Source organism: Arthrobacter sp. P2b, assembly GCF_900168295.1.
GTDB lineage: Bacteria > Actinomycetota > Actinomycetes > Actinomycetales > Micrococcaceae > Arthrobacter.
Map to the genome: position 1 here is coordinate 1 of NZ_FVZL01000006.1, position 115,343 is coordinate 115,343.

General features: G+C 64.9%; 94 protein-coding genes and 2 tRNA genes (1 of these 96 running past the window's edge). 36 read left to right on the top strand and 60 right to left on the bottom strand.

The annotated features are described in order from the left end of the window. The first annotated feature begins 98 nt into the window (after positions 1–98). The 3 genes from B5520_RS11640 to B5520_RS11650 are packed head-to-tail and all read left to right on the top strand — an operon-like array spanning position 99 to position 2,650. Positions 99–1,523, top strand: coding sequence for a sugar nucleotide-binding protein (locus tag B5520_RS11640; RefSeq protein ID WP_079597237.1), 1,425 nt, complete (start codon positions 99–101; stop codon positions 1,521–1,523). Further along, a complete protein-coding gene (locus B5520_RS11645; protein ID WP_275727731.1) occupies positions 1,520–2,251 on the top strand; it encodes a glycosyltransferase family 2 protein in 732 nt (243 codons plus the stop codon). Before B5520_RS11640 ends, B5520_RS11645 begins: the two co-directional genes overlap by 4 nt. Before the next feature lie 9 nt (positions 2,252–2,260). Beyond that, positions 2,261–2,650: a DUF2304 domain-containing protein gene (locus B5520_RS11650; protein WP_079597238.1), complete on the top strand. Its 390-nt coding sequence runs from the start codon at positions 2,261–2,263 to the stop codon at positions 2,648–2,650. A gap of 77 nt (positions 2,651–2,727) precedes the next feature. On the opposite strand, the gene B5520_RS11655 is transcribed toward B5520_RS11650, so the two are convergent. Continuing rightward, the gene (locus B5520_RS11655) at positions 2,728–3,609 is read right to left on the bottom strand and encodes a glycosyltransferase family 2 protein (protein ID WP_079597239.1); all 882 of its coding nucleotides are present in this window, start codon (positions 3,607–3,609) and stop codon (positions 2,728–2,730) included. 226 nt (positions 3,610–3,835) lie between these two features. Here B5520_RS11655 and B5520_RS11660 point away from each other — a divergent pair, with 226 nt between their 5' ends. Continuing rightward, positions 3,836–4,582: a glycosyltransferase gene (locus tag B5520_RS11660; RefSeq protein ID WP_079597240.1), complete on the top strand. Its 747-nt coding sequence runs from the start codon at positions 3,836–3,838 to the stop codon at positions 4,580–4,582. A 103-nt stretch (positions 4,583–4,685) separates the two neighbouring features. Continuing rightward, positions 4,686–5,579, top strand: a complete 894-nt coding sequence (locus B5520_RS11665; protein ID WP_176156847.1) for a glycosyltransferase — start codon at positions 4,686–4,688, stop codon at positions 5,577–5,579. Here B5520_RS11665 and B5520_RS11670 read toward each other — a convergent pair. Both B5520_RS11670 and B5520_RS11675 read right to left on the bottom strand, forming a co-directional pair. Continuing rightward, positions 5,572–6,837 carry a polysaccharide biosynthesis protein gene (locus tag B5520_RS11670; protein WP_176156848.1) on the bottom strand — a complete coding sequence of 422 codons (1,266 nt, stop codon included), beginning with the start codon at positions 6,835–6,837 and terminating at the stop codon, positions 5,572–5,574. The genes B5520_RS11665 and B5520_RS11670 overlap by 8 nt on opposite strands. Positions 6,838–6,934: 97 nt before the next feature. Then, positions 6,935–8,914: a DUF6541 family protein gene (locus B5520_RS11675; protein WP_079597242.1), complete on the bottom strand. Its 1,980-nt coding sequence runs from the start codon at positions 8,912–8,914 to the stop codon at positions 6,935–6,937. A gap of 197 nt (positions 8,915–9,111) precedes the next feature. On the opposite strand from B5520_RS11675, the gene B5520_RS11680 reads away from it, so the two are divergent. Both B5520_RS11680 and B5520_RS11685 read left to right on the top strand, forming a co-directional pair. Then, positions 9,112–10,221, top strand: a complete 1,110-nt coding sequence (locus tag B5520_RS11680; protein ID WP_079597243.1) for a substrate-binding domain-containing protein — start codon at positions 9,112–9,114, stop codon at positions 10,219–10,221. A gap of 65 nt (positions 10,222–10,286) precedes the next feature. Then, positions 10,287–11,924, top strand: coding sequence for a DUF2142 domain-containing protein (locus B5520_RS11685; RefSeq protein ID WP_104443478.1), 1,638 nt, complete (start codon positions 10,287–10,289; stop codon positions 11,922–11,924). Between the two features lie 55 nt (positions 11,925–11,979). On the opposite strand, the gene B5520_RS11690 is transcribed toward B5520_RS11685, so the two are convergent. From B5520_RS11690 to glf, 4 genes are read right to left on the bottom strand one after another with little or no spacing between them, the layout of a single operon-like run. Beyond that, complete coding sequence (locus tag B5520_RS11690; protein ID WP_254865553.1) at positions 11,980–12,732, bottom strand: ABC transporter ATP-binding protein; 753 nt, start codon at positions 12,730–12,732, stop codon at positions 11,980–11,982. A 1-nt stretch (position 12,733) separates the two neighbouring features. Then, positions 12,734–13,603: an ABC transporter permease gene (locus B5520_RS22415; RefSeq protein WP_104443479.1), complete on the bottom strand. Its 870-nt coding sequence runs from the start codon at positions 13,601–13,603 to the stop codon at positions 12,734–12,736. Further along, positions 13,604–15,583, bottom strand: coding sequence for a glycosyltransferase (locus B5520_RS11695; protein ID WP_104443480.1), 1,980 nt, complete (start codon positions 15,581–15,583; stop codon positions 13,604–13,606). Next, positions 15,580–16,767 (bottom strand): UDP-galactopyranose mutase, encoded by a 1,188-nt coding sequence (gene glf, locus B5520_RS11700; RefSeq protein ID WP_079597245.1) that lies wholly within the window; start codon positions 16,765–16,767, stop codon positions 15,580–15,582. The genes B5520_RS11695 and glf overlap by 4 nt, the downstream gene beginning before the upstream one ends. A gap of 266 nt (positions 16,768–17,033) precedes the next feature. On the opposite strand from glf, the gene B5520_RS11705 reads away from it, so the two are divergent. Continuing rightward, on the top strand, positions 17,034–21,089 hold the full coding sequence (locus B5520_RS11705; protein ID WP_079597246.1) for an FtsK/SpoIIIE domain-containing protein: 4,056 nt from the start codon (positions 17,034–17,036) through the stop codon (positions 21,087–21,089). Here B5520_RS11705 and B5520_RS11710 read toward each other — a convergent pair. Further along, a complete protein-coding gene (locus B5520_RS11710) occupies positions 21,050–21,415 on the bottom strand; it encodes a hypothetical protein (protein WP_104443487.1) in 366 nt (121 codons plus the stop codon). The two genes, B5520_RS11705 and B5520_RS11710, sit on opposite strands and share 40 nt — an antisense overlap. Before the next feature lie 354 nt (positions 21,416–21,769). On the opposite strand from B5520_RS11710, the gene B5520_RS11715 reads away from it, so the two are divergent. Further along, positions 21,770–22,018, top strand: coding sequence for a WhiB family transcriptional regulator (locus B5520_RS11715; protein ID WP_015937605.1), 249 nt, complete (start codon positions 21,770–21,772; stop codon positions 22,016–22,018). Between the two features lie 111 nt (positions 22,019–22,129). Here the strand turns inward: B5520_RS11715 and B5520_RS11720 are convergent, their stop codons facing one another. Genes B5520_RS11720 through B5520_RS11735 form a run of 4 tightly spaced genes read right to left on the bottom strand, consistent with a single transcriptional unit; the run spans position 22,130 to position 30,484 of the window. Then, a complete protein-coding gene (locus tag B5520_RS11720) occupies positions 22,130–23,596 on the bottom strand; it encodes a sensor histidine kinase (RefSeq protein ID WP_079597248.1) in 1,467 nt (488 codons plus the stop codon). A gap of 28 nt (positions 23,597–23,624) precedes the next feature. Continuing rightward, positions 23,625–28,478, bottom strand: a complete 4,854-nt coding sequence (locus B5520_RS11725) for an NAD-glutamate dehydrogenase (protein WP_079597249.1) — start codon at positions 28,476–28,478, stop codon at positions 23,625–23,627. A 57-nt stretch (positions 28,479–28,535) separates the two neighbouring features. Continuing rightward, positions 28,536–29,843 carry an AAA family ATPase gene (locus B5520_RS11730; protein WP_079597250.1) on the bottom strand — a complete coding sequence of 436 codons (1,308 nt, stop codon included), beginning with the start codon at positions 29,841–29,843 and terminating at the stop codon, positions 28,536–28,538. Then, positions 29,840–30,484 (bottom strand): hypothetical protein, encoded by a 645-nt coding sequence (locus tag B5520_RS11735; protein ID WP_079597251.1) that lies wholly within the window; start codon positions 30,482–30,484, stop codon positions 29,840–29,842. Before B5520_RS11735 ends, B5520_RS11730 begins: the two co-directional genes overlap by 4 nt. 148 nt (positions 30,485–30,632) lie before the next feature. Here B5520_RS11735 and B5520_RS11740 point away from each other — a divergent pair, with 148 nt between their 5' ends. Next, positions 30,633–30,848, top strand: coding sequence for a helix-turn-helix domain-containing protein (locus B5520_RS11740; RefSeq protein ID WP_009356834.1), 216 nt, complete (start codon positions 30,633–30,635; stop codon positions 30,846–30,848). A gap of 51 nt (positions 30,849–30,899) precedes the next feature. On the opposite strand, the gene B5520_RS11745 is transcribed toward B5520_RS11740, so the two are convergent. Continuing rightward, entirely contained in the window at positions 30,900–31,517 is a 618-nt protein-coding gene (locus B5520_RS11745) for a hypothetical protein (protein ID WP_368483725.1), read from the bottom strand. A gap of 91 nt (positions 31,518–31,608) precedes the next feature. Here B5520_RS11745 and B5520_RS11750 point away from each other — a divergent pair, with 91 nt between their 5' ends. Next, positions 31,609–32,595: a LysM peptidoglycan-binding domain-containing protein gene (locus B5520_RS11750; RefSeq protein WP_079597252.1), complete on the top strand. Its 987-nt coding sequence runs from the start codon at positions 31,609–31,611 to the stop codon at positions 32,593–32,595. A gap of 63 nt (positions 32,596–32,658) precedes the next feature. Further along, positions 32,659–33,165 (top strand): Rv3235 family protein, encoded by a 507-nt coding sequence (locus B5520_RS22755; RefSeq protein ID WP_176156849.1) that lies wholly within the window; start codon positions 32,659–32,661, stop codon positions 33,163–33,165. Between the two features lie 87 nt (positions 33,166–33,252). Here the strand turns inward: B5520_RS22755 and secA are convergent, their stop codons facing one another. The 7 genes from secA to mtrA all read right to left on the bottom strand — a co-directional run bounded on the left by secA (position 33,253) and on the right by mtrA (position 43,517). After that, the gene (gene secA / locus B5520_RS11760; RefSeq protein WP_079597253.1) at positions 33,253–35,991 is read right to left on the bottom strand and encodes a preprotein translocase subunit SecA; all 2,739 of its coding nucleotides are present in this window, start codon (positions 35,989–35,991) and stop codon (positions 33,253–33,255) included. 99 nt (positions 35,992–36,090) lie between these two features. Then, positions 36,091–37,314 (bottom strand): winged helix-turn-helix domain-containing protein, encoded by a 1,224-nt coding sequence (locus tag B5520_RS11765; RefSeq protein ID WP_079597254.1) that lies wholly within the window; start codon positions 37,312–37,314, stop codon positions 36,091–36,093. Positions 37,315–37,344: 30 nt separating this feature from the next. Continuing rightward, positions 37,345–38,070, bottom strand: a complete 726-nt coding sequence (raiA, locus tag B5520_RS11770) for a ribosome hibernation-promoting factor, HPF/YfiA family (protein ID WP_079597255.1) — start codon at positions 38,068–38,070, stop codon at positions 37,345–37,347. A gap of 178 nt (positions 38,071–38,248) precedes the next feature. After that, positions 38,249–39,133: a ComF family protein gene (locus B5520_RS11775; RefSeq protein ID WP_254865554.1), complete on the bottom strand. Its 885-nt coding sequence runs from the start codon at positions 39,131–39,133 to the stop codon at positions 38,249–38,251. A gap of 76 nt (positions 39,134–39,209) precedes the next feature. Continuing rightward, positions 39,210–40,928, bottom strand: a complete 1,719-nt coding sequence (locus tag B5520_RS11780; protein ID WP_104443481.1) for an LpqB family beta-propeller domain-containing protein — start codon at positions 40,926–40,928, stop codon at positions 39,210–39,212. Beyond that, complete coding sequence (gene mtrB / locus B5520_RS11785) at positions 40,925–42,868, bottom strand: MtrAB system histidine kinase MtrB (RefSeq protein ID WP_254865560.1); 1,944 nt, start codon at positions 42,866–42,868, stop codon at positions 40,925–40,927. Before mtrB ends, B5520_RS11780 begins: the two co-directional genes overlap by 4 nt. After that, positions 42,843–43,517, bottom strand: a complete 675-nt coding sequence (gene mtrA / locus B5520_RS11790; protein ID WP_079597257.1) for an MtrAB system response regulator MtrA — start codon at positions 43,515–43,517, stop codon at positions 42,843–42,845. The genes mtrB and mtrA overlap by 26 nt, the downstream gene beginning before the upstream one ends. A 178-nt stretch (positions 43,518–43,695) precedes the next feature. On the opposite strand from mtrA, the gene B5520_RS11795 reads away from it, so the two are divergent. From B5520_RS11795 to B5520_RS11820, 6 genes are read left to right on the top strand one after another with little or no spacing between them, the layout of a single operon-like run. Further along, positions 43,696–45,171 carry a DUF7847 domain-containing protein gene (locus B5520_RS11795; protein WP_254865555.1) on the top strand — a complete coding sequence of 492 codons (1,476 nt, stop codon included), beginning with the start codon at positions 43,696–43,698 and terminating at the stop codon, positions 45,169–45,171. Continuing rightward, entirely contained in the window at positions 45,161–45,808 is a 648-nt protein-coding gene (locus B5520_RS11800; RefSeq protein ID WP_079597421.1) for a DUF4129 domain-containing protein, read from the top strand. Before B5520_RS11795 ends, B5520_RS11800 begins: the two co-directional genes overlap by 11 nt. Next, a complete protein-coding gene (locus B5520_RS11805; RefSeq protein ID WP_079597258.1) occupies positions 45,805–47,016 on the top strand; it encodes a DUF4350 domain-containing protein in 1,212 nt (403 codons plus the stop codon). The genes B5520_RS11800 and B5520_RS11805 overlap by 4 nt, the downstream gene beginning before the upstream one ends. Next, complete coding sequence (locus B5520_RS11810; protein WP_079597259.1) at positions 47,013–48,008, top strand: AAA family ATPase; 996 nt, start codon at positions 47,013–47,015, stop codon at positions 48,006–48,008. The genes B5520_RS11805 and B5520_RS11810 overlap by 4 nt, the downstream gene beginning before the upstream one ends. Next, the gene (locus B5520_RS11815; RefSeq protein WP_079597260.1) at positions 48,008–49,300 is read left to right on the top strand and encodes a DUF58 domain-containing protein; all 1,293 of its coding nucleotides are present in this window, start codon (positions 48,008–48,010) and stop codon (positions 49,298–49,300) included. Before B5520_RS11810 ends, B5520_RS11815 begins: the two co-directional genes overlap by 1 nt. Before the next feature lie 33 nt (positions 49,301–49,333). Continuing rightward, a complete protein-coding gene (locus B5520_RS11820; RefSeq protein ID WP_079597261.1) occupies positions 49,334–50,047 on the top strand; it encodes a DUF4166 domain-containing protein in 714 nt (237 codons plus the stop codon). A gap of 42 nt (positions 50,048–50,089) precedes the next feature. On the opposite strand, the gene B5520_RS11825 is transcribed toward B5520_RS11820, so the two are convergent. The 9 genes from B5520_RS11825 to B5520_RS11865 form a co-directional block, all read right to left on the bottom strand. After that, a complete protein-coding gene (locus B5520_RS11825) occupies positions 50,090–51,121 on the bottom strand; it encodes a hypothetical protein (RefSeq protein WP_079597423.1) in 1,032 nt (343 codons plus the stop codon). 38 nt (positions 51,122–51,159) lie between these two features. Next, positions 51,160–51,567 carry a chorismate mutase gene (locus tag B5520_RS11830; protein WP_079597262.1) on the bottom strand — a complete coding sequence of 136 codons (408 nt, stop codon included), beginning with the start codon at positions 51,565–51,567 and terminating at the stop codon, positions 51,160–51,162. 97 nt (positions 51,568–51,664) lie between these two features. Then, positions 51,665–53,395 carry an ABC transporter ATP-binding protein gene (locus tag B5520_RS11835; protein WP_079597263.1) on the bottom strand — a complete coding sequence of 577 codons (1,731 nt, stop codon included), beginning with the start codon at positions 53,393–53,395 and terminating at the stop codon, positions 51,665–51,667. Next, on the bottom strand, positions 53,392–54,405 hold the full coding sequence (locus B5520_RS11840; protein WP_176156850.1) for an ABC transporter permease: 1,014 nt from the start codon (positions 54,403–54,405) through the stop codon (positions 53,392–53,394). The genes B5520_RS11835 and B5520_RS11840 overlap by 4 nt, the downstream gene beginning before the upstream one ends. A 1-nt stretch (position 54,406) precedes the next feature. Next, positions 54,407–55,498: an ABC transporter permease gene (locus B5520_RS11845; protein WP_079597264.1), complete on the bottom strand. Its 1,092-nt coding sequence runs from the start codon at positions 55,496–55,498 to the stop codon at positions 54,407–54,409. 119 nt (positions 55,499–55,617) lie between these two features. Continuing rightward, on the bottom strand, positions 55,618–57,249 hold the full coding sequence (locus B5520_RS11850; RefSeq protein ID WP_079597265.1) for an ABC transporter substrate-binding protein: 1,632 nt from the start codon (positions 57,247–57,249) through the stop codon (positions 55,618–55,620). 247 nt (positions 57,250–57,496) lie between these two features. Beyond that, a complete protein-coding gene (gene mnmA, locus B5520_RS11855; RefSeq protein ID WP_079597266.1) occupies positions 57,497–58,627 on the bottom strand; it encodes a tRNA 2-thiouridine(34) synthase MnmA in 1,131 nt (376 codons plus the stop codon). A 129-nt stretch (positions 58,628–58,756) separates the two neighbouring features. After that, the gene (locus B5520_RS11860) at positions 58,757–59,989 is read right to left on the bottom strand and encodes a cysteine desulfurase family protein (RefSeq protein ID WP_079597267.1); all 1,233 of its coding nucleotides are present in this window, start codon (positions 59,987–59,989) and stop codon (positions 58,757–58,759) included. Positions 59,990–59,998: 9 nt separating this feature from the next. Next, complete coding sequence (locus tag B5520_RS11865) at positions 59,999–60,709, bottom strand: helix-turn-helix transcriptional regulator (protein ID WP_079597268.1); 711 nt, start codon at positions 60,707–60,709, stop codon at positions 59,999–60,001. Positions 60,710–60,794: 85 nt separating this feature from the next. Here B5520_RS11865 and B5520_RS11870 point away from each other — a divergent pair, with 85 nt between their 5' ends. Beyond that, the gene (locus B5520_RS11870) at positions 60,795–61,214 is read left to right on the top strand and encodes a hypothetical protein (RefSeq protein ID WP_079597269.1); all 420 of its coding nucleotides are present in this window, start codon (positions 60,795–60,797) and stop codon (positions 61,212–61,214) included. Positions 61,215–61,313: 99 nt separating this feature from the next. Here B5520_RS11870 and B5520_RS11875 read toward each other — a convergent pair whose 3' ends face one another. Continuing rightward, entirely contained in the window at positions 61,314–62,006 is a 693-nt protein-coding gene (locus tag B5520_RS11875; protein WP_254865556.1) for a hypothetical protein, read from the bottom strand. A gap of 181 nt (positions 62,007–62,187) precedes the next feature. On the opposite strand from B5520_RS11875, the gene B5520_RS11880 reads away from it, so the two are divergent. The 4 genes from B5520_RS11880 (at position 62,188) to B5520_RS11895 (ending at position 65,316) form a co-directional block, all read left to right on the top strand. Next, entirely contained in the window at positions 62,188–63,129 is a 942-nt protein-coding gene (locus B5520_RS11880; protein WP_079597270.1) for a J domain-containing protein, read from the top strand. A 22-nt stretch (positions 63,130–63,151) separates the two neighbouring features. Next, positions 63,152–63,619 carry a tRNA (cytidine(34)-2'-O)-methyltransferase gene (locus tag B5520_RS11885; RefSeq protein WP_079597271.1) on the top strand — a complete coding sequence of 156 codons (468 nt, stop codon included), beginning with the start codon at positions 63,152–63,154 and terminating at the stop codon, positions 63,617–63,619. Positions 63,620–63,821: 202 nt separating this feature from the next. Further along, a complete protein-coding gene (gene sigK / locus B5520_RS11890; RefSeq protein WP_079597272.1) occupies positions 63,822–64,430 on the top strand; it encodes an ECF RNA polymerase sigma factor SigK in 609 nt (202 codons plus the stop codon). A 10-nt stretch (positions 64,431–64,440) separates the two neighbouring features. After that, a complete protein-coding gene (locus B5520_RS11895) occupies positions 64,441–65,316 on the top strand; it encodes an anti-sigma factor (RefSeq protein WP_104443489.1) in 876 nt (291 codons plus the stop codon). Between the two features lie 77 nt (positions 65,317–65,393). Here B5520_RS11895 and B5520_RS11900 read toward each other — a convergent pair whose 3' ends face one another. The 4 genes from B5520_RS11900 to B5520_RS11915 form a co-directional block, all read right to left on the bottom strand. Beyond that, positions 65,394–66,173 carry a PIG-L deacetylase family protein gene (locus tag B5520_RS11900; RefSeq protein WP_079597274.1) on the bottom strand — a complete coding sequence of 260 codons (780 nt, stop codon included), beginning with the start codon at positions 66,171–66,173 and terminating at the stop codon, positions 65,394–65,396. A 4-nt stretch (positions 66,174–66,177) separates the two neighbouring features. Continuing rightward, a complete protein-coding gene (locus B5520_RS11905; RefSeq protein WP_079597275.1) occupies positions 66,178–67,125 on the bottom strand; it encodes an electron transfer flavoprotein subunit alpha/FixB family protein in 948 nt (315 codons plus the stop codon). A gap of 14 nt (positions 67,126–67,139) precedes the next feature. After that, positions 67,140–67,940 (bottom strand): electron transfer flavoprotein subunit beta/FixA family protein, encoded by an 801-nt coding sequence (locus B5520_RS11910; RefSeq protein ID WP_079597276.1) that lies wholly within the window; start codon positions 67,938–67,940, stop codon positions 67,140–67,142. A 271-nt stretch (positions 67,941–68,211) separates the two neighbouring features. After that, positions 68,212–69,888, bottom strand: coding sequence for a S1C family serine protease (locus tag B5520_RS11915; protein WP_079597277.1), 1,677 nt, complete (start codon positions 69,886–69,888; stop codon positions 68,212–68,214). A gap of 286 nt (positions 69,889–70,174) precedes the next feature. Here B5520_RS11915 and B5520_RS11920 point away from each other — a divergent pair, with 286 nt between their 5' ends. The 3 genes from B5520_RS11920 to B5520_RS11930 all read left to right on the top strand — a co-directional run bounded on the left by B5520_RS11920 (position 70,175) and on the right by B5520_RS11930 (position 74,657). After that, positions 70,175–72,220 (top strand): TPM domain-containing protein, encoded by a 2,046-nt coding sequence (locus B5520_RS11920; protein ID WP_079597278.1) that lies wholly within the window; start codon positions 70,175–70,177, stop codon positions 72,218–72,220. 109 nt (positions 72,221–72,329) lie between these two features. Then, positions 72,330–73,124: a PspA/IM30 family protein gene (locus tag B5520_RS11925; RefSeq protein WP_079597279.1), complete on the top strand. Its 795-nt coding sequence runs from the start codon at positions 72,330–72,332 to the stop codon at positions 73,122–73,124. Between the two features lie 96 nt (positions 73,125–73,220). Then, on the top strand, positions 73,221–74,657 hold the full coding sequence (locus tag B5520_RS11930) for a cryptochrome/photolyase family protein (RefSeq protein ID WP_079597280.1): 1,437 nt from the start codon (positions 73,221–73,223) through the stop codon (positions 74,655–74,657). Here the strand turns inward: B5520_RS11930 and B5520_RS11935 are convergent. The 5 genes from B5520_RS11935 to B5520_RS11955 form a co-directional block, all read right to left on the bottom strand. Then, on the bottom strand, positions 74,654–75,586 hold the full coding sequence (locus tag B5520_RS11935) for a cytochrome b/b6 domain-containing protein (RefSeq protein WP_079597281.1): 933 nt from the start codon (positions 75,584–75,586) through the stop codon (positions 74,654–74,656). The two genes, B5520_RS11930 and B5520_RS11935, sit on opposite strands and share 4 nt — an antisense overlap. Positions 75,587–75,727: 141 nt before the next feature. Next, positions 75,728–75,801: transfer RNA gene (locus B5520_RS11940), tRNA-Met, on the bottom strand. Between the two features lie 198 nt (positions 75,802–75,999). Then, positions 76,000–76,073, bottom strand: a tRNA-Met gene (locus tag B5520_RS11945). A gap of 119 nt (positions 76,074–76,192) precedes the next feature. Then, on the bottom strand, positions 76,193–79,174 hold the full coding sequence (locus B5520_RS11950; protein WP_176156854.1) for a UPF0182 family membrane protein: 2,982 nt from the start codon (positions 79,172–79,174) through the stop codon (positions 76,193–76,195). A gap of 166 nt (positions 79,175–79,340) precedes the next feature. Then, positions 79,341–80,369 carry a YlbL family protein gene (locus B5520_RS11955; protein WP_079597426.1) on the bottom strand — a complete coding sequence of 343 codons (1,029 nt, stop codon included), beginning with the start codon at positions 80,367–80,369 and terminating at the stop codon, positions 79,341–79,343. 292 nt (positions 80,370–80,661) lie between these two features. Here B5520_RS11955 and B5520_RS11960 point away from each other — a divergent pair, with 292 nt between their 5' ends. Then, positions 80,662–82,101: a zinc-dependent metalloprotease gene (locus B5520_RS11960; protein ID WP_079597283.1), complete on the top strand. Its 1,440-nt coding sequence runs from the start codon at positions 80,662–80,664 to the stop codon at positions 82,099–82,101. A 27-nt stretch (positions 82,102–82,128) separates the two neighbouring features. Here the strand turns inward: B5520_RS11960 and B5520_RS11965 are convergent, their stop codons facing one another. The 3 genes from B5520_RS11965 to nudC are packed head-to-tail and all read right to left on the bottom strand — an operon-like array spanning position 82,129 to position 85,990. Next, positions 82,129–82,779, bottom strand: a complete 651-nt coding sequence (locus B5520_RS11965) for a M48 metallopeptidase family protein (RefSeq protein WP_079597284.1) — start codon at positions 82,777–82,779, stop codon at positions 82,129–82,131. Next, positions 82,776–84,911 carry an ATP-dependent DNA helicase UvrD2 gene (locus tag B5520_RS11970; protein ID WP_079597285.1) on the bottom strand — a complete coding sequence of 712 codons (2,136 nt, stop codon included), beginning with the start codon at positions 84,909–84,911 and terminating at the stop codon, positions 82,776–82,778. Before B5520_RS11970 ends, B5520_RS11965 begins: the two co-directional genes overlap by 4 nt. 56 nt (positions 84,912–84,967) lie before the next feature. Then, complete coding sequence (gene nudC, locus B5520_RS11975) at positions 84,968–85,990, bottom strand: NAD(+) diphosphatase (RefSeq protein WP_079597427.1); 1,023 nt, start codon at positions 85,988–85,990, stop codon at positions 84,968–84,970. Between the two features lie 144 nt (positions 85,991–86,134). Here nudC and B5520_RS11980 point away from each other — a divergent pair, with 144 nt between their 5' ends. After that, entirely contained in the window at positions 86,135–87,388 is a 1,254-nt protein-coding gene (locus B5520_RS11980; RefSeq protein WP_079597286.1) for a macrolide 2'-phosphotransferase, read from the top strand. Between the two features lie 40 nt (positions 87,389–87,428). On the opposite strand, the gene B5520_RS11985 is transcribed toward B5520_RS11980, so the two are convergent. From B5520_RS11985 to B5520_RS11995, 3 genes are read right to left on the bottom strand one after another with little or no spacing between them, the layout of a single operon-like run. After that, positions 87,429–90,974: an ATP-dependent helicase gene (locus B5520_RS11985; RefSeq protein WP_079597287.1), complete on the bottom strand. Its 3,546-nt coding sequence runs from the start codon at positions 90,972–90,974 to the stop codon at positions 87,429–87,431. Next, a complete protein-coding gene (locus B5520_RS11990; protein WP_079597288.1) occupies positions 90,971–94,303 on the bottom strand; it encodes an ATP-dependent helicase in 3,333 nt (1,110 codons plus the stop codon). Before B5520_RS11990 ends, B5520_RS11985 begins: the two co-directional genes overlap by 4 nt. Beyond that, entirely contained in the window at positions 94,300–94,716 is a 417-nt protein-coding gene (locus B5520_RS11995; RefSeq protein ID WP_079597289.1) for an MGMT family protein, read from the bottom strand. The genes B5520_RS11990 and B5520_RS11995 overlap by 4 nt, the downstream gene beginning before the upstream one ends. A 63-nt stretch (positions 94,717–94,779) precedes the next feature. On the opposite strand from B5520_RS11995, the gene B5520_RS12000 reads away from it, so the two are divergent. The 4 genes from B5520_RS12000 (at position 94,780) to B5520_RS12015 (ending at position 98,266) form a co-directional block, all read left to right on the top strand. Next, positions 94,780–95,490, top strand: a complete 711-nt coding sequence (locus B5520_RS12000; protein ID WP_079597290.1) for a 3'-5' exonuclease — start codon at positions 94,780–94,782, stop codon at positions 95,488–95,490. Between the two features lie 325 nt (positions 95,491–95,815). Further along, entirely contained in the window at positions 95,816–96,751 is a 936-nt protein-coding gene (locus B5520_RS12005; RefSeq protein WP_050054486.1) for a substrate-binding periplasmic protein, read from the top strand. A 16-nt stretch (positions 96,752–96,767) separates the two neighbouring features. Beyond that, positions 96,768–97,532: an amino acid ABC transporter permease gene (locus B5520_RS12010; protein ID WP_079597291.1), complete on the top strand. Its 765-nt coding sequence runs from the start codon at positions 96,768–96,770 to the stop codon at positions 97,530–97,532. Next, on the top strand, positions 97,529–98,266 hold the full coding sequence (locus B5520_RS12015) for an amino acid ABC transporter ATP-binding protein (protein WP_079597292.1): 738 nt from the start codon (positions 97,529–97,531) through the stop codon (positions 98,264–98,266). Before B5520_RS12010 ends, B5520_RS12015 begins: the two co-directional genes overlap by 4 nt. Before the next feature lie 144 nt (positions 98,267–98,410). On the opposite strand, the gene hemL is transcribed toward B5520_RS12015, so the two are convergent. The 10 genes from hemL to hemE form a co-directional block, all read right to left on the bottom strand. Beyond that, positions 98,411–99,742, bottom strand: a complete 1,332-nt coding sequence (gene hemL / locus B5520_RS12020; RefSeq protein WP_079597293.1) for a glutamate-1-semialdehyde 2,1-aminomutase — start codon at positions 99,740–99,742, stop codon at positions 98,411–98,413. A gap of 29 nt (positions 99,743–99,771) precedes the next feature. Further along, complete coding sequence (locus tag B5520_RS12025) at positions 99,772–100,881, bottom strand: LLM class flavin-dependent oxidoreductase (protein WP_079597294.1); 1,110 nt, start codon at positions 100,879–100,881, stop codon at positions 99,772–99,774. Further along, positions 100,878–101,861 (bottom strand): porphobilinogen synthase, encoded by a 984-nt coding sequence (gene hemB, locus B5520_RS12030; RefSeq protein WP_079597295.1) that lies wholly within the window; start codon positions 101,859–101,861, stop codon positions 100,878–100,880. The genes B5520_RS12025 and hemB overlap by 4 nt, the downstream gene beginning before the upstream one ends. Positions 101,862–101,871: 10 nt before the next feature. Next, positions 101,872–102,750, bottom strand: coding sequence for a uroporphyrinogen-III synthase (locus tag B5520_RS12035; RefSeq protein WP_079597428.1), 879 nt, complete (start codon positions 102,748–102,750; stop codon positions 101,872–101,874). A gap of 7 nt (positions 102,751–102,757) precedes the next feature. Further along, positions 102,758–103,756, bottom strand: coding sequence for a hydroxymethylbilane synthase (gene hemC / locus B5520_RS12040; protein ID WP_079597296.1), 999 nt, complete (start codon positions 103,754–103,756; stop codon positions 102,758–102,760). Further along, a complete protein-coding gene (locus B5520_RS12045; RefSeq protein ID WP_079597297.1) occupies positions 103,753–105,015 on the bottom strand; it encodes a ferrochelatase in 1,263 nt (420 codons plus the stop codon). The genes hemC and B5520_RS12045 overlap by 4 nt, the downstream gene beginning before the upstream one ends. Further along, complete coding sequence (hemQ, locus tag B5520_RS12050) at positions 105,012–105,713, bottom strand: hydrogen peroxide-dependent heme synthase (RefSeq protein ID WP_079597298.1); 702 nt, start codon at positions 105,711–105,713, stop codon at positions 105,012–105,014. The genes B5520_RS12045 and hemQ overlap by 4 nt, the downstream gene beginning before the upstream one ends. Before the next feature lie 115 nt (positions 105,714–105,828). After that, positions 105,829–106,827: a hypothetical protein gene (locus tag B5520_RS12055; RefSeq protein WP_079597299.1), complete on the bottom strand. Its 999-nt coding sequence runs from the start codon at positions 106,825–106,827 to the stop codon at positions 105,829–105,831. Positions 106,828–106,938: 111 nt separating this feature from the next. After that, the gene (hemG, locus tag B5520_RS12060) at positions 106,939–108,396 is read right to left on the bottom strand and encodes a protoporphyrinogen oxidase (RefSeq protein WP_079597300.1); all 1,458 of its coding nucleotides are present in this window, start codon (positions 108,394–108,396) and stop codon (positions 106,939–106,941) included. A gap of 3 nt (positions 108,397–108,399) precedes the next feature. Further along, on the bottom strand, positions 108,400–109,494 hold the full coding sequence (gene hemE / locus B5520_RS12065; RefSeq protein WP_079597429.1) for a uroporphyrinogen decarboxylase: 1,095 nt from the start codon (positions 109,492–109,494) through the stop codon (positions 108,400–108,402). Between the two features lie 158 nt (positions 109,495–109,652). On the opposite strand from hemE, the gene B5520_RS12070 reads away from it, so the two are divergent. Next, positions 109,653–110,969, top strand: a complete 1,317-nt coding sequence (locus B5520_RS12070) for a glutamyl-tRNA reductase (protein ID WP_079597301.1) — start codon at positions 109,653–109,655, stop codon at positions 110,967–110,969. A 125-nt stretch (positions 110,970–111,094) separates the two neighbouring features. Here B5520_RS12070 and moeB read toward each other — a convergent pair whose 3' ends face one another. Further along, positions 111,095–112,294: a molybdopterin-synthase adenylyltransferase MoeB gene (gene moeB, locus B5520_RS12075; RefSeq protein ID WP_079597302.1), complete on the bottom strand. Its 1,200-nt coding sequence runs from the start codon at positions 112,292–112,294 to the stop codon at positions 111,095–111,097. 84 nt (positions 112,295–112,378) lie between these two features. Here moeB and B5520_RS12080 point away from each other — a divergent pair, with 84 nt between their 5' ends. From B5520_RS12080 to B5520_RS12090, 3 genes are read left to right on the top strand one after another with little or no spacing between them, the layout of a single operon-like run. Then, entirely contained in the window at positions 112,379–113,044 is a 666-nt protein-coding gene (locus tag B5520_RS12080) for a TetR/AcrR family transcriptional regulator (RefSeq protein ID WP_079597303.1), read from the top strand. Between the two features lie 50 nt (positions 113,045–113,094). After that, complete coding sequence (locus B5520_RS12085; RefSeq protein ID WP_079597304.1) at positions 113,095–113,319, top strand: DUF3107 domain-containing protein; 225 nt, start codon at positions 113,095–113,097, stop codon at positions 113,317–113,319. A gap of 37 nt (positions 113,320–113,356) precedes the next feature. Further along, entirely contained in the window at positions 113,357–113,659 is a 303-nt protein-coding gene (locus tag B5520_RS12090; protein ID WP_079597305.1) for a hypothetical protein, read from the top strand. A 95-nt stretch (positions 113,660–113,754) separates the two neighbouring features. On the opposite strand, the gene B5520_RS12095 is transcribed toward B5520_RS12090, so the two are convergent. The 4 genes in view from B5520_RS12095 to thiO are tightly spaced (at most 46 nt apart) and all read right to left on the bottom strand, a layout consistent with a single transcriptional unit that may run on beyond the window. Further along, positions 113,755–114,093 (bottom strand): 4a-hydroxytetrahydrobiopterin dehydratase, encoded by a 339-nt coding sequence (locus tag B5520_RS12095; RefSeq protein WP_079597306.1) that lies wholly within the window; start codon positions 114,091–114,093, stop codon positions 113,755–113,757. Between the two features lie 46 nt (positions 114,094–114,139). Continuing rightward, the gene (locus tag B5520_RS12100) at positions 114,140–114,955 is read right to left on the bottom strand and encodes a thiazole synthase (protein ID WP_079597307.1); all 816 of its coding nucleotides are present in this window, start codon (positions 114,953–114,955) and stop codon (positions 114,140–114,142) included. 4 nt (positions 114,956–114,959) lie between these two features. Beyond that, positions 114,960–115,196 (bottom strand): sulfur carrier protein ThiS, encoded by a 237-nt coding sequence (gene thiS / locus B5520_RS12105; RefSeq protein ID WP_079597308.1) that lies wholly within the window; start codon positions 115,194–115,196, stop codon positions 114,960–114,962. Continuing rightward, positions 115,193–115,343 carry the 3' end of a glycine oxidase ThiO gene (gene thiO, locus B5520_RS12110; RefSeq protein ID WP_079597309.1) on the bottom strand. Its footprint extends 1,187 nt past the window's final position, so the window shows 151 of its 1,338 coding nt (coding positions 1,188–1,338); its start codon lies beyond the right edge, outside the window; the stop codon is at positions 115,193–115,195. Before thiO ends, thiS begins: the two co-directional genes overlap by 4 nt.

Here is a 115,343-nt window from a genome sequence, read left to right on the forward strand (position 1 = left end):
TCGAGGACACCATCGCCTGGTACCGCGACAACGAAGAATGGTGGCGGCCGCAGAAAGCAGCCACCGAAGCCAAATACAAGGAACAGGGCCAGTAGTCCATGTCTCTGGAGTTTTCGAAAAAGCTTTCTGCCCACGAAACCCCGATTCCCGGCGTCGTCCTTTATGACCTTCCGGTACATGGCGACAACCGGGGCTGGTTCAAGGAGAACTGGCAGCGGGAGAAAATGGTTGCCTTGGGGCTGCCGGATTTCCGCCCTGTCCAGAACAACATTTCGTTTAACGAAAAGGCAGGAACCACCCGCGGAATCCACGCGGAACCCTGGGACAAGTTCATCTCTGTCGCCACCGGCAGGATCTTTGGCGCCTGGGTGGATCTTCGTCAGGGTCCCTCTTTCGGTGCTGTCTTCACTGCGGAGCTGGACGCCAGCCAGGCAATTTTCATCCCCCGTGGCGTGGGCAACGCATTCCAGACCCTTGAGGACAACACGGCTTACACCTACCTCGTGAATGATCATTGGTCAGCTGACGCCCAAGGCCAGTACACCTTCCTGAATCTCGCCGATGAAACCGCGGCCATCCAGTGGCCCATTCCGTTGGGCCAGGCAGAGCTGTCGGACAAGGACAAGGCCCACCCGCGCCTGGCCGACGTGGTGCCCATGCCCGCCAAAAAAATCCTGGTGGTCGGTGCAAACGGACAATTGGGTAAAGCCCTGCGCAACCTTTATGAGGGCGACGGATCGGTCGAGTTTGCCGGCCGCGCAGAGTTCGATTTGGACAATCCGGACTCCTTCAAGGACCGCAACTGGAAAAACTACTCAACCATCATCAACGCGGCTGCCTACACGGCCGTCGATGCCGCCGAGACCCAGCAGGGCCGCGCCGCCGCCTGGGCGGTCAATGTCACAGCGGTATCCCGGTTGGCCCGGATCGCTGTCGAGTATGACCTGACGCTGGTCCACGTCTCGTCCGACTACGTCTTCGACGGCGCCCGGAACCTCCATGATGAGGAGGAGCCCCTCACCCCGCTGGGGGTGTATGGCCAGAGCAAAGCCGCCGGTGATGCGATCGTGGACGTCGTTCCCCGCCACTACATCGTCCGCACCAGCTGGGTCATCGGTGAAGGCAACAACTTTGTGCGCACCATGGCGTCCCTGGCCGACCGTGGCATCGAGCCCTCGGTTGTCAATGATCAAGTTGGCCGGCTGAGCTTCACCGAAGATATCGCTGCGGGCATCCGTCATCTGCTTGAGTCCGGTGCAGAGTACGGGACGTATAACCTCAGCAGTGACGGCGAGCCCCAGTCCTGGGCAGAACTCGCTGCGGACGTGTATGAGTTGTGCGGCAAGGCACGGACTGCTGTCACCGGAGTCAGCACCGCTGACTACTTCAAAGGAAAAGAAGCGGCACCGCGACCGCTGAACAGCGTCCTGGACCTGACAAAAATCAAGTCCACCGGATTTGAGCCGCCGTTGTCGAACATCCGCTTGGAGTCCTACGTAAAGAATGGACTGATCGATCAGTGACAGCACCCGCCCGTCACCCTGACACTCTCGTCATCATGCCTGCCTGGAATGAGTCAGAATCCATTGGAAACACCATCCGGGAAGTGTTTGAATTCGGCCCGCCATGCGATGTCCTGGTAGTAGACGACGGATCACGTGACGGCACTGCGCGGGTGGCCCGTGAGGCGGGAGCAACCGTACTGCAACTGCCGTTCAACATGGGTGTCGGAGGCGCTATGCGCACCGGCTTCAAGTATGCCAAAAGTCATGGCTACAAGCAGGTCATACAGGTTGATGCCGACGGGCAGCACGATCCGCGGGACATCAAGGCTGTGCTGGACGGCCTTCAGCACGCTGACATTGCTATCGGAGCCCGCTTCGCAGACAAGGGAAACTACACCGTACGCGGCCCCAGGAAGTGGGCCATGAAGGTATTGGCGTGGACGATTTCCCGTATTGCAGGTACCCCTTTAACTGACGTTACGTCGGGGTTCCGGGCAGCCAACATCAAAGCGATCCGCCAATATGTTGACCACTACCCGGCCGAGTACCTCGGGGATACCATCGACTCGTTGGTCGTCGCCATCCGTTCAGGATGCACTGTCAGGCAAGTGGCGGTCTCGATGCGCGCCCGCCAGGGCGGAACCCCAAGCCACGACCCAATGAAGGCAGCCATCTACCTCGGACGCTCAGGAATGGCCTTGCTGTTCGCTCTGACGCGGAAGAAAACCGAGCCGTCCACCAACTAGGAATCCAACATGTCGCTCCTTATGGGCTCCATCGTCGTCGTGGCGATCCTTTTCTTTGTGTTTGAAATGCTCCGCCGACAGAAACTTCGCGAGAAGTACGCCGTCCTGTGGATTGTCATCGGCATCGGCACTCTTCTACTTTCTGCCTTCCCTTCTCTCCTGGAGGAAGCCAGCGGGCTTATCGGCATTCAGGTGCCGGCAAACCTCCTTTTCATCATGACACTGATCCTTTTGGTGGGTGTCTGCCTTCATCTCTCCAGGGAACAGTCACAGGCTGAAGACGAGGTGCGAATCCTTTGCGAGGAACTGGCGCTGCTCAGGGCTGATCTCGCTGACATCCGGAGTCAGCTCGAGGTAAAGCCCGGCCAGGGAAGTGACCCGGGGCCTCAAAACCCATGACCCGTTGCCACTGCTGGCCGGTGGCGGCAACCGATACAAAAAAGGACGCCCCGGGGCGTCCTTTTTTGTATCCGTTGCTAGCTGAAGATGTGCTTTGCCAGCCTCGGCAGTGAATCGAATTTGCCTTTTCCGACCGACTTCAAGATCAGGGAGGCGGCGTTAAGGCGCGATGTTGTGTGAAAACTCGCGGCCCGCGACGCACCCTTCCAGCCCAAGCTGCTGAAGCGCTCGGCCTGCTGCTGGAAAAACTGCCGCTCCTCGTCAAAACGCCTGCCGTCCAGTGCACGCACTGAGGAGTCCGATGCCGAGTGCCGCCGATAGAGAAATGCCAGTACGGGATCAACAATCATCGAACCGTGCTCCGCCGCTATGTCCAGCAAAAGAGCCAGATCCTGGACGACGTCCAGTCCCTCGGTGAAGCCGATACGCTTGACCGTCTCGGAGCGCCAGGCAAGTGAAGGGAAGTAAGCCCAGTCCGCGCGGACCAGGCTTGTGGCCATGACCTCCCCTTTGAGCTCAATGCGCTCACTCGTCTTGGGGGCGTAAACCTTCTTCACGGCATCCACCAGCGGAGTGCAGGCAATGCCCTGTTCGTCTATCACCTGTACGCCTGGCTGAACCACATCGGCTCTGGGATATTCCTCAAAGGCACTTACGACCACGTCAAGGTAATTCGGAAGCATGATGTCATCGGCACCCATGATGACGACGTAGGGTGCTTCGACCAGAGTCAGCGCCTTGCGGTAGTTACCGTTGGCACCAAGATTTTCCTCATTTTTCAGGTACGTTACGCGAGGGTCGGTGATCGTTGAAAACCAGCGTTCCGGTTCCGGATCCGGATACCCGTCGTCGATGACAACAAGCCGCCAGTCCTGGTTCTCCTGATTCATTACGCTGCGGGCGGCGAGCTTCATTTGATGGACATCGCCGTAGTACGGCAACATTACGTCAACGGTCATGGACCTGAGGTTCCTTCCGTGGTTTTCGCCGGCGCTCTGAAGGCCCCTGCGACGCCCAGGCAGCCAACATTTGGGCAAGGCCTGGCGCGATCATCGTCGGTTTGATTATAGGCCAGGAGGGCCGTCCCCCGGCTCCTTGGGCCCTTTGCTAGACTGTTCTTCGTTTGATCAAGCCCCGCTCGACACGACTGAGCGGGTACATTCTGAAAGCGATATTCCGCACTTTATGGAACCCCTACCGACAGCCCTTCCGCGCATCAGCGTCTGCATGGCCGCCTACAACGGCGCAAGGCATATCAGGGAGCAGATCGAATCCATTCTTGCGGAGCTGTCCTCAACCGATGAACTGGTCATCATCGATGACTGTTCCACAGACGACACCAGGAACGTCATCAAAGGAATCGGCGATCAGCGAATCCGGTTAATCGCCGCCGCAACTAACGCCGGGTACGTGCGCACGTTTGAAAAAGCTCTTTCCGAAGCGAACGGCGAGTACGTTTTCCTCTCGGACCAGGATGATATCTGGATTCCAGGCCGCGCCGAACAGATGATTGCAGGCCTCCAAGACGCGGCCATGGTCGTCAGCAATTGCAAACATTTCGACGGCCCCCTCGGCCGGTTCCACCGAATCAGGCTTCGGCCCCAAGACTCCACGCACACTTTGCGTAACCTCATCGGCATCGTCGTGGGCTATCGGCTGCATTGGGGCTGCGCAATGGCATTCCGCCAGGAGATGCTGAGAAAAATCCTGCCCTTTCCCCCGCACATGAGGGAGTCCCACGACCAGTGGATTGCGATGGTGGGCATCGTCAACCGTTCGATCCGTTACTTGGAAGAGGACACCATCCTTCACCGGCTTCATGGGCAAAATCTGACCCCGCAAGGAATCCGAAGTGCGGGGAAGATCTTCGCCGCACGATGGGACTTTCTTCGAAACCTCGTCATCGCCGTGCGCAGGACCGTCTTCAACTAGCCCATGTACAACTTTTTTGGGGGCATTGGAATTAATAATCACTGCACCCAACCCGAGCAAAGGGACGGCATCGAAATTGCTCCTGACTCCTAACGGACGTGATGTGGCGGCAGTCGTCTCCGCATACTCCCCCACCAAAGAACTTGTAGAGAACGTGGCTTCGCTCAAGAGGTATGTCGAACACGTTATTGTTGTCGACGACGGGTCACCCACCGATGTGTCGGAAATTCTTTCGGATGTAGAGGCCACAGGCGCGAGAGTCCTCCGGCTGCCGGAAAATTGCGGTATCGCTGCCGCGCTTAATGCCGGAATGAAGCGCGCACGCGAACTATGGGAACCCGAGTGGTTAATCACCATGGATCAGGATTCCCGCTTTACCGGAAACTACGTTGAGGACGCTCTCGAGGTTGCCAGGTCGTCGAGTAGCCCGCAGACGGTTGGGCTCGTTGCCCCCCAGTTCCACAACAACATCAGGATGCCGCTGCTTGGTACGTCAGACGAGCCGGAGGTCTTCGACCCAATGCAGTCAGGCACTCTCATCAAGACATCCGTGCTTGACAGGGTGGGGTATCTCGACGAGGACTTCTTTATCGACTGCGTGGATTCAGAATTTAATGCCCGCGTCAGGGAAGCCGGTTTCCGGGCTCTCGCCAGTGCAGGCAGCAACCTTGCGCATTCGTTGGGGGACGCCAGGCCGCTGAAGATCCTGGGCTGGCATGCACGCATCGGCGAGAAGAAACTGAGTGTGCATTACCACTCGCCATTCCGCGTGTACTACATCACCCGGAACTCTTTCGTATTGATGCGGCGGTATGCGCTTAGCCAACCGAAATGGATCCTCCGCCGCCTGTATATGGAGCTCCAAAGCCACGCGGTGCGATTCGTTTATGGTCCCAACCGAAGGAAGCACCTTATCGGTTTCCTTTACGGTTTGCGGGACGGACTTATAAACCGCATGGGAAAAATCGATCCGCGGCTGGCCGAACGGCTTAGGTAGCCTTCAACGGGGTGCGGGGTTCATCCCGGTCACCCATCCGGTACTTTTCAAGGTTGTTCAGCCTCCGAAGACCCGGCAAAACCAGTGCGACAAAGAGCAGCGCCTCGCTGCATGCCATGCCTAGGGCTATGCCCTCCGCCCAGTTGCCTGTCCCTGCTGCCACCATGGTTCCCACCCCAAGAACAGCAGAGACGGCTGTCCACACCAGAATCAGTCTTTCGCCACCGAATGGTATGAGCAGATTCCTTGTGAAGGGCGAGGCGGCGGAGATGAAGAAGAAGGCGAGTCCATAGAAAAGACAGGTCAATTGGGTGGCCCGTACAGGGGCGCCAAAAAGGATCTCGGTTGCCCACGGTCCCAGCAGTGCCAGCAACCCGCCGCCAACAGTGCCCAGGGCAGCATGGGACCATATCGCAAGCAGATGTCTCCGGCGTTCGGAAGAGTCTCCTAGTTCAAGGACCCAGCCCTGGAAGGTGTTTCCCAACGCCATTACCGAGAAGAGGCCAAAGCGGTAAACAGTATCAGCCGAGCCGAACTGTCCTGCGGTGGCCGGATCCACGGACGCCTGCGCGATGGGGAGCGGCGTCGCGGCGTAGGTATTTCCGGAAGCGCCGATGCCGGCGGAAGCCATCTGCGACTTCAGTATGCCGGTCGTCGCCCGCCAGTGTGTGAAAGTATTCCGGCCGCGCGGAACGGCCCACCGCTGGAACACGAACATGCTTATTGCCACGGCCAAGACCAAAAGGACTCCGTAAAGCCAGATGAACCCGGTGGCCAGCACAACGGGTATGGCGATAAGCGTGGCAACAACCCGCGGGACCGTGTCGAACTTCGCCAGCAGGGACGGCTGACCCACCCCAATGCAGTACCAGGCTACGGACAGTCCCCCTAATGCAGTGGTCCATGACATCGCGACCGCTTCGAGTCTCAGCTCAGGGACAGCGAGGAATGCGGCGAGAAACGACACCACTGGTAAGACCACGAGGGTCAGCACCAAGCGAGTCCTGATGCTCTCGCGATAGAGCTCCGCGCGGAATGCCGGTGACGGGTTTTGCGCAATTTGAACGGGACCCTGGATGTTCCATCCCCAGCTGATCACTGTCGCTCCGAAAGTGCCGATGGTTTGGCCGGCCAGCAGGCTGGACCAGCCCACCTCACCGACCAGGCGCGCAAGAATGGGAAGCAACAAAAAGGGTGTCACTAGAGACAGCAGAGGCAGCCCTGTGAAGCCCAGCAGCCGGATAATCACGGTTTTCATAGTGGATGGACCTCAATGTTCATGAATTCGCCCCAAGGACTGCTGCAAACTCCGCTGTTCAGTTTCTTCTCCCCGCTTGTCCAAGAGCATGGCAAAATCAAATCCCGCAAGCCGTGATGCGGTAGAGTGTCGCTCCGTCCTGTGAATCCACAACCTCCGCAACACCGCTTTCTTTCAAATTATCGAGCCCTTGGTAGTCAATGGTTCGTCCTTCACCGTTGTTAACTTGGCGGTCGCCAAAATCCAAAACATATTCCGCCTCAAGATCACGAACGGCTGCACACACGGCTGTATCAACGGCAGCCATGTTGAGGTGCGCAAAGACGTACAGGGCCTCGTCCGAAACGGCGCCAAGAATGTGCGGCTGGAGGGTTTGGCGCTGGGAAAGGGCGTATGCCAGCGAACTGCCGGTCCAGGGATTACCGACCACCACAGCGTCCGGCGGCACTTCTTCCCGGACGCGCTCCAATATGGCCATCTCCTCTGAGTCCAAAAGGGGTGCATCCGAACCCATCGCATAGTTGCGCGCAGCTGACGTTTGAGCAGCGTCCAGGTTCTCCTGCTGCGTCACTGCTATAAGTGTCGAGACCGCCACGACTGCAGCAACAGAAGTCACCCCGATGGTCAGCGCGGGACTACCGTAGTCCTTGATCCGGATTCTTTTCCGGCGTGTTTTCACGAGCAGGCGCTTCAGGCCATCCCAACAGAACGCGGCACCCAGAACGGCTATGGGCAGAAGAACGATGGGGACTATCGCGGCAAGGCGTTGCGGGTCGTTGTACCAGACCCCGGTAAGGAACGTTCGGATCCGGCCAGGCCGGCCTGCTACGGCCATGAAAAACAGGATCGCGACAGCAGCATACGCGCCCAGAAGCCAATAGCGCTTGCTCCTGGCAGCCACGCCGAGCCCCACCATTGCCAATGCCATAACTGCCCATGATTCCGGCCGGTCGATGCCTGAACTGCTGACGAAGTCCCAAATCGCGTCCGTCCATGTGGCGACCGGCGGCCATGTTGCCGCCGCTTCAGGTGGCCTGACGACCTTCCACAGCGCAACGCAAACCGCTCCCGCTGCAACGAGCAGCACCACCCTCGCGGCACCCCAGCGCCAAATTCCACTTCGGGGCGTGCAGCGGAAATTCCACTGCCACCAGCAGATGACCGCGGCAGCGGCAAGCAACGGCAAAAGTGTCAAGACGCCGCTGGGATGCGAAAGTGCCAGCCCCGGCAGCGTCGCCAGGAAGAGAAACCACATTGCGCAGGGCTGCGCGGGACCATCTGCCGAAAACCGGAACGCCTGGATGCCGAGGGCCCACACGAAGGGAAGCAGAGCCAGGGCGAGAAAGTTGGGGTAAAGGACTCCAAAGTCCACCATGAGAAGCGGATAGGCGCCGAACGCTGCGGAAAGCACGCCGGCAGCAATGACCGCAGCGGGACGGCTCCCCACAGTCACCTGCGCCAAGTAGACGCAACCGGCCGGCCAGACAACAGCCCCTACACAGACGTTAATGACATTCGCGGCCACAGGGATGCTTGCCCCAGTGAGCTGGCTCAGGAGCGAGACAAGATCGTGCCAAGCGGCGGGGTAAAAGCCTCCCCCCGTCATGTCGCCAACCGAAAAGGACGATCCCGAGCGGTGATCGAGGATGAATTGAACTGCATTCATGTGAAACACGTTGTCGAATGTCTGGGACAAGGCGTCCGGCTGGGCTATCGCGCCCATCATCCGGACGGCCACCAGTACCGCGGCGATAATCAAACCCAGGCTGACTGCCCTGCGGTAACCCACACCGGCCTTTTCCGACAGTGCGGGGATCTTCCACAACAAGGTCTTGCGTGCCGTCAGCACCACAACAAGCGCCGCTGCCGTTGCAGCCGCAAGAGCGAGAGCGGACCAATCAAGTCCGACAACTGGAGCGACTATTGCGGCGGAAGCCACAAGCGAGAGGCTCAGCGTGGGCGCTGACGCATACAAAAGGAAACCGCGGACTCCAGCCACCCAGGCCACAACAGCGCCGGGGACGAACAGCAGCGTCAAAGCAGCAAAGAACGCTGGCGCCTCCGACCACCAGGACATACAAAACCTTACTGTTGACGGCGGCTGTAGTAGGCTGCCTCGCAACTTGCCGCGGCAAGGAGGCTCCCTGACCTCAGCGATTCTACTTGACGAGCAAGGCTGAGGCCCAAAATAGCCGCAGTGCAGTGACTGGACCCGCCCGCCGTGTGGCTCTGCCGGAATAACGCCGTGCCCTCCTGGCCGCGTAGGCTAGGCACGTGAAACGTCGAGACAAGAAGATAACACAGCCAAGAATTACATCCCCGCTGGGCCTCTGCGGCATCGCCGTTTTGGCAACTGTCTTGACCACAACAGCATGCACGGCACCACCGCCCGCCGTCAGCGATGATGCGCTAAGGGGCAGCCTGGTGGGCGTCGGGAACGGCTCAATGAGTGCGCTCGTCGCTGCATGGCAGGAAGGCTGGAGGGGGCCGAACCCAGCAGTATCCGTGGCTTTCTCCCCCGACGGGGGCACAACCGGGATAGACGCCTTGGCACGGGAACAGACGCACTTCGCTACGTCGACGATGCCAGGATCTGTGGAGCTGCCAGCTTCCAGCGGACAACTCTGCGGCCCGTCCGGACCACTCATCCTTCCGGCGGCCGTGCTCCCGGTCGGCGTAGCTTACAACCTCCCCGGAATCCGGAACGTAAAACTCAACGCGGGCATCCTGTCCGGCATCCTGCTTAGGGAGATCACCCGTTGGAATGACCCGCGGATCGCCCAGGAGAATCCGGGGCTGGATCTGCCCGACATCGAAATTACACCTTTGCTGTCTGACGATGACCAGGACGTCACGGAGGCCGTGACCGAGTACCTGTCAAAAGAGGCAGGCAGCGAATGGGGCTTCGGGATTTCTGCCGAGTGGCCTGAATCAGTGGATGTAAAAGTGGACACGAAGCCGATCGCAATCGCGTCAGACCTCGACGATACAGTGGGCGGGCTGGCAGTCTTTGAACGTGGCATCATCGGGTCGCGCTTTTCGACCGCCTCGTTGCAATTCGATGGAACGTACCAGTCATTCTCGCCGGACTCAGTCCTCGCCGCCATCGAAGCAGGAAATACGGCCAGTACGGCACCTGGCGCCCTCGAGCAGGAACTCGACGGCAAGGCTGGATACGCATTGGCTGTGAAGGAATACGTGGTGTTGTGCCGGGAGTACCCGCACGTGGAAATCGCGAAGCTTGTCAGCTCCTGGGGGGAAGCAATCTTCAGTGAGACTGGTCAGCGAAACGCCAACATTTTCGCCAGCGCTTTGCCACCAAACAGTAAAACGTCGGATCAAGCCAAAAAGCTGATTGCCGCAATCGTGGAGGGAACTGAGTGAGCGGATTGACGCACCCCTCGGGCAGTGCACAACGAACAAGTGAGACCACCATCCACCTTCATCAAATGGAAGTCGCCGGTTCGAAGGCCCAACCTGCATTGAAAAGCGGCCGAAAGCTGTTCTTCCAGCTTTTCGGACTCTTTGCGCTCCTTATTTCCCTGTGGGCTTTGGCCACACCACTTATGGCATTCCCGGACGAGCCGGCCCACACGATTAAGGCCGCTGCAGTAGTAAGGGGTCAGATAACTGTCCAGGAGGGATCGTCCTTCGGACACGGGGTCCATGTGAAGGTGCCGGCGTACATCGCCAATCTCGATGCCCAGAGATGCTACAAATTCCGGCCGGACACGTCAGCGGGATGCGCACCGCCCATCCCCGCAAGCGATACGTACGAGACTATCGGCGTCACGACAGCTGGAACTTACAATCCCATGTACTACTGGATTGTTGGGCTGCCAAGCCTGTGGCTCAGTGGAGCTCCCGCCCTCTACACGATGCGCATCGTCAGCTCAGTCCTTACAGCAGTTTTCCTGGCGGCCGGGTTCACTGCCCTGTCAAGATTCCTCCGGCCACAGATACCCGTCGTCCTGGCCAGCGTCAGCATGACGCCCATGGTCCTGTTCCTGGGGTCTGGAATCAATCCGAACTCCCTCGAAGTTGCAGCGACAATGGCAGCCTTTTGTGGCTTCATTGTCCTTTTGGACAATGCCCACAGGCCACAGGCCATCAAGCCTGCGGTCATGACGGTCGTGGCAGCGTCAGCGATCCTCGCCAATACCCGTCAGGTGTCGCTGGTATGGCTGTTGTGCGCTCTCATTGTCGGGCTGTCCTTCTACCAGCGCCGGTCGATCATCACGGCCTTCCAAAACAAGTACGTCCTCCTTGCGGTTGCGGCGACGGTTCCGGGGGTCCTGCTCGGCATCACATGGATTCTGCTGATGCTTAACGCCCCGGCTTCGGCTGGCGTTGCGCCTATTGGGATCATCAACCCCCTTCCCGGCGTACGTGCCGACCAGGGCTTCGTTACCATGCTGGACAGATTCTTCGGCTTCTTCCCCCAATACGTTGGCGTTATGGGTTGGCTGGACAGCCGCCTGCCTGATGCTGTCCAGATGTTCTGGAGCTTCCTGATTGTGGTCGCGCTCCTGTTGCCGCTGGCCGTCCGTCCATGGCGCCGCACCGCAGGATATTGGATCGCCCTTGCACTCCTGCTGATCGTTCCCGCAGTCCTCCAGGCTCAAGTAGTGGCAACCATGGGATTTATTTGGCAGGGCCGCTACAACCTTCCCCTTTTCCTGGTGCTCCTGATCGCCGCCGGGATCGCTGTCAGGCATTTGCGGATCAGCCAAACGGAGCCGGCGAAGTCAGTCGGACGCGTTGTACTGTTGGCCGGGGTTTTCGCCCACGGGCTGGCCTTTGCATATATTCTGCGGCGCTATGTAGTGGGTATTCGCGAGCTGGCCAACTGGCAGATCATGATTACCAATCCCGGGTGGCAGCCGCCCCTCGGGTGGCTGGCGCTGTGCGTGGCTTACGTCGCCTTGGTGGCATTTGCAGCTCACTGCCTCTACGGTTACGTCTTCCCGGGCTGCGCACTCTTGAAATGGCCGTCTCGGACGTCCTCCACGAAGCGCTGGCCGGTTGCCGTGCCTGCTGAACCATTGCCAGCCAAGACCGCTGCGGACTCCCACTCCAGGTCGTAAAAGTTTCCCGCCGGCCCCAGCTGCACGTCTCGCAGGAGGCGCTGCAGTTGGGGCATCAGGCCGTCGCGGTGCGCGCCCTGAGTTCCGAGACGACTTCGTGGACCTCGCCGTCCATGATGACTTCGCCGTGTTCAAGGAGGATTCCCCGCTCACAGACGGTGGAAACCAGGTCAAGGTCGTGGCTGACTACAAAGAGGGTCTTACCCTTGTCGGACAATTCCTTGATCTTGGCGATGCATTTCCGCTGGAATGGCTCATCGCCCACAGCCAGGATCTCATCTATGAGGAACACTTCCGGGTCAGTGTGTACGGCGATGGAGAATGCGAGCCGGAGATACATACCGGACGAGTAGAACTTGACTTCAGTGTCGATGAATTCACCAATCTCAGAGAATTCAACGATGGAATCGAACATCTCGTCGATCTGGCTCTCGCTCATGCCCAAGATCGCGCCATTAAGGTACACGTTGTCCCGGCCACTGAGGTCATGGTGGAAGCCCGCTCCCACCTCAATAAGTCCGGCGACTCGCCCGCGCGTGTGAACTGTCCCGCCGTCGGGCTGGAGAACGCCCGAGATGAGCTTGAGGAGCGTCGACTTTCCGCTGCCGTTGAGCCCTAGCAGGGCAACTGTTTCACCCTGCTGAACATCGAGGGACACGTCAGTCAGTGCCATGAATTTCTTGGACAGGTCACCCTTCCGTCCCTTGACCAGCCAGACGACAGCCTCTTTCATTGACCGGGTGTGCCGTAGGACGAACTGCTTCCGCAGTTTTTTGCAGCTGATGGCGACATCGCCTCGTGCAGTCACGTTAAAGCTCCTGTGCAAAATGGACGGCCGAGCGGCGGAAGGCCAGCTGGCCCACGAACAACACAGCGATGGAAATAAGGTAGGCGACCGGAAGCCATACGGTCATGAGGTCTGGCGGCATCGATGCAAGTCCCACCTGGTCCTCCTTCAAGGTGGGGAACCAGAATGCCCAGTGGAAAATTTCGACGGCCACAGTCATGGGGTTGAGCTGGTAAACCCAGTACCACGAGCCCATGACGTCCTGCACCATCGTCCAGACGTAGAGCACCGGGGACGCCCATGTAACCACCATGAGGATCATATCGACGATATTTTCCGAATCACGGAAGTACACATTGGCGGCGCTGAACAGAAGGCCAAGCCCTGTAGCAAGGACGGAAACCAATATGAAGGCCAGGATGGCGGCGGCGAGCTGGAGGAGGGACGGGGTCCATCCCGCAATGAGGCAAGCACCCATCAGCACTACCAGCTGAGGCAGGAAATGCGCCGCCGAAACCCACACCGTCGCAACCGGGAAGAGTTCACGGGGCAAGTAAATTTTCCGGATAAGGTCGCGGTTGTCGACGATGGATCTTGTGGCGTTACCCAACGATTCCGTGAAGAAGTTCACCAGGACAATGCCCGCAAACAGATAGATAGCGTAGTTGGGAGTCCCCCGCTGAAGGTTGAGGAAGATCCCCAAGGCCACGAAATATATCAGGAACTGCATCAGTGGCTTGACGTAAGACCACAGCAGTCCCAAGACCGAGCCGCGGTACCGCACCTTGATCTCTTTACGCACCAACAGCTTGAGCAGGAAGCGGTGGTCGTAAACGTCAAGCAGGCCGCGCCCCTGGCCAGGGCGAATCATATCGTTTGTGGTGCCGGCCATCTACTTTGAGTCCTCTGCGGCGTCAAAGGTCTTTTTCCACGACTCCATCGAGCTGACTTCGGACACGGCGTTGCGGTACTGTTCGGCGAGCCGGTCCCACTCCCGGAACAGCCGCACGTGCAGGCGTGTTGCCTCCGTCAGCATTGACTTGAGCTTTTTCGGGTCGCGCTGATACCAGGACGCACCCGTTCCTTCAGCATTGGACACTACGACGCTGTCGTAGTGGGCCACCCTGAACCAGCGGTTGTCCCGGTGGGCGAGATACCCTTGGGGCCGCTCAGCACTTTCGGGTCCGGGCGCCTTGATGAGCTGCCGCGCAACTGTCTTGATGCCCCAAGGTATGAGCTCCTTCTTGCTGGGCATTCCTACGACGGTTCCTCCCATTGGCCCCCGTCCCAGCTTGGGAGCGGGAAAGTCGTCAACGTCGTCTTTCAACTGGGCGTCGGGATAGGACGCCTTAAGCGCGTTGATTTCAGGCAGCTTTAAGCCAAGCACTTCATGGAGGACGTGTGGCCCCTTAAAGAGATCCTTTAAGGCCTCGATACGACCGTGTTCCGTGAAGTACTGCATCGACACCAGGTGCTTAACGTCCGACTGGACGGATTCACGCAGGACCCGCCCGCCCTTTGGATAGGGGCTGTGGATCAGGGTAGTGATCAGCCTGTTGCGTTCGTGAAAGTATGCCTGCCACCCGACGAGGTCGTCCTTGTCGAGCCATGAGACGTGCCAAACGGCGGCCCCGGGAAGAGACACCGTTGCGAACCCGGCTTCCCGCGCGCGCAACCCGTATTCGGCATCGTCCCATTTGATAAACAGCGGCAGTGACAGGCCGATTTCCCGGATTACTTCTGTGGGGATGAGGCACATCCACCACCCGTTGTAATCCACGTCTACACGCCGGTGCAGCCAAGCCGTCTGGCGGAGGTTGGCGATACTGAAGTCGTGCCGCACATCCATGTCTGCGTGTGGCAGCGCGGGCACAATCCGGAAGGGGTCAACTACCTCGCCGAACGTATGGAGCACGCTGCGGTTGTAGAGGTCAAACATGTGGCCACCGACGATGGTCGGCTTTCGGCAGTGGTCGGCGAACGTCACCAGCCGGACGATGCTTTCCGGTTCCACCACAATGTCGTCATCCAACAGCAGGACATAGTCGCTGCCGTTCTCCACCGCTTCGTACATGCCCCTCGCGAAGCCACCTGATCCGCCAAGATTTGCCTGGTTGATGATCCTGAGCTTGTCGCCCAGCGCTTCCTTTACGGCTGCAAAACCATCTTCTGCTTCGACCTTTTGTGTTCCCTGGTCGACTATCAGGATCTCCTTGACGTTCTTGAGAACGTCTGGATTCTCCGCGAGGATTCGGGCGTTGTTGAGGCAAAAATCAGGTTTGTTCATTGTGGTGATCTGAAGGGTCACCTGGCCCTTGGCACTCTCGCCACCCTCAGCCTGCCATTCACCGTTTTCCAGCAGAAGTTCACCGGAACTTGCCGCCAGGTCGAACCAGTACCATCCGCCGTCGCCGAATGGCTTGAGGGTGAGGTCAAAGACCGACGTAGCGGCACCGTCGACGTGTTGTCCGGCGACGCGCTGTACTGACCCGCGTGCATTGGACTTGTAAACGGTGACCGTTCCCGTTCCTCTGGTGCTGACGACCAGGCGGATATCCCTGACGGACGTCCACCGGCGCCAATAGCTCGCCGGGAACGCGTTGAAGTATGTGCCGAAGGAAATTTGCTCCCCTGACCGGACCCGCATGGAGTGTCTGGAGAGCAGATCCTCAAAGTGGGCTTCACGGCCGCCCGAGCTGAACATCTGCAGCTTCTCTTCCGGCAGCTTCGGCGTACGGGCCAACTCATCGTTTTCCCTCAACCGGATGCCGCTGGCGGTGCCCGCGTCCGCGTACAAAGGAACAGTGTCCGGCTGGTCCGGCGAAGGGAGAATCACCCGCTGAAGGGTCGACCAGCCCTGCGCTTCGTTCATGCGTCCACGCCTCCGCTTTCCAGCTTTGCGCCGCTTACATAATGCGGCCGGATCTTGTTGTCGAACATGCTCAGTGCTGCGCCGATGGCCATGTGCATGTCCAGGTACTTGTACGTCCCCAGCCTGCCGCCGAACAGAACGTCCCTCTCAGCAGCCGCCAAATCGCGGTACTTGAGCAAGCGCTCCCTGTCCGCGGAAGTATTGACGGGGTAGTACGGCTCGTCGCCCTTCTCCGCAAAGCGTGAGAACTCGCGCATGATGACGGTCTTCTCCGTCTGGTAATCACGCTCGGGGTGGAAGTGGCGCGGTTCGATGACCCGGGTGTAGGGAACGTCGTCGTCGTTGTAGTTCACAACTGACGTGCCCTGGAAGTCCTCGATGTCGAGCACTTCTTCCTCGAAGTCAATAGTGCGCCAGGAGAGGTCGCCCTCGGCGTAATCGAAGTAGCGGTCAACGGGTCCGGTGTACACCACCGGAATGTTGCCTACAACCTTATTCTTGCTGTACTCGTGCGACTCGTCGAAGAAGTCCGTGTTGAGCCGTACTTCGATGTTCGGGTGTTCGGCCATCTTTTCGATCCACGCGGTGTAGCCGTTGGTGGGCAGGCCCTCGTACTTGTCATTGAAGTACCGGTTGTCGTAGTTGTAACGGACGGGCAGCCGCGAGATGATTCCGGCGGGCAGGTCCTTGGGGTCCGTCTGCCACTGCTTGCCGGTGTAATGCTTGATGAAGGCTTCATAAAGCGGGCGGCCAATCAGCTGGATGCCCTTGTCATTCAGGTTCTGCGGATCGGTGCCGGCAAGCTCGCCCGCCTGCTCCTGGATAAGCTCCCGTGCCTGGCCCGGCGTCAGGTTGGCACGGAAAAACTGGTTAATAGTGGCCAGGTTGATGGGCAGGGAATAGACCTCACCCTTGTGCACGCCGTATACCTTGTGGACGTAGTTCGTGAACGTCGTGAACCGGTTCACGTACTCCCACACGCGCTCGTTGGACGTATGGAACAGGTGTGCTCCGTAGCGGTGCACCTCGATACCGGTCTGCTCTTCTTTTTCGCTGTAGGCATTGCCGCCAATGTGGTGGCGGCGGTCGATGACAACGACCTTCAAGCCCAGCTCGGTAGCGGCCTGTTCGGCGATTGTCAGGCCAAAAAAGCCAGACCCTACGATGACAAGGTCAGCGGTCACAAATTCTCCTGGTTTGAATGCGGGCAGCGCAATGACGCGCAATGTCTGCTGCTCTAGCCTACCCGAGGCACTGCAGCGCCCGTCGAATCAGGGCTTCGGGCTACAACCCCTGGAGCAAGGCCTGAGCCTCCTGGAGTGACCGGCCCCTCCGACGGCAGGAGAAGGCGGATCTACTTCTGGAAGTTGTCCACATAGCAGATGGTGCACCGGCCGGGACCCGCTACCGCTGTCTAGCGTGGGTTCAAAGGCACAAAGGATATCCACCCATGACATTGCACTGCACCCTGCTCGGCGGTCCCGAGTCGCGCCTGGCCGGGCAGCGTCTTGAGTTGTCCATCGACGCCGCCGACGGTACGGCGGGGGCCCACATCCGGGACCAGCTCGCGAGGATGTTTGGCACAGGGACCGTAACGGTCGACGGCGACGACCTGCGATCCGTACGCGTCGGCACCTTGCCGCTGGTTAACGGCGCCGTCCTCATCGACGGCGGCGGAGCACCAGTCAGCAGGAAGGAACGGCGCCGGCCCGCCGGCGAGCCGGCTCCACTCGCCCTTGCCGTTCACAGCGGCGCGGGCGCGGGAACAGTGGTACCCCTGCGGCGCGGGACCTACACCATCGGCAGGAGCAACACCCGGATAGTCATCGCGGACGCAGAGTTGTCCCGACAGCACGCCCGCCTTGTAGTCACCGAAACGGACATCATCCTCGAAGACCTGGACAGTGCGAATGGCACCTACGTGGATGGCGAAAGAACCCGGGCCGCCGCCCTCTCCACCGGTTCAACCGTCCGCTGTGGAAGCTCAACCATGTCCATCGTGTTTGCCGACATGCCGGACAAGGCGCTGAGCGACGCCGGGGCCTCCGTGCAGGAGCCTATTCCCGTCAGGGGCCGGGCGGAGTCCGGCAGCCGGGCGGTCCTCATTGCCACCGCAATTCTTCCACTGGTCGTCGGTGCAGGACTTGCGGTCTTCACGGGTATGTGGATGTTCCTGGCTTTTGCTGCCGCCTCCACCCTGGCCCTTGTGGTTCCTGTTGTATCCGGCAGGCGCCAACGGCGGGAGCTGGGCGCTGCAATTAGAGCGGCTGTTGCCAAGGACACGGAACGGCGCCGGGCGGCCGGGCCCTCGCTCGCTACGTTGGTGCTGGCCACAGGTGGGATGCACAGCAACGCTTCAACCACTGGCGAAAGGGAAGCCGCAGCGTGGTTGCGCCTTGGCCAGGCGAAGCAGCCCGCCAATGTAAAGGTGGAGCCGGTCGCTTCCACCCGGGAGATTCGCTCCGCTGAAACCGTACCGGTGGTCTTTGACCTTTCACGCCCCAAATCGGTATTTCAGGGATCCAGGAGCCTGCTGGACGGGATGATCAGGGCTATCGTCATGCAGCTGGCCGGTTATCCGAGGTGCCGTACCACACGCGTCGTCATTCACGGGCATGCAGAGGGCTTCCTGTTGCCCGCACGTTTCCTTCCGTCCGTAACCCTCACAGCATCGGCGGCCGCTTGCCGGCGCGTGCTGGCGGAGGGCTTCAACGCCACCGCCCCGCAGGGAGTCCTCCTGATTACTGACGCAGCAGACGGAGGCGTTTCAAGCAGCGCCCTCGCGGATGAAGCGCTGGCGCGCGGGTGGCATATCCTTGAATTCCTTCCCGAGGGGACCAGGACACAAGGCATTGATGTGGAACTCCGCGAGCGCACATCGATCCTGCGGCGACCGGCCGGCGACGTCGTCTTTGTACCCGATCTCGCCCCCGAGGAGGTTTTCAGCACCTTCTGCCGCCGTCTGGCAACCTTGCCTCGGGTGAGGGACGCCGGGGAACACGCTCTGCCATCCACCTGCACGCTGGATGACATACTGCCGCTCACGGCCGCCCGTACGGCTGCCCGTTGGGCATCGAGCAAGAAGAACGCCGCGCTGTCGGCTCCCCTTGGACTCGGTGCGGGCGGGGCCAAAGTTGTGGATCTTCACACCGACGGCCCCCATTTGCTGATAGCAGGCACCACCGGCTCCGGAAAGTCGGAGTTGCTCCGCAGCCTTACCCTGGCGCTGGCTCTGAGCCATCCGCCCGACCGGATAAATTTCCTTTTCGTTGACTTCAAAGGCGGCTCGGGGCTTGGTCCCCTGGCCGGGCTGGTCCACTGCGTGGGGCTGCTGACCGACCTGGCCCGCTACGAACTGGAGCGCACACTCATCTCGCTCCGCGCTGAAATCAGGCGTCGTGAAGAAGCCTTGGCAGCGGCAGGAGTGCCTGACATCGGCGCGTATCGGTCCAATCCTGCCTCGGAGCCCGTCGCCATCCCCCACCTGATTATCGTCATCGACGAATTCCGGATGCTGGTTGATGACGCACCGGAAGTACTCCGTGAACTGATGCGCATTGCCTCCATCGGCCGCTCCCTTGGGATTCACCTCGTCATGGCTACCCAGCGGCCGCAGGGCGCATTGACTGCGGACATCAGGGCCAATGTCACCTCCAGCATTGCCCTGCGGGTGCAGTCCGACATGGAGTCTGTTGACATCATCGGGTCCAAGGACGCCTCAGCGATCCGTGTTGACACTCCTGGACGGGCTTACCTCGCCAGGGGCACGGAACCAGTCCAGGAATTCCAGGCAGCAACCACGGGACCGCTGCATGCCCGCACCAGGCAGGATAACTCCGTCACCGTGCGGCTTGCCACGGATTACCTTCTGTCCGACCCTCCTGCCGACGCGGTGGCAGAAGCCCCGACGCCCGCGCAAGCGGCAGCACCGTTGGTCAATTTGGTGCGTGAACTTTGGGACGGCATGGGAGGAGCACCGCCGCGGGTGCCCGTTGCGGCTCCCCTGCCGGAAGACATAGAGGAACCCGCGTGGAACAGCGCCAATGCTGCCGCGTCCATGACCTCTGGCGGGACCTGGTCAATCAGGCTTGGGCTGGTGGACCTTCCGGACAGCCAAAGGCTGCAGTCGCTTGAATGGGAACCGGCCAAGAGCAGCCACTTGGCCCTGATCGGCGCACCCGGGTGTGGCGCCAACGAAGCCTTGGACGCAGCCGTTCGCGGTCTGCTTCGCCATCCACAGGAGGCGCACTTGTACTTCCTGGACGGTGCTGGAAGTTTCCATTACCTGTCCTCCCACGCCAGAATCGGTGCCCACACCGGTGTGCAGGAGCTTCGGCGTGCGGTGCGGGTACTGGAACGCTTGACGGCTGAACTTGCCCGGCGGCTTAACCAGCCGGGCGGGCGCTCTGTGCCGCTGATTGTGGTGATCTCCGGGTGGGGCTCCTGGCTGTCGGCGTTCCGGTCGGGTCCATTGGCATGGGGCGAAGACCTCGTCCAGGACCTTGTCCGCGACGGTGCCCGGGCCGGGATAACACTCATCATTTCCGGAGACCGGGAGCTTGTCACCGCCAGGTTCAGCGGAGCGATCCCAAACCGGCTTTATTTCCCTGCCGGCTCCAACCCCGACAGCCGGGCAGCCTGGCCGCGGATGCCTTCCACAGCAGCTGTCAAAGGAAGAGCCGTCGCGTTCGGTCCCGTTGCCGAAGACGGTGCTGCCGTATGCCAGCTGTACCGCACAGCACCGGACAGTTCCTGGCACAGCGACCTTGCCGGCAGCCCGCAGCAGCAGCTGGTTACGCTTCCTCCCTTTCGGGTGGAAGCGCTGCCGTCGGTGGTGACGGCTGGCAAAATCCTTTCAATGCTGGCGGACCCGGCTGTTTCCCATGCGCCCGGCTCCGTTCCGTCGGGGCCCCGGCTTCCGGGCATCCTCATCGGAGTTGGCGGTGACGAGTTGGTTCCCGCTTCTTTCCGCATTCCACCAGGCGGCGTGGTGGCCGTCCTTGGAGGTCCGGGCAGTGGCAAGACCAACGTCCTGAAAGCGTTGCAGGTTCTAAATCCGGCCCACCGCTGGCTTTACCCCGACGCCGGGGCCGACGCCCTTACATATTGGAAGGGCCTGCTGCTGCAGGTGCAGGGCAGCCAGCTGCCCAGGGACACAGTGCTCCTGGCCGACAACGCGGACCTTATGTCCCCCGGCGCGATGCAATGCCTGTCCGAACTGCAGGCCCTGGGCCAGCCGATGGTCCTGACGGCGAACTACAGTCCGCTGATCCTTCAGCGCGTTCCGCTGATCATGCAGTCCCGCGCTGCCGGAACGGGTCTGCTGTTGTCCCCGCGGTCCATATCCGACGGGGACGTCTTCGGCGTCCGCTTCGAGGTCGAACCGAATCCATCCCCGGGCAGGGGCGTGCTCATTTCCGGCGGACGTGCCTGCCCAATCCAAGTGGGATGGGCTGCTGCAGACGACTACAGGGCGGGCGGTGCACTTCCCGTGCGCGAGGCATAACTGATCACCTTGCTGTGGAACAGGAGCACGATGGCGGCTACCGCGGGCAGCAGCATCGCCAACCCGGCCACCACCAGGCCACCGCTAAGTGTAGGAAATCCGATGGTCAGAACGAACAACTGCGCCACGAGGGCGGCGGCCCGGGTCCAGCGGTATCCCCGGTATAAGAAAACAGCCACCGCATACAGCCACGCAGCGAAGGCGAGCAGCAGCCCCAGCGTAAATACCGCTCCCCAGAACGACAGTACGGGGCTTCCGTTCAGCAGTTGGTAGCCGTACCAGCCGGCGGCCACAAGGAGCGCTGTAGCCTCCGCGGCGACGATCAGTGCTGTGACTACTGCTGCAGGCGGCGGTGCAACTGGCGCTGCCCCTGCGTTGCGGTCCGGCCCCGGACGCGGCTCTTCCGACGGTGAAGGGGACGCTGAGGGGTTTACCGGGGGTCTTGACACACTGGCACCCTACCGGACATAGTCGGACAGTGGTGAGGGCCAGTGCCGCCAGTGTGATGTATCGCTCAGCGTTACGGGGATATCAAGCGTTATTACCCCTTGTTTACACAGCGTTAACATGACAGGCTTGATTCAGATGACCAACGGGGCCCTGCCGGGCCCTTTTCCTTTGTAGCTCCTAGTGAATAATTTCACAAAGAGCACTTCCCAGAAATGGAGCAACTGATCAGCATGGATTGGCGTAACCGCGCAGCGTGCCTCGAGAAGGACCCGGAACTGTTCTTCCCCGTCGGGAATACAGGGCCCGCCCTCCTCCAGATCGAGGAAGCCAAAAGTGTATGCCGCCGGTGCCCGGTAGTGGACACCTGCCTGCAGTGGGCTCTCGAGTCGGGCCAGGATGCCGGCGTCTGGGGCGGCATGAGCGAAGATGAGCGCCGCGCCCTGAAGCGCCGGGCAGCCCGCGCCCGCCGCGCTTCCTGATCGCCCAAAACGCAAAAAGCCCCGGCCGCAACCTGAGAGGTTGCGACCGGGGCTTTTCCCTTTAACCCTTGGGCTCAGCCAGAAGAATGGCAATGGCCGGGGAGCCGCCCGCTACTTGCCCGCCAGGCTGAGCCGGATCTGTACCGCCGTGCCGCCGCCGTCACGGGGCTTCCACTGGATTGTCCCCCCAAGTTCACTCGTGACCAGGGTCCGCACGATCTGCAGGCCAAGCCCTTCAACGTGGGGGGTGTCGGGCAGCCCCACGCCGTCGTCGGCAATGGTCACTGTCAGTTCTTCACCCTCGTCTGCCTCAGACCGGTCAGCGATAAGCGACACGGTTCCGGCCCTGCCCTCAAGCCCATGCTCCACGGCATTGGTGACCAATTCATTGATGACGAGTGCCAGCGGCGTGGCCAGGTCACTGGGCAGCTCTCCAAAGGTCCCGGACCTTTCAGTCCTTACCTGCTGGGAGGGCGAGGCAACCTCGGCGGACAGCCGGAACTGGCGTCCGATCAGCTCGTCGAAATCAACGCTCTGCGTCAAGCCCTGCGACAGGGTCTCATGGACGAGGGCGATGGTGGCAACGCGTCGCATCGCCTGTTCCAGTCCCTGCTTGGCTTCTTCGCTCACCATGCGGCGGGACTGCATCCGGAGCAGCGCCGCAACGGTCTGGAGGTTGTTCTTCACCCGGTGGTGGATTTCCCGGATAGTGGCATCCTTGGTGACCAGCTCCATCTCACGCCGCCGCAGTTCAGAGACGTCGCGGCAAAGGACCAGCGCGCCAAAGCGCTGCTGCTCGTCACGAAGCGGGATAGCGCGCAGCGACAGGCTGACGCCCCTGGACTCAATTTCACTGCGCCACGGCATGCGGCCAGTAACCACCAACGGCAGCGTCTCGTCCACCATGCGCCGGTCCTTCAGCAGGCTGGCAGTCACCTCAGCGAGCGACCGGCCCTCCAGTGACTCCCCATCCCCCAGACGCCGGAATGCCGAGACACCGTTGGGGCTCGCGTACTGCACTATGCCTTCGGCATCGAGCCGTATCAGGCCGTCTCCCACACGCGGCGCACCCCGCCGCGACCCGGTGGGCGAGGCAAAGTCCGGCCACAGCCCAAGCGTCCCCATGCGCAGGAGGTCATAGGCACACTGGCGGTAGGTCAGCTCAAGGCGGGACGGCATGCGGGAACTGGACAGGTCCATGTGCGTGGTGACCACGGCAAGCGTCCGGCCATTACGGACCATGGGCACGGCCTCAACACGGAGAGCCATGTCGCTGCTCCAGTTGGTTTCGCTGGAACGCTCAATGGAGCGGCTGTTCCATGCCTTGTCCACGAGCGGCTGCAGGTCCGACCGGATTCCCTCGCCCACGAAGTCGCCGTGGAAGACCGTGTGCGTGGTGGACGGCCTGACGTGTGCCAGCGCAACGTACCCATGGTCCGGGTGGGGGAACCACAGCGCCAGGTCGGCGAACGCCAGGTCCGCAACCATCTGCCAGTCCCCCACCAAAAGGTGCAGCCATTCGGCATCACCAGGCCCGAAATCAGCGTGTTCCCTGATGGGGTCCGTAAAGATTGCCACTGCACCTCCAATTACGACGCCGTACTTGCTAGCGCCGGACGATTGACCTCAAGAGCCTCAATGCTACCGACAGGGATGCCATATCGTCGGTTTCAAGCGAATTGACCTCATCGAACATGCTCTTCGCCCGGCCCAGCTGCTCCGCATTCTGGGCCTCCCAATCCTTCAGCCGGGCTTCCGGCGAATCAGCCGCCGTGGTGGCGTCAAGCACCGCCGTCGTTATATCCGAAACCGTGGAGTACAGGTCGTCGCGGAGGGCTGCCCGGGCCAAAGCCTGCCACCGGTCCTGCCGCGGCAGGCTGCTGATCCGCTCAAGGAGGGAATCGGCGTGGAAGCGGTTGAAGACCGTGTAGTAAACGGCCGCGATCTCCTCCACAGGGTCCTTCCGGACCCGGGCGATCTTGGCAATGTCCAACAGGACGAAACTCTCGAAAAGTTCTGCCCAGCGCAGGGCGAGTCCTTCCGGAAGTTCCCACTCACGCGCCGTTTCCAGCCAGCCTGCCACGCGAGCCCGATCGTCGCCGCGCAGGTAGTCCAGAAGCCGTGCGCGCATCGGGTCCATCAGGGGCTTGAACTCGGACACCACATCCGCAATGGGCCGCGAAACAGTGCCCTGGGTCAGGAGCCACCGGACCGCGCGGTCAAGCAGCCGGCGGACATCGAGGTGCACAGTGCTCCAGTGCTCCGTCGGGAACGACGCAGGCAGGCTGTTGAGCTCCCCCACCATGGTGTCCAGCTCGTAGATTTCCCGCAGTGCCACGAATGCCTTGGCCACAGCCACCTCACTCGCCGACGTTTCCTCCATGACACGGAATGCGAAGGTGATACCGCCGAGGTTGATCATGTCGTTGGCCACCACGGTGGCGATGATCTCGCGCCGCAGCGGGTGGGTATCCAGTTCCGCGTCGAAGCGCTCGCGCAGCTGCTGCGGGAAGTAGTCCCGCAGGGTCTTCCTGAACCAGGAGTCATCAGCAAGGTCGCTGTCGCGCAGCGCGGACGTCAGTTCGATCTTGGCGTAGGCGGCCAGCACCGACAGCTCGGGCGAGGTCAAACCCTGCCCCTGCTGCAGCCGCTCCCGCAGCACTTCGGTTGAAGGCAGCGCTTCGAGCTCCCGGTTCAGGTCGGCTGACTTCTCCAGCCAGTCCATCAGCCGCTCATAGCTGGGGCTCCACTCGGCTACCTTTGTCCGGTCGTTGAGCAGCAGGATGTTCTGGTCGATGTTGTCTTCGAGCACCAGCCGGCCCACCTCATCGGTCATCGATGCGAGGAACCCGGCACGTTCTTCCGCCGAAAGCTTTCCGGCGGCCACCATCCGGTCGACGAAGATCTTGATGTTGACCTCATGGTCGGAGCAGTCGACGCCGGCTGAGTTGTCAATGGCGTCGGTGTTCAGGATGACACCCTGAAGCGCCGCTTCAATACGGCCGCGTTGCGTCATGCCGAGGTTTCCGCCTTCACCCACCACCTTCACGCGCAGATCCCGGCCGTCAACGCGGATGGCGTCGTTGGCCTTATCCCCCACGGAAGCATTCGACTCGGTGCTGGCCTTGACGTAGGTTCCGATGCCGCCGTTGTACAGGAGGTCGGCTGGGGCGAGGAGGATCGCCCGCAGCAGCTCAGGCGGGCTGAGCTCCGTCGTTTCTGCAGGAAGCCCCAGGGCGGTCCGCACCTGCGGTGAGACCGGGATTGACTTGGCCTGCCGGGCAAAGACCCCGCCGCCCTCGCTGATCAGGGACTTGTCGTAGTCATCCCAGGAAGACCTTGGCAGCTCAAACAACCGCTGCCGCTCCACGAACGACGCCTCCTCATCGGGGTTGGGGTCGAGGAAGACGTGCCGGTGGTCGAAGGCCGCGACAAGGCGGATATGCCTGGAGAGGAGCATGCCGTTGCCGAATACGTCGCCTGACATATCTCCGACGCCCACCACCGTGAACGGCTGGGTCTGCGTATCCAGGTCGAGTTCGCTGAAGTGCCGCTTTACTGATTCCCAGGCGCCCCGGGCCGTGATGCCCATCGCCTTGTGGTCATAACCCACGGATCCGCCGGAAGCGAAGGCATCGCCCAGCCAGAAGCCGTATTCGGCGGACAGTCCGTTGGCGATGTCGGAGAAGGTCGCGGTTCCCTTATCCGCGGCCACTACCAGGTAGGAATCGTCGTCGTCGTGCCTGACAAGGTTCGACGGCGGGACCAGCCGTTCGCTGTCGCCTTCCGTCACGAGGTTGTCGGTCAGGTCAAGCAGGCCGCGGATAAACGTCTTGTAGCTTTCGACGCCCTCAGCCATCCACGCGGAACGGTCCACTGCGGGGTCCGGAAGGCGCTTGGCGAAGAAACCACCCTTCGCTCCGGTCGGCACGATGACCGCGTTCTTGACGGTCTGCGCCTTGACGAGGCCAAGGACTTCGGTGCGGAAGTCCTCCCGGCGGTCCGACCATCGCAGTCCACCACGGGCCACCTTGCCGAACCGAAGGTGGACACCTTCGACCCGGGGAGAGTAAACCCAGATCTCGAACATCGGACGCGGGAAGGGCAGGCCCTCGATCCTGGCCGGGTCGAGTTTGAAACTCAGGTGTGGCTTGTTCTGGTAGTAGTTGGTCCGGAGCGTCGCTTCGATCAGGTTAACGAACGTGCGCAGGACCCTGTCGGCGTCGAGCGTGGCGACCTTCTCAATCGAAGCCGCCAAGTCCTGCCGCACGGACTCCTGCGCGGCCAGCCGCTCGTCGTCGCTCAGGGCAGGATCAAAGCGGGCCGCGAAGAGGGCGCTCAGGCCCCTGGTGACGTCCGCATTCGCAAGCAGGGTGTCGGCCATGAAACCGAAGGAGTTGCTGTTTCCCATCTGGCGCATGTACCGCGCGTAGGCCCGGAGCACGGTAATCTGCCGCCACTGCAGGCCTTCCCGGAGGACGAGCCGGTCGAACGCGTCCGATTCAGCTGCGCCTGTCACCGCCGCACCGAATGAATCGGCAAGCAGCTCGCCGGTGGAAACCGGATCCACACCCGCGGGGTATTTCAGCCCGAGATCGTACAGGAAGAAGTCACGGCGGTCCGCTGTCTCAATTTCGAAGGGCCGCTCGTCCAGTACCTCCAGCCCCAGGTTATGGAAGAAGGGCAGAATCTGGCTGAGGCTTTTCGGCTCCAGCATGTACAGCTTCACGCGCGCATCTTCCTCGAGCGTTGCGCCTGCACCTTCCGGGAGGTAAACGTGGACGCCGGGCCGCTCCTGGCGTGCGCCTACCGCCCGTTCCGCCGCCGCCCCGTACTTCTCGAAGCGCGCAATGTCCTCCAGGGCGTCTTCCACCTCGTAGTCCACGCGGTAGCCCGCGGGGAATGCTTCGGCCCAGATAGCGGCCAGTTCCTTGGCTTCCACGGGGTCCCTGCCCTCGCGCAGGACCTCGGCGATGCCTTCGCTCCAGGAACGGGCGGCACGGACAAGCCGCTTCTCCAGTTCCTCGGTGTTGACATGGCTGAAGTCGGCATTCTTCGGCAGGCGGATGCGGAAGAACAGCCGGGCCAGTGCCGACTCCGTCATGCGTGCCTCATAGTCGATGGACACCGCCTGGAACGTCTCGCGAAGTTCCTGCTCGATGCGAAGCCGCACGTTGGTGGTGTAGCGGTCCCTGGGAAGGTAGACGACGGCGGACATAAAACGGCCGTAGATGTCCGGCCGGAGGAACAGCCTGGTCCGGCGCCGCTCCTGCAGTTTCTGGATGCCAAGGGCGGTGGCGGCCAGATCGGGGACTTCGATCTGGAACAACTCATCACGGGGGTACGTTTCCAAAATTCCCAGCAGGTCCTTGCCGGAGTGGGAATCCGGCGGGAAACCAGCGCTTCGGAGTACGGCGTCCACTTTTTCCCGGACAATCGGAATGTTGCGGACCGATCCGGTATAGGCGCTCGTGGCAAAGAGTCCGATGAAGCGGCGCTCACCGTTGACGTTGCCGGCAGCGTCAAAACTTTTGACCCCGATGTAGTCGAGGTAGGCCGAGCGGTGGACCGTGGAACGCGAGTTCGCCTTCGTGATGACCAGTGCACGCTTTTCCCGCGCCTTTTTCCGGCCGGTGTCGGTCAGGTGCTGGATGTGCGGCGAGTCGGCGACCGCCCGCAGGAGGCCCAGCCCGCTGTCTTCGCGGAGCTCCAGGACATCTTCGCCATCCACGTTCACCAGGTCGTATTCCCGGTATCCAAGGAAAGTGAAGTTCCCGTCATCCAGCCAGCGCAGGAGGTCCTTCGCCTGCCGCAGCTCCGCAATCTGTGCCGGGTTTGCTACCTGGTCAAGACTCTCGGAGATCTGCCGGGCCTTCTGGCGCATTTTCGGCCAATCCTCGACGGCGGCGCGGACGTCATTGAGGACACGCTTAAGTCCCTCAAGCAGGGAATCCTTCGCGTCGTCAGAGATGCGGTTGATTTCGACGGCGATCCAGGACTCCATGTGCGAGGCATGCTCGCCCTGCGCAATGAGGTGGGACAGGCTGGGCATTGCCGCGGTGTCACCGCTGGAAATTCCAATGTGCGCGGGAACCCGGTTGACCTTGACCAGCTCGCCGCTTTCCCTGTCGCGAGTGGCGACGAAGAGCGGGTGAACCACAAGTTTGATGGCAGCGTGCTGACGGACGAGTTCTGCGTTGACTGAGTCAACCAGGAACGGCATGTCGTCCGTGACCACGAAGACCACGCTGCTGTCTTCCTCATCCACAACGCTGATTTTCGCCTGGCCGGGCTGCCGCACTGTTGCGACCTCACGGTGGTTGCCCGCCCGTGCCACCAGCACTTCCCGGGGGTAGCTCCTGGCATCCTCCTCGGCCAAATGCTGGTAGTAGTCCCCAATAAAGCCTTCCAGGCCTTCAATCGAAAGGGGCTGATCCTCCACGCTGGATCCAGACGACATCGACACACGCCTCCATCACAAGATATTTGCTGCACCATTGCAGCTCTTATGGCGAGCCTAGCCCTTTGACCTGCGCCCTGCTGTGGAAGAAAAGACAGAGGATTTCGCTTTTTGCTGGTCAGGTGCACAAACGAGACTTCGAACTGCACGGCGCAACGCAGAATCGGGAGCAGTTTCCAACAGCAGCGACCCCGCAAGCAGGGCTGCATCCGCAGCTGCCGGGTCGTACGGCAGGAAGGTTTCGATGCCGGAGGCAGGACCGTATCTTTCCCAGGCATCCTGCAACTGCCGCTCCGGACTCCGTCCCACCGACGAAGCACGAACCTTATTCATGACCACCAAGGGGGACGCCTGGGGAACGGCGGCTTCCAACTCAGCGAGGCCGCGTACGAGGCGGGGAACTCCCACAGGGTCGGCGGCCCCGACCGCGTAGATGGTGTCGGCAAGCTCAAGCGGACGCAGCGTGGCGGCATTCCGGCGTGGCGCCATAGTGTCGAAGCTCAATTCTTCATCTGCTTCCAGGCAAAACCCGGTATCAACAACAATGACGTCGACGATTTGCCGTGCCCGCTCCAGGACCAGGGCAAGGGCGGGCGCCCGGAGCTCGGTCCACCGGTCCGCGCGGGTAATGCCGGTGAGGACTGTGAACGTCCCCGACTTCGTGGCCACCGGGGTTGCAACTTTTTGAAGGGCGGAAGCATCCAGGGCGCCCTGATCCGCCAGCCGGCATGCCTGCGCAAGGCCGGCTGATTCATCCAGCAGACCGAGAACGGCGGCTATGCTGGCGCCATAACTGTCCGCATCAACGAGGAGAACCTGTTTCCCGTCGGCCGCCATCTCGCCGGCGATGTTGGCCGCAACGGTTGTACGTCCCGGCGATCCAACCGGCCCCCAGACCGCAATGATTCTTCCCGCACCTGGCCTGTCCGGGACCACCGCCGGCTCTGCCTGGACCGTGCCCAGGGCAGCACCTGTGTCAGCAAGCGAACTCCAGGTGGCCGAACGACGACCTGCCCCCGTCAATTGCTCCACCGCATCTGCGATCCGGTCGGACAGTTCGGCGGACTCCACCCCGGTCAGCGCAGAGGCCACCCCAATTTTTCGCAGCCGTGCTGCTTCGTCGGCGTTGTCCGTCAACGCGATAATGGCCACTCCCACCGCTCCCAGCCTGTCAACCAGGGAGGCTGTCAGCCCCTCGGAGCCATCAGCCACGACGGCGGCACGGGCAAGTCCGCTTTGGCACGCCGCTAAGAGCTCCGGCAGTTCCGCGCACCTCCTGACGACAGTGACGGGACCATGCAGCCGCTCAAGTCCGCCCACCAGATCCTCCCGGCTCTGGCCAACGGTGACTACCGGAATGTTCATCGGGAGCCGCCGCCGGGATTCCAGACAACCGAAATCTTTGCTTCGTTGGCCTGGGCGCCGAGCAAGGCAGGCATGTGGCTGTCCTCCACGAGGACCATCAGGACGGTGGTCTTAGTGGATCCCAAAGCCGTGGAGCCAGCTGTCACTTCCGCGATTTCAGCGCCGGAAAGGAGAAGCTTGGGTTCACCGTAACCATTTTTGGCGTCGGGCTGTGCAACCCAGACGTCCACCCTGGCGCCCTCGACTGCCTGCGACGGAAGCGTTTCGTCAATGGTCAGCGCCACCGGTTTGCGGTCCAGCTGATCCACTTCCCCAAGGCTCGCCCGGGGTACCAGCTGGTCCTTGGCGATCCGCTGTACGGCAACCACGCCCTCGGGCAGGCCGGACTCCACAGGAATGTAATGTTGCTCGGTTTCGCCGAGGCGCACTTTAGCCCGGACCACGTTCTCGGCGGTCAAGGCCTCGCCCACGCCGATGCCGTCCCGCGCCGCGTAAACCTCCGTGGTCCGGTCGGCACTGTTGACCAGGAAGACGACGCCGGCAACGGAGACCAGGACCAGGAGAATGCCCATCAGCAGGCGCGGGTCCCGCCAGGATGGACGCTTGAGGCGTGCCGCCGTGGCAGACGAATCAGGAACCATTCCGCTTCTCCCCCTATTTGCGCCGGCGCACTGTGGCCGGACAATTTATTGTTGCGGCAAGGGAGCTGGAACGAAAGCCCATAAAGCAAACAAGGCCAATCTGTGGATAACAGCAGCAAAACGGCTCATCTGATGGCAAAATGAATGCATGCCCAGGTTTCTTACGCTCGCGGATGTCGCAGAGCAGCTCCAGATCAATTCGCCTGCCGCTTATGCACTGGTGCGAAGCGGGGAGCTCAAGGCTATCCAGGTCGGTGGCCGGGGGCAGTGGCGGGTCGAAGAGAAAATGCTGGAGCAGTACATTGAGGAACGCTATGCCGAGGCCAGCCGGATGATCCAGGAGTCCAAATCACGGTCCGTCTGACCATTCCACTTGCGCCCTAATTTCGGGCAGCGCGGCTGAAAGTCCTCGCCGCTAGATGTCATGGATCCGCCGCGACCTTACAGCCGCCAATGCCGGAAACGGGACGGTAGAAACCTGGCTGACCTGGCTACTGCGGCGGGCCTCCCCGGCAGCAACAACCGCCAGGTCAATGAAGTCCTTCCCCACCCTGTCGATGACTCCCTCCATACGGACACTGCCGGCACCGTTTCCCAGTGTGACCGAAAGTTCCGTGCGGTCCCTGGCAAGGGCGCGTAAGGAATGCGCGAGTCCTATCGCACGGCGCACCGGCGAAGCCTCGGGTTGGGACCACCTCCCCATACCCACGTAGCGGAGCGCCGCAGCGTAAGGAATGAGAACCTGGTGGTGGTCTTCGTCCAGCACCATTGCGTCCGCACCGGCATGGGACAGCGTGCCGTGAAATACCTCCCCACAGGCAAGATGGACACCCAGGCGGCAGCCGAGAGCTCCGCGGAGCCTGTCCGCGAATTCTACATTCACCATGTCGATTCTGGTGCGCTCGTTGATCTCAGCATCGAGAGACAGCCTGTCCGCTTCCGCGAACTGGCTTTCCATGTCGTTAAAGAGGGAATCCCAGCGCATCCGGTCAGCGTAGGACTCCACCGCGGGCTGGTCAACCCGGATTTTCATTCTCTCCACTGTCTAGACAAAAGCAGCGAGACGAGCGCAAACTGAAGCAGACATAAGCAAACTACATCAAACTGCATCAAAGAGGCTCGAAATGCGTAATCGTAAAGACACGGGGATCGGTGCTGACGCCACCGCAGCGGCGGGTCTGCTGGTGTTGGCCTTCACGCTGGTCCTTGTTGGAGCAGGACTTCTTGGCCAGTGGCAGGACTCGGCCGCCCGCCACCAGCGCGCTGAGGTGGAGGACGTGCTGGGCGCCGCCGCGGCCGCTGCCGGGGCAGTCCTCCTGCTCTGGTGGTTTGTGTCCCTTGCATGTGCTGCTGCCGGCGTGCTGCTGGAGAAACTCGGCAAGGCCAGGGCAGCCGCGGTGACCCGCAAAATGTCGCCTGCTTTTATGCAGCGCTTGGTTGTTGCAGCGGTTTCCGTTCAGCTTTTGTCCGGTGGTGTTGCCGCACACGCCGCAGTTCCGGCGCCGGGTCCACAGTGGGCTCCGACGCAAGGCCAGGAGTCCCCGGCGCCGGCGGCATCCGGACCGGACCGGGCCACGCCGTCAACGGGCGAACAGGAAGCAGCTCCGCCTCCGGACAACGCCATTGAGCCGTCCATACCTGCAAGCCCAGGCAGTGAACCCGGTTCGGCCGCGCCCGTGACCGGTGGCTCCGGGCCGCAACCAACGTCCGACCCTTCGCCGGCCCCTCTCCCTCCCGCCGCAGACCAGTTCCCGGTAAACAACCAGGCCCCGGTACCCGGGCAAACTGAGCCCATACTTCCGGCTCCATCAACAATTCAACCGCGCTGGCAACCATCGGCTCCGATCGTTGAGCCCGGGTTGCTGACCGCACCTGACGTGCGCAGTGACGCCGGCATCCATCAGGGGATAGGCCGGTACAGCGGGCCGGTAGCCGTCCTTGCCGGAGACAGTCTGTGGGACATCGTGGCGGATCAGTTGGGGCCCGGTGCCTCGGACGTGGACATAGCTCTTGAGTGGCCGCGGTGGTACGAAGCCAACAAAACCCTCCTTGGCCAGAACCCGGATGTACTTCTTCCCGGGCAAATCCTGGTGCCTCCTACGTCCGCGTAGCCACCCGCAACACCACCGGCGGGCATCCGGCCTTCCGGGCACAACCATAAAAAGGGGAAACCAATGTCTGCAGTGACGCCAATCCGGGCAGCCCAGGAGGGCTCCGACAGGGAAACGGGAAGAGACCGGGAGGCCGCCGCACTTCGGAACCCGGCGCTGGACCAGGGGCGGGCAGGCTTTTATCGCCCCGGAACCCAGCCCGCGCTGCGGTCCGTCGACGAGACTGCAGAAGTGCGCGCGATCACCCGCGGCACCGTGCAGGCAGCGATGGAGGTATTGGCCGGAATCCGGCCCATCCACCAGCTGGCACGGCGGCTCGATCCACGATGCCTGGGGAATCTGCAGCACCGGGCGTCCCTGATCAGGCGGGAGCTCACCCGTACGGGGAATCCCGCTCTGGCCCGGCTCCACAGGAATTCCACCGTCCGCTCAGTCCGCGTCTGCGAGGTGGCGGATGGCATCTACGAAGCCAGCGCCGTTGTGGTGGACGACGTCCGTGCCCGTGCCGTCGCCATCCGGCTGGAGCGCAGCAAGCATGTCTGGAGGGTGACTGAACTTGTCATCGGCTGACCCACGCAAAGAGGCAGGGCCGGGAAAGTGCTTCCCGCCCTGCCTCTGCCTGCTTTCCGTGCGGCTGCCTGGTTTAAGGCGCGGCCGTCAGCGCCGCTTCTTCTTGGCCGAACGCCTGGCCGCATCCTGGGCTGCCGCCTTGGCCGGATTTCCCGAACGTCCCGACTGCCTGGTCTCCACGCGGGTCTGCGTCTCGCCGCTTTCGCTGGGAGCGGTGTACTGCAGCTGGGCAGGCCTTTCCGGCGCTTCCAGGCCGGCCGCGCGGACCTGGGGCTCCACGTGCTCCGTGTGCCCGCCGGCAGCATCCGGTACTACCACGTCCTGGGCAGGGGTGACTTCCACTTCCAGGTTGAACAGGAACCCTACGCTTTCCTCGCGGATGGCCTCCATCATGCTCTGGAACAGGACGAAGCCCTCACGCTGGTATTCCACGAGAGGATCACGCTGGGCCATGGCCCGCAGCCCGATTCCTTCCTTAAGGTAGTCCATCTCATAGAGGTGTTCCTGCCATTTGCGTCCAATGACGGACAGGACCACACGGCGCTCCAGCTCCCGCATGCTCTCCGAACCGATGGCTTCCTCCCGCGCCTGGTACACCAGGCGGGCGTCGGACAGCAGCTCTTCCTTGAGGAACTCAACGGTCAACCGTGATTTGCCGCCCGCCTCTTCAATGATGTCCTCGGCTGTGACGCTTACCGGGTAGAGCGTCTTCAGGTTGGTCCACAGCTGGTTGAAGTCCCAATCGTCGCCGTTACCTTCCGCGGTTGCGTCATCGATCAGCGCGGAAATGGTGTCCTCCACGAAGAACTGCACCTTTTCGTGCAGGTCGTCACCTTCCAGGATCCGCCGCCGGTCACTGTAGATGGCCTCGCGCTGGCGGTTCAGGACGTCGTCGTACTTCAGCACGTTCTTACGCTGCTCGGCGTTCCGGCCTTCCACCTGTCCCTGGGCGGAAGCGATAGCGCGCGAGACCAGCTTGGACTCCAGCGCAACGTCGTCCGGAACCGAGCTGTTCATCAGGCGTTCGGCGGCACCGGAGTTGAAAAGCCGCATGAGGTCATCAGTCAGCGACAGGTAGAAGCGGGACTCGCCGGGGTCGCCCTGGCGTCCGGAACGGCCGCGGAGCTGGTTGTCGATCCGGCGGGATTCGTGCCGTTCGGTTCCCAGGACGTAAAGGCCGCCCAGGTTCAGAACTTCCTCGTGTTCGTCCTTAACCGACTGCTTGGCTGCGTCGAGGGCTGCGGGCCAGGCGGACTCGTACTCCTCGGAGTTCTCCTCGGGATCCAGCCCCCGCTTTGCCAGTTCGGCGACGGCGGTGAATTCCGCGTTGCCGCCCAGCATGATGTCGGTACCGCGGCCGGCCATGTTGGTCGCCACGGTGACGGCGCCCTTCCGGCCGGCCTGGGCAACGATGGCAGCTTCCCGTGCGTGGTTCTTTGCGTTGAGCACCTCGTGGCGGATGCCCTCCTTCGCCAGGAGCCGCGAAAGGTATTCGCTTTTCTCGACGCTGGTGGTGCCCACCAGGACCGGCTGGCCCTTTTCGTGCCGCTCGGCGATGTCACGGACAACGGCGTCGAACTTGACGGTTTCGTTCTTGAACACGAGGTCCGGCTGATCGATGCGCTGCATGTCGCGGTTGGTGGGAATGGCCACGACGCCCAGCTTGTAGGTGCTCATGAACTCGGCTGCCTCGGTTTCGGCAGTTCCTGTCATGCCCGAGAGCTTGTGATACATGCGGAAGTAGTTCTGCAGCGTCACGGTGGCCAGCGTCTGGTTTTCGGCCTTAATCTCGACGCCTTCCTTGGCCTCGATCGCCTGGTGCATGCCCTCGTTGTAGCGGCGGCCGGCCAGGATGCGGCCGGTGTGCTCATCCACGATCAGGACTTCGCCGTCCAGGATGACGTAGTCCTTGTCCCGCTTGAACAGTTCCTTGGCCTTGATGGCGTTGTTGAGGAACCCGATGAGCGGGGTGTTCGCGGATTCGTACAGGTTCTGGATGCCAAGGTAGTCCTCGACCTTTTCGATCCCGCTTTCCAGCACGCCGACGGTACGCTTCTTTTCGTCCACCTCGTAGTCCTTCTCGGGCTGCAGCCGGAGGACCACCTTGGCGAATTCGCTGTACCAGCGGTTCGTGTCCCCCTGTGCGGGACCGGAAATGATGAGCGGTGTGCGGGCCTCGTCGATGAGGATGGAGTCGACCTCATCCACAATGGCAAAGTTGTGTCCGCGCTGGACGAGTTCGTTCCTGTCCCACGCCATGTTGTCGCGGAGGTAGTCAAAACCGAACTCGTTGTTGGTTCCGTACGTGATGTCCGCGGCGTACTGCTGGCGCCGGACGGCAGGATCCTGGTTGGACAGGATGCATCCGCTGGTCAGGCCCAGGAACCGGTAGACGCGGCCCATCAGGTCAGACTGGTATTCGGCGAGGTAGTCGTTCACGGTGACCACGTGGACGCCCTTGCCGGTGAGGGCATTGAGGTAGGCAGGAGCGGTTGCCACCAGGGTCTTGCCTTCACCGGTCTTCATTTCTGCAATGTTGCCCAGGTGCAGTGCCGCGCCGCCCATCAGCTGGACGTCGAAGTGCCGCATTCCGAGGGTTCGTGAGGACGCTTCCCGTACCGCGGCGAAAGCCTCCGGGAGCAGGTCATCCAGCTGTTCGCCGTCCTGGTGGCGTTCGCGGAGACGGTCTGTTTCCTCACGGAGTTCAGCGTCGGTGAAGGTCTTAAACGAGTCTTCCAGCGCATTGATGGAGTCGGCATAATTACGCAGTTGCCGCAGCGTTTTTTTGTCACCCGTGCGGAGTAGTTTTTCGATAAGTGATGCCACGTGAAGATGCTCCCAGTCTCATGCCGCCGAATTCTGGCGTTTTTAGTCTACGGGAGAGACAACCGGCAGGTGCCTGTTTCCCTGAGAGCGGATACCGCTCTATGTGTTGGCGACAGGCCGGGCAACGGCCGCCGCGAGGGCGGCCGCGAGGTCTCCGGCGGGGTAGACCTCAACCTCGTGCAGTCCCAGCCAGTCAGCCATCAGGAACAGTTCCGCGGCAAGTTCGACGGCGGTATCCGGCGGCGCGTCCCGCTCACCGAACGCGGACCGGACGAGCAGTCTCCCGCCGGCGCGGTCAGCCTTCAGGTCCACCCTGGCGACGATCCGGTCGCGGAGGAGGAATGGAAGGACGTAGTAGCCGTAGCGCCTTTTGTGTTCCGGTGTGTAGATCTCAATGCGGTAGTGGAAGCCGAAGAGTTCCTCGAGCCGCCGGCGTTCAAAGACCAGGGAATCGAACGGGCTGAGCAAGGCACGTCCCGTCGCCCGCCGGGGCAGGACAGCATCAACGTGCCGGTAAACGTCCCTGCCCCAGCCGGCCACGGTCACCGGCTCCAGCCTGCCCTTTCGGACAAGGTGCTCCACGGACTCCACCGTTGCCTTCATGGGTGTCCTGAAGTAGTCGGCAAAGCAGCGCACGCTTCCTATGCCGTGTGCCTGCGCTGCTGCCTCTGTCAGCCGGTGCAGCGCCGCTGCAGGATCGGGGTCATGGGCGCCGGCAGCGACATGCGGCAGCACCTTGCCAGCCAGGGTGTATTTGCGCTCAAACTGCTCGGTCCTGGAAGCAGCCGCGACCAGGCCCTCCTCGAAGAGATGCTCCAGGACGCGTTTCACCGCGTTCCAGTTCCAACCCCAGTTCACCCTTTGCCGGTCCTCAACGTGGCCGATTCTGGCGGTGATTTCCGAGGCCGTCATCGGGCGGCTGTGTGCGAGCGTATCCAGTATCTTCGCGGCGACGGCACTGCGCTGGTGGGGGTCCATGCGCGCGGCTCCGACCCAGGCGCGTTTCTGCCAGAGGAGCAGGTCCTGGTAATGCTCCGGGCGGATATAGCTTGCCTCGTGGGCCCAGTACTCCACCATGCGGCGGGGATGGACGCTGGACATCCGCCGCAGGATGGTGCGGTCGTAGTTGCCCAGGCGGGAGTAGAAGGGAAGGAAGTGGCTGCGCGAGAGGACGTTGACGGAGTCGATCTGGACCAGCTGGATCTGGGCAAAGGTACGGCCCACCGTCCGTGAAGTCACGGGACCGGTGGGCCGTCCTTTGTGGAGTCCCTGTGCTGCCAAAGCGATTCGCCGTGCCTGGTCCAGGCTCAGCGCTGCTGACACATCAGTCCTCTCGGTGGGTGGCTTGCACCCTTAGGCGTTGGCGGCGGCGTCATCCGAGCGGTAGGCCAGGATCTTTTCTTCCACCACAGTATCTCCGGGCTCGCACTCATGGTCCAGCGTGATGACGCCGTACGTCCAGCCGCGGCGCCGGTACACCACAGAAGGGGTGTTGGTGGCCTTGTCAACGAAAAGGTAGAAATCGTGGCCGACGAGTTCCATGTTGTCTACGGCGTCGTCGAGGGAAAGGGACGCAGCAGGAAAGACCTTGCGCCGGATCAGGACGGGGGAATTCCCGGCGGGAATGTCATTGTCGACGTCGTAGGGGGACTTGTCGGCGGGGGCGGCCACAGCCTCGTTCCGGTGGCTCGCCTCAAGGTACAGCGGCTCGTGGGCACTTGCCGGTTCGAGCGTGGCAGTCGCTTCACGGACCGCCTTGGGAGTGTGGCGCCCGTGGTGGACCTTTTTCCGGTCCTTCGCGCGGCGGAGACGCTCAAGCAGTTTGTTGTATGCAAGATCAAATGCAGCGAACTTGTCGGCGGCGCTGGCTTCGGCACGGATCACGGGTCCACGGCCCAGTACTGTCACCTCAACGGTCAGCTGATCGCCGGTCTGCCGGGCATTGGTCTCCTTGGAGACTTTGGCGTCGACCCGCTGGACTTTGTCTCCAAGCGATTCGATCTTTGAGATCTTCTCCCCGGCATATTCGCGGAACCGGTCTGAAACTGTCAGATTTCGTCCGCTGATCATAAACTCCATGGTGCCCTCCAAATGACTTCGGTGACACGACGGCGGCGCTTCCCTGGGCCGAGCTGTCTGACAGTCGAGCCCCTCTCCGAGCCGCCATCGAAAGGTACATTCTGTTCTTGGTACCCACCACCGACGTTAGTTCATAGCCATGCGTTATTCATCCTTTCCTGGTTTATTTTTTTCTAAGTCATGGTTGCTTCCGCTGGTCCTCAGGGGAAGCAGCGCCGCCACCGCCGGCATCCGGCGGGCGTGTCGCGGCCAAGACTACGCCGCCCGCCACAATGGCACCTGCCTGGTGCAGTGCCCGTGCAGCTTCCGCCAATGTGGCACCCGTGGTGAGGACGTCATCAACGATGATGCAGCGGCGCCCTTCGACCCTTCCCTGGCCCCGGCGCCGGACCTCCATGGAGCCACGGACCCGCTTTGCGCGGGCACCGCGGTCCAGGCCTTTCTGGCCTCCCGTCAGGCGCAGGCCTTCTTTGCCGGTCTTCACCAGGACGTTCACCACGCCAATGCCCGGAAGTTGCCGCGAAGCCTCTGCCAGGAGCAGGTGGACGGGGCTGAATCCCCGGTTCATGTACGCCGCGGAGCTGGTGGGAACTGGAACGAGCGCGATTGACGGCCCCTCCCCCGCTGCCGCCCGGACAGCTCCGGCCAAAGAGCGGCCAAGAGCGGTTTTGAGCTGATGCTGGCCGTGCCTTTTAAAGGAGAGGAGGGCCTGCGCCAATTCCTCCCGGTAGACGCCGGCTGCAACGACCGGAAGCAGGACCGTTCCCCGGATGTCCATCAGCGCAGGCGCTCCGCTTTCCGCCCTGAAGGGTTCCCTGGTCAGGCGCCTGATGTGGCGCTCACAGGCAGTGCACAACGCCCGGTCTTCCGCGCCGCAGCACACGCAGTCCACGGGAACAGCCAGCGCAAGGAGATCAGCAGCGGCACCGGCCATTTGGTCGGCAAACCGCAGCAGTGTGCTCTGATGGTCAGAACGGTGCCGGGCAGGCCGGGGCGCAGGCGCCAGGAGGTCCGGATCGGCCCTGGACCGGCTCCTGCCGGGCAAGCCGGCTTTGCTGCTCACCCCTTAACACTCGGCGCGGTCCGGCATGAAGCGGAAGACGGCAGCAGGCGTATGTGGGTAAGTCGGGGTGCCTTGTTCAGCCCGGGAACGAGGGATCGATCGGGCCCTTGATCTGCGGCGACCATCCGTTGCCCAGCCGTTGGAAGATGCCCTCCGAGGACTGCGCGTAAACTTCCTCGGCGCCATTTCCGGCGCTGAGGGCCACCAACCCCGGCCACGGAGCAAGTTGCTGCGGCTGCCCGGACGTGAGGGACAGCAGTTCCGGGGTGACGTTGGAGCCTGCAGATCCCTTCATGACGGCCACGGTGGTATCGCTGACCCATGCGCCCTGGTCCGGGTTGCTTTCGGTGGCCAGCGTGACGGGCGCTGTCAGCTCCCGGGGCGTTCCGTCGCCACCCCGGATGATGCCTGTCACCTGCACTCGCGTCCTGCCGTTTTGCTCCGAGATGACCAGCGCACGCACGCCTTCCCGCGAAATCCGGAATTCCTTGACCGTCCGTCCTGCAAGCCACGCCGGAGTCAGGGTGACTGAAGGGACCGGTGATCCTTCGGTGACGCCGGTGGGCCGGTAGGCAACCACCTCGGTGCCGCCGTCCGCTCCCGGGCCTGCGGTCCACACCCAGTCGCTGAGCCCGAAGGACGGGCGGCTCAACGTGCTTCGCGTGGTGAGCGCACGGGGCGGCTGCCCGGGGCTGATGCTGTACAGGGTTGTCCGGCTGTCATTGAGGAACGCGGCCGTCTGCGACACCGGGGATTCTGCCGGGAAGCGCGGATTAAGCGCAGAGACGGGCTGCATGTCCGGCAGCGGGGAAACCCTGTTGTTCTCGTACCTCACCAGCTCATTTCCGCTGATGGCGATTTGCCGCGAGGGGACGCTCTTGTCCTGTACCGGCGGCAATACTGATCCGTCGTCCTCCACGCGCACCAGATCCTGGTTGGCGCGCAGCTCAACGTTGACGACGTCGGGCTGGCTGCGGAACGTCAGCGTAAGCTGCATTTGCATGCGGAGGCGGTCCTCCGGTGACGTTTCCATCAGCTCCTTCGCCGTCAGGTCCACCTGCGCGGCGCCTGAAACTACGGGGACCGATTCGCGGGCCAGCTTGATTCCGGATGGGAAGGCACTGGCTACGGCACCGCGGAGGTACGGGGCCGGCCCGGCGAGCAGGGCGCTCGTCATGGACTTCACCGTTTTGTTCCTGATGAACCAGCGGACGTCCGGGACGGCGAACGTGAAGGTGGGGTCGAAGAAGTAGATCGGATACGCCCCGTAGATCACCTTGAAGGTTTCCTCGGGGATGGCCGTGCCGTCCGGAATGGCCGAAATCCTCCACTCACCGTCAACCTGGGTGACGGTGACTGGAATCCTCTCGATGGTTCCTTCCGGCGACTGAGTGGCGATGCCGTCGGCGTCAACGGTATAGGCGACGTCCAGCTCGTAGTTGAAGACGTTTTCAGTATCCGTTGCAACGACGCGGGCGTCACGATAGACGAGGGCGCGCTGGTCCGGCTTCCAGGACACGGATGATGCCTGCGTCAGGTACTGGCGGGCCACGGCGTAGTCGTCCTCATACCCGCTTCCTGCCCGGTAGAAGTAGTCAATGATGGTTTCCGGTGATGCACCGTCTTGCGGGGCGGCCGGCAAAAACACCGGTGCGCTGAGGTTTCCGGCGCTGCCTTCGCTGCTCTTCCCCACAGGTCCTGATGTGGGTATTCGCGCGCAGCCCGCCAGCAGGACCAGCAACAGGGCAAGCAGGAAGGCAGCGCATCGTGCCTGGCCGTGGCCGCGGCCCATCATGGGGTCTCCTTTGACGTCGGCACCGGAACCAGCCGCGAAGAGCCGGTTTCGAGGACCAGCATGTTCCTGTTGTCGGTTTCCCGGGGGATGTTGCCGGGCTCCCCCGGAATCATGACGTCGTCCGGTTCGAGATGGATGGGGGATGTATCGATGTCCTCGCCTTGGCGCAGCGGCAGTGTGAGCAGGAAGTTGGCACCACTGCCCTTCCTGCCCCACGCCTGCAGCCAGCCGTTGTGCAGCTTGGTGTCCTCCATGGCGATGGACAGCCCCAATCCGCTGCCTCCCGTTGTACGGGCACGGGCCGGATCCGCACGCCAGAACCTGTCGAAAACGCGGGCGGCTTCCGCCGGCTCCATGCCGATGCCATGGTCGCGGACCGCAATTCCGACGGCGGTTTGGCTGGCTGCCACGGTGACCGTCACCGGTTTTCCTTCACCGTGTTCAACGGCGTTCAGGATCAGGTTACGCAGGATCCGGTCGATCCGCCGGGCATCCATGTCCACGATGATGGCGCCGGCCGGGGCGCTAAGGACAACCCCGGAACCGTATTCGGCCGCTACCGGCGCCGCACCTTCAATGACGTGGGCAACAACCTGCAGGATGTCCTCGGCTTCCGCATCCAGCACGGCCACACCGGCGTCGAACCGTGAGATCTCGAGGAGATCCGACAACAGCGATTGAAAGCGTTCCACCTGGTTGTAGAGCAGTTCAGCGGAACGCTTGTTAATAGGGTCAAAGTCGTCGCGGGCGTCGTACAGGACCTCCGCAGCCATCCGGACCGTGGTCAACGGCGTCCTCAGCTCATGCGAGACATCGGATACGAAGCGCTGCTGCATTTGCGAAAGGGTGGCCAGTTGCGTGATCTGCTCCTGGAGGCTGGCAGCCATGTGGTTGAAGGAGGCGCCGAGGCGTGCCACCTCGTCTTCACCACGGACCACCATCCGCTCCTGCAGCTGTCCGGCGGCAAGTTTCTCCGAAACCATCGCGGCATGGCTGACCGGGCTGACGACGTTGCGGGTGACATACCAGGCCACTGCGCCGATCAGCAGCACCAGTACAGCGCCGCCTGCCCACAGCACGCTCTGGATCTCGTCCAGGGTCTGCTGTGCGGTGTTGAGGTCGTAAATCAGGTACAGCTCATAGACCGTGCCGTTAAACGTCACCTTGTTGCCAACGGCGATGCCCGGCCTGTCTTCGGTGCCTACCGGAATGACCGTGGACGCCCAGTACTGGTCCTTCCCGGATTCCTGCACGGCTTTGCGCAATTCCGGTGGAATAACGCTGACCGTCAACTGGTCGGAGGCACGGGATTCAACCCAGCGGTTCCGCGGCTTGGTCTGCTCAGGCATGGCCTCGAACACGTAGCGGCGCTGGATTACCGAGCCGCGCCCTTCGACCGCGTTTAGGGTGTCGTAGACCAGGGTGATAACGCTGGACTGGTCGGTGACCTGGGCGCCGTCGAAGGTGTCCTGGACCTGCTTGACGTTGTAGCGCGTCTCTGACTCGGCCTGTGTCAGGCGCTCCTGGAAAAGGTTGTTGGCGATCTGGTTGGAAAGGTAGGCGCCAACAACCGCGAAGGAGGTGACGGCAAGCAGCAGCGTGGTGAGAACCGTCCGGAATTGCAGCGACCGCCGCCACCGGCGGTGCAGGGCACGGCCAATGTAGCGCAGGGCCGGCAGGAAGCGGCGGAAACCCATCCTGACGAGCCGTGCCACACGCAGGCTGACGATCAGTGTACGCCGCTGCCAGATCCGGGCTCGGAACGCCAGGCGCCGGAAGCCCGGGGTCAAGGCTTCCGTGTGTCCGGAGGCCGCATCGGGGTCAGATGTTCCGGGGCGCCCGGTGTTGCCTCCGGCAGCGGGGGTCGCGGGAGCGGGAACGCCCGGACCGCGTCCCCCATCAGGTGCAGCGGGATCAGGCCCCTGCTTTGTAGCCGACACCACGCACCGTCAATACGACTTCAGGAGCCTCAGGGTCCTGCTCGATCTTGGACCGCAGGCGCTGGACATGGACATTGACCAGGCGGGTGTCCGCTGCGTGCCGGTAACCCCAGACCTGTTCGAGCAACAGTTCGCGGGTGAAAACCTGCCACGGTTTGCGGGCGAGGGCCACCAGGAGATCAAACTCAAGCGGAGTCAGCGAGATGCGCTCATTTCCCCGGCTGACGGTGTGGCCGGCGACGTCGATGGTGATGTCGGCGATCCGGAGAGTTTCGGGGGCCTTTTGGTCCCCCGGGCGCAGGCGGGCACGGACGCGGGCCACCAGCTCGGCGGGCTTGAAGGGCTTCGGCACATAGTCGTCGGCACCGGATTCCAGTCCGCGGACGACGTCGGAGGTGTCCGACTTGGCAGTGAGCATGACGATAGGCACATCCGACTCGGACCGGATCTGCCGGCAGACCTCGATGCCGTCCACGCCGGGAAGCATGAGGTCCAGCAATACAAGGTCCGGCCTGGATGACCGGAAAACGTCAAGCGCCTTTGCGCCGTCAGCGCAGAAGACCGGCTCGAAGCCGTCATTGCGAAGAACAATTCCAATCATTTCGGCCAGCGCTTCATCATCATCAACCACCAGAATGCGTGCCTTCATAGTTATATATTCCCTTATCAGGCAGGCTTTGTCCTGTTCAGCGCCTTACGGCATGGCGGAACGCTAGGACGTCCGACGCCGGAACTATAGGCTGGGGATGATGCCGGACCTTCCCGGCGCCCTCCGGAAGTCGTACTGCGGGCGCGGGCAGCATTCGGACCAGTACGGGGGAAGGAACATGGTGTCATCACAGGATTCAGGCCAGCAGGAGCCCGGACGCCGGGACGGGCGCGCTGACGGGCGGGACCAGGACGGCCAGGGCCCGGGCGACGCCTCCACCCCGGCACCACCCGCCAGCCCGGATCGATGGGGTGAAGCGCCGCAGTGGAAACCCTCAGCCGGGCAGCAGGCACGACAGCCGTGGGGGCAAAATACCTGGCACCTGCCCGCCGGCCAGCAGCCCACCCAACAGCAGCCCACCCAACAGCAGCCAGGGCAGCCTTGGGGACCACCTTCCTGGCAGCAGCAGGCCCCAGGACAACAGCCTGTCTGGGGCGCAGGCGCCGGTGGCGCATACCCCCAGGGCGCATACCCCCAAGGCACATATCCGGGACCGCCGTATCCCGGAGCCCACTACGGTGGCCCCCACGGCCAGCCCCGCTACGTTGCCCCGCCCAAGCCGGGCATTGTTCCGCTCCGCCCCCTCATGTTCGGGGAGATCATGGACGGCTCTTTCCAGGCCATCCGCCGGAACGCGAAGGCCATGCTGGGCGCAGCCTTGCTGGCCCAGTCACTGGTGGCCATTCTCGCGGCGGTGATCACCGTGGTAACTGCCACCTCCATGGGTTCCATCGAAGCCTGGGCACAGACTGCCAGCCCCGCGGACCTCGCCTCGCTGGGGTTGGGCTTCGGTGCCGCCATCCTGGTGGTCGGCATCCTTACACTGTTTATCTCGGCGATCCTCCAGGGTGCCATGGTGGTTCCGGTGGCCCGGTCCATCCTCAACCGCCGCACTGGCTTCCGGCAGATGTGGACGCTGGCGCGGTCGAGGGCGGGCGCCCTGGTCCGCCTTGCGCTGGTGCTCATGGCGGCCGGCCTGCTGGCGTTCGCACTCCTCGCCGGGGTGGCCGTCGCGCTGGTATCCGGCATGGAAGGAACCGGGGCCCTCATCCTGGTACCACTGGTCCTGGGCTTTATTGCGTTGTTCATCTGGATCACCATCAAAGTGATGGTGGCTCCCGCTGCGGTTGTCATTGAGGAACTCGGAGCCCTGGCCGGGTTACGCCGGTCCTGGGAGCTGACCCGCGCCAACTGGTGGCGGATCCTGGGAATCACGCTCGTGGTCAGCATCATGGTGGGAGTCATCAGCCAGGTGGTGATGATCCCGGTGAGCCTTCTGACAAGCCTCCTCACCACCTTCGCATCACCCCACGGCGGCAGCGGGCAGGAAGCTGCGGTGGCTGTGGCTGTTGGCGTTGTCACGGCGGTCCTTGGCGCCCTGATCGGGGCACTTGGTTATGCGTTCCAGACGTCCGTCATGGCCCTGCTCTACATGGACCTGCGGATGCGCAAGGATGGCCTGGACATCGTGCTGTTGCGGCTGATGGAATCAGGCGCTGATCCCGACGGCGTCCCGGGCCGCGGTGTCGCGGCGGGGGTCCCGGGACGGGAAGGTCACGGGCCTGCGGCGGGAGCCTGGCCGGATGTCCGCTGAGCCGCCTGTGCTCCCGGATGCGGAGGAAGCCCGGCGCTGGGCAGTGGAGGAACTGGGCAAGTCTGAGTACCGTGAGGCCACCCCGTCCTGGCTTCAAACGCTGTGGATGGACTTCCTGGACTGGCTCTCGTCCCTGGATGGGTCCGCCCAGTCGGCGGGGCCATTGCCAACACCGGTCATCGGGATCGTGGTCGCCCTGGTCATTGCCGTCGCCGTCATCCTCGCCCGGCCACGCCTGAACGCTGCATCCAGGCAGCCCAAGGACGTTTTTGAGGCGGACTACGAGGTGACTGCGGCTGACTACCGGCGGCGCTCCGAAGCGTCTGCCGCGGCAGGGAACTGGGGGGACGCCGTCGTCGACCGCTTCCGTGCGCTCGTCCGGTCGGCCGAGGACCGCACCATCCTGGACCCGCAGCCCGGCCGGACGGCGGACGAAGTGGCGCACGAGTTGTCCGTGCCGTTCAGCGCGGAAGCGCACCGCCTGGACCACGCGGCAAACACTTTCGACGCCGTCCGCTACGGAAACATGGCGCCACGCAGCTCGGACTATGCGGACATGGCCGCCCTGGACGCCGCCCTCGAAGCGGGCAAACCCGAACGGTCCCAGGCAGCGGGCCGCGCGGAGGTCATGCCATGACGGGCGTTAATACCGCCGGCATAAGGCAGCCGGAGACCAGTGTTGCCGGCCCGGACACGCTCCCGGCGCCCGGTCGAGGCCCGCTTGCATCGCTGCGAAAGCACCGGTCCCTTGCCCTCCTCGCCACGGTTTGCGCCATCGCCCTAGGTATGGCCGTCTGGGGCCAGCTTGCCCCCAAAGGTGACGCCACTCCCCTGTCGGTCAGCAATGCGGGACCGGAAGGGGCACGGGCAGTCAGCGAAATCCTCGGCCGGCACGGAGTTGACGTGCACAAGGCCCGAAACTTCGAAGCAGCCATGTCCGCGTTGGAAGCAGGCTCCTCCCCTACCCTCCTGCTGTACGACCGGAGCGGTATCCTCGACGAACCGCGGCTCCTTGATCTTGCGGCCGCAGCGGGGCGGTTGGTGCTGGTGACGCCCAGGCTGGAGACGCTGTCCGCCCTGGACAGTGACATCCGGCAGGCGGGTGTGGTGCCCGATGCCTCCCCCGCGCTCGTCCCTGGCTGCTCCCTTCCGGACGCGCAGGCTGCCGGGGACATCTCCGGCAAGTCGGGCTTCGTGTACGACGGCGGGGTGTCCTGTTACCGTCCTTCCGGTTCGGCCGCCGGGCTGCTTGCCGTCAGCGGGGACGGGCGGTTGTCCGTCCTGGGCAGCACCGGAGTGTTGAGCAACGACGGGCTGGATGAGCTGGGACACGCTGCACTGGCCCTTCGGACCCTCGGCGGTTCATCGGAGCTGGTCTGGTACCTGCCCTCGCTGGAGGACCTGGATACCTTCGGCTCACCGCAAACCCTCGACGACCTGGCGCCGGATTGGGTCCGGTATCTGGGTCCCTGGCTCATCGTCGTGGCCTTGACGGCGATCGCCTGGCGCGGCCGGCGCCTCGGTCCCCTGGTGTTTGAACCGCTGCCAGTGGTGGTCAAGGCAGTAGAGACGGCGGAGGGACGCGCGCGGATGTACCACGACGCGCACGCCGTCGAGCAGGCCCGCGACAACCTCCGGGCCGGAACGCTGGCGAGGCTTGCCGGGAAGTTGCGTCTGGGGCCGGGGGCCACTGCCGAGCACACCATTGATGCGGCGGCACGGTTGCTGGGCAGGCCCGCAGCGGAAGTCCGGGACCTCGTCAACCACCATCCCCGCACCGAGGCCCGGCTCGTGGCCTGGGCGCAGGAACTGAACAACCTAGAGAAAGAGGTCAGCAGCCGATGAGTGAACACGGCAGTGGCCAGCGGGTCCTTGATCCGATGGAGCACGATTCCGCCCGGCAAGCCCTTTTGGACGTGCGCCATGAGGTGTCAAAGGCGGTGGTGGGGCAGGACGCCACCGTTACCGGAATGCTGATCGCCCTGCTGTCCCAGGGGCACGTGCTGCTGGAGGGTGTGCCGGGAGTCGCCAAGACCCTGCTGGTGCGTGCCCTGTCCGCCGCGCTGAGCCTGGATACGAAGCGCGTGCAGTTCACCCCCGACCTGATGCCGGGGGATGTCACGGGATCCCTGGTGTACGACTCGCACACGTCCGAATTCACCTTCCGTGAGGGGCCCGTCTTCACCAACCTCCTCCTGGCGGACGAAATCAACAGGACGCCACCCAAGACCCAGGCGTCGCTGCTGGAGGCGATGGAGGAGCGGCAGGTTTCGGTGGATGGAGTGTCCCGGCCCCTGCCGTCACCGTTCCTCGTGGCCGCCACCCAGAACCCCGTGGAGTATGAAGGGACGTATCCACTTCCGGAAGCGCAGCTGGACCGGTTCCTGCTTAAGCTCACCATGCCGCTGCCTGATCGGCGGGATGAGATGGAGGTCATCCGCCGCCACGCTGCCGGCTTTGATCCGCGTGACCTGGCCGCCGCCGGCGTCCGGCCCGTTGCGGGTGCCGCTGACCTGGAGCGGGCACGGCACGCGGTAAGCGGTGTGGCCGTGGAGCAGGAAATCATCGGCTACATCGTGGACCTGGTGCGGGCCACCCGCACGGCGCCATCGTTCCTGCTGGGTGTTTCGCCCCGCGGCGCCACAGCACTCTTGAATACGTCCCGGTCCTGGGCCTGGCTTTCCGGCAGGGGCTTCGTGACCCCTGACGACGTCAAAGCGCTGGCACTGCCCTGCCTGCGGCACCGGGTTGCCCTGCAGCCGGAAGCCCAGATGGACGGGGTCCGCGTGGACGATGTGCTGGGCAGCATCCTGGCGTCCGTTCCCGTTCCACGCTGATGGCCATCTCCGGGCGTTACGTGCTGCTGGTGCTGGTGGGCCTGGTGCCGGTCCTGCTGGCGCCCGGGTGGGGAACGGTGCTGGCCGTACTGGGCGTGCTTGCCGCGCTGGCAGCAGCCGACCTGGTCCTTGCCGGTTCGCTGCGGTCCGTCCAGCTCCAGCGTGCCGAGCCCGGAAATGTCGCCCTGAACGGGACCATCGATGCCAGGCTCACCGTCCGGAACGACGGGAACCGGCGCCTGCGCGGCACCCTCCGCGACGGCTGGCAGCCGTCGGCGGGGGCACGAAACCCTGTCCAGGATGTTGACATCCCGGCCCACGAAAGCAGGCGGGTCACCGTCCGGCTGCAGCCGGTCCGCCGCGGAGACCTCAAGGCCCCGCACGTGACGCTGCGCTCCTTCGGACCCCTGCGGCTCGCCGCCCGCCAGCGGACCATGGAGTGTCCGGGCGCAGTACGTGTCCTGCCGCCTTTCCATTCGCGGCGGCACCTGCCGTCCAAGCTGCGGAAGCTCCGCGAACTCGACGGAAAAGCTGCCGTGCAGATCCGCGGGGCGGGCACCGAGTTCGATTCCCTGCGTGACTACGTCCGGGGCGACGACGTACGTTCCATCGACTGGCGGGCCACCGCCCGCCGTTCCTCCGTCGTCGTCCGCACCTGGCGTCCGGAACGCGACCGGCGCGTAGTGATGGTCCTGGATACGTCCCGGACCTCGGCAGCGAGGATCGACGACGAGACCCGCCTCGATACCGGCATGGAAGCTGCGCTGCTGCTCGGCGTCCTGGCCGAGCGCGGCGGTGACCGGGTTGACTTCCTGGCCTTTGACCGCCGGACCCGTGCCTGGGCAGGATCTGCCGTACAGGGCAACCTGCTGGGACAGCTGGTCCAGGCCATGGCACCGCTGGACGCGGAGCTTATCGAGATGGACTGGCCGGCCGTGCCGGCGCAGGTCCGCGCCGTCACCGCACACCGGTCCCTGGTGGTGCTGCTGACCTCGCTGGACGGCGGTGCCCCGGAGGAGGGACTCCTTCCCGCCGCCGCGCGGCTTGCCAACGACCATGTTGTGGTGGTGGCGGCTGTCCGCGACCCCCAGTTGGGCACCATGCTCCGGGACCGCGCCGACGCCACCGGGGTTTTTCGTGCCGCAGCAGCCGAACGCGCGCTCCTTCAGCGCGCCGCTGTCAGCGCGGAGCTCCGCCGCCTCGGGGTGGAAGTGGTGGACGCCGAACCGCACCAGCTGCCCCCGCGGCTGGCAGACATGTACATCAGGCTGAAAGCGGCCGGTAAATTGTGAAGCCGGCAGAGTTTTTTGAGCAGGAGGATCTTCATGAACGTACCGATCTACCAGCAGGTTCTCGGGGCGGAATTTACCAGGCTGCAGCCTGAACTGCAGGAGTACTTCTCCCTGGTGCCCGGCTCCGGCCGGTACGGCGTGGGCGAAGGCACGTTCGACGTCGTTGGCTGCCGGCAAGAGTGGCTGCGGCCGCTGTTACGCCTCACCGGCGGAGAGGAAGCGTTCTTTCCGGAATACGGTGAGAACGTCCCGTTCCGGATCGAAAACCACGCCCACCAGGATCCGTTTGGCCGCTCCAGCCTGACCGCCCGGCGCGAGATCCGGTTACCCGGCCGGACCCGCATCTTCCAGGACACCACCAGCGCCACCAGCCGTAACGGGAGCCCGCAACTGGTGGACTACGTGGGCCGCTACCGGCGGTTGGTCACGGACCTGAACCTCAGCGTCACGGCAGGGGGAAGGCTGCGGGGCGTGTCGGAAGCATCCCGGCTTTTCCTCGGCCCGCTCCGCGTGCCACTTCCGGCACCGGTGGATGCCAAAGCCTACGCCGAGCAATGGTGGGACCCCGCAGAAGGTGCCAACGGCCGGCACCGCATCCAGGTCAAGGTCATCCAGCCGCAGATCGGCCTCGTCCTGGTGTATGCCGGCAGCTTCGACTACCGGCTGCGTCCCTACACCGGGGGCAACCCGGCCCGGAGCTTCCTGCCGCGCTACGCCCAGCCGGACCGCTGGGAAAACCGGGTCTGAGGCGCGTGGCCGCCGGCGCCCCTGCCGGCCAGCCACGGCAGGCTAGCCCAGGGCGACCTGGTTCAGGCCGTCCGCCACCTGGGTCAGCCTGCCCAGCACGGCGGTGGCCTGCGCGGGGCTGTGACCGGCAAGCCCCGCTGAGGGGGTGACCCGGAGGCTGGCCAGGGACGACGCCGGGAGGCCAAGCTGCCGCCACGGGCGCCATACCGACTCGACGCAGTCCGCCACTTTGGGAAGCTGACCTGCTGCAACGTCAAGGGCTCCGGCCCACACCCGTTTGCCGGCCTCGACCGCTCCCGCCAACTGCTCCCACTGTCGGGACGTCAGGGCTTTGAGCGGCACCGCGATGCCGTCGGCTCCGGCATGCAGGATCTGGTCGAACGGGGCCTCAACTTCAGGCACCGACACCACCACTTCCGCGGCACCGGCTGCGCGGAGTGCGTCCATCACCAGGCGCCAGGATTCCCGCGCTTCGGAGGCGGCGACGGCACGCAGGGTGCGGTAGCCGCTGGCAGTGGGAATGGTTCCTGCCAGCACGGCGGCAACATCGGGTTCGTCGAGCTGAACTACGAGCCGCGCACCGGGAACGGCAGCCGATACCCGGGCGAGGTAGCCTCCGACGCCGGCAGCGAGTGAGGCGGTGAGGTCCCGGCGCGCGCCGTAATCAAGCAAGGCCCGCTCCCCGTTGTGCAGATGCAGACCCGCCGCCAGGGTGAGCGGGCCCACCAGCTGGAGCTTGATCTCCTCCGCGGATGCGTCCTCGGCCCCTGCTACGTCAGCCAGGACGTTGATGTCCGTGGAGAGCGCCGAGGCTGCGCGGCGGAAGTCCTTGCCGGGGCGGTCCACGAGGCGCCACCCGTACGGCTGGACGTCGACGGCCAGTTCCTCCAGGAGGGAGGCGGTGCGCCCCAGGGCATCGGAGCCCACCCCGCGGGCCGGCAGTTCGGCGAGGAACGGCAGGTGCGGGCTGCCGAGTTCACCCCGGATGATCCGGGCGGCTTCGAGCGGGTCCTCCCCGGGCCATGGTCCCAGTCCCGTTGCCGTGACTTCCGCAGGCGGAGCTTTATCCGGCAGCGCGGCGCCGCGGACGGGTTCGTGCCGTTCGCCCACGGTCACGCGAGTGCTGATGCCTGCGGGTGCTGGCCGGACGCAGCCTGGTGGTCCTCAGCAATCGCTTCGTGATGGCGGATGACTTCACCGATGATGAAGTTCAGGAATTTTTCCGCGAAGGCAGGATCGAGGTGGGCATCTTCGGCAAGCCGGCGGAGCCTGGCAATCTGCGCGGTTTCGCGTCCTGGATCTCCCGCAGGGAGGCGGTGGGCGGCCTTCAGGAAGCCCACCTTCTGCGTGGCTTTGAAGCGCTCTGCCAGGAGGTACACGAGGGTCGCATCGATGTTGTCGATACTGGAGCGGATGGACAGCAGTTCAGCCATCACCGAATTGTCCACCTGGCCGGCCAACGAACTGGCGGAGGGGTCGTAATCGTCGGAGTCAGGAGAGGGAAGGTTGTGCTGCGTCATGATCCCAGTCTATGGGCAGCCGGCCCAATGATCCGGGTGTTAAGCGCCGGCGCCGGATGTCGCCCGGCCCCGGCGCTTGCCCACCATGCTGTGCCGCTCAGATGCCCAGCAGCGCCCGGTGCTGTTCCCGGCGTCGTGCCTGTTCCTCGGGGTCAGGGACCGGCAGCGATGCAATCAGCCGCTTGGTGTAGTCATGCTGTGGGTTGCCCATGATATGGCTCCCGATCCCCTGTTCCACCAGCCTGCCCTTGTAGAGCACGCCAACCCAGGAGGAGAGGATGTCCACCACTGCAAGGTCATGGCTGATGAAAAGGCAGGCGAACTCGAACTCCTGCTGGATGTCCTTGAACAGCTCCAAAACCTTGGCCTGCACCGAAACGTCCAGGGCCGACGTCGGTTCATCCGCTATCAGCAGCCGGGGGTTCAGGCTCAGGGCCCGTGCCAGCGAGGCCCGCTGGCGCTGCCCGCCGGACAGCTCGTGGGGGTACCGGGCAGCATACGACGCCGGCAGCTGGACTGATTCGAGCAGCTCGCCGACGCGTTTGCGCACCTGGGCGGGGCTTGGCCGGGTGTGGATCACCATGGGCTCGGCGATGCATTCGCCGATGGTCAGCTGCGGGTTGAAGGACGCGGCCGGGTCCTGGAAGACGAAGCCGATGTCCTTCCGGAGCGGTTTGAAGGTGCGTTCGCGAAGGTTCAGCATTTCGTAGCCCAGGACTTTCAGGCTGCCTCCGGTGGTCCTGTTGAGCCCGGCGATGGCCCTGCCGATGGTGGTTTTTCCGGAACCCGACTCCCCCACCAGCCCGAAGACCTCGCCCCTCGACAGCGTGAAGCTGACCCTGTCCACGGCCTTGAAGGCCGGCGTTCCCAGCCTGCCCGGGTACTCGATGGTCAGATTGTTGGCTTCCACCAGGACGTCCTCATCCTGGTGGGCCCGGCTGGTCAGTCCTTCCGATGCAGAGTTATGCCCCAGGTGCGGCACCGCGGCGAGCAGCTTCCGGGTGTAATCCTGCCGCGGTTCGGCAAACAGGGTGCGGGCCGGAGCCTCCTCGACGACGTCCCCCTGGTACATCACCACCACGCGGTCGGCCAGGTCCGCCACCACCCCCATGTTGTGCGTGATGAGCACGATCGAGGTGCCGTACTTGTCCCGCAGGTCTCTGAGGAGTTCCAGAATCTCGGCCTGGACCGTGACATCCAGTGCGGTGGTAGGCTCGTCGGCAACAATCAGGCCGGGGTTGAGCGCCAGCGCCGCTGCAATGACAACCCGCTGCTTCTGCCCTCCGGAAAACTGCTGGGGGTAGTAGTTGACGCGGTGCTCAGGATCGGGAATTCCCACCTTGCGCAGGGCCTCAATGGCCCGGGACTTGGCTTCTTTGGCGGAAACCCGCTTGCCACTCTCACGGCCGGCGTGCGCCCTGATGCCTTCGGCGATCTGCCATCCGACGGTGAACACCGGGTTCAGCGCCGTGGACGGTTCCTGGAACACCATGGCCACATCCCTGCCCCGGATCTGGCGGAGGCGGGCGGCACTGACACTGATCACGTCAGCCCCGTTGATCACCACCGCGCCCGAGCTGCTGGCTGTTTCCGGGAGCAGGCCCAGGATGGTCTTGGCGGTGACCGTCTTGCCGGACCCGGACTCCCCCACAATCGCGAGCACTTCCCCCTTCCTGACTTCCAGGCTGACGTCCTTGACGGCATGCACGGGCCCGCCGTCGGTGGCGAAAGTGACCTGAAGGTGGTCGATGTCCAGGACCGGACGGCCCCCGTCGAGCTCTCCGTCGCCGGAATGCCCCGCGTCCAACGGGTCGATATTGACGGTCATGATGCCCTCACTTCTGTTGCGATGGCTGCGGTGTCCACCGGCGCCGGGGAACTGCCGCCTGTGCTCTTGCGGCCTCGGAGGCGCGGATCGTTGAGGTCGTTGATGCTTTCGCCCACCAAGGTCAGGCCCAGTACGGTCAGCACGATGGCCATGCCCGGGAACAGGCCTGTCCACCAGATTCCGGAGGTGGTGTCGGCGAGCGCCTTGTTCAGGTCGAAGCCCCATTCGGCGGCCGAACTGGGCTCGATGCCGAAGCCAAGGAAACCCAGCCCCGCCAGGGTCAGGATTGCCTCGGACGCGTTGAGGGTGAAGATCAGGGGCAGGGTTCGGGTGGCGTTGCGGTAGATGTGGCGGCTCATGATCCGAATGTTGGAGGCACCCACCACCTTGGCGGATTCGACAAAGGGTTCCGCTTTCAAGCGCACGGTCTCGGCCCGAATCACGCGGAAGTACTGCGGGATAAAAACGAGCGTGATAGCGGTTCCGGCCGCGAAGATGCCACCCACCAGGCTCGACTGGCCGCCACTGATCACGATGGCCATCACGATCGCCACCAGCAGTGAGGGGAATGCGTAGACGGCGTCGGCGATCACCACCAGGATCCGGTCGAGCCAGCCGCCGATGTATCCGCTCACCAGGCCCAGGACAACGCCGACCACGATCGACATGGCCACGGCGACGACAATTACCAGGATTGCTGTCTGCGCGCCCCAGATGACACGGGACAGGACATCGTATCCGCTCACCGTCGTTCCCAGCAGGTGCTTCCCGCCCGGGGCCTGCTGCGTGGGAAAGCTGCCGTCGTCGTCGGAAAGCTGGGAGAAGCCGTACGGCGCGAGCAGCGGCGCGAGCAGGGCGGTCAGGACGAAGGCGCCGGTCAGGACCAGTCCGGCCACCAGCATGCCGCGCTGGAGTCCTACGCTCTTGTTGAAGTGGGAGATGACCGGCAGGCGCCGGTACCACGGTGCCCGCGGACTTTCCATCGGGACGGGAACGGCTGGAATGCTCATGTCAGTACCTCACGCGGGGATCGATCAGCGCGGCGATAATGTCCACGATGAAGTTGGTCAAGGCGACGATGATGGCGAGCAGCACCACGATGCCCTGGACCGCCACGAAGTCGCGTGCTGTGAGGTAATTGGCCAGCTGGAATCCCAGGCCCTTCCACTCGAACGTAATTTCGGTCAGTACCGCGCCGCCGAGCATCACAGCGATCTGTAGCCCCATCACGGTGATGATCGGGATCAGTGCGGGCTTGTAGGCATGCTTGGTGACCAGGCGGTATTCGCTTACTCCCCTGGAGCGCCCGGCCTCCACGTAATCCCTGCCCAGGGTGCCGATGACGTTGGTCCGGACAAGGCGGAGGAAAATGCCGGCGGTCAGCAGGCCGAGGGCCACCGCAGGCAGCACGGCGTGGGCCAGGACATCGCCGAGCGCGGCCATGTTTCCGCTTCGGAGCGCGTCCAGCCAGTAGATCCCGGTGGGGGCCTCCAGCGAGGTCAGGGCTAGTTCGCTGGGCGTCTTCGCCCTGCCAGCAACCGGGAGCCAGCCCAGCCACACTGAGAACGTCAGCTTCAGCAGCATGCCCGCAAAGAACACGGGTGTGGCGTAGCAGAGAATGGCGAACACCCGCAGGACCGCGTCCGCGGCCTTGTCCCGGCGGTGGGCTGCGACCAGGCCCAGGGGGATTCCCACCAGCAGGGCAACGAGCAGCGCGTTGATGCTCAGTTCCAGGGTGGCGGAGCCGTAGGTGGTCAGCATTTCGACGACGGCACGGTTGTCCGTAAGGGTACGGCCGAAGTTGCCGGTGGCCAGCTGGCCAAGGTATTCGAAGTACTGGACCAGGATGGGCCGGTCATAGCCGGCCGCCTGGATGCGTTCCTGGAGCTGGTCGGCAGGCAGTCGGCCGCCCATGGCCACAGTAATGGGGTCACCGGTAATCCTCATCAGGAAGAAGACCATGGTGACGAGGATGAAGATCGTGGGGAAGATCAGCAGGAAACGGATCAGGATGTACTGGCCGAGTCCCCCGCCGGAAGATTTTTTGGTGGCCGGGAGGAGGCCGTCCGCGTCGCTGGGCGGCGCATCAATCAAAGTGGTCATGGTACCTCAGGGTTGTCTGGGCGCCGGCTGCTGCCCGCACCATTAACCAGCACGTTGGGGCGGGACGCCTGGCGGGCGTCCCGCCCCATGTGCGGTGGTCGTCGAATGGTCGGCAGGACCTACTTGGACATCACGCCAAGGCGGGTCTTGAACGACGGGTCGAGGGTTTTTTCAACGCCCTGGACATCCGTTCCTGCCACCATGACCTGGGCACCCTGCAGCAGCGGCAGCGTGGAGAGGTCCTTGGCAATGGCTTCCTGGGCCTGGCCCAGCAGCTCACTCCGTTCCGCCTTGTCGGTGGTGACCAGCTGCTTATTGACGACCTCTGTCACGGCCGGGTTTTCGTAGTGGTTGCCGAGGAAGTTCCCGGGGATGAAGAACGGCGTGAGGTAGTTGTCCGCATCCGAGTAATCAGGGAACCAGCCCAGCTGGTACACGGGGTAGGCATCTGCCCTGCGTTCCTTGGTGTAGGTGGTCCACTCCGTGGACTTGAGGTCAACCGTGAAAAGCCCCGACTTCTCGAGCTGTTCCTTCACCAGGGCGTACTCATCCGCAGCAGACGTACCGTACCTGTCGGTGTACTGCAGCTTCAGGTCCACCACGGACGTCACTCCGGCGTCGGTGAGGACCTTCTTGGCCTTGTCCAGGCTGGGTTTGCCGCTGCCGTCACCGTAAAGGCTCTTCAGCGGCTCGGTTGCGCCTTCGAATTCCTTGGGCACGTAGGAGTAGACCGGGGTGTACGTGTTCTTGAAGACCTGCGACGCGATGACGTCCCGGTCCACCAGGTGCGCAATGGCCTGCCGGACAGCCAGTGCCTTGGCGGGATCGGCGTCGGGCGTTTTGGCGCCGAAGGGCATGGTGTCGAAGTTGAACACCATGTAGCGGAGTTCTCCGCCGGGACCCTTGTGGACCTTCACGTTGCTGTCCGACTCGAGGTCAGCAACGTCAGTTGCGGTCAGGATCCGGCCGGCAACGTCAATGTTGCCTTGCTGGACATCGAGCTTGAGGTTGTTCGGGTCGGCGTAGTGCTTGAGCGTAGCGCCGTCGTTGGCAGCCTTGCCCAGCAGGCCCTGGTAGTCGGCGTTGGGCTTGAAGCTGACCAGTTCGTTCTTCTTGTAGCTGTCGATGGTGTACTGCCCGGCGAAGGGTTTGGCCGCGACGATGGCGTCGTCGTCCAGGATCTTGTCCGCGGGAAAGACTTCCTCATCCACGATGGGGCCCGGGTTGGAGGCCAGCACTCCTGGAAAGACCTGGTCGTTGCCGGCTTTCAACGTGAAGACCACGGTGCTGGGGTCAGTGGCCTCGATCTTTTCCATGTTGGCCAGCAGCGACGCGGGGCCGTTGGGGTCGTCGATTTTCTTGACCCGGTTGAAGGAAAAGACAACGTCGGAGGAGTCCAGTGTGTGGCCGTTGGCAAACTTCAGGTCCGGCTTCAGCTTCACCGTGTATTCGGTGGGGCTGGTGAAGGAGGCCGACTCTGCAATGTCCGGGGTGGCGTCGGCTGTTCCCGGAGCGTAGTTGAGCAGGAAGGGGTAGATCTGGTTCATCACCATGAAGGATCCGCCGTCGTAGGAGCCGGCGGGGTCGAGCGTGACCACTTTGTCAGTCGTTCCATAGGTGATGGCGCCGCCGCCGGCGCCCTCGGTTGCCGTTCCGCCGCCGCCGGAGGGGCCCGTGCAGGCCGTCAGTGCGAGGGCGGAGATGCCTGCCAGCGCGATGGCGCCGTGCAGAGCTTTGTTGCTCTTCGTCATCTGTGAACTTTCTGTTCGATGAGTACGCGCCCGCCGAGGATGTGGGTGCCTCTGCTCAGGCGGGCAGCGCGTTACTGATGGGTAGATTCAATCAGAGAGTCAACCCCCGGGACGGCCCATTGTGTGAGTTGAGACACAAAATTTACCTGGCGCATCCGCAGCCCCGGTTTTAGGGGCAGTCCGCCGGCAGGAAGGTAGAAAAAACGCCGCCCCGGGAAACCGGGGCGGCGCTTGGAAAAGTGTTCAGTTACAGCGCGGCGCGCTGCAGGGACCGGGCAACGTCGATGGTTGCCTGGCCGAGGACGCGGCTGCCTTGGTAGAGGACAACCGTCTGGCCGGGCGCCACGCCACGCAGGGGGTCGGTCAGCCTGATGACCAACTGGCCGGCGGCGCCGCCTTCTCCTGCTTCCATCCGGGCAGTCGCCGGCACGGGGTCGCCGTGCGCGCGAACCTGCGCGTAGCAGTCGAATTCCGCACCGGACTCCACCTCCGCGATCGGCAGGCCCGCCCAGGAGACCTTAATGCCCCGGATCTCGTCGATGGCCAGGAGCGCCTCCGGTCCCACCACCACCTTGTTTTCCTTCGGCCGGATCTCCAGGACGAAGCGCGGCTTTCCGTCGGCGGCCGGTGTGCCGAGCTTCAGGCCGCGGCGCTGGCCCACGGTGAACGCGTTTGCGCCGGGATGCTCACCCACTTTGGTGCCTGTTTCGTCCACGATGTCGCCGGTGGTCATGTCGATCTTCTCCGCGAGCCACCCGGCGGTGTCGCCGTCGGGAATGAAGCAGATGTCGTGGCTGTCGGGCTTGTTGGCCACCGAGAGTCCGCGGCGCTCCGCCTCGGCCCGGACCTCGGCCTTGGACGGAGTGTCGGCGAGCGGGAACATGGAGTGCTTGAGCTGTTCGTGGGTCAGGACGCCGAGGACATAGCTTTGGTCCTTGGCCCAGTCCGCGGCGCGGTGCAGCTCACGGTTCCCGTCGGCGTCTTCGATCACCTTCGCATAGTGTCCGGTGCATACGGCGTCGAAGCCCAGGGCAATGGCCTTTTCCAGCAGGGCAGCGAACTTGATCCGCTCGTTGCAGCGCATGCAGGGGTTGGGCGTACGGCCGGCTGCGTACTCGTCGATGAAGTCCTGGACGACGTCTTCCTTGAAGCGCTCCGAGAAGTCCCACACGTAGTAGGGGATGCCCAGGACGTCACACGCGCGCCAGGCGTCGCGGGAATCCTCGATGGTGCAACAGCCGCGGCTGCCGGTACGCAAGGTGCCTGGCATCCGCGACAGCGCCAGGTGGACCCCGACGACGTCATGCCCCGCCTCAACGGCGCGGGCGGCGGCTACGGCGGAGTCAACTCCGCCGCTCATGGCTGCTAGAACTCGCATGCTGGCTTTCTGTCGGGGAAGGCTGCGGCCCCATGGCCGGGACCGTGCGGACCGCCGGGCAGGGTCCCGGATACGATCGTCGCCTATCTATTCTACGGCCTCGTGTAAAGGAGCACGGCGGCAGCGCGGTCAGCCGGCAGCCCGTCCCTGCCGGGCGATGGTGCCTGCAGTCTGGATGGAGGACTCGTGGCCGGCCATACCTGCCTGCCGGGCACGTGCATAGGCGTCCGGAAGGGCGTTCAGCAAGGCGTCGACGTCGGCGTCGGTGGAGGCATGGCCGAGAGTGAACCGCTGCGCGCCCCGCGCCGTTTCCTCGTCAAGTCCCATGGCCAGCAGGACGTGGGACGGGCGCGGCACACCGGCCGTGCACGCCGATCCGGTGGATGACTCAACCCCGGCAAGGTCCAAAAGGAAAAGGAGGGAATCCCCTTCGCAGCCCGGGAAGGTGAAATGCGCATTGCCCGGGAGCCGCCGCCCGGTGCCTGGCGCTCCGCGCAGGACGGCCTCCGGCACCCGCTCGAGCACCCCTTTGATCAGTCGGTCGCGGAGGGCCGTGATCCGGGCGGCTTCACGGGGCAGCGCTGCAGCAGCAGCCTCTGCGGCCGCTGCGAAAGCTGCAATCGAGGCCGTATCCAAGGTGCCGGAGCGGACGTCCCGTTCCTGCCCGCCTCCGTGCTGGACGGGGGTCAGCTTGACCGTCCGCCCCAGCAGGAGGGCGCCCACACCCACCGGTCCCCCGATCTTGTGCCCGGAGATGGACATGGCATCCAGGCCGGACGCCTTGAAATCCACGGGGAGCGAACCGAACGCCTGCACGGCATCCGAGTGCACGGGAACGCGCGCAGCATGGGCCAGTTCCACGATCCGATGGACCGGCTGGATGGTGCCCACCTCGTTGTTGGCCCACATAACGGTGACCAGCGCGATGGTGCCCGGATCCCGGGACAGCTCACCTTCAAGGAATTCGAGGTCCACCCCGCCGTAGCCGTCCACCGGCAGCCACGTCACGTCGGCGCCCTCGTGCCGCTCGAGCCACTCCACGGTGTCCAGGACCGCGTGATGTTCGACGGCGGAACAGAGGATGCGCCGCCGCGCAGGGTTCTCTGCCACCCGGGCCCAATACAGGCCCTTGACAGCCAGGTTGTCCGATTCGGTGCCGCCGGACGTAAAGATCACCTCTGATGGATGGGCGCCGGCAGCAGCGGCGACGGCCTCCCGGGCATCCTCAACTGCCCTGCGCGCCCGCCGGCCGGAACCATGCAGCGAGGAGGGGTTTCCGGTGCGGGCAAGTTCACGCGTCAGGGCAGCCAGAGCCTCAGCCGAAAGCGGGGTGGTGGCAGCATGATCGAGGTAGACGGGCACCTTGCAATTCTAGCCCTTGGGCCGGTTGCCGCCCGGCGCCGGAGGCCCTGCCACCTGATCTGCCGGGACAATCCGGGCACAGCAGTAATCCGGTATATCCGCTCCCGCCACGCGTTCCTCCGAGGTGCCGGAACCCACCGCCGCGCCCCGCAGGAACGCGCCGTTCATGGAGCACACCACGCCGGTGTGCGTCCGGGAAAGCCGGTGGAAGGGGCAGTTCGGCAGCAGGAACCCGCCCTCACCGTCCGGTTCCGGCCGATATCCGGTTGCGGCGAGGAACCGCTCCAGGGATTCGGCTCCCTCGGCCAACTCCCGGCCTTTGTGGAAGGCGATGTCCCGGAGTACCTCTCCTGCCGGTTTGCCGGTCTCCTGGGACCTCTCGATGGCGGCGGCCAGGAGCTCGCCTGCAAAGTCGTAATTCCGGTCAGGCACCGAGGCGCCGATTTCGCCTGCTGTGCTCCGGTACATCTTTGCAGGCCTCCCGGACCCGGGGCCGGTTTTTCCCGGCGGCTTGTGGAATTCAACGGCCAGCAGGCCGTCCTGGACCAGCCGGTCCAGGTGGAAGGACACGGTACTCCTCGGAATGCCCGCGGCCCGGGCGGCATCGTCGCGGCTAACGGCATGCGGCGCCGCCGCCACGAATTCGAAGAGCTGGAGCCGCTTTTCGTCTGCCAGGGAGGCGAGCGCAGCCATCCTGTCTGCCCAAGGGAGCCTGGTCATTCCACCCCAATCCAAAGTCAAGATCTCTTGATTATAGACCTGCTCGCTTCTAAAATTGTTATATCTACTTTTAGAAGGAGTTGCCATGAAAACCGCATCCGCAGTGCATGCCCATCACCTCCCGGCAGTTCAACCTGCACGGCAGGCTTTCCTGCTGCTGCGAACTGTGTTTACCGTTGCGCCGATCATCTTCGGCCTGGACAAGCTCACCAACATCCTGGCTGACTGGACGATCTACCTTGCTCCGCAGGCCACCGCGATCGTGCCGATCCCCGCCCAGACCTTCATGTACGTGGTGGGGGCAGTGGAGATTGCCGCCGGTATTATCGTGGCCATCCGCCCGCGGTTTGGTTCGCTCCTGGTGGCGGCCTGGCTGGCCGGCATCATCATCAACCTCCTCCTGCTGGGGAGTTTCTTCGACGTCGCACTGCGCGACTTCGGGCTTCTGGTGGCAGCGCTGGTTTTGAACCGCCTCTCCCGGCCTACAGGAGTGCGCACGGAGTAACTGTGCGCATTGACTACAGCAGAAAAGACCTGCCGGCAGTTGGATATCCAGCGGCCGGCTCTTCCTTTTAAGTGCCCAGGAAGCTGGATGCACAGGAAGCTAGTTCGACGGCGGCAGCACCGGCAGGAACGAGGCTACGTCTGCCCGCGCTGCGGCGAGCGATGCCGCATCGGGGCAGGACACGGAGACATAGACGGACGAGCCGGCGGTGGCGAAGAGCCGGGCCAGGACGACCGCTGCCTTCCCGCCCCGCGGTGCAGCCTGCTCCAGGGCCAGGACTTCCACCCGGCGCACCGGCGCGTCACGGTCATTTCCCCAGCGAAGGGTGTCTGCCTTCAGGGAGTCCGGCAGCAGGGTCGGATCAAGGTATTCGAAGAGCGCCGCCGTTGATTCACGGTCATCGCCCCGCGCAAGGGCGCCTTGGTTGCTGCGGACTTTGGCAGCCACGAGGCACCCGTCCGCTTTTGCGTACTGGCTCTCGCCAGCGACATTGTCCTTAACCTGCTTCCAGCCAGGCGCATCCTTCAACCCATCCGATATCCCCACGGGGACGTCGCGGGCAAGGGTCCCGCCGGCTGCGAAGGGAAGATCCTGCCCGGCCACGGCGTCAGCGTCATGGCCGGGGGTAATGGTGGGAGTAGCCAGGACCGGAGTGCTTTCCACCACGTCCGGTGCCGCCGGATCCCGCACCTCCACGCTGCATCCGCTCAAAAGGACGGCGACCAGGGCGCCTGCCAGCGCCGCCCCCAGCCACTTCCCGCCAGCCGCCCGTACCGTCGTCGGCATTGTCATGTCCCCCACTGCTTCATGCCACGGCCCCGCCGGCCGCGCATGCACGAGTCTAGACTGCAGCTCCCGCCGGGAACCTGCACAGCCCAAGCACTCGTTGTCAGGACAGGGCGGGCCGCTGTGCTGGCTAGACTGGGCTGGCTTGGCTCCCCCGCGGGCCGGCCATACAGAAAAGGATGAGTGTTTGACCGAGAGCAGCAGCTCCCACTACCAGGTCCTTCAGGTAGCCGTTACGGCCACTGAGAAGGAAATCAAGGTGGCTTACCGCCGTGCTGCCCGCACCGCCCATCCGGACCACGGCGGTGACGCTGCCGCGTTCCGCCGGGTGACGGCCGCATATGAGACCCTCATTGATCCCCAGCGCCGTAAAGCCTACGACCGTTCGTATGCGGCGGGCCCTGTCCGGGGCAATGCTGCTGACGATGAGCCGCACTTTGATGCTCCTCCCGCCGGCAGCCGGGCGTCGGCCACAGTCCACCGGCCTGGCAGCACCCGCAATACCGCGGGGGATCCGCCTGTCTACGTGCCGCCGTTCACGCCCGGCACTGTTCCGCTGATTCCACCGGCTCAGGCCAGCCAGCAGGTGCACGGTATGCCCCGGAAACGCGGCATCTTTGGAGCCGAAGCACGGATCCAGCGGGAGATGCGCACTGTCCAGCTCCTGACCCGCCAGGTGTTGCCCGCCATCCCCGCCGCCCGGCTCATCAACGGCCTGCAGTCGCCGGCGGACAACAGCCACATCGACCATGCCGTGCTGTCGGGCTACCGGCTCGCCCTGATTAATTCCATGCTCCTGCCCAAGGGGGCGTACGCCTGGGACGGCAGGACCCTGAACCATGGGACGCGCACCATCGCGCCGCCGCAGCTGGCCCACCTTGTTCGGGCGATGCAGGACATCTTCCCGGAACTGAACGTCACCGGCTGGACAGTGGTTTTGAGCCCCAGCGGGAACCTGCACGAGCCGGTCATCGACCATCACCGCCGCCCCGCAGGTGCACTCGAAACAGTACAGGTCGTCAACGGTGCCGGCATGGTGCGCGGGCTCAAGGAGTTCCTTGCCTCCGGGCCGGCGCCCAATACCGTGAACGTGCCCGTCCTGGCCCGGTTGCTGCGCGGCATGCACTGACAGCGGTCGCTAGGATGGGAATGTGTTCCGCATCCTCTTCCACGCCCCTGAAATTCCCGGCAATACAGGTAACGCCATAAGGCTTGCCGCCATCACCGGGGCTGAGCTGCATCTCGTGGAACCACTGGGTTTCGATTTTTCAGACGCCAAGCTGCGCCGCGCCGGGCTCGATTACCACGACCTCGCCGTGGTCACGGTGCATAAGAACATCGAGGACGCCTGGCAGCACCTGCAACCCGAACGCGTTTATGCGTTTACTTCCGATGGAGCGGCCAGCTACACGGACATCGCGTACCAGCCGGGCGACGTCCTGATGTTCGGGCGGGAGTCCGTGGGCCTCCCGGAGGAACTGAAAACGGACTCCCACGTCACCGCCACGGTGCGGCTGCCCATGCTGCCTGCCCTGCGTTCCCTGAACCTGGCCAACGCCGCTTCCATTGCCGTCTACGAGGCGTGGCGGCAGCAGGGGTTTGCCGGCGCGCGGATCTGAGGCCTTCCCTATGGCGGCCGGGGGGAAAAATCTTCCGGCGCCGCCCATCCACCCATGCAGCAGCCCCGAATCACTCCTGAGAACATTTCACGGGATCGAGGAGCGGCAGGTGACACTTCTGGAAGCAGGGTCCAGGACCAAAAGCCGCAGCCGCACAGGCACTGCTGAGGATTCACCGCCGGGAGACTTATGCTTGGAAGTAATGGAAACTCCCAACGCGCCACATTCCGAGGCTCCTGCCGCGGTAACCGATCCGCCGGCTGACCTCAGCCAACGCCTTGTAATCCTTTTGGAAGGCATAGCCCGTGGGGACCAGGCGGCCTTTGCGGAGTTCTACCGGCTCACGTCCCGGAGGGTGTTCGGCATGGCCCGCCGGGTTCTGATTGACCCTGAGCTTAGCGAGGACACAACCCAGGAGGTCTTCCTGCAGGTGTGGCAGAACGCGGCGAAGTTCGACCGCCAGGCAGGAAGCCCGCTGTCCTGGTTGATGACCATTTCGCACCGGCGCGCGGTGGACAAAGTCAGGTCCTCGCAGTCCTCAACGGACCGGGAAGCGAAGTACGGTGCCAGCACGCAGGACATCGATCATGACAGCGTTTCTGACGAAGTTGGAAGCAGGCTGGAAGCTGAAGCCGTGGCCCGCTGCCTCGGAACATTGACCGAAACACAACAGGAGTCCGTACGCCTCGCATACTATGGCGGCCTCACCTACCGGGAGGTCGCAGAACGGCTGAACGCGGCAGTACCCACCATAAAGTCCCGCATCCGCGATGGACTGATCCGATTGAAGACCTGTCTGGGGGTGAGTTGAGATGACAGAAATGAACCATGGGCGCAACGGCCGCTCCGGCTCGTTCGGCGATACCGTTGCCATGGACCTCGCGTCCGGCAGGGCCGTTGACCTGGCTGAGCTGTATGCCCTGGACGCCGTGACGGATCACGAACGGCAAGCCATTGAGGATTACATCTCCACCGCCCCGGAAGCAGAACGGCTCGCATTCCAGGAGCGGGTGCGGCAGGCGCGCGAGACGCTGGCCAGGACTTTCCACGTTGAAGAGGAACCTCCGGCCGATCTGTTCAACCGGATTGTGGCCCAGTTGCCGCCCCAGGACGGCGTGCACCGGGAAGACGTGCACCGGGACGACTTGCTGGCGGACGCCCAAACCGGCGCCACCGCTGCCGTTCCGCCCGCTGCCGTGCCCGTAGCCGGCGACGAGCTCGCCAAGGCCCGCCAGCGCAGGGAAGAACGGCGCCGGCCCGGTGCCCGCCGTTGGCTTGCCGGAGTGGCAGCAGCTGCAGCGATCGCATTGGGCGGCGTCGGAGTGGGGTCGTACCTCGCGGACCAGAACGACCCCCTGAACCAGGTGGTCCGTGCGGGCGACCTTCGCGAGGCATCGGTGGATGTGTCCGGGGGCGGCACCGCCACCCTCCTCATCTCCTCCTCCGAGGACGCTGCCGTGGTGAAGATGAATGGCGTCCCCGCTCCGCCTGAGGGCAAGGTCTACCAGATGTGGCTGATTCCCAAGGACGGCTCTGCGCCCGTGTCACAGGGGTTGATGGACGAGGAAGCCCTGTCCAAGCCTGCTGTTGTGCAGGGCATTTCCTCCGCGGCTGCGTTGGGGATAACCGTCGAACCCGTGGGCGGATCCCAGTCACCCACCCTGCCCACGGTCGCCGCCGCACCCTTGGGAGCGTAGCCGGAAAGCGGCAACACGCTGAAGAACGCCCCGTTTCCGGCCAGGAAACGGGGCGTTCCTGTTTATAGAAACAGATTTTAGAAGCCGGCGATTGTTCCGGGACCGTTGACGGCCACAACGTGGAACGCCTCCGCGCTGCGGCCCTCCGGAAGTCCCGCACGGGCCGCGTTTGTCCGCATCCCCTGCCGGACAGTTGCCTCCATGGCTTCCACATCGGGGTGCTGGCTGACGTGGACATGGATCGCCTTCAGCTTGGCTTCCACCTGGCCGGTGACATCCACGAAGTGGTTCTCCCGCTCCTCCGGCCCCGCGTACAGCCAGAGCCACGGCAGCTTGTAGGCTTCAAGCCCTGATTCGGCGAGTTCAGGGTAGGCGAAGGGGTTTTCCAGCGCAGGGTACACCGCCCGGGTGACGGCCTCGCCCACCGCCAGGTGGTCGGGGTGGCTCTTCTGGATGCGCCGCCAGTTCCGTTCCGGATGCATGGACAGCACGACGTCGGGACGGATTTCCCGGATCAGCTTCACCACGCCCCGCATCACCTCGTGCGAGGGTTCGAGGTATCCGTCCCGCTGGTGAAGGTAGTGGATGTCGGTGACGCCCACCAGCCCGGCGGCGCGGCGCTGTTCGGCGTCCCGCATGGCGATGATGTTGGCCCGGTGTGCCGGGTCGAAGCCCCCGGCGTCGCCGTCGGTCATGATGCAGTAGCTGACCTGCACCCCCGCGGCCGTCCAGGCGGCGATGGTGCCTGCGGCACCAAAGTCGATGTCGTCCGGGTGGGCCGCAAAACAGAGCACCCGCCCAACCCGGTCCGTGGCCGGGTTGAACGGGCTCTGTGCCTGCTCGTTGGAGGCAGTCAAGGAATCAGCCTTTTCGCTTCTTGATCTCTTCGGTAGCCTGCGGCAGCACATCGAAGACGTCCCCGATGATGCCGAAATCGGCAATCTCGAAGACCGGCGACTCCGCGTCCTTGTTGACGGCAACGATGACCTTGGAGGTCTGCATCCCGGCCTTCTGCTGGATGGCCCCGGAGATGCCGGCTGAGATGTAGAGCTGGGGGGACACGGTCTTGCCGGTCTGGCCCACCTGTGCGTCATGGCTGATCCAGCCTGCGTCTGTGGCTGCGCGCGACGCTCCCACGGCTGCGCCCAGTGCGTCGGCGAGCTCTTCGACGGGTCCGAAGTCGCCGTCCAGGCCGCGTCCGCCGGCCACCACGATCCGGGCGTCGGTGAGGTCGGGCCGTCCGCTGGCCACCTTCTGCTCGCGGGCGGTGATCCGGGCAGCTGCGGCCGCGGCCGGCACCTCTACGGTGACGGTTTCCGGCGTGGAGGGGGCAGTGGCCGGCTCGGCCGTGATGTTGTTGGCCTTTACGGTCACTACTGACACGGACGTGGTGGCCTTGCAGGAAGTGTTGTAGGAGCCGGCCAGGACGGACTTGTGCGCGGTTCCATCCGCGTCCACGGCTATGGCGTCGGTGATAACGCCGGCGTTCAGCCGGATCGCCACGCGGGCAGCAATCTCCTTGCCCTCGGGCGAGTTGTCCAGCAGGACGATGCCCGCGCCGGTGGTTTCCGCGGCCGCGGCGACGTAGGCAGCCTTCGGGGCAACCAGGAAGTCGTCGAGGTCCTGGGCAGAGGGGCGCACCACAGTGCTGACGCCGTATTCGGCGAAGGCAGCCGCAACGCCGTCGGAAAGCTCCCCGTTGAGGGCCACAGCGCTCTCCCCCAGTGAACGTGCCAGTGTCAGCAGCTCGAGGTAGCTCTTTTTGACGGCAGCGCCCGGGTTGTCAATGAATACAAGTACTTTTGCCATGTCTGTGATCCCTCTTAGAGCAGCTTCTGGGCGGCCAGGAAGTCAACCAGCTTGATGCCGGCATCGCCTTCGTCGGTGATGATGGTGCCCGCGGTGCGGGGCGGGCGTTCCTCTGCATTGATGATGCTGGTCCAGGACCCGGCGAAGCCCACCTGTGCCTGGTCAACGCCAATGTCCGCGAGCGACAGTGTGGTGATGCTCTTGCGCTTGGCGGCGATGATGCCCTTGAAGTTGGGGTACCGGGGCTCATTGATCTGGTCCGTCACGGACACAACGGCGGGCAGGGATGCTTCCACCGTTTCGGAGAACGTATCGGCATCGCGCCGCGCCGTCAGCCTGCCGCCGCTGACCTCCAGCGACGAGGCAAAGGTGACCTGCGGCAGGCCAAGCCGTTCCGCCAGCTGCGCCGGAACCAGGGAGGTTTCACCGTCGGTGGAAGCCATGCCGGTGATCACCAGGTCCACCGGTGCGGACTGGCCCAGGTACCGGACGGTGGCCGCCAATGCGAGGGATGTAGCGGCGGCGTCGGAACCGGCCAGCGCGTCATCGGTGAGGTGGACCCCCTCGGTGGCCCCGATCTGGAGTGCCTTCTTGATGGCGTTGACTGCCCCGGCAGGACCCATGCTCAGGGCGATGACCTGGTTGCCCGCCTTGCTGCCGCCACGTGCCTCGGCGAGCTGCAGTGCCGCCTCGAGTGCGTATTCGTCGAGCTCGGACAGGATGCTCTCATCGCGGTCCGTCGTGTACCCCTCCCCGTTGAGGTGACGGTCGAACTGGGCGTCCGGTACATGCTTGACCAGGACGATGATCTTCAATGTATCTTCCACTGTATTGACAGCAGCCTTCCATGCTTGTGGACAGCCAGCCGGGTGAGGTCGTGGCCGCGGAATGCCCGGCATACGGGTAGCTCCTAGCTAACCATATAGGCCCGCCCCTGCGCCCTCTTCCGTTAACGCCTGTGTCAGCACTCCCTTGACGCCGGTGCCTGGCTTCCCCACGAGGTGGAAACAACGACGGCGACGCCCCCGCCCGAAGGTGGGGACGCCGCCGTCGTACTGCTGCTTCGCGGTTAGCGCCGTACGGCACTTAGCTCGCTGCGGTGCCCAGCGTGACGTCGAACGTCTGTTCCTGGCCGTTGCGCAGGACGGTGATCTTCACTTTGGAACCGCCGGGCTGCTCACGCACAGCCGCGGTCAGTTGCTCAGGTTCACCGACTGCAAGGTCGTTGAACCTCGTGATCACGTCACCCACCCTGATACCTGCCTTGGCGGCTGCCGAGTCCGGTTCCACGGTGGCGACGTCCGCGCCTACAGAGAACTCTGAGGACGCGCTCGTGCCCTTCGGCTTGACGCTGACACCCAGCTGCCCGTGGGAAGCCTTGCCGGTCTCGATGATTTCCCGGGCAACCCGCTTGGCGTGGTTGATGGGGATGCTGAAGCCGACGCCGATGTTTCCGCTCGTGGAGGATGCGCTTGAGCCCGCCGACGCGATGGCCACGTTGACGCCGATAATCTCACCGTTGCTGTTGACCAGGGCGCCGCCTGAGTTGCCCGGGTTGATGGCTGCGTCCGTCTGGATGACGTTGATGGAAATTTGGCCCTGTTCTGCAGTCTGCTGGCTCTGTCCACCGCCCGGAGGCGCGAACTGGAAGCCGCCCTCGTCGTCGCCCTCCGCGTTGTCCCCCTCTTCGGGGGCAGCTGCCGACGCAACACTGATGGTCCTGTTGAGGGTGGAGACGATTCCGTCGGTGACGGTTCCGGTGAGACCCAGCGGAGAGCCGATGGCGATGGCAGTGTCTCCCACGTTCAGCTTTCCGGAATCGCCAAGGGTGGCCGGGGTGAGGCCCGAGCCGGCGTCCACCTTGATCACGGCGAGGTCCGACAACGGATCCGTGCCCACCAGCTTCGCAGGGATGACCCGGCCGTCACTCGAGCGGACCTCAAGGTTCGCATTCGCCGTCTGGCCGTCGAGGGTGACCACGTGGGTGTTGGTGAGGATGTGTCCCTGGTCGTCCAGCACGATGCCCGAACCGGTGCCGCCCGCACTGCCGGTGGAAGCACTGATGGTTACCACGCTGGGTGAAGCCTTCACTGCTGCTGCAGTGATCTCGTTGACCGAGTCCTGGTTGTTGACGATGACGGTGCCGGGCTGGGCGTTGCTGCTGGTGCTGGCCGGGGTTCCGGAGGTACCGAACCATTCAGCGGAGCCCACCGTGGCCACGCCGCCACCCACCAGGCCGGCGGCGAGGATGCTGGCCACCAGCGTGCCGACGCCGAAGCTGGCTTTCCGCCGCGGGGCATCCTTGGGATTCGGCGCGAGGCCCACCGCTCCGCCCTGGAATTCATGCGCACCCTGGGCCTGGTGGCCGATGTCCTGATGGCCGTTGTGCAGCTGGCCCTGGGGACTGTGCTGGGGGTACTGCTGCGTATGCTGCTGACCCTGCCCGTAGTACCCGGACTGGCCGTAGAAAGGCTGGCGCTGGGGATAGTCGGGGCGGGGAGCTCCGGGGAGTTCCTGCGTGGGGTTCGCCCACTGCGGCTGGTCCAGCCTTTCCGTGGGGTACTGCTGAGGAGCCGGGACGTGTCCGCCGTCGGGCTGGTCACCTGCTGCCAGGCGTTGGCTTGCCGCGTCCTCCGCACCGCGGGCTTCCGCATGCTGAGCCTCCGCGGAACCCTCCCCCGGCTGCGGGTGCTGCTGCCACGGATTCCGGTTGCCCGGACGGTTATCCTCGGCGCCCTGTCCGGAAGTGTGGTTCTCAGTCATGGGACTTCCTTTCATCCTCGTCTGCATTAACTATGAACTCATTGGCTGGAACAAGCTCGGATGTTTGCTGAGAGCTTCCTGATGGCCCTTTTTCCCCTGTGCGCCGCCCCCGCATGCGTTTCGCTGGTGGCATATTCCCGCCGATGGACGGGCTGTGGGGTGCACCATAGAATCAAGATGAATTGCCACAGCGACCTGCGGCTTCACACCAAGCGTGGGGGCGCTGCTGGATTCTGAGACGACTGATTCGTCCCGAATCGGTGTCAGGCGTGCTGAAGGGTTGCACATGCGGTCAAAGTTCAAACGTATACTCGCCGTCATCGGCCTCACCGGCCTGCTGGCGGTACCCGCCGGCGCGGCCTGGGCAGAGGACCCGGTGACACTGGATCCAGCGACAAAGATCGTCGACTCCGCAGGCGTCCTTGGCGGTGACAAGTCCGAGGTCGAGGCCGCCATCAAAAAGCTGGGCACCGATCACGCCACCGTGCTCCACGTGGTCACCGTCAAAAAGTTCGAAAATCCAACTGACCGTGAAGCGTGGACGGACGAGGTAGCCAAGAAGGCCGGCCTGGGACCCAACGCATTGATCCTTGCCGTTGCTACCGACACCAGGCAGTACATCCTGAATAAGGGTGGAAGCAAGATCACCGCGGCCCAGGTCGAAAACATCAAGAGCAGCGCTATTGGCCCTCAGCTGGCTAACGGCGACTACGCCCAGGCGGCCGTGAATGCCGCCGAGGCAATTGGCGACGCAGCTGGAGGCGGCAGCGGCAACCTCCCCTCCGGTAATGGGGCCGGCACTGCCGTCCTCGTTGGCACCGGCGTTGTGGCGGCCGGTGGCGCAGGCGCTTACCTGTACTTCCGCAACAAGCGCAAGAAAGCAGCCGGCCAGGCAGCGACAGGCAGCTATGGGCCGCAGGGCGCCGAGCTCGATCCGCTGGCCTCGCTCAGTGTTGAGGAACTGCGCCGCAAGAGCGGCTCCCTGCTGATCGAAGCTGACGACGCCATCAAGTCCAGCGAGCAGGAACTGATGTTCGCGCAGGCACAGTACGGTGATTCCGCCGTTGGCAACTTCACCAAGGCGCTGGACGAAGCCAAGGGCCACATGACGGAATCGTTCAAGCTGCAGCAGCAGTTGGACGACCACATTCCCGACACTGAAGAGCAGCAGCGCACATGGCTTGGCGAGATCATCCGCCGTTCGGAAGCCGCCCTGGCATCCCTGCAGGAACAGAAGGCCGATTTCGATTCCCTGCGGGAGCTCGAGAAGAACGCCCCGCAGGCACTCGCAGCCGTCAATGCAGGAGCCCGTGAAGCAGATGCAAAAATTGCAAGTGCGGAGCAGTCCCTCGGCACCCTGCGCGCCAAGTACGCCGAGAGCGCCCTGACCCAGGTCTCCGACAACATCCTGCAGGCCAAGGAACGCTTGGCCTTCGTCCAGAACGCCACCGCCACCGCACAGCAAAAGCTGGGCGAGGGTGAAGGCAGCCTGGCAGCCGTGGCCGTCCGGGCAGCAGAGGAAAGCCTGCACCAGACCAACGTCCTCCTGGACGCCATCTCCAAGGTCTCGTCCAATCTGGACGAAGCGAGGAACAGCCTCGAGGCAGCAGTGGCTGACACCTCGCAGGACCTTGCCCAGGCAAGGGCAATAATCCAGTCCGGCGCCCACCCCGAGCTGGCCGGTCCGGTGGCAGGTGTGGAAGCGGCACTGGGGCAGGTGAAAGCGGAGATGCAGGGCGGAAAGATCGATCCGATCGCCACCCTCCAGCGCGTTGAGACCGCCCATCAGTCCCTCGACCAGGCGCTGACCGGCATCCGGGACCAGCAGGAGCAGGCGCGCCGTGCGCAGGCATCGCTCCAGCAGACCATCATGTCTGCCCAGGCCCAGATCAGTGCAACGTCCGATTACATCACCGCCCGGCGCGGCGGCGTGGGCACCGAGGCGCGCACCCGGCTGGCAGAGTCGCAGCGGAACCTCGACTATGCGCTGTCCATTGCCCGGACCGATCCGGTCACTGCATTGACCTACGCCCAACAGGCTCACGCGCTCGCTGCGCAGGCGGCCCAGCTGGCACAGGCTGACGTGGACCACTTCGACGGCTACGCCAACCAGGGCTACGGCCGGGGCGGCATGTTCGGCGGCGGTGGAGGTGGCGGCCTCGGCGGCGCCATCCTGGGCGGCATCCTCATTAACTCCATCCTTAACGGAGGCGGCGGCGGGGGCTGGGGCGGCGGCCACAGCGACGGCGGAGGCTGGGGCGGTGACTCGGGAGGCTTCGGCGGCGACATGGGCGGCTGGGGCGGAGACTCCGGAGGCGGCGGCGACTTCTAGTACCAGTAGGACCAAGGCGCCCGCGTGAACCGCCGGGCGCCACGGGCGCAGTACACCCACTGTTCACGGATTTCAGTGGTCATCACAGAGCAGGACGAAAGGTAACACCATGGTTAAGCAGTCCATTTTCGGCCGTGTCGCACAGCTGGCAAAGGCAAACATCAACTCCTTGCTGGATAACGCTGAGGACCCGCAGAAGATGCTGGACCAGATGGTCCGGGACTACACCAACAACATCGCCGAAGCGGAGTCCGCCGTCGCACAGACCATCGGCAACCTCCGCATGCTCGAGGACGACTACAACGAGGATGTCAAGAACTCGCGCGACTGGGGAAACAAGGCACTTGCCGCTTCCCGTAAGGCCGATGAATACCGTGCCAACGGCAATGTGACGGATGCCGAAAAGTTCGACAACCTGGCCAAGGTTGCCCTGCAGCGGCAGATGGCCGCCGAAAATGAGGCCAAGGGCGCCGAACCGAGCATCGCTTCCCAGCGGGAAGTAGTGGACAAGCTGAAGACCGGCCTGGACCAGATGAAGGGCAAGCTCAACCAGCTGACCAGCAAGCGCAACGAACTGGTGGCCCGCTCCAAGACCGCGGCTGCGCAGTCGCAGGTCCACGACGCCATCAAGAGCATTGACATCATGGACCCCACCAGCGAGGTGGGCCGCTTCGAGGAGAAGATCCGCCGCGAAGAGGCGAAGGTCCGTGGGCAGCAGGAACTGGCGGCGTCAAGCCTCGATGCGCAGTTCAACCAGCTCGAGGACCTTGGTGAGCAGGTGGAGATTGAAGCCCGCCTAGCCGCGTTGAAGTCGGGCGGCGCCTCAAAGCCTGCCATCGGCGCAGCCGGCTCTGCCAACTCCGATGAATCCACCACAACTGAAATCGACTACGACAAGCTCTGACGGATAGCAGAAGCAGCCCTCGTGAAGGGCGTTGGGTAAGGGCCGGGGCCGGAAGCTCCGGCCCTTACCCATGGCGCAGGTGTGTAGCGTGGTGGCATGTCTTCTTCCGATGTGACGTCCCTGGTGTGGCTGCGTGACGATCTTCGTTTGGACGACAACCCTGCGTTGTCCGAGGCTGCCGCACTCGGGCTCCCCCTGACGGTGGTGTACATCCTGGACGAGGAGTCCGAGGGAATCCGTGCTCTGGGAGGGGCGGCACGCTGGTGGCTGCACCATTCCCTGGCGGCGCTGTCCGGATCGCTTGAAGCCAAGGGCTCGCGCCTGCTTCTCCGCCGCGGGCCCGCGGCGGAGACCATCAGGGAACTGGCGTCTGAAACCGGCGCTGGCCATTTTTTCTGGAACCGGCGCTACGGCCTTCCGGAGCGCACCGTGGACGCCGCCGTCCAGGCCTGGGCAGCGGACAACGGGCTGGAAGCATCGAGCTACCAGGCAAACCTGCTGTTCGAGCCATGGACGGTGCGCACAGGTGCCGGTGGACCGTACAAGGTGTTTACGCCGTTCTGGCGTACCTGCCTGGCGGGCCATGAAGTCCGCGACCCCCTGGAGCCTCCCCGCAGCCTGCCGTCACCTGCCGCTCCGAAGGGCCGCCTGCCGCAGGGCGACGACCTGGACAGCTGGCAGCTGCTGCCCTCCTCCCCCGATTGGAGCGGCGGCCTGGCTGACACCTGGGAGCCCGGTGAAGACGGCGCGCTGCACCGGCTGGAGGACTTCCTTGCCGGACCAGCCGAAGACTACGGCACGGGGAGGAACATTCCCGGTGCCGAAGGGACCAGCCGGCTCTCGCCGCACCTGAGGTTCGGCGAAGTGAGTCCCTTCCGGGTGTGGCGGGAAATACGCCGGCGGTTCCCGCACAAGGTGCCGGCCGACGTCGGGATTTTTCGTTCGGAACTTGGCTGGCGAGAGTTCTGCTGGCACCTGCTGTATGCGAACCCGCACCTTGCCACCCGCAACTACCGGGCCGAGTTCGACCGGTTTGAGTGGCAGTCCCTCGGCAAGGAGGAACTGCAGGCGTGGCAGCAGGGGCGCACGGGCTATCCGCTCGTGGACGCCGGCATGCGCCAGCTCTGGCAGACCGGCTGGATGCACAACCGCGTCCGGATGGCCGCTGCCTCGTTCCTGGTCAAGAACCTGCTGGCTGACTGGCGCATCGGGGAGGAATGGTTCTGGGACACCCTGGTGGACGCAGATGCCGCCAGCAACCCTGCCAGCTGGCAATGGGTGGCAGGGTCGGGCGCCGACGCCTCGCCCTACTACCGGATCTTCAACCCGGTAACGCAAAGCAGGAAATTCGACGCCGCCGGGGCTTACCTCCGTGAGTTCGTCCCTGAGCTCGCCGGCCTTGACGCCAAGGCCATTCATGAACCATGGAAGGCCGGTGTGCCAGAGTACCCGGCCCCCCTCGTTGAATTGCCCGAATCGAGGGAGCGGGCCCTGGAGGCTTACCAGAGGCTTAAGGATTCCCAGGCGGGTTAGCGGCTGACCTTGCCCATCAGGGAAGCAATGGGCCGCAGGAAGATCGGACGGGCAAGGAACCAGGCCGCCACCATGACCACCACCGAGGCAACGAAGACCCAGAAGCCGAACCAGCCGTCGTCGTCACGCACGCCGTACATGTGGTTGAGGTTGCGCAGCGCGCCGGTGGCCAGCACCAGGAAAACGTGCACCACGATGAAGGCCACGAAGTAGATCATTACCGGGAAGTGGACGGCGCGGGCCCACTCGATGGGGAATGCCTTGTTCAGGCCGGCCGCCTTTTTGGGCCAGGCCGAGGACATCCGGAGGCCGGTGATGAAGGCGAGCGGCGCGGCGATGAAAACCGTGACGAAGTAGGCCAGCAGCTGCAGCGCGTTGTAGTTGATCCAGCCGTTCTCCGTTGGCCAATTGAGCGAGGCATACTGCAGGGCCGCCGAGAGGGCGTTCGGGAACACGTCCCAGCTCGTGGGGACGATGCGCATCCACTGTCCGGTGGCGAAGAGCAGGACCGCGAACACGAGCCCGTTGAGGATCCACAGCGCGTCCAGGGTCAGGTGGAACCACAGTTCCAGGCTGATCTTGGTGGGAGCGTTTTTGGTCCGGATCAGGCCCTTGTTGTTGCGGGTCCAGTGCCCGCTGGGACGGGTGGTGGTGCGCACCTGCCAGCCGGTGCGGATGATCAGGAGCAGGAAGAACGCGTTGAGGAAGTGCTGCCAGGCCAGCCAGGCCGGAAAACCCACCGGAGCATTGTCGGGAAGCTCCGAGTGGCCCGGGTAGTCCGTCACGAACGAGGCAACAGCCGGCAGCCCCATCAGCCATTTGGCAAGCAGTACCACCAGGACCAGCGCCACGAGGACGGCGGGCACCCCCCAGTAGAGTCGGGACCGCTTACCCGCGGCGGTGCCGGGCTTCTTCGTGGGTGTGGACATCGAACAACATTCCTCTCGAGAATGACTGGCCAAGTACTCACTGCGCGTGAGGCTCTGCGAAAGAGAATACTAGGAACTACCCGTATCCAAGGAAAAAGAAGACCCCGTCCGGCATATCTGCCGGACGGGGTCTTCACATAGTTGCGGGGACAGGATTTGAACCTGTGACCTCTGGGTTATGAGCCCAGCGAGCTACCGAACTGCTCCACCCCGCGTCGCTGAAACAACACTACCCTATTTTCGCGGCAGGTTTTTCCACCCTGCATTCCGGCGCCGAAACGGGTCCGCGGAGGAACCTTTTCCGGCCGCTGACCCCTGCCCCTGATCCGGCATCGGCGTTGGGGTTGGGACGTTCGTTTTGGGTTAAACAGAAAGGCCCGGACACTGTTTCCAGTGTCCGGGCCTTTCGCCAGTTGCGGGGACAGGATTTGAACCTGTGACCTCTGGGTTATGAGCCCAGCGAGCTACCGAACTGCTCCACCCCGCGTCGCAAGAACTACTTTACCGGCCGGTGAACATCCGGCCAAATCGAAGCGGCGTGATCTCCGTTACGCCGGCCCGGCACCCGCCCGCAAAGGGGCAGGTGCCGGGCCGCCGTCGTCGGATCTAGCTGCTCGCTGAGGGCGAGGGCGTAGCTTCAGGCGTGGCAGTGGCTGCCGGCGCCGGGGTGGCCTCCGGGGCTGCTACCGGGATCTTGGCCTCTGCGTCCACTGCCCTTTGCAGCGCAGCCTGGATCCGCTTCTGCGCCTCGCCGTAGGCTGCGAAGTCACCGGCGGCCAGTGCCGCCTGCCCTGCCTGGATCGCCGCGTTGGCTTCCTCCAGTGCCGCCTTCAGGTCCGCCTTGGCGTCCGCTCCCCCGGGAGGAGCAGCCGGGGCCCCGGGATCAGCCGGGGTCTGCCCGTTGTTGTCCGAGTCGCCGGCGGCAGCACCTGAGTCTCCGCCGAAGAGTTGCTTCAGCGCCTCATCCAGCGTGGGCGCGAAGCCCACCTTGTCACCAAAGGCCACCAGGACGCGCTGCAGGGTGGGGTACGACGTCTCACCGGTGGACTTGAGGTAGACCGGCTGGACGTACAGGATGCCGCCGCCCACAGGCAGTGTCAGCAGGTTGCCGTTCAATACGTCCGAGGCACCCTGGCGCAGCAGGTTGAGGGCCTGCGACACCGTGGGATCGGAGTTGAACTTGTTCTGCGCCTGGCCCGGGCCGGGGACCTGGATCTCCGGCGGGATCTGCAGCAGCCGGAGCTTGCCGTAGCTTTCTGCCTTGACGCCTGCCTGGTTGCCGGCATCCGAGTCCGCTGCCAGGAAGCCGTAGAGGACGTTGCGTGCGTTGCCGTTGACGATCTGCGGAATGAAGGAGGACGTCAGCTGGAACGCGGGCTTGTCCTGGTCCGGCATCTGCAGCGACATGTAGAACGGCGGCTGCTTGACGTCCGTGTCCACGGTGGGATCCGCGGGAACGCTCCAGGCGTCGTTGGTCTTGTAGAAACTGGAGGGATCGGTCACGTGGTACTCACCCAGAAGCTGGCGCTGGACCTTGAACAGGTCCTCCGGGTAGCGGACGTGGCTCATGACGTCGCCCGACATCTCCGAATATGGCTTCAGTGAAGTGGGGAACACCTTCTGCCAGGCCTTCAGCAGCGGGTCCTGGTCATCCCAGGCGTACAGGGTGACGGACCCGTCATAAGCGTCCACCGTGGCCTTAACCGAGTTCCGGATGTAGTTGACCGTGCTGTTGGGCAGGGCAACCGCCCGGCCTGACGTGGTCTGGGAGTCCGCGGTGGCATCCGAAAGCTGTTCCTGCTGCGAGTACGGGTAGTACTGGCTGGTGGTGTAGCCGTCCACGATCCACTTGACGCGGCCGTCCACCACTGCCGGGTAGGCGTTGCCGTCAACCGTCAGGTAGGGCGCAACCTTCTCGACGCGATCGCGGGGGTTGCGGTCGTACAGGATCTGCGACTCGGGGTTCACGCCGTCCGAGAGCAGCAGGTCCGACGACTGGAACTTGATGGAGTAAAGGACCTTGTTGAAGAAGCTGCCCACGTTGGGCCCGCCGTTGCCTTGGAACGTGTACTGGGTTTCCCCTTCACCCTCGCGGCCGGACGGCCTGTCCTGCTCACGGGCGGGGGCACCGTCCGGCGCACCTACGATTGAGTAGTCCGGGGACGATTCGCCGAAGTAGATCCGGGGCTCGTAGCTTGAATCATCGCCGAGCACGCCCGTGGACGGGATGCCGGACTGGAGGAACTCGGGCTTGCCGTCCACGGTGAACTTGTTGCCCTTTGCAGCCACGACGCCGTAGCCGTGCGTGTACACCACGTGCTGGTTGAGCCAGCCCTGCTGGTTTGTGGCAACGTTCGTGGGGTTCAGTTCGCGGACCGCGATCACGGTGTCCTGGATCTTGCCGTCCACTTCGTAGCGGTCAACGTTCAGGGCTTCGGGGAACTGGTAGTACGGGCGGTACTGCTCGAGCTGGGAGAACGCGTCGGAGATCAGGTTCGGGTCCAGCAGGCGGATGTTCGCGGTGGTCTGGGCGTCCGGCGCAAGGGCGCCGGTGCTTGCGGTGTTGGTGGCGTCATAGCGGCTCACCTGGATGGTGTCCAGGCCGTAGGCGCTGCGGGTGTTGTCGATGTTGCGCTGGATGAATTCCTTTTCCAGCGTTTCCTCGGAGGGCCGCACCTGGAACTGCTGGATGACCCAGGGGTAGACGCCGCCGGCGAGGATGGAGGTGATCACCAGCATGGCGGTGCCGATGACCGGCAGGCGCCAGCGTCCGATGACGGCCGCGACGACGAACAGGATGGCAACGAGCACGGCGGCCACGGCCAGGATGGCTTTGGTGGGGATGACGGCGTTGACATCGGTGTAAAGGGCACCGGCCCAGCGGCCGTTGTTGCTCTGCACGGCAGAGAAACGGTCCAGCCAGAAGTTCACGCCCAGCAGCACCAGGAAGGCGGCACCGGTGACGGCGATGTGGATCTGGGCTGCGCGGCTCGTGAACACGCCGCGTTCCATCAGGCGGATGCTGCCATAGAGGTAGTGCGTGAGGATGCCCGCGATGCCCGCGATGACCACAACGCTGATCAGGAAGCCGGTGACGAACCCAAGGAACGGCAGGACCATCAGGTAGAAGCTGATGTCCATGCCGAATTCGGGGTCACTCTTGCCGAAGCCCTCCTGGTTGAAGAAGAGCAGGACCTTCTGCCACTGGCTTGCGGCGGCGCTGCCCGCGAAGAGTCCGAAGAGGACGGGCAGGCCCACCATGACCACCCGGCGGACGGGTTCCAGCTGGGCCTGGTACCGGTTGAGGTTGTCGCGGATGTCGGAGTCCGGGGCGTAAACCGGCCTGGCGTGGTAGGCGATGCGGATCGCGAAGAACACGGCAGCGAACATCAAGGCGAATCCGGCCGCGAAGATGCCGATCCTGGCCAGGTTCTCGGTGACGAAGACTTCAATGAAGCCCAGCTGCCGGTACCAGAGGACATCGGTCCAGACATTGGCGAAGAAGATGAAGCCCACAACCACGAGGGCAACGACGATCAGGGTGGGCGTCAGTGCGCCGCGCCGTGATGGGGGTCTGCCTGTGGACATGGTGCTGGCGGGACGGGACAAACTGGGTACCTCATAGCTGGTCGTCAGATATTCGAAGCGTGCGTGCGAGCGACGAACTCCACCGGTCAAACGGCTGGTTTTGCCCGTCATAATTGCCACGAGTGGCGGTAAAGCTTAGTTCCTGTCGAGTCTAGTTGCGCCCAGTCTAGTTGTTTGTGCAGCCCGGCAGGCCGGATGTGTCCTGGCCGGTGCCGGCACGTTCGACGGCGGCCCTTGCCTCTGCCAGGTTCTCGACCCGTACCACCTGCAGGCCGTCGGGGATGTGCCCTGCCACCTGCTCGCAGTTGGCGGCGGGCGCCAGGAACAGGGTGGCTCCCCCGGCGCGGGCAGCCTGCATCTTCTGCCCGATCCCGCCGATGGGCCCCACCGCCCCGTCCGGGGTAATGGTGCCGGTCCCTGCGATGTGCTTGCCGCCGGTCAGGTCGCCGGGGGTGACGGTGTCGATAATGCCGAGCGAGAACATCAGGCCGGCGGACGGACCGCCTACCTTCTCCAGGGAGATCTCCACGTCAAAGGGGAAAGTGAACAGATACTTGAGCATGACACCGAGGATGAACCGGCCTTGGCCATTGTCCTTCGGGGTGATGGTTTCGGTGACCGGCTGTCCTTCGCGCTCCAGGACGACGGTGGCGGGGGCGCCGTTGCCCGCGGCCAGTTCCTCCTGGATGACGGACAGCGCGGTGATGTCCTTGCCGTTGATGGATTTCAGGATGTCCCCGGGCTGGATCTTGCCCGCCGACGCCGATCCTTCGGAAAGGTCCGCTGCCTGAAGCTGCTGGCCGAAAGGGATGTCCAGCTCGTTGAGTGCCGAGGCCACGGCGTTCTCCTGCGAGGTGGTCATGGCCACGGCGCTTTGTTCCTCGGCTTCCTGCCGGGTGGTCCCCGTGGGATAGAGGAGCTCCACCGGGTGGACGGCCTTGGTCCGGCCCAGCCAGGCTGAAAAGGCACCAATAATGCTGACTGGCCCGTTGGGGCCGCCGGCGACGTACACGGTGGTCAGGTCGAGGTTCCCCGCAGCGGGGTACGATTCCCTGCCGGTGACTTTGATGACCGGGGTTCCCTGGCTTTGCCCCAGCGTGTTGTACGTGGGGCCGGGTGATTCCACAACATACGGGACGGGAATCGTGGCGACGCCGATTCCAAGGCCCAGCGCGGCCATGCCTGCCAGCATCATGGTGGACACCCGCGGGTCCCGGGGCGGTGTGCCGGCCTCTTCAGGTGCGGTCCCGCCGTCGGCCGTTATGCCGGCGTCTTTTTCCCAGGAAAAGCCATCGTGGGGAAGCTCAGGGGCGTGGTCCTCGGAGGGGTAGCCGCCACGGGTTGTAGTCACCCCACCAACACTACGCGGTGGCAGACAGGGACAGCTCTTTGCCTACAGCGAACGACAACGCAGTGCGGCAGACAGCCGACCATGGCCGGGGTACCGTGAAGGTTGATCAACAGTCACACCGACGATCGGCGGGATCATGACCTCCAATCCACTTAATCCGTCCAACGGCGACGATACCCCCAAGGATCCGTTGACCGAGATGCTGCAGAACCTGATGGGCGGCAAGGGGATGGAAAATTTCGACCCCGCCGAACTCGCCAAGGCCGCCGGCCTGCCGAACGACCCCAACCTGCTGGCCCAGATGTTCTCCCAGGTGCAGGCCATGATGAGTGCCCCGTCCGAGGGGCCCGTCAACTGGACGCTGGCGCACGACAATGCACGGCGCGTGGCAGCAAGCAGCTCGGACCCATCGGTAACCTCCCAGCAGTCGCGTGACGTGGACGAGGCCCTCCGCCTGGCGGAACTGTGGCTGGACCCTGTCACTGACCTGCCGGCCACCGGCCTGATCGGCCGGGCCTGGTCCCGCGCGGAATGGGTCGAGGCCACCCTGGGCACCTGGAAGAGGCTGACGGAACCCGTGGCCAACAGCATCGCCAACGCGCTTTCCTCCGCCATGACGGAGCAGATGCCCGAGGAAATGAAGTCCATGATGGGCGGCGCTTCCTCCATGCTCCAGAACATGGGCGGAGCCATCTTCGGCATGCAGCTGGGGCAGGCCATCGGCGCCCTCTCCGCCGACGTGGTCAGTTCCACGGATATCGGCGTGCCCCTTGCCGACCTTGAAATGGCGCTGCTGCCGGCGAACGTTGCCGCGTTCGGTGAGGGCCTGTCCCTGCCTGAAAACGACATCCGGCTCTTCCTCGCCGTTCGCGAAGCGGCCCATGCCCGCCTTTTCGTCCAGGTTCCCTGGCTGCGGGGGCATCTGCTCGGCGCTATCGAAGCCTATGCGCGCGGCATCCACATCGACACCTCGCGCATCGAGGAATTGGCCCGGGACCTCGACCCGAGCAACCCCGAAGGGATCCAGGAGGCCCTGTCCCAGGGCGTCTTTATGCCCCAGCGAACCCCTGCCCAGGAACAGGCCCTGGAGAAGCTGGAAACAGCACTCGCCCTTGTGGAGGGCTGGGTGGATGAACTCACGGCCGCAGCGACCGAAAAGATGCTGCCCTCCGCCGGCGCGCTGCGCGAAACCGTCCGGCGCCGCCGCGCCACGGGTGGCCCGGCCGAGCACGCCTTCGCTTCACTGGTGGGCCTGGAGCTGCGTCCCCGGCGGCTGCGTGACGCCGCCACACTGTGGGCCACCCTGAAGGAAGAGCGCGGCATCGAGGGCCGCGACGCCATCTGGCACCACCCGGACCTGCTGCCCACCGCGGAGGACCTGGACGATCCCAAGGGCTTCAGCGGGCGCCGCAAACTGGCCGAAGCCAGCGACAGCGAAGTGGATGATGCCCTGCAGAAACTGCTCAGCGGCGGTTTCGACGAGGCGCCGGGCACGGATGCCGGGAAAGACGCGGGGACGGACAAGGACGAAGATTCACAGGACGACGACGGCGGGGACAACCAGCCGAAGGGCTGAGTCCTGCGGTGGCCGCCGGGGTGGGGCCTAGTCGGCGTCGTCCGGCCAGGGTTCCTGCTCCGGCACGCCGCCTCCCCCTCCGTTGTCTGTGAAGCCGCGTGCGGTGGCGAAGGAGACGCCTTCAAGAAACGCCTTGGCGCGCTGGGTCTCCGGGTAGGCCTCCAGCAGCTTCCAGAAAGCGGCGTTGTGTGCGGCCACCAGGAGGTGGGCGAGTTCGTGGAGCAGCACGTAGTCGATGACCCATTGCGGCATGGGGCGGAGCTTGTCCGAGAGGCGGATGGTCCCGTCCGCCGGGGTGGCTGATCCCCACCGCGAGTTTTGGTTGCTGACCCAGCGCACTGACGTGGGGACAGCCCGTCCGCCCAGGTAGTGCGCCGAGAGGTGCGCGGCGTGCGCCGCGAGGGCTGCGTCCGAGGCGGGCCGTTTCCTGCCTGATGCGGCGCGCCGCTCCCCCTGGCGCTGCAGCTTCGCCAGCATGCGGTGCACCCACTCGCTTTCCTGTGCAGCCGTGAAGCGGGCCGGGATGGCAACAACGGCGGTCCCGTTTTCCCAGAAGGCTGCCACGGTGCGCGTGCGGCGGGCGGAACGCCTGACCTCCACGGGAGCACCGTCAGCCGTGGTGAGGCCGGCACCAGGGGCCCCGTCACGCCGGTTCCGCGGCCCTGGAGACCGGGTCACAGGGAAGTGCTTTCCGTCAGGACCCGAAGGACGTCTTCCCCGTACTTTTCCAGCTTGGAGGGGCCCACCCCGGCAAGTCCGGCGAGTTCTTCCAGGGACGCAGGCCGGGCCTCGGCGATGGCTGTGAGCGTTGCATCTGTGAAGACCACGAAAGCCGGGACCTCGGCGGACAGTGCCACTTCGCGGCGCCAGGTCCTTAGCGCGTCAAAGGTCTGTTCCTCGTATGTAGGCGGGCAGGCATTGCAGCGTCCCACCTTGCGTTCCGCCCCGGTTGCGAGCATGCTTCCGCAGACCCTGCACATGGCGGGGGCCGCTGCTTTCCGGCGGGGTGCCGCGCCTTTGCCGCGCGTGTGTGAGCTCACCACGGAATCCGGCCGCAGGCCGTCGAGGAACCGGGACGGCTTGCGGTTGGCGCGGCCGCCGGGCGTGCGGGCCGTGCTCCAGGACAGCGACAGGTGCTCGCGCGCCCGGGTGATCCCGACGTACAGGAGCCGGCGTTCCTCGTCGACGGACTCGGGCGAGTCGGCGAAGGAGATAGGCATCAGGCCTTCACTGAGCCCCACCAGGAAAACCGCATCCCATTCCAGGCCCTTGGCGGCGTGCAGGGATGCCAGCGTCACCCCCTGGACAGTGGGCGCATGCTGGGCCAATGAACGTTCCTGGAGTTCATTGACGAAATCCGCCAGTCCGAACTGTGCGCCCCGGACCTGGACGAGTTCATCGGCAAGGGCCACGAGTGCCGCCAGGGATTCCCAGCGCTCACGCAGCGCCCCGCCGCTGTGGGGTGCGGAATCCGTGTAGCCGAGGGAGGAGACAATATCGCGGACAAGCTGGCCAAGGGGCTCCGGCGAATCGGTCTCCGTGACTGCCCTGGTGGCCGCCCTCAGCTGGAGGATGGCGTCCCGGACCTCTTTACGGGCGAAGAAGCGTTCCCCTCCGCGCAGCTGGTACCCGATCCCCGCTGCGGCGAGGGCCTGCTCGTAGGCTTCGGACTGGCCGTTGGTGCGGAACAGGATCGCCACCTCGCTGGCAGGAGTGCCGGCGTCGAGAAGGACCTTGATCTTCTGCGCGACGGTAGCGGCCTCCGCTTCGTCATCGGAGCACTCCGTGAAATGGGGCGCCGGACCGGCAGGCCGCTGTGCCACGAGCTGCAGGGGCGTTGCCCAGGCGGCGTCGGCAGCCGGTCCGCCGCTCCGCCGCCCCGCCAGCAGATCGTTCGCCAGCTTCACCACCTGCGGTGTGGAGCGGTAGTCCCTGATCAGCTTGACCACGTTGGCCTGCGGGTAGCGGGCCTTGAAGTCGAGGAGATGCCGGGGCGACGCTCCGGTGAAGGAGTAGATGGTCTGGCTGGCGTCGCCCACGACGCACAGTTCGTCACGGCCGCCCAGCCACAGTTCCAGGAGCCGCTGCTGCAGCGGGGACACGTCCTGGTACTCATCAACCACAAAGTGCCGGTACTGCTCGCGGACGGTGGCAGCCACCTTCTCATCCTCCTGGAGGATCCCGACGGTGATCAGCAGCACGTCCTCGAAGTCGATGACGTTGCGGTCCGTCTTGACGTCCTCGTAGGCCTGGAACACCCGGGCCACCGCGGTGAGGTCGAAACCGCCCGGGGTTCCCCTTCCCTGCGCGTTTTCCAGGTAGTTGGCCGGGGTCAGCATGGAGACCTTGGCCCACTCGATTTCGGACGCGAGGTCCCGGATGGACGCCCGGTCCGTACTGAGCCGCAAGCGCCTGGCCGCCTCGGCGAGCATCTGCGCCTTGTGGTCCAAAAGGTTGGGCAATGTGCCGCCAACAGCCTGCGGCCAAAAGAACTGGAGCTGGCGGAGAGCGGCAGCGTGGAAGGTGCGGGCCTGGACGTTGCCGGCCCCGAGGTCCCGCAGCCGGCTCCGCATCTCGGCGGCGGCCCGCGCCGTAAACGTCACGGCCAGCAGCCGTTGCGGGGAGTAGACGCCGGAATGCACGCCGTAGGCGATGCGGTGGGTGATGGCGCGGGTCTTCCCCGTCCCGGCGCCGGCGAGAACGCACAGCGGGCCATTCAGGGTGCTGGCCACCTCGCGCTGTTCGGCGTCCAATCCGCCAAGGATGCGGTCCTCGAGCGAGGCTGCTCCGTCAATATGCTCTGTAGTCACTTCTGCTGCTTTTGTGTCTCGACTACCGAATGCTTGGAGTCTGATGGATATGGGTGTCAGGCGGCGGGGCGGTCCTCGATCCGCCCGCCGAACCAGTGCTCAATGAGGGCCCGCGCGATGGAGAGCCTGCTGGAAATGGTGATCTCACCACTGAGCACGGCGTCCTGGAGTTCCTCCCGGCTGAACCAGCGCGCCCTGGTGACCTCCACGCCGTCGGGCGTTGCCTCGGCATCTTCGGTGACGGCGGTAAATCCAAGCATAAGGGAGGCGGGGAAGGGCCAGGACTGCGAACCGAGGTATTGGCAGGCAGTGACACGCACTCCCACTTCCTCAAGGACTTCCCTCACCACTGCCTGCTCCAGTGATTCTCCGGGCTCAACGAACCCCGCCAGGGTTGAGTAGTTTTTTGCGTCGGGAGCACCGCCGCCGCCCAGCAGCACCCGGCCATCCGGGCCCACCACGGTGACGATGATTGCGGGATCCGTGCGCGGATAATGTTCCGACGAATCCGCGGGGCACCGGCGTACCCAACCGCCCGCTTCAACCACCGTGGGCGTCCCGCAGCGCGGGCAGTGGGTGTGGCCGGCGTGCCAGTTGGTGATGGCGCTTGCCTCCACGAACAACGCAGTGTCCGTTGTGCTAAGGCCGGCCGCCACATCACGGAACCCGGCCCATGCCGCGTCGGCGGGGATGCCGGCGGTGCCCGGCTTAACAGCCTCCGGAAGGACAAACAGCAGCAGCTCGGTGCCGGCGGGAAGGTCCGCGCCCGGGAGGGCTGATCCCAGGTAGACCACAAGCTCCGGAGTCACCGCCGCCGCTGACAGGCCCTCCAGCATCGCCTTGGCGCCGGCAGTGTAGAGGCCGTTGCCCTGCACCAGTCCCTGCCGGTCGGAAAGGACAATGGCCAGCGTTTCAGTCCGCGCCAGGAGCTCCTCCACCATGCCGGGCCTGGACCGCACGGCCGATCCCCGGTCCACCAGGGCCGGCGGGACGGGAAGCAGGGTGTCCCGGAGGTGGTTCGCCGGCAGCAGTGCCGGCACCCCCTGATGGACCGGTGTGGCAAACTCCGCATGGCTCATGAGTCCACCGTACTGACTGGGACCGACAATGCCCATTTCCGGGCGGGCCGCGGACCTCCTCCGGGGTACCCGGATTTGGATGTATCTGAAGACTCGCCGCCGTCAGACCGGTGTCTTGGACGGCGGGCAATCTACCGTGGAACGGTGAGAAGAAAACCGATTGAACTGGCAGCCGTCGCAACCGCGGCAGTCCCCGGACTGACCCCAACGGCCGTTAGCTCTGCCCCGGATGATCCCGCGGACTTCGACTCAGCCCTGCTCCTGGATTCCGAGGGCAAGCGCTGGCGGGTTAGGTCGCCGCGGCATGCGGAGGCCAGTGCCAGGCTGGAAACCGAGTTCCTGGTGCTGCGGGCTTTCGCCCCCGGTATCCGTGCCGAACTTCCCTTCCTGATGCCCACGGTGGCCGGCAGCGTCCGGCTGGGAACCCTGAGCACGTTTGTCTACTCGCACCTTGCCGGCAGCACCCGCAGCGTTGAGGAACTCACCGCGGGCCCGGAGACCCTGGCCCGGGAAATCGGGGTGGCCCTGGCCGCTATCCATGACCTGCCCCGGGCTTTGGTCAGCAACGCCGACCTGCCCAGCTACACCCCCAACGAGTTCCGTCAGCGCCGGCTGAATGAACTGGACCAGGCAGCCACTACCGGGAAGATTCCGCCGGCCCTGCTGCTGCGCTGGGAACACGCCCTTGAGGACGTGTCCCTGTGGCGCTTCAATCCCTGTGTGGTCCACGGCGACCTGCACGAGGACAACCTTCTGGTGGAAGGCCAGCGCGTCACGGCCGTCACCGGGTGGACCGATCTTCGCATCGGTGACCCTGCGGACGACTTTGCCTGGCTGGTGGCGTCAAACGAGCAGGACTTCGTGGACGCGGTCCTGGCCGGCTACACAGCCAGCCGCCGGGACACTCCGGACAACCATCTGCTGCGCAGGGCGGCACTTTCTGCGGAATTCGCCCTGGCCCAGTACCTGGTGAAGGGGATCGCCGCCGGAGATCCCGGCATGGTTGCCGAGGCTGAAAGCATGCTCGAAACCCTGGCCAGCGATATCGCAGAGCACGGCGGGCAGCCCATCAGCGTGGAGCCCCTGCCCTCCCCCGCGGTTGCCGCGGGGACCGCAACGCCGCCGGCGGGATCCTCCGCAGTGGCTGGTTCCACCGAGGGCGCTTCCGGGGTCGGCCCGTCCGACGGCGGTCCCTTGGCCGGGGTGCCGGCCGTTACGGTTGTTCCCGTACCGGCCGAGCCCGCCGTTAAGGTCCTTCCCGTGCCGGTGCAGCCTGCCGTGCACGTAACCCCCATTCCGGTCGAGCCACAGCCCGGCGCAGGCAACGACGCCGATGCCAAGGGCTCGGACGACACCTCCACCGCCGCGATCTCCATCGTCAACGCCAAGCAGACCTAGCGGGACGCAGGCTTTTCGGCCCAAGCCTCCGGGCTGACCGTCACGGCGAGCGAAGCGCGGCCGCGACAATTTCCTCCAGCTGCGCCGCCGTCCCAAGATCATGGGGCCGCACAACCTCGTTGTCGGCAACGTAGAAGAAGGCGGCCCGCACATCGTCCAGGGGAACGTTCTTCAGCCGTGCCCAGGCCAGCCGGTACACGGCGAGCTGCACCGACCGCGCCCTCAGCTGGGCACCGGAGGGCCGCCGCCCGGTCTTCCAGTCCACCAGGTCCCAGCGGCCGTCAGCGTCCTGGAAGACAGCATCGATGCGTCCGCGGACCACCACTTCCCCAACCCGTGTCTCCACCGGCACCTCAACGAAGGCCGGCGACCGCTCAGCCCATGGTGATGCCCGGAAAGTGGCAACCATGGAATCGAGGTCGTAGGCAGCGTCGATGTGGTCGTCCGAGCCGGGGGCTTCCCCGAGGTCGAGCATGCCGGCTGTACCGAAGTATTCCTCCACCCAGGCGTGGAATGCGGTTCCCTTCCGCGCTGACATTCCAGGTTCCCGCGGGACGGGCCGGCGGAGCCGGGCAAGGACGTCTGCCGGGTCCTGGCCCAGGTCCACCAGGGTTGAAGCGGAAATGTGGCTGGGCAGGTGGACGTCCTGGCCGTTGGACCTCCGGGCCCGCCGTTCCAGCAGCAGGGCCGCTTCCCGGGCCCATCCGGCCGCGGTTCCCGTCAACCCCGTGGCGTCGCCGGGCACAGGTTTGCGTCCTGCTGCCGGGAACGCGGGCTGCAGATCACCGGTACCGGATTCGAGGGCGGCAAGTACGCGGGCAGCGGCCATTTCCATGGTGTTCCTGCGCCCGCGGGCAAGGCGGAGCCGTTCCCCTGTCCGGGGGTCCACCGGACCCTCCAGCGGATCATATGGCCAGCCGGCGACCTCCGTTTCGGCGGTGAGCGGGCTGTTCTCCGGCAACTGGGCTTCTTCCAGTGACCGGGGATGGATTGTGGCCCGGGCAGGCGATACGCCATCGGTGCTGAGAAGCGCTTCCAGTTCGGTAAGGAACGGCGACATCTCCGCGCGTCCCGCCCGGGAACCCACCCACGCCGCGCTGGACACCCACAGGACATGTTTTGCCCTGGTGTAGGCCACGTAGGCGAGCCGGCGCTCCTCGGATTCCCCGTGGGCCTGGACGGCTGCTTTGAAGTCTTTCTCGGCGTCCAGCCAGCCTTTTTGGTCAGGCTGGTCCAGATCCCACTGCGGCAGGTCCGCACGGTCTCCGCGCAGTGGCCACGGCAATGCCGCCGCCCCGCTGCTCCAGCGGGAGTCCTTGTCCGTGGGAAACGCGCCGGCGTTCAATCCCGGGACAAAGACGACATCCCATTCGAGGCCCTTGGACGCATGGACGGTAAGGAGTTGGACCGCTTCCCTGTTCACGTCGCTGGGAGGCGCCTCAAGGCCGTTCTCTTCCGTCGCGGCGGCTTCCAGCCACGCCAGGAAGGCGAGGATGTCCACTCGTTGTGACGTCCGAAGGAACCCCGCCGCGGCGTCCTGGAAGGCGTCAAGGTTGCGGCGGGCCTGGTGGATGCTGACGCCGGGACGGGCTGCGACCTCGATATCCAGGAGCATGGCCCTTTCCACTTCCCCCAGGAGTGTTGTGAGGTCATCCCCTAGGTAGCCACGCAAGTGCCGCAACTCTGCCGAAAGCCGGAGCAGCCGACTGCGGGCTTCGGCGCTGAGGGACCTGCCGCTGGAGGATGTCCATTCCTCCCGGGGCAGCCAGTCCAACGCCTCCACCAGGCTCGCGCCGTCAGTGAGGTCTCCCTCGAGGACCGTCGCATCCGCTTCCGCCGGCTCGGCGTCGGTCTCCCCGTCACCGGATCCGTCCGGGGCATGTCCGCGCCTGCGTGCCAGCTGGCTGGACCAGTCCCGCAACGCCATCAGGTCAGCGGGTCCTATCCGCCACCTGGCCCCCGCCAGCAGCCGCATGAGCGCGTCCGAGCGCCCGGGGTCGGCCAGGACACGGAGGGTGGCAACGAGGTCAACCACTTCCGGGGTATCCAGGAGGCCGCCCAGGCCCACGATCTCGTAGGCGATGCCGCGTGCCTCAAACTGGCGACGTATGGTTTCCATCTGTGCCCGCCGGCGGCACAGGACGGCGATGGCCGGCGGCACCGGAGAGCCGTCGGGCTTCAGCTCGAAGTCCGTCACCTGATACTTCAGGACATCGTCCGCGAGAGCGGAGGCTTCCTCGGCATCGCTGCCGAAGCGGCCGAGGACCACGGCGCCCTGGACGGCATGCAGGCTGGGCTGCAGCGGCGGCACCTCCGCGCGGGCAGCACCCCCGCCACCTGCCGGTCCCCGATGGGCCTCGGCCTTACTGAGCGAATCCGACATGACGTTGGCCGCCGCCAGGATTGACCGCCCGTTCCGCCAGGCCGTGGTCAGGTAGGACGTGGGTGCAGGTGCCCAGCTTCCGGGCTCTGCCGCCGGCCCGTTGCGGACCGGGAATTCGCGGACGAAGTGGAACAGCTGACCAGCTGAGGCCCCGCGGAAGCCGTAGATGGACTGATTGGGGTCGCCGACGGCCGTGACTGCATGTCCGCCGCCGAACAGGCGCGAGAACAGGACCAGCTGGGCGTGGGAGGTGTCCTGGAACTCATCGAGCAGCACCACCTTGTAGCGCTGCCTCTCCATCTGGGCAGCCAGTGGAACGTCCCGGGAGACTTTGGCTGCAAGTGCCACCAGGTCACCAAAATCAAGCGCGCCGCGGGCCCGCTTGGCCGCCGCATACCTGCCGACCATGTCCGCCACGCTGGCCCTGGTCCGGAGCATGCCGGCGAGCTCGGCCGCTGCCTGCGGAGGGTTCTTTTTCTTGTCGGCCAGGTAGGGCAGCGCTTCAAAGTCCGAGAGCCGTGCCATCAGCCAGGCTTCGACGTCCTCCGGCTCCTGGAGGTGCTCGGCACATTCGCCGGCAAGCTGGATGACTGCCTTCACCAGGGTGGACTTGGCGGCACGGAAGTGCGCGTACTCGCCGTCGTATGCTTCCACCACCTCGCTGGCGAGCTGCCACGCCTGCGCGCCGCCGAGGAGGACAACATCACGTTCCACCCCCAGGCGCAGCCCGTAGTCGGACACGATGCCGCTGGCGAATGAGTGGTATGTGGACACCTTCGGTTCCAGCGCGTCGCTGCTGAGCAGGCCCTTCGGGAAAACCTTGTTTGCGGTGTCCGCGGAAACCAGCCGCTGCAGGGCCACCAGCTTTGCCCGGATCCTGGACGCGAGTTCGCCGGCCGCCTTCCGCGTGAAGGTCACCCCGAGGACTTCTTCGGGCCGTACCCAGCCGTTGGCGACGAGCCAGACCACCCGGTCCGCCATGGTGGCGGTCTTTCCCGACCCGGCCCCGGCAATGACCAGCCGCGGCGACAGCGGTGAGGAGATGATGCCGGACTGTTCGGGGGTGGGCACGTTCTTTTCGCCGAGCAGCCCGGACAGCTCCTCGGGGCTGAACCGTACCTGGGGCGGCTGTAAGGGCCCGCCGGGAAGCGCTGCAGCGGGTGGTAATTCGAGGTCTTGAAGCACCTGGAGGTCCTGGCTCATTCAGTCACTTGCCTTCCACGCGCACACAACGGGCACACTTCGGGAAGTTTGCAGCCATGGCCGCCATGGCTTCCCTTCGCCGGATCATGCCGTGCTTCAAACCCGCTGCCACCCATCACTTGTGCTGCATCCTTCACCATGTCCAGGGCCCAGTTTTCCTGGGGATCAAGCGCGTCCTGCTGCTGGATTGCCGGGTTTTTCGCGCCTGTTCCGAGCTGGGCCAGCACTGCTCCGCCGGGAAGGCCGGCATCCTGGCTGTTTCCGCTGCCCGTGAAGCCGCCCGCCAGGACTGCCGCCTGGTACGCGCCAAGCTGGGGGTGCCTGGACAGCTCACTCTTGCCCGGCTGCCGTTTTCCTGTCTTGAGGTCCACGATGACCAGCCTGCCTTCGCCGTCGATCTCCAGGCGGTCCACCTGGCCGCGGAGGATGGCTTCCCGCGGCAGGCCATCGTCCACAGTCACTTCGCCGAGGGGCACCTCGAAATCCTGTTCCACTCCCACGAGGCTGCGTCCCTCGCTCCTCATCACCACAAGGTACTGCGCGAGCTTGCGCACCATCGATTCGGCGCGCTGGAAATCAAGCCTGCCCTCCCAGTTGTCCTTCATGCCCAAGGTGGGCCAGCGGCGGACCAGTTCCGCAACGTACTCCGTGCCGGACGCATCCGGCATCTCCTGGGCGATGGCATGGACCAGTGTTCCCAAACTGCGGGCAAAGTCCGTCGCCGCTTCGCCGCCTGCTGCCTGCACAAACCAGTCCAGCGGCGACTTTTGCACGGTTTCGACCTTCGACGGCGACACGGACACAATTCCGCCGGGCGGCACCACGGGTGCGTCGGACGTGAGCGGAGCGAGCCCCCACCAGCTGGCAGGGTGGGCACCGGGAACCGGCGGCTCGGCGGCCGCGAGATGGGCAAGCACCCTCGCCGCCTCATGGGCCTGTGCCGCCCCGCTTCCGTCCAATTGTGCATGTTGGCGGAGTTCGGCAACGAGGGCCCGCAGCGTCATGGGGCGTTCCACCGTAGTAAAAGCCCTGCTTTCCTGGTCCCGCTCCAAGGGGGCGATGTAATCAAGGAACGACGAGGGCTGGTCGTCCTCCGATGAGACGGCGGTGCAGATCAGCAGCTCCCGGGACCGTGACACCGCGGTGGAAAAGCTCCGAAGTTCGTCGTAGCGGATGTCGCGCAGCCGGCTCAGGGGATCGCGTTGCAGCGCGTACTGGACACCATGCTCCACGGCGTCGGCGTAGAGGGTGCTGCCCAGGAGCTCACCGCGAAGCCGGGTGTTGGGCCATACTCCCTCCTGGAGGCCGGCGACAATGACCACAGGCCACTCCCGTCCAGCTGCGCTGGCGGGGGTCATCAGCTCCACGGCATCGTCAACCTGGGCCCGCGCCGCAAGGGTATCCATGGGCAGTTCCTGGTTCAACAGGTACTCCAGGAACTGCTCAGGCCCGGCGCCCGGCATTTGGTCCACGTAACGCTCCGCGGTGTGGAACAGTGCCATCATCGCGTCGAGGTCGCGGTCGGCCCTGGCACCGTGCGGGCCGCCGGTCAGTGCGGTTTCCGTCCAGGCGGCGGCGAGACCGGTGGCGCTCCACAGCGCCCAGAGCACAGACTCGGCGTTGGCGCCTGGCTGGCATGCTGCTTCCCGGCCGGCCTGGATCATCCGGGCTGTGCGGCGGGCGGCGCGTCCCTCGATGCCGAGCGTGGCGAGCGCACCGGGCTGCAGAAGCGCTTCGACGAGGAGCGAATCGCTGGCGCGCCCGCCGCCGCCCAAAAGCTCTTCCCGGCGCAGCGACTGCCTGAGGCGGCGCAGTTCAATCGAGGTGGCACCACCGATCCGTGACGTGAGGAGGGATACCGCGGCCTCTGGAGTCAAGAGCGTGGAGTCAAGGGCGACCGCAAATGCGTCCAGGAGCGGGCGAACGGCAACCTCGTCCCGGACGGCGGATTCCGCCACCGGCACCCTTACCGGGATCCCCTGCCCGGAAAGGTAGCGCTGCAGTTCGCTGACCTGCCCGCCGTTGCGCACAATCACCGCCATGTCCGTCAAATCACGGCCGTGGTTGATGTGCTGGTCGAGGATCCGCTGGGCCACGTAGCGCAGCTCGTGCACGGCTGACGGAACCAGGTGCGCCTGAACCGACCCTTGCGGCACGTTTCCCTCCGGATGGTGGAGCCGCCGCGCCAGCTGGCCGCCGGCCCGCTGCGAGATCCGCCCGGCAACGTCGAGCCACGCATCGGCCAAGGCGGGAGCCAGCCGGTGGGAATGCGACAGCGGGCGCTCCAGGACCAGAGCCTCCGGTGACAGCAGCCGGGGCAGCTCAGCCACCAGGTCCGGCCGTGCCCCGCGAAAGCCCTGAACCACGGTGTCAGGTGAGAACGCCACGAAGCAGTCCCGTCCCCCGGCGATATCTGCCAGCAGCTCGAACACTGCCGGGTTTGCTTCCTGGATGTCATCCACCAGGATCAGTTGCAGCCGTGCGCGTTCTGCAGCCAGGAATTCAGGAACATCCTGGAAGATCTGGCGCGCCGCGGTGATGATTCCGGCGGGATCGAACGCCTCCGGCATCCGCAGGTCCAGGACGTCCCGGTACTCGCTGTAGAGGGCAGCGGCGGCAACCCAGTCAGGCCTGCCGCACTCCCGGCCGAGCTGCTCCAGGTCCCCGGCAGTCCGCCCGGACTCGATGATCCGGTCGAAAAGTTGCCGCACCTCGTGGCGGAACCCCCGGGTTTCCAGCGCGCCGTCCAGGTCGCGGGGCCAGGGCAGTTCGAGTCCGGGCAGGCGGTGGCCTTCCAGGAGTTCCTTGATGATGAGGTCCTGCTCAGGGCCGGACAGGAGGCGCGGCGGCCTGGACAGCGGAATGACGCCCTCGGCCTTGGCGCGCCGAATCACGTCAAAGGCGTACGAGGCCCAGGTCCGCGCCGGCGTGGTGCTGAGGCTCCTGTCCAGCCGGGCTGTGAAACGGTCCCGCAGGAAATCCGCCGCCAGACGGCTCGGCGCCAGAATCAGCATCCGTTCGGGATCGACGCCGTCCCGCAGGACGCGCTTGACGGCAGCCTCGATCAGGACCGTGGTCTTGCCCGTCCCCGGCGCCCCGGGGACCAGCACGGGCCCGGCCCCCTGGGGAACATCAACTGCCGCCTGCTGATCGGACGTCAGTGACGGCGCCGCGGCGTGCAGGTGGCGCGGCGGCAGCAGGCGCAGGGAGGCCGCCGAAGGGGCCCGGTCCTGGACGGCGTTGGCGGTGCCCGAAGCCACGGCGTGGCCGGACTCCAGGCTTTGCCGTTGCTCGTCGCGTGGTTCCGTGAAGGGAAGAGTTACTGTCACACCGACATTCCATCATCAGCCACTGACAATCGATGAAGCCGCCGCTCCAGTTGTTCAGCAATGGCGTCCATTCGGTCAAACTCCGGGTCGGTTGGCGTCCACCGGGCGGCCGGAAGATCCACCCGCCAGCGGCCTTCCCCGGTACGCAGGAACGATTCGTGGGCACCGGCAAGCGGGGTTCCTTCTTCAAGGTAATGCCGCAGGGCTTCGGACTCGTGCCCTTCGGGGGCATGTCCGCTCGCTTTGAGGACCCGCCACCAGGGAACGCCGCTTCCGTAATGGCTCATGACCGAGCCCACCTGGCGGGGTCCACCCGAGCCGAGCAGTTCGGAGACATCCCCGTACGAGACAGCGGACCCCGGCGGTACCAGCTCCACTACCGCCAGCACCGCCTCCACGTACTCAATCCGCATTGATCCAATCTAGCCGCAGTGGCGCTCCCGGGAATTGTCGGAGGTGCCCGTTAGCGTTGAAACATGAGCACCTGGAACACCCTCCCCCGAGCAGCTTTCGACCTCGAAACCACCGGACGCAATTCGCGTGCCGCGCGGATTGTCACGGCCTCGGTGACTGTTGTGGACCACAAGGGAGACGTCATCGACGAGCATGAGTGGCTGGCGGACCCGGGCGTCGAGATACCCACCGAGGCCAGCGACGTGCACGGGATCACCACCGAACAGGCCCGGCGGGACGGGCGGCCTGCCCACGAGGTCACCAGGGAACTGGCAGCTGTCCTGCAGGATCTTTTCGACGCCGGCGTCCCGGTCATCGCCTTTAACGCCAGCTACGACTTCACGGTGCTGGCCGCGGAGTCCGCCCGGTATGGCGTGCCCCAGCTCACCCGGTTCCCCGTCCTGGACCCGTACATCATGAACAAGCAGGTTGACCGCTACCGCAAGGGCAAGCGGACCCTGACGGCGCTGTGCGAGGAGTACGGGGTAGTCCTGGACAACGCGCACACCTCGGCGGCTGATGCCCTGGCCACGCTGAAGGTCCTGGACGCCATGGCGGGCAAGTTTCCCAAGCTGATGATGCCCGCCAGCCAGCTTCACCAATTGCAGGTGGATTGGGCCGTCAGCCAGGCAGCAGACTTCCAGGGCTACCTCCGCAAGACCAAGCCGGCCGCAGTGATCGAAGGTGACTGGCCGGTCCTTCCTCCCCAGGACGCCAGCATCGGCGGCTTCTAGGCGGACCACCGCCCATGGTGCGAGGCAAGTCACATGTCCCGCGCCGCCCCGCCGGTACACGCTCGTGACGTCGGCTATTCGCTCCCTGCGCCTGAACCCGGTGGTCCGGACGCCGCCAACGTGCCACAGCGGAATATTCTTCGGCCTTGGCGGAGAACAGCTCTTCCTTATTCAGCCCGCCGCACCGAAGCGGGGAAGTGAGAGAATAAAGTTTTGCGGTCACCCCTGCCCTGGACGTGCTTGACCAGCACCGGGCAGGTGCCAGGCGCCACCAGCGCAGCCTTGCGGCCCGGTTGACTTATGACTCAATGAAAGTGACAACCTGATGAAAATCAAAGCGATGAAGTGGCTCACTACCGCGCCCGTTGCACTCGCCCTCGCTGTTTCCCTGGCAGCCTGCGGCTCAGGATCCTCGCAGCCCAGCGGTACCCCGACTGACGCCCTCGCCGGCAGCGACCAGCAGACGCTGGACAAGTACACCACTGACGACGTCACCCCGATCGACCAGATCGACAAGACCAAGCTCGGTCTCAACACCGAAGGCAAGCTCGAGGTGGGCACCCTCTCGGATGCACCCCCGAACATCTTCATTGATCCCTCCGGCAAGTTCACGGGCTACGACAACGAACTGCTGCGCGCTATTGCCGGCAAGCTCGGCCTCGAGGTCGAATTCGTTGCCACCGACTTCTCCGCCCTGCTCTCCCAGGTTTCCACCCGGCAGTTTGACGTCGGGTCCTCCTCCATCTCCACCACCGAAGCCCGCCGCCAGAATGTCGGCTTCACCAACGGCTACGACTTCGGCTTCATGGCCGTTGTGGCCAAGACCGACGGCGACGTCAAGAGTTTTGACGACCTGACGGAGGATCTGCGCATCGGCGTTGTCCAGGGCACGGTCCAGGACGACTACGTTACCAACACGCTGAACATGGAACCGATCCGCTTCCCGGACTACGCCACCGTGTACGCCAACGTCCGCAACGGCCAGGTGGATGCCTGGGTGGCGCCTTCCCAGCAGGCTGAGGGCCAGGTCAAGGAAGGCGACGGCACCGCCATCGTCGAGTCCAAGATCAATACCGAGAACTTCACTGCCTACGCTGTGGCCAAGGACAACCAGCCCCTGATTGATGCGCTGAACTCCGGCCTTGACGCCGTAGTTGAAGACGGGACCTGGTCCAAGCTGACCAAGGAGTGGTACCCGGACCGCGAAATGCCGACTGACTGGAAGCCGGGCAGCAAGGCCGCCACGGTTCCCCAGAGCTGATTGAGCCGGGACGTTCATGGATCTCCTGGACCAGCTTGCTGACACCTTCTTCAACTGGGAGGAAATGGTGAAAGTCATTCCCGCCCTGCTCATGGTGGGTCTGCCCAACACCCTGATCCTGGCTGTGGCCTCCGGCGTTCTCGGTTCCCTGCTGGGGCTGCTGCTGGCCATGATGGGGATCTCCCGCAACGCGGGAGCCCGGTGGGTGGCACGTATCTACACCGATATCTTCCGCGGCCTCCCGGCCATCCTAGTGATCCTGGTCATCGGCATCGGACTGAGCCCGATCGCCCGTGAGATCACGGGTTCGCGGAATCCTTATCCGCTGGGCATCCTGGCCCTGACCCTGATCGCAGCCGCCTACATCGGCGAGATCTTTCGGTCCGGCATCCAGAGTGTTGAAAAGGGACAGTTGGAGGCCTCCAGGGCGCTCGGATTCAGCTACGGCAGCTCCATGCGGCTGGTGGTGGTGCCGCAGGGCATCCGCCGGGTCCTTCCGGCCCTGGTGAATCAGTTCATCTCGCTGCTGAAGGATTCCTCGCTGGTGTTCATGCTGGGCCTGGCCGCCTCCGACCGGGAAATCTTCCGGATCGGAAATGACGCCATGGCCAACACGGGAAACCTTTCACCGCTGGTTGCGGCCGGTGTGCTGTACCTGATCCTGACCGTCCCGCTCACCCACTTCGTGAACTTCATCGACCACCGGCTGCGTACCGGCAAGCCGGAGAAGAAGGAACCGGATGAGCTGGCAGCACCTATCGGCAAGGGGGCACAGGCATGACGGAGTTCGCTTCCGGAACCCTGACCGGCAAGAACCTGCACCTCTCATTTGGCCACAACCATGTTCTCCGCGGCATTGACCTGCACGTGGAGAAGGGCACCACGGCATCGGTGATCGGCCCCTCCGGGTCTGGTAAATCCACGCTGCTGCGGGTCATGAACCGGCTGATCGAGCCGGACCAGGGCGACATCCTGCTGGATGGCCGTTCGGTCCTGAAGGACAACCCTGACGAGCTCCGGCAGCGGATCGGCATGGTGTTCCAGCAGTTCAACCTGTTCCCGCACAAGACCGTGGTGGAGAACGTTTCGCTGGCGCTCCGCAAGCTCCGGAAGCTGCCCGCGGACCAGGCGCGCGCCGAAGCCCTTGAGCAGCTGGACCTGGTGGGCCTGAAGCACAAGGCTGACGCCCGCCCGGCCAACCTCTCCGGCGGCCAGCAGCAGCGCGTCGCGATTGCCCGCGCGCTGGCCATGAAGCCGGAAGTCATGTTCTTCGACGAGGCCACCTCGGCCCTGGACCCTGAGCTGGTGAAGGGTGTCCTGGCGCTGATGACGGACCTTGCGAAGGGCGGCATGACCATGGTGGTGGTCACCCACGAGATGGGCTTCTCCCGCAACGTGTCGGACATCGTGACGTTCATGGATGCCGGTGTTGTGGTGGAGTCCGGGCCTCCGGAACAGCTCTTCACCGCGCCCCGCACGGACCGGCTCAAGGGCTTCCTCTCGGACGTCCTGTAACGCCTGCAGCATAAAAGAAATCCCCGGTTGCGCCGCAACCGGGGATTTTTTTGTTTGCGCCGAGATGGCACTTAACGGCAGTTCCACGCGCCGGGATTGCCGTGAAGTGCCATCTCGCGGGGAGTTAAGGGGCCGGCGGCGGGACTAGCCCTGGGCGGCCGCCGCGGCCTTTGCTGCTGCCGGAAGGGCGTCGTAGATCCGGTTCATGGCGGCGTCATCGTGCGCTGCCGAGAGGAACCAGGCTTCGAAGACCGACGGCGGCAGGTAGACGCCCGATTCCAGCATCGAGTGGAAGAACGGTGCGTAGCGGAAGGTCTCCTGGGCCTGGGCGTCGGCGTAATTGTGGACGCCGTGGGCCGACGTGCCGAAGGCCACGGAGAACAGGTTCCCGGCGAACTGGATGGAGTGGTCCACCCCTGCTGCGTCAAGGGCGGTGGACACGGCTGAGGAAAGCTCCAGGGAGCGGACGTCGATGAACGAGTACACGTCCCGGGTGGCGTGGGTCAGGGTGGCCACACCCGCCGCCATCGCCACAGGGTTACCTGACAGGGTGCCGGCCTGATAGACCGGACCGGTGGGCGCCAGGTGGTCCATGACGTCGGCACGCCCGCCGAGGGCCGCCGTCGGCATTCCTCCGCCGATGACCTTGCCGAAGGTGAGCAGGTCCGGCGTCCAGGGTTCGGCGGCGTCCGGCGCTCCGCCGGTGAGGCCCCAATATCCGGAGTAGCCGGTGCGGAAGCCGGTCAGGACCTCGTCCACGATGAGCAGCGCGCCGTGCTCGCGGGTGATGCGCGACAGCCCCAGGTTGAAGCCTTCCTCAGGAGTGACCACGCCCATGTTGGCCGGGGCGGCCTCGGTGATGACGGCCGCGATGTTCTGCCCGTGGGTGGCAAAGGCTTCCTTGACCGCCGCGAGGTCGTTGTACGGCAGCACCAGGGTCTCGGCCGTGGTGGCTTCGGTGACACCGGCCGAGCCGGGAAGCGCGAGCGTTGCCACGCCCGAGCCCGCCGATGCCAAAAGGCTGTCAAGGTGCCCGTGGTAGCAGCCGGCGAATTTGACGATCAGGTTGCGGCCGGTGACGCCGCGGGCCAGGCGGACGGCCGTCATGGTGGCTTCGGTGCCGGTGGACACCATGCGGAGGCGTTCGACGGCGGGCACGCGTTCCTGGACAATGGCGGCCAGGTTGGCCTCATCCGGGGTGGATGCGCCAAAGGACAGCCCGCGGTCCACGGCGGCGTGGACGGCGTCCAGCACGGCCGGGTGCGCGTGGCCCAGCAGGGCGGGGCCCCAGGAGCATACCAGGTCCACGTATTCCTTGCCGTCGGCGTCCGTCAGGTACGGCCCTTTGGCGGCGACCATGAAGCGCGGGGTCCCGCCCACGGATCCGAAGGCGCGGACCGGTGAGTTGACGCCGCCCGGCATCAGCTGGCGGGCGCGGTCGAAGAGTGCCTCGTTGCGAGGATTGCTGGAAGTCATGGTTCCTATTCTCTCAGTTAGCCGGCGCGTCAGCTGCCGAGCAGTTCAGCCACCCTGGGCGCCACTGCCGTGCCCAGGAGCTCAATGGACCGCATCATCGCCCCGTGCGGCAACGGCCCGCTGCTGTACTTCAGGTCGAAGCGGTCCACCCCAAGGTTCTGCTTCAGCAGGACGATTTTCCGGGCCACAGTCTCCGGTGATCCGACGTAAAGGGCACCCTCGGGAGCGCACATCGCGTCGAACTCGGACCGTCCGGCGGGACCCCAGCCACGTTCTGCTCCGATCCTGTTCCGCAGCGTCAGCCAGTGCGGGAAGAATTCCTCCCTGGCCTCTTCGTCGGTGGGGGCAACGTGCCCCGGCGAATGCGTGGCCATCTGCTGCATCGGGTGCCCGTACTTGGACATGGCTTCGCGGTAGAGGTCAGCCAGCTGCCGGAAGGCACGCGGCTGGCCGCCGATGATGGCGAAGATGATCGGATAGCCGTACTGTGCGCAGCGGAGCACCGATTCAGGTGTTCCACCAACCCCGATCCAGGTGGGCAACAGATGGTGTTCCAGGGGCGGGTAGACGCTGAGGCCGTGCAGGGCCGGCCGGGTGCGGCCTTCCCAGTGCACAGGCTTCTGCGACCGCACCTTGCTGAACAGTTCCAGCTTCTCCTCGAACAGGAGTTCGTAGTCGGCCAGGTCCAATCCAAAGAGCGGGAAGGATTCAACGAAGGACCCGCGGCCCAGCATCACCTCGGCCCGGCCATTCGAGATGGCGTCCACCGTGGAGAACCGCTGGAACACGCGGATGGGATCATCCGAGCTGAGGACCGTGACCGCTGAGCCGAGCCGGATCTGCTGCGTGCGGGCGGCTGCCGCCGCCAGGAAGACTTCCGGGGCGGACACCGCGAAGTCCTTGCGGTGGTGCTCCCCCACGCCAAATGCGTGGAGTCCGACGGCGTCTGCCAGCTCTGCCTGTTCCAGCAGCTGCCGCAGGACTTGCGCATGCGGCAACGGGCTGCCGTCGGGCTTCTCGCCGACGTCGCCGAACGTATTGAGGCCGAGCAGGATCCGGTCATCGCCCACGGGCGCAGTCGGGTTCTGCCCACCGGGTCCGGGCGAAGTGGTGAACCCGGAGGAAACGGCCTCGCTCACCGGGATTCCTTGAGCCAGCCGGCCAGTTCGGCCGCCCAGTACGTCAGCACCATGTGGGCACCGGCCCGGCGGATTCCCAGCACGGACTCGGTGATGGCCGCCCGCCGGTCGATCCAACCGTTGGCCGCGGCCGCTTCGATCATGGCGTACTCGCCGGAGATCTGATACGCGGCTACCGGCACGGGGCTCATCGCGGCGACGTCGGCCACGATGTCCAGGTAGCTCATGGCCGGCTTCACCATCACGATGTCGGCGCCCTCCACCAGGTCGAGTTCCACCTCACGCAGGGCCTCGGTGCGGTTGCCGGCGTCCATCTGGTACGTCCGGCGGTCACCCTTCAGCTGCGAATCCACCGCCTCACGGAACGGTCCGTAGAAAGCGGACGCGTACTTCGCAGCATAGGCAATGACTGAGGTGTTGGTGTGGCCGGCTTCGTCAAGGGCGGCACGGATCGCGGCGATCTGTCCGTCCATCATTCCGGAAGGGCCCAGCATGTGCGCTCCGGCATCCGCTTGTGCCACGGCCATCCGGGCGTAGATTTCCACGGTCCGGTCGTTGTCCACGTACCCGTCGTCGTCGAGCACGCCGCAGTGGCCATGGTCCGTGAACTCGTCCAGGCACACGTCGCTCATGATCACCAGATCATCACCAACCTCGGCCCGGACGTCCCGGATGGCCTTGTTCAGCACACCCTCCGGGTCCAGGGAGGCCGAGCCCTCAGCATCGCGGGTTTCGGGGATGCCGAAGAGCATGATCCCGCCGAGTCCCAGCTCAACAGCCTCGGCGGCGGCACGCTTGAGGGTGTCTGTGGTGTGCTGGACAACGCCCGGCATGGACGTGATGGGATTGGGTTCGGTCAGCCCCTCCCTGATGAAGGCCGGAAGGATGAGCTCGGCCGGCGCCAGGCGTGTTTCAGCGGTCAGCCGGCGCATGGCAGGCGTGGTGCGGAGGCGGCGGGGGCGTTGGCTGGGAAAAGTCATGTCCTGTCCTTCACGTTGTTTCAGGTTGGTGCCCAAGGGCGGCTTCGACGGCGGCAACAAGGCCTTCCGGCGTGGGCTCAGCCGCCACCGCGGCCACCGGCAGGCCAAGCGCGGCCGCCTGCTCCGCCGTCGAACGCCCAATCACCACCAGGCGGCAGCGGTGCAGCGGTGTGAGGTCAGCGATGCGCCGCACCGCGCTGGGCGAGGCTGCGACGACCGCATGGATGCTTCCGTCCGCTATCCCGGCAGCGGCTGCGGCCGGTGACAGCAGCGAGTACGACGGCGGCGCCTGGCCCGGTCCCCCGTCTTCCACCGGGACGGCGAGCCTGCGCTCCGCTGACGCCGGGTATTCGACGGTCCGGTAGGCGGTGACCACCGTAACGTTGCTGCCCGCCGCGAGCAGTCCCTCGGCCAGCCGGGGTGCAGCGATGTCGGCCTGCGGCAGCAGGACCCTGCCTCCGCCCGGCCACACCTCGAGCAACCCGGCGGCGGACTGCTCGCCCGAAGGCGTCAGGTGGACAACCAACCCGTTCGCTTCCAGCAGCCCGCGCGTCGCCGGACCGATGGCAGCGATACGGGTGCCGGCAGGGATCCACTGGTTGAGCACCACGCCGCGATCCTTTGCCTTGTCCAGGAGGACATGGACCGTGGTGGCACTCGTGACCACCAGCCAGTCGAAGGCGCCGGCGCCCACGGCATCGCAGGCTACGTCAAGGGAATGCTGGTCTGCCGCCCGTTCGAAGTCGATGAGCGGCAGGAGGACGGCGCTGGCTCCGGCCTCTTCCAGTGCAGCCACGAGCGAGAGCGAGCGTTCGGGGCTGCGCGTGACCAGGACCCGGGCTCCGCTGAGCGGTTGGTCCGGACCGGATGCACGGGAAGGCGATCCCATGGCCAGGTCAGGAAGCCTGCAGGTCTGCGATGTCGGCGGCCCCGCCGGCAAGGAGGACTTCGGCCAGTTCGATGCCCAGCAGGGTGGCCCCCACTTCGGTCAGCCCGTCAGTTGCGCGCTTGTCCCGGACCGAAGCTGTGCCGTCCACGGCACACACCACGGCTTCCAGGTGAAGCATGCTGCCCTTGCGGTAGGCGTAGGCGCCCACCGGAGCCGCGCACCCGGCCTCAAGCCGGGCCAGCAGGGCCCGCTCCGCGGTGACGGCGAGCCGGGTGTCCGGGTCATCGAGTGCAGCCAGCGCCTGGGCAAGCACCCGCCGGGATCCTTCGGTTGAACCGGGCCTCGGAGGTGCATCGGCGGTGCGGCATTCGATCGCCAGGGAACCCTGTCCGGCGGCGGGGAGCATAACGTCCGTCTCGAGGTATTCGCTGACCGCGTCCAGCCTGTTGATGCGCTCCAGGCCGGCTGCCGCCAGCACAACGGCGTCAAGGTCGCAGGACTTGCCAGGAACAACCTGGTCCGTGGTGTTGCCGGGGAGCCCGGGGACCCTGCCGAGGCGGGTGTCTACGTTGCCGCGGATGTCCAGGATTTCCAGGTCGGGCCGGGCCGCGCGGAGCTGGGCGGCGCGGCGGGGCGAACCCGTCCCCACCGTGGCACCGGCAGGTAGATCGGCGAGCTTCAGCCCGTCCCGTGCGCAGAGGACGTCACGGACATCCACGCGCCGCGGCGTCGCTGCAAGGCTGAGACCCACTGCCGCCCCGGTGGGCAGGTCTTTCAGCGAATGGACGGCGACGTCACACTCGTTCCGGAGCAGCGCGTCGCGCAGGGCGGCAACGAAAACGCCGGTGCCGCCCATTTGCGACAGCGATCCGGTGAGGACGTCGCCATCGGTCCTGATGTGGACGAGCTCCACGGGAAAGCCTCCGACGGCGGCAAGCTGGTCCGCGGTCTGCTGCGTCTGGGTCAGGGCCAGCTTGCTGGCCCTCGTTCCGATCCGGACGGTCACTGCTGTGCTGCTCCCTGGGTTGCGTCCCGGCCGGCCGGTGCCGCGGGATAGGGGTCATGGCCGGTGCCCACCGTGGTGTCCGCCCCGGAGATCGTGGGCTTTTCGCCCCGGAAGTTTGCGCAGCACCCGGGCCGGCATACGTCGTACCAGGGGCCCAGGTCCGTCACGGCAGGGCGGTCGCTGATGTTGTTTGCCGCCGTGCGTTCGGAGATCAGGTCCACCAGGCCGTTGACGAACTTGCGGTGCGTTCCGGGGGTTGGGACGCGGGTGGCGGCCAGGCCCAGGTTGGCGCAGGTTTCCAGGGCCTCGGTATCCAGGTCCCAGACAACTTCCATGTGGTCGCTGACGAAGCCCAGGGGCACGATGACGATGCCCTTGATGCCCTGGCCGGCCAGCTCCTCGATTGCATCGTTGATGTCAGGCTCAAGCCACGGCACGTGCGGGGCGCCGGAGCGGGACTGATACACCAGTGACCAGGGTGCGGTCAGGCCGGATTCCTCCTGGACCCGGCCGATGACGGCCGCGGCAGTGGCGAGGTGCTGGGCCACATAGGCTGAGCCTTCCTCGAATTCGCGCGGTTCGCCCTCGGACCTGCCCGCTGCGTCGGCGTCCCGGGTGGGGATGGAGTGGGTGGCGAAGAGGATCTGGATGGGCGCGTCCGGGGTTCCGGCTTCTGCCAGCTTGGCACGGACGTCGGCGAGGCCGGCGGCGGTACCTTCCACGAACGGCTCCACGAAGCCGGGGTGGTCGAAGTACTGGCGGACCTTGTCCACCTCAAGGCGTCCGTCCAGGCCGGTTTCGGTCAGGGCCATGCCGATGTCCTCGCGGTACTGGCGGCAGCTGGAGTAACAGGAGTAGGCACTGGTGGTGATCATCAGCACCCGGCGGTGGCCGGCGTCGTACGCGTCCTGCAGGGTCTGCGGGATGTAGGGCGCCCAGTTGCGGTTGCCCCACAGCACCGGAAGTTCGATGCCGCGGGCGGCCAGTTCGGCTTCGAGTGCCGCCTTGAGCTCGCGGTTCTGCTGGTTGATGGGGCTGATGCCGCCGTTCGCCCGGTAATGGTGCGAGACTTCCTCGAGCCGCTCGTCCGGGATCCCGCGGCCGCGGGTGACGTTGCGGAGGAACGGGATGACGTCCTCCTGCCCTTCGGGGCCGCCGAACGAGGCGAGGAGGACGGCGTCGTAATCCTTGGGGGCCATCCGGCCGGCCTCTGTGACAGGGTTAACGGCGGTGGTTCCCTGCGGATCAAGGGGACTCATGCGAGGACCTCGGCTACCTCTTCGGCGGAGATCCGGCGTCCTGTGTAGAACGGGATTTCCTCGCGGACGTGGTTGCGTGCTTCCGTGGCGCGCAGGTGGCGCATCAGGTCCACCAGGTCCACAAGCTCGGGAGCTTCCAGGCCGAGGATCCACTCCCAGTCGCCCAGGGCGAAGGAGGAGACCGTGTTGGAGATGACCTGCGGGAAGTCGCGGCCCAGCAGGCCGTGGTCGCGAAGCATCTTTCCGCGCTCGGCCTCGGGAAGGATGTACCACTCGTAGGAGCGGACGAACGGGTAGACGCACAGCCATTCAGCCGGTGCCACCCCGCGGGAGTATGCGGGCGTGTGGTTCTTCGCGAACTCAGCCTCGCGGTGGACACCCATGGCGGACCAGACGATCTCGGTTCCGGTGAAAAGGGTGCTGCGGCGGATGTCGCGGATGGCCTGCTGCAGGGCTTCCGGCTTGGGGCCGTGGAGCCACACCATGATGTCGGCATCGGCGCGCATGGCCGAGACGTCGTAGCTGCCGCGATGGGTCACGCCCGCTTCGGCAAGCCGTTCCAGCAGGGCCTCGAAGTCAGCGGCGGCATTGGCGCTGCGGACCACTGCCTCGGACCGCTTGAAGACCGTCCAAAGAGTGAAGAACTGCTCGGCTGATTCTTCGGTTTTAGTGACAGATTCGGCAGAAGTGTGGCTCATGGTTACAAGTTTGCCCTGTAGTACGCGTCAAGTCGAAACCAACGAGTTTCTACAGCTCGTAGAAGTGCGCAAGGTCACAGGCCTGCACGCAGGCCGGCACCGACCGGGTGCCGGCCTAGGGGTTGCGCAGGCGGAAAAGGACCAGCCCGGCGGCACCGGCCACGCCAACCAGCCCTGAGCCCAGCCAGACCATGGCGCTGCGCGGTTCCGGCTGTGCAGCAAGCCGGGCATTGCTGCGCGGCGTGCTGCCCGGCGTGCCCGTGGAGTACGGCGTCCAACCGGTGGCCTGCGGCGCGGCGTAGGGCGAGGAATACAAGGGTGAAGCAGCGGCCTGGCGGTCCGTAGCAGCCGTCCCGGCAAAGGGTGCTTGTCCTGCCGTGGCGTCGATTCCGGTTTGCTCCTCCGCCGCCGCCGCAAGTTTGCCCGGCTCTGATGCAGGGGATGCAGGGGATGCCGGGTTTGCTGCCGGTGCGCCTGCGGGGGCCGCGGAGGTTTCCGGGCTGTCCGAAACCCCTGCGTCCGGAGCCGGCGCTGAAGCAGGGGCCGGAGTGGCGGCGGAGGCGGCCGGTGCAGTTCGCGACGGCGCCGGAGCCGATGTTGCAGAGGGGGTGGTGGGAGTCTTGCCGGCACCCGGCGCGCTGGCCGTGGGCGCGCCAGACGGCTCCGTGCTGGGGGTGGGTGCGGCGGTTGCTGAGGGACTCAGGGTGGCCGTTACCGCCGGGAGAAGCGCCGGCGGCACTGGAATCGCGGAGGCACTTGCGGATGGGCTGGGGCTGGGAGCCTTGCCGGGATCGGCCTGCTTTCCCTTTCCGTTTCCGTTGCCGCCGGATTCCTTGCCCTTGGCATCTTTCCCGTCGCGGTTCTGGCCGGGGGCATCCTGCCGGGCGGCCTCGGACTGGCCCTGCAGGGAGGCTTCCAGGGGGAGGATCTTGTTCTGCTGCGTGACGGGTGCGGCCGGGTCACCGGGGTCGGGCGTCACCTCCGCTGCCTGGGACGCAGAAACGCCGGTGGCTAGAACCAGTACCGCTCCGATTGCCGCAGCTGCTGAGCCGCGCCGGATTCCCCCATGGATACCGGTCCGGGACATTGAAAGCTCGGACCTGTTGTCAACCATAGTCACCGACCCTAACCAGATCGGCGGGGGAACTTAAAACCGGCAAAAGGGCAAACCGCCGCCTGGGAGAGGCAGGTTTTGAGCTCGTGGCGCGCTGACCAGCGACGACGTTCAGCCGACCAAGTTCCGAACTTGTGTCCGAGTGTCGGACACCACGGCGGCCAGCCCGTTGCCTGCCACCCAACCACCCACCAGTGCCAGGCCGCCGGCCGCCGTGCAGGCTTCCCGGATCGCCGTCACCCGTGCGCGGTGGCCGACGGCGGCGAACGGCAGGGACCCAGGCCAGCGGACAACGTCCCAATCCACCAGGCTTTCCCTGGTGATGCCGACGCCCAGCAGCGCCGCCGCATCGCGCAGGGAGGCGGCCAGGAGGCTGTCATCGGTCTCCGGCCCGGCGGATGGTTCCCCTGCCCCGTCCGCCCTGCCATAGGAGAGGCGCAGGACATGCCGGCCGGGGCCGGCTGCATCTGCCAGCCAATCCCATTTGCCGGTGGCATGTGTCAGCGCCTTTGCTTCGATCCCGGGAGTCTGCGGTGCCACCAGCACACCCGTGCCGCGGGGGCGGTTGTCCAGGCCGGGGTTGTCCAGCACCAGGGTGACAAGCTTTATGTCCGGTCCTGATGCCGGCTTTTGTCCTGCGGTCGCGGGGACCGGCCCTTCCAGCAGGTCGACGGCGGTGGGGCCATCCACCGCCACCACCAGCACGCCGGCGTCGAACGTTCCGCCGATGGACTGTACGCGCCAGCCTTCGGATGAGCGGGCGACCGAAACGGCCGGGGTATCGGCCAAGAGCGTGACTCCCCGCCCGCGGAGATCCTTGACCAGCGCATCCACCAGGGTGTGCATGCCGCCTGTCAGGCCGGCGACGGCGGACCCGGCTTTGGCGGGTCGGCCGGAGGTGGAGGCGCCCGGCACTCCTGCCGCGTCGTGGGCGCCCTGCCTCTGGGCGGCGACGGCGGCGGCGAGGGAGCCGTGCTGCCGGAGCCTGGCGCGGAGCCCGGGAGCCACCATGTCGACGTCGAGCAGTGCAGGATCGGCAGAATGGACACCGCCCACCACCGGGGCTACGAGCCGTTCCAGCACCCGGGCGCCCATCCTGGCCTTGACGAGGGCGGCGACGCTGACCACGTCACGCCCGCTTCCTACCGAAGCGGGCAGGAACCGGTCCAGGGAAGCACGCAGGGAACCCGGGAGGCCAAGTGTCCGGCGGACCTCAGGGTCCCAGGGGTTGGCCGGGATGCCGAGTATCCCGGTTTTGGGAAGTTCGCGGGGGCCTTCGGGGAGCTGCACCCATGCCCCGCCGGGCCTGGGAGCCACGATGTTGCCCGCGAGGCCCAGTTCAGCGGCAAGTCCGGAGACGGCATCGGACCGCGTGGCAAAGGACTCGGCACCGCTGTCCAGGGTCAGGCCGGCCACCACATGGCTGCCCACGCAGCCGCCCCACCCGCTGCCGGCCTCCAGGAGGGTGACCCGGTACCCGGCGGCAGCCAGCTCCCGCGCGGAGAGCAGCCCGGAGATGCCGCCGCCCAGCACCAGCGCAGTTCCGGGGTCCAGCGGCGCACTGCCCACCGGTTACTCCGGGGAGATGGAGTGGATGAGTTCAACCACCCGGGTCAGGACTGCCGGGTCCGTCTCGGGCGGCACGCCGTGGCCAAGGTTGAGGACGTGCCCGGGGGCGGCGGAGCCGGCGGCGATGACCTCGCGGACGTGCGCTTCAAGAACGTCCCAGGGCGCCGACAGCAGGGCAGGATCGATGTTTCCCTGCAACGGAACGGTGCCGCCCAGCCGGCGGTTCGCTTCATCCAGCGGCAGCCGGTAGTCCACGCCCACCACGTCGACGCCCACGTCGCGCATGGCAACGAGGAGCTCGGAAGTTCCCGTGCCGAAGTGGATGAGCGGCGCGCCGAGGTGCCGCACATGGTCCAGGGCGCGGGACGACGCCGGGGCAACAAACCGGGTGTAATCGGCCAGTCCCAGCGAACCTGCCCAGGAGTCGAACAGCTGCGCGGCCGAGGCGCCGGCTTCCAGCTGCGCCTGGAGGAACATGCCGGAGGCGTCGGCGGCCCAGTTGGCCAGGGCGTTCCAGGTGTCCGGGTCGGCGTGCATCATGGTGCGCGGCCCGAGGTGGTCGCGGGAAGGCTTGCCTTCAACCATGTAGGCCGCAAGCGTGAAGGGTGCGCCGGCGAACCCGATCAGCGGCGTCTTGCCCAGTTCGGCCACCGTCAGCCGGACCGCTTCCCGGATGGGTTCCAGAGCTTCCCATGTCAGCTGGGGCAGCGCCGCGACGTCCGCGGCCGTACGGACGGGCTTGTCGAGGACAGGGCCCACGCCCGGGACGATGTCCACGCCCACGCCGGCAAGCTTGAGCGGAATGACGATGTCCGAGAAGAAGATCCCCGCATCGACGTCGTGGCGGCGGACCGGCTGCAGCGTGATCTCGGATGCCAGTTCAGGCCGGAGGCAGGAGTCCAGCATGGCGATGCCCTCGCGCACCTTGAGGTATTCGGGCAGTGAACGACCTGCCTGCCGCATGAACCAGACGGGACGGCGGGACGGCTTGCCGCCGCGGTAGGCCGTTATCAGCGGGGAGTCCGCGGTGCGGCCGTCCAGCAGTGGATGGTCAGCGGCAAGTACGCCGGCAGCGGAGACGGCAGGGCTAGGAGTCATGCCATCGATTGTGCCGAAAATCAGCGCCAAAAGATAACGACAGACTGTCTCCCGTTGGGGCCCCGCGGCCGCCGTGGCGGGAATCACAAGCCCCTCCGGCCCTTGACGGGGCAGGTAGTTGTTCTACCGAGGAACGAAAAAGCTATGATTGATCCGTTGTGGTTCTTTTTTCATTGGTGGCTACACACGCCGACATCGATCTTGAGACCGTTGCCCAGTTGAGCAACGGTTCCTCTGGTATTGCCACATCCGCTCTCTCCGGATCACCGGCAGTGAAGGGTGCGGTTGTCCTTGCCACCTGCAACCGCTACGAAATCTACGGCGAAGCGCCGCACCCGGACGACGTCGAGGCCGCCCGCGCGGCCCTTGTAGCCCAGATCAGCGATGTCAGCGGACTCAGCGAATCGCTTGTGTCCCGTTCCTTCAGCACCCGCACCGGCCCTGAAGTAAGCCAGCACCTCTTCGCCGTCAGCGCCGGACTGGACTCCGCCGTCGTCGGTGAACGGGAAATCGCGGGCCAGGTCAGGCGTGCACTGATCACCGCCCAGCACGAAGGCACCGCCAGCTCCGGACTAGTGCGGCTGTTCCAGGCCGCCTCCAAGACCGCCAAAGACGTCGGCGCCCAAACAGCGCTAGGTTCGCGTGGCCTGTCCATCGTGTCGGTGGCATTGGACCTGGCAACAGACCTTTCCGAGAACCAGGACTGGACCACCAAAAAAGTGGTGGTGTTCGGGACCGGTGCCTACGCCGGTGCAACCATGGCGCTGCTGCGCGAACGGGGCTGCACAGACATCTCGGTCTTTTCGTCCTCCGGCCGTGCCGAGGGATTCGTCGCCACCCGTGGCGGTACCGCCCTCGACGCCGAAACACTGTATCCCGCGGTTGCTGCCGCGGACGTAATGATCGGGTGCAGCGGTTCGGATACCCGGGTGGAGGCCGATGAACTGGCCCAGGTGCGCGCCAATTCCCCGCAGCCGCTGATCGCCATTGACCTGGCACTGACACATGATTTCGATCCCGCCGTGGGTGAGCTCGACGGCGTCGAACTCCTCACCCTGGAATCGGTGCGCCTCGCCGCGCCACAGGAGCAGGCCGAATCGCTGACGCAGGCAAGTGGGATCGTCAACGGCGCCGCGAAGGCCTTTGAGCAGGAACGAGAGGCCCGCTCCGTGGATTCGGCGATTGTTGCCCTCCGTCGGCACACTATGAACGTCCTGGACGCAGAAATGGAAAAAGTCCGGGCCCGGCACGGCTGCACCGCCGCTGCCGAGGAAGTGGAATTCGCGCTTCGCCGCATGGTCAAGCAGCTGCTCCACGTGCCCACGGTCCGCGCCCGCGAGCTGGCGGCCAACGGCCAGCAGGACGAATACGTGGCGGCCCTGGAAGCCCTCTACGGCATCACCGTGGAGCAGCCCGCTAGCCCCACAGCCCAGGCGGAATGCCCGGTGGACCACCGGGGCCTCGAAAGCGCCTGACCCTCACCGACGCTCTCTCACTTAACGTTGCTTAAACGACGACGCTCTCTCACTTCCTTTTAGAAAGTGAGAGAGCGTCGCAATTTCAAGGGCAATAAGTGAGAGAGCGTCGCTGAGGCGCTTTGTCAGTAGACGGGTTTATGGGGTTCCACGTCACGCACCCAGGCGAGAATGCCGCCGTCGAGATGGCTGATCCGCTCGTACCCCGCCTTCCGGGCCGCCGCCAGGACATTCGCCGAGCGGGCCCCGGACTTGCAGTGGAAGACAATGTCCTTGTCCTGTGGGATCTCCGCCCAGGCGTCGCCGGCCAGGATCCTGCCCTGCGGGATGAGGACGGCCCCGTCGATCCGCACGATGTCGTATTCGCCCGGCTCCCGGACGTCCACGAGCTCAAAGTCCTTGAGCCCCGCTTTCCGCGATGCAAGCATGGTGGCCAGCTGCGTGGCAGTGACGGTGTGTTCCGTGCCCGACTGGGCTGCCGGCGTGATGCCGCAGAACGCCTCGTAATCCGTCAGTTCAGTGATGGGCTCCGCCGCGGGGTCCTTGGACACCCGGATTTCCCGCCAGCTGCCGCCCAGGGCGTCGAAGAGCGCCACACGGCCCAGCAGGGAACGTCCGACGCCGGTGATCAGCTTGACTGCCTCCGTCACCATCAGCGATCCCACGGCCGCGCACAGCATGCCAAAGACGCCGCCCTCGCCGCAGGAGGGCACAGAGCCCGCCGGCGGGGCCTCAGGGTAGAGGTCGCGGTAAGTGGGCCCGTGCTTCTCCCAGAAGACGCTGACCTGGCCGTCGAACCGGAAGATTGAACCCCACACGTAGGGTTTGCCGAGGATGGCGGCTGCGTCGTTCACCAGGTAGCGCGTGGCAAAGTTGTCCGCCCCGTCAAGGATCAGGTCGTACCCGGCGAACAGCTCCAGGGCGTTGGCGGCGTCCAGGCGCACGTCGTGGAGCCGGACATCCACCAACGGGTTCAGCGCGGCAATCGCATCCCGGGCCGACTCGATCTTCGGCCTGCCGACGTCGGCCACGCCGTGGATGACCTGGCGCTGCAGGTTGCTGAGGTCCACCGTGTCGTCATCGATGATCCCGATTGTTCCGACGCCCGCTGCGGCGAGGTACAACAGGGCCGGCGATCCGAGCCCGCCGGCGCCGATTACCAGGACCCTGGCGTTCTTGAGCCGCCGCTGCCCCAGGGTACCGATCTCGGGAATAATGAGGTGCCGCGAGTAGCGTTCCACCTCGGCAGGGGTGAGCTCACCTGCCGGTTCCACCAACGGATCCAGCGAAACAGTTGAAATATTTGCGGTGAAAGTCGAAGCCATACTTCAATGTAGGCCCCGGGATACCGCCCGGTCATATTACCCCGCAGTAAAGTGGAGGTAACTGCAATGGAAAGAAGGACAACCGTGGTCCCTGAAGCACGGGCTGAACGCCCGCCCGCCGCCGAACCGCAAACCTCCCCGCGTCCAGCAGGCCAGCGCTCCGCCCGGCTTCCCCGCGATGAGCGGCGCGCCCAGCTCCTTTCCGCCGCGCAGGAAGTCTTCGTAGCCAATGGCTACCACGGCGCCGCGATGGACGAAATCGCCGAAACGGCCCACGTCAGCAAACCGGTCCTGTACCAGCACTTTCCCTCCAAACGCGAGCTTTACCTTGCACTGCTGGAAAGCCACCTCGCGTCCCTGACCGAGCTGATGCTGGGCGCATTGGACTCCACCACGGACAACAAGGAGCGCGTGAAGGCCGTCATGCGCGCCTACTTCCGCTTTATCGCCAACGATGACCAGGCCCACCGGCTCGTGTTCGAGTCGGACCTCATCAACGATCCGGATGTCAGCTCACGCCTGGAGACCTTCAACCGGACCTTTGCCGACGCCATTGCCCGCGTCATTGCCGGCGACACCAAACTCCCCCACCTCGAGGCGGAGCTTCTGGGGCGCGGACTCGCCGGGATGGCGCAGGTCAGTGCCCGCTACTGGCTCGAAACCGACGGTAATCTTGACCTCGATGTGGCCAGTGACCTCATCTACCGTTTAGCTTGGCGCGGAATCTCTCGCTTCCCCAAAGAGTCCTAGACTACAAATAAGACATCACCAACGAACTTTGACTGGCTGGGAGGCCCCCTGTGGAAATTAAGATCGGCGTTCAGAATGTTGGCCGCGAGATTGTGCTCGAATCGGCACAGGACGCAGACACGGTGGCCAAGGTTGTGGGCGAAGCCATCAACGCCGGCAGCGAGCTGCGCCTGACGGATGACAAGGGACGCCTGATCATTGTTCCCGGAAATGCCCTGGCTTATGTGGAGATCGGCGCCGAAGAGGTCCGCCGCGTAGGGTTCGGCCAGTTCTAGCCCAGCCCCGCGCTGCCGCGAATCCCGAGGAGATCCGTTGCTTTCCCTGACCATCGTTGTGCTCGCCACCGTCGCCGCCGGCTTTATTGTCTGGGCGAATGACAGGCGGCATGCCAAGTACGGCGCCGGCCTTCCCGCCGGCGTAGCCGTGGGTGTAGGGGCCCTCACCTGGATCATCCTCATGGCCGCCGGCTTCGGCTACCGGCCGGGGCTGACCTGGGTTCCGTGGGTCCTGCCCATCGTGCTGGGCGCTGCGGCCGCCGTCGCGGCTGTTCTTTACCTGGGCCGCAGCCGCGCCCGGCAGGACACCCACCGGCTTACCGCGATCCTTCGGCGCTGAGCCTCGGTTTCTGTTGCACCTCACGAAAGTGGCCGCCGTCCCGTCGGGACGGCGGCCACTTGCTTAACGGCACAGCTGCTTGATGACGCGGCTGCCTAATGGTCCGGCACGTATTTCGAAGGCTCGGCCACAGCCCCGGCCGCTGCCGCGGCGTCGCTTGCCCCGGCGGCGGCGGTGAGGTCCCGCCCGGTCACCTGCCCTCCGGCGTCGTGCGAGGTGTAGCGGATGAAGACGCGGTTGTAGCGCCAGTCGAGGTCCGGATGGTGGTTTTGTTCCTCGGCAAGGCGTCCGACGGCGGCAATCACCTCGAGTGCGGCAGCCGCCGTCGGCGTCTTGAAGACGGTGACCAGGCCGCCGTCGCTGAAACGCCAGTCCGGCAGTCCGGTGAGTGCTTCGTCGATGCGTTCCCGGGGAAGGGCGTCTTTGGCGGCCACTGCTGCTCCTTGCATCAGGGCGCCGGCCGGTCCGAAGGAGCAGGCCCTACAGGAACTCGGCCCGGCCCTCCATCGCCGACGACGCCAGCGCGTGCTCGCGGCGCGGTATCCGACCGGCCGCTTTCGCCAGCCTACCGGCGATGACAGCGTGTTTGAAGGCCTCCCCCATCAGCGCCGGGTTCTGCGCCCGGGTCACCGCGGTGGCCAGCAGCACGGCGTCACAGCCAAGCTCCATGGCAAGGGCGGCATCCGACGCCGTGCCGATGCCTGCATCGAGCACCACCGGGACGGAGGCGCGGGACACGATGAGCTCGATGTTGTGAGGGTTCAGGATCCCCAAGCCCGTGCCGATGGGTGATCCCAGGGGCATGACCGCGGTGGCTCCCAGGTTTTCCAGGCGAAGCGCCAGGACCGGATCATCGTTGGTGTACGCAAACACCTTGAACCCGCGGTTAACCAGCTGTTCAGTGGCGTCCACCAGTTCCACGGCGTCCGGGAGGAGGGTGTGCTCATCGGCGATGACCTCAAGCTTCACCCAGTCGGTTTCCAGTGCCTCGCGGGCCAGTTCGGCGGTGAGGACCGCATCACGGGCCGTGAAACAGCCCGCGGTGTTGGGAAGGACCCGGATGCCGTGGTCCACGAGCAGCTGGAAAAGCGAGCCCGTTTCCGCCGTCGAATAGCGGCGCATGGCCACCGTGGTCAGTGCTGTCCCGGATGCCAGCAGCGCGGCTCCAAGGCCGTCCAGGCTAGGGGCGCCGCCGGTGCCCATGATGAGCCGCGATGCCAGGGGTACGCCGTCGATGACCAGCGTGTCGTCCATGCCGGAGGCGCCGGCCGGCGAGGTGGTGGTGGTTTCGGTCATGGTCTCAGCCTCCCTGCACTGCCGTGACGAGCTCGACGTCGTCACCGTCGGCGAGCGCTGTTGCGAACCATTGGCTCCGGGGTACTACCTGCGCGTTGTGCGCCACCGCCACGCCGAGTTTGCCGCCGTCGCGGGCCTGGCCGTCAGCGGCGAGGGGGCGGCCGGTGACCTGGCTGACGAGCATGGTGATGGAGGCCCCGTCAGCCACCGTATGTTGTTGTCCGTTCAGGGTGATGTTCATGCTGTCTCCTTGATGTTGAAGATGGTGGCGGCCGGTTCGCGGCCGGAAAACCGGCCCGGGTTGAACGGTTGCCAGCGGACGTCCGCCGTGCCGTCCAGAAGGTCCCGGCAGATGGCCGCCGCTGCGGGGGCCAGGAGGACGCCGTGC

Coding starts and splice junctions, on each gene's coding strand:
- B5520_RS11640 (WP_079597237.1), top strand. CDS start 99: ATGTCTCTGGAGTTTTCGAAAAAGCTTTCTGCCCACGAAACCCCGATT.
- B5520_RS11830 (WP_079597262.1), bottom strand. CDS start 51,567: ATGACGCAGCACAACCTTCCCTCTCCTGACTCCGACGATTACGACCCC.
- B5520_RS11655 (WP_079597239.1), bottom strand. CDS start 3,609: ATGACCGTTGACGTAATGTTGCCGTACTACGGCGATGTCCATCAAATG.
- B5520_RS11780 (WP_104443481.1), bottom strand. CDS start 40,928: ATGATGGGCCGCGGCCACGGCCAGGCACGATGCGCTGCCTTCCTGCTT.
- B5520_RS11695 (WP_104443480.1), bottom strand. CDS start 15,583: ATGAACGAAGCGCAGGGCTGGTCGACCCTTCAGCGGGTGATTCTCCCT.
- B5520_RS22755 (WP_176156849.1), top strand. CDS start 32,659: ATGTCTGCAGTGACGCCAATCCGGGCAGCCCAGGAGGGCTCCGACAGG.
- B5520_RS11795 (WP_254865555.1), top strand. CDS start 43,696: ATGGTGTCATCACAGGATTCAGGCCAGCAGGAGCCCGGACGCCGGGAC.
- nudC (WP_079597427.1), bottom strand. CDS start 85,990: ATGAGCCATGCGGAGTTTGCCACACCGGTCCATCAGGGGGTGCCGGCA.
- B5520_RS11865 (WP_079597268.1), bottom strand. CDS start 60,709: ATGACCAGGCTCCCTTGGGCAGACAGGATGGCTGCGCTCGCCTCCCTG.
- mtrA (WP_079597257.1), bottom strand. CDS start 43,517: ATGAAGGCACGCATTCTGGTGGTTGATGATGATGAAGCGCTGGCCGAA.
- B5520_RS11725 (WP_079597249.1), bottom strand. CDS start 28,478: ATGTCGTCTGGATCCAGCGTGGAGGATCAGCCCCTTTCGATTGAAGGC.
- hemB (WP_079597295.1), bottom strand. CDS start 101,861: ATGACTTTTCCCAGCCAACGCCCCCGCCGCCTCCGCACCACGCCTGCC.
- B5520_RS11950 (WP_176156854.1), bottom strand. CDS start 79,174: ATGTCCACAGGCAGACCCCCATCACGGCGCGGCGCACTGACGCCCACC.
- B5520_RS11920 (WP_079597278.1), top strand. CDS start 70,175: ATGCGGTCAAAGTTCAAACGTATACTCGCCGTCATCGGCCTCACCGGC.
- B5520_RS11895 (WP_104443489.1), top strand. CDS start 64,441: ATGAACCATGGGCGCAACGGCCGCTCCGGCTCGTTCGGCGATACCGTT.
- B5520_RS12055 (WP_079597299.1), bottom strand. CDS start 106,827: ATGGTTGACAACAGGTCCGAGCTTTCAATGTCCCGGACCGGTATCCAT.
- B5520_RS11675 (WP_079597242.1), bottom strand. CDS start 8,914: ATGTCCTGGTGGTCGGAGGCGCCAGCGTTCTTTGCTGCTTTGACGCTG.
- B5520_RS11960 (WP_079597283.1), top strand. CDS start 80,662: ATGACCTCCAATCCACTTAATCCGTCCAACGGCGACGATACCCCCAAG.
- B5520_RS11805 (WP_079597258.1), top strand. CDS start 45,805: ATGACGGGCGTTAATACCGCCGGCATAAGGCAGCCGGAGACCAGTGTT.
- B5520_RS11995 (WP_079597289.1), bottom strand. CDS start 94,716: ATGCGGATTGAGTACGTGGAGGCGGTGCTGGCGGTAGTGGAGCTGGTA.
- B5520_RS11845 (WP_079597264.1), bottom strand. CDS start 55,498: ATGACCACTTTGATTGATGCGCCGCCCAGCGACGCGGACGGCCTCCTC.
- B5520_RS11670 (WP_176156848.1), bottom strand. CDS start 6,837: ATGAAAACCGTGATTATCCGGCTGCTGGGCTTCACAGGGCTGCCTCTG.
- B5520_RS11955 (WP_079597426.1), bottom strand. CDS start 80,369: ATGATGCTGGCAGGCATGGCCGCGCTGGGCCTTGGAATCGGCGTCGCC.
- B5520_RS12035 (WP_079597428.1), bottom strand. CDS start 102,750: ATGGGATCGCCTTCCCGTGCATCCGGTCCGGACCAACCGCTCAGCGGA.
- B5520_RS11815 (WP_079597260.1), top strand. CDS start 48,008: ATGGCCATCTCCGGGCGTTACGTGCTGCTGGTGCTGGTGGGCCTGGTG.
- B5520_RS11730 (WP_079597250.1), bottom strand. CDS start 29,843: ATGAACATTCCGGTAGTCACCGTTGGCCAGAGCCGGGAGGATCTGGTG.
- B5520_RS22415 (WP_104443479.1), bottom strand. CDS start 13,603: ATGGCCGGCACCACAAACGATATGATTCGCCCTGGCCAGGGGCGCGGC.
- B5520_RS12010 (WP_079597291.1), top strand. CDS start 96,768: ATGGATCTCCTGGACCAGCTTGCTGACACCTTCTTCAACTGGGAGGAA.
- B5520_RS11810 (WP_079597259.1), top strand. CDS start 47,013: ATGAGTGAACACGGCAGTGGCCAGCGGGTCCTTGATCCGATGGAGCAC.
- B5520_RS11745 (WP_368483725.1), bottom strand. CDS start 31,517: ATGAAAATCCGGGTTGACCAGCCCGCGGTGGAGTCCTACGCTGACCGG.
- sigK (WP_079597272.1), top strand. CDS start 63,822: ATGGAAACTCCCAACGCGCCACATTCCGAGGCTCCTGCCGCGGTAACC.
- moeB (WP_079597302.1), bottom strand. CDS start 112,294: ATGGCTTCGACTTTCACCGCAAATATTTCAACTGTTTCGCTGGATCCG.
- B5520_RS12015 (WP_079597292.1), top strand. CDS start 97,529: ATGACGGAGTTCGCTTCCGGAACCCTGACCGGCAAGAACCTGCACCTC.
- B5520_RS11935 (WP_079597281.1), bottom strand. CDS start 75,586: ATGTCCACACCCACGAAGAAGCCCGGCACCGCCGCGGGTAAGCGGTCC.
- B5520_RS11735 (WP_079597251.1), bottom strand. CDS start 30,484: ATGGTTCCTGATTCGTCTGCCACGGCGGCACGCCTCAAGCGTCCATCC.
- hemE (WP_079597429.1), bottom strand. CDS start 109,494: ATGACTCCTAGCCCTGCCGTCTCCGCTGCCGGCGTACTTGCCGCTGAC.
- B5520_RS11875 (WP_254865556.1), bottom strand. CDS start 62,006: ATGACAATGCCGACGACGGTACGGGCGGCTGGCGGGAAGTGGCTGGGG.
- B5520_RS11650 (WP_079597238.1), top strand. CDS start 2,261: ATGTCGCTCCTTATGGGCTCCATCGTCGTCGTGGCGATCCTTTTCTTT.
- B5520_RS12005 (WP_050054486.1), top strand. CDS start 95,816: ATGAAAATCAAAGCGATGAAGTGGCTCACTACCGCGCCCGTTGCACTC.
- B5520_RS11985 (WP_079597287.1), bottom strand. CDS start 90,974: ATGAGCCAGGACCTCCAGGTGCTTCAAGACCTCGAATTACCACCCGCT.
- B5520_RS11850 (WP_079597265.1), bottom strand. CDS start 57,249: ATGACGAAGAGCAACAAAGCTCTGCACGGCGCCATCGCGCTGGCAGGC.
- B5520_RS11820 (WP_079597261.1), top strand. CDS start 49,334: ATGAACGTACCGATCTACCAGCAGGTTCTCGGGGCGGAATTTACCAGG.
- raiA (WP_079597255.1), bottom strand. CDS start 38,070: ATGGAGTTTATGATCAGCGGACGAAATCTGACAGTTTCAGACCGGTTC.
- B5520_RS11800 (WP_079597421.1), top strand. CDS start 45,161: ATGTCCGCTGAGCCGCCTGTGCTCCCGGATGCGGAGGAAGCCCGGCGC.
- B5520_RS12000 (WP_079597290.1), top strand. CDS start 94,780: ATGAGCACCTGGAACACCCTCCCCCGAGCAGCTTTCGACCTCGAAACC.
- B5520_RS11705 (WP_079597246.1), top strand. CDS start 17,034: ATGACATTGCACTGCACCCTGCTCGGCGGTCCCGAGTCGCGCCTGGCC.
- hemL (WP_079597293.1), bottom strand. CDS start 99,742: ATGACTTCCAGCAATCCTCGCAACGAGGCACTCTTCGACCGCGCCCGC.
- B5520_RS11740 (WP_009356834.1), top strand. CDS start 30,633: ATGCCCAGGTTTCTTACGCTCGCGGATGTCGCAGAGCAGCTCCAGATC.
- B5520_RS11715 (WP_015937605.1), top strand. CDS start 21,770: ATGGATTGGCGTAACCGCGCAGCGTGCCTCGAGAAGGACCCGGAACTG.
- B5520_RS11915 (WP_079597277.1), bottom strand. CDS start 69,888: ATGACTGAGAACCACACTTCCGGACAGGGCGCCGAGGATAACCGTCCG.
- B5520_RS11870 (WP_079597269.1), top strand. CDS start 60,795: ATGAAAACCGCATCCGCAGTGCATGCCCATCACCTCCCGGCAGTTCAA.
- B5520_RS11750 (WP_079597252.1), top strand. CDS start 31,609: ATGCGTAATCGTAAAGACACGGGGATCGGTGCTGACGCCACCGCAGCG.
- B5520_RS11840 (WP_176156850.1), bottom strand. CDS start 54,405: ATGAGCATTCCAGCCGTTCCCGTCCCGATGGAAAGTCCGCGGGCACCG.
- mnmA (WP_079597266.1), bottom strand. CDS start 58,627: ATGCGAGTTCTAGCAGCCATGAGCGGCGGAGTTGACTCCGCCGTAGCC.
- B5520_RS11905 (WP_079597275.1), bottom strand. CDS start 67,125: ATGGCAAAAGTACTTGTATTCATTGACAACCCGGGCGCTGCCGTCAAA.
- B5520_RS11835 (WP_079597263.1), bottom strand. CDS start 53,395: ATGACCGTCAATATCGACCCGTTGGACGCGGGGCATTCCGGCGACGGA.
- B5520_RS11930 (WP_079597280.1), top strand. CDS start 73,221: ATGTCTTCTTCCGATGTGACGTCCCTGGTGTGGCTGCGTGACGATCTT.
- B5520_RS12045 (WP_079597297.1), bottom strand. CDS start 105,015: ATGAGTCCCCTTGATCCGCAGGGAACCACCGCCGTTAACCCTGTCACA.
- B5520_RS11685 (WP_104443478.1), top strand. CDS start 10,287: ATGGAAGTCGCCGGTTCGAAGGCCCAACCTGCATTGAAAAGCGGCCGA.
- B5520_RS11660 (WP_079597240.1), top strand. CDS start 3,836: ATGGAACCCCTACCGACAGCCCTTCCGCGCATCAGCGTCTGCATGGCC.
- B5520_RS11925 (WP_079597279.1), top strand. CDS start 72,330: ATGGTTAAGCAGTCCATTTTCGGCCGTGTCGCACAGCTGGCAAAGGCA.
- hemQ (WP_079597298.1), bottom strand. CDS start 105,713: ATGAGCCACACTTCTGCCGAATCTGTCACTAAAACCGAAGAATCAGCC.
- thiS (WP_079597308.1), bottom strand. CDS start 115,196: ATGAACATCACCCTGAACGGACAACAACATACGGTGGCTGACGGGGCC.
- B5520_RS12100 (WP_079597307.1), bottom strand. CDS start 114,955: ATGACCGAAACCACCACCACCTCGCCGGCCGGCGCCTCCGGCATGGAC.